The following is a 115,343-nucleotide window of genomic DNA, read 5'->3' on the forward strand; positions in this document are numbered from 1 at the left end:
ACCTTTAATCCGTGGTTTGCAGAGCTTACCATTGGCAACACACCGCTTTGGAACTGGATGTTGCCGCTATGGTTAATCCCGGCGTTACTCTTGTTGGCTGTGGCTCGTTTGAATTTGAACCTGATCCCCACTCAGATAAAACCGGCGCTGTATGGTATCAGCGCGGTGTGGCTGTTGCTGTTTATCAACGGTACCATCAGGCATGCGTTCCATCAGGATATGATCTGGCTCGGACTGCCGACCGAACAACAGGAGATGTATGCCTATTCACTGGTCTGGCTGGTGATTTCTGTGCTGACGCTGATTATCGCGCGCCGCATGACATTGCCACTCCTCACCCAAACCGGCTTTATTGTGCTGGCCGCCGTGGTCTGTAAAGCATTCTTAATCGATATGTCCCAACTGACAGGCCTTTACCGCGCCTTGTCATTCCTGGGATTAGGTTTGAGTTTACTGGGTGTAGGATGGCTGTTTCAGAGAATGAAAGTAGATAACCGTGAACGGTGATCGACAGTTATCCAGAAACAAACAACGAAAAACGGGGCAAATATGTTTTGTTTTTCGTTGTTGTAGACCGGTCGGGTTTAGTTATTTCTGACGCCAACAGCGTAGCAATTTTTACTGAATTTTTGTCCTGTGTTCCAGGGGAATGTTTATCGTGGATAGACGTTTCCGGCGGTTTGCCCTGATAGTTAGAGCAATCCTAATCATCGATGGTCTCCTGTGCTCCACCAAATCTATACGACAATCAATCCGACCTGATCATTTCTATGAAGTCGATGAGCGTATATACTTTGAACCAGAAGTTTCTTTATCTAAATACCAGTATGGTGATAGATAGTATCAGGAATTCAGGATGTTAATGAAAAAAATGGATGCGCCTCATGATATGCAAATAGGCGCCAGATTTGAAACTAAAAAGCATGGCTACGTCACGGTGGTGGAGTACTACAACACTCATACGGTGATCGTCGCTTTTGAAAATACCGGGAATATTCGTTCAATCACTGCAGCAAAGCTACGAAACGGGCAAGTCTCAGACCGTTTCTGTACCACCACAATCAGCTATGGTGGGAGAAAAAATTGAATCATTAAAACACGGCACCCTCACTATTATACAAGTCGAGTCAGAGAACATTGTTGTGCTCGAAAATAGCGAAGGCCAAGAAGTTCGCTTGCTTATGGCTGCGGTACAAAAACTTCGTGATAATTTAGATACGGAAGAAGAGACTCAAGATTCAGTTAAGTTACCAACATCATTGAGTGCTTTAACCAAACGCAGTAAGAAAACCAAGGACGTCAATAGCCTGCTTAAAAAGATGCTTTCTGACTACGGTAAATAGCTATTTCATCTCACCTTGAAAGCTCCCTTCCTCCCGTGGTAACACCGACAAGATCTGGATCACACATTTAATGCTGAGGTTTAATCCGGCTTTCAGTCGTGTGAAAACCTCACTCATTAACGAGATCTAGTTCACAAGAGCAATTTACCTTTGTGACATGAATCATATTTAATTTTTGAACGATTAGTTATCATTTTTTACATCCTATAAAGGAAAAAACAATTATTACTAAGAAACCCTACAGAGAATTAAATTATGAAAAAAATTATGGTTGTATGTGGTAACGGCCTGGGTACATCACTGATGATGGAAATGGCTGTTAAAGAAGTTGCTAGTAAAATTGGACTGACAGCTGAAGTAGACCATGAGGATTTATCTTCTGCATCGTCCAGTAAGGCTGATATATGGGTAGCTGCAACTGATGTGGCAAACCAACTGGCAGAGCAAGGTAAAGAAAACATTATCAGCCTGAAAAATATCTTTGATAAGGCTTCAATTGAAGAACAATTGAAAAACTTTATGTAAGGATTTAATACTATGGCAAACTTTTTTGAATTTATGCTTGGCTTATTAAAAGAACCAGCAATAATGGTTGGTCTTATTGCATTTATAGGTCTAGTTGCGCAGAAATCTGACATTTCAACCATTCTTAAAGGTACTATTAAAACCGTAATGGGATTCCTAATCCTAGGTTTTGGTGCTAGCGCTCTTGTTGGTGCTCTGAATAATTTCTCAACAGTCTTTATTGAAGCATTTGGGGTAAGTGGTGTAATTCCTAACAACGAAGCTATTGTTGCTCTTGCACAAAAAGCCTTTGGTTATGAAATGGCACTAATTATGTTCTTCGCTTTCATAGTGAACATTCTGCTAGCACGTTTTACACCATTAAAATTTATTTTCCTCACCGGCCACCATACGATGTTTATGTCGATGCTGGTGGCAGTGATCCTATCGACCGCGAAGATTGAGGGAGCTCTTCTAGTAGCAATGGGCTCAATCATCGTTGGCTCACTCATGGTTATCATGCCCGCTCTTGTACAAAAATACACTGAGAAGGTTATGAATACAGACCAACTCGCGATGGGCCACTTTTCAACATTCTCTTATATCATTGCTGGATTTGTTGGTGCTAAATTTGGCGATACATCTCGGTCAACTGAAGATTTGAATGTACCTAAAAGTTTAATGTTTTTGCGCGACACACCTGTAGCAGTTGCTGTAACAATGGCATTATTCTTCATGATATCCTCCATTTTTGCCGGTGGTGACTTTGTCGAAACAGTTTCAGGGGGGCAAAATTGGGTGGTGTTTACTTTCATCCAGTCACTCATCTTTGCAGGCGGCGTATATATCGTACTGCAAGGTGTAAAAATGCTTATCGCTGAAATCGTACCAGCCTTTAAAGGTATATCTGACAAGCTAGTCCCTGGAGCGCGTCCAGCTCTGGATTGCCCAATGGTATTTCCAGTTGCACCTAACGCCGTATTGATTGGCTTCTTGTCTTCGTTCGCTGCCGGACTTGTAGCGATGGCGGTGCAAGGAGCTTTCAACTGGACTATTATAGTTGCTGGCGTAGTTCCTCATTTCTTCGTTGGCGGTGCAGCTGGTGTATACGGCAACGCTATGGGTGGTCTTCGTGGCGCGATTCTAGGTTCATTTACACAAGGCCTATGTATCTCATTCCTACCGATGATGTTACTGCCTGTTTCTTGGCGGTCTTGGTCTTGAAGCAACGACATTTGCCGACTTTGATTTTGGGGTCATTGGTTTAGCTTTGGGGTGGCTCGTTTCATGAGTATATTTAATTTAATTGGCGATAACGGTATTGTTATCAACACCGAAGAAAACCTAACTGTTGATGCGGCGCTGGATATCACCTGTTCAGCATTAATCAAACATGGAAAAGTTGATAAAAGCTACTTGGAGGCAATTAAATCAAAGCATAAGGAAATTGGTGCTTATTATGTGTTAGCCCCCAAGATTGCTATGCCACATGCTCGACCAGAAGATGGTGTTAATGAAGCTTGCTTACAAGTGACCGTTTTTAAAAATGGTGTAGACCTAGAATCTCAAGACAATGGAGATGTTTATTTTTCCGTAACTCTGGCTGCAATGGACTCAGATAGTCATATTCAGACAATAGTCGCTCTATCTGAACTATTCCAAAACGATGATGACATTAATGCTATTATTGCAGCGAATAATGAAAACGATATAGCGGAAATACTTAAAAAGTATTAAAAATAATTCCGCTCATTATAAATCAGGCCCTCATTAATTTTTGAGGGCTTTTCACAATAATTGAATATTAAAGTTAAAATTACACACTTTCTGGATCTTACCTTACTTCTAAGACAGTGCTCTATTCTTGTTCTGGAATCACTATCTGCAGGTCAAAAAATAAAGGCGACTTTTAGGTTTCTCGTCTCCTGGCAATATTACAAGGACACACATCATCCCCAACAAAAACAAAAAAGGCGCCAACAACTTTACCGCTGCTAGCGCCTTAAATCATTAGAGCATCGTATCACTCACAAAGAACGAAATTGAGCTTGTCGAACAGGAACGAGCTTACTCTTCTTCAATATCGCAATCAGTGCAACTTTGCAGGGCGATCTCGTGCTCAAACACCACACTATCGTTACCTTCAGCCACCAGCTCCGCGATTTCATCCGCGACTTCTTGCTCATCTTCCGCTTCAACCTGGCTTGCCAGTTCTTCGTCAGAGTAACCGTAGAAGTTCATCAACAGGTAATCGCGTGCTTCTTCTTTTGTACAAGTTACATTCACCGAGATATCTGGCTCAATGTTGTCTTGCGCAATAATCGTCGCCACTTGAGCCAGGACATCCTCTTTCATTGCAGCGGTTAACCAACCAAGGTCTGTGCTTACTTTAGTTTTTTTACAGTTAAAACAAGGAAGTGGATGAAAGTAATATTGAAAATCAGCCATAAGTAATGTCTTCATTAGGAGTTGTAGAAGAAGATTATGCGCGTTTTGCAGAAAAATTCTATCTCAATCAACACGAAAGATGGAAACGGATGCAAAACAGCGGTTACAAGGACACACACCCTAGTGCTCAGTCTCCGCATCTTAAAAATGCGTTAAGCTTGGCAATTAGTCCGTTAAAACCACGGCACCACATATCCACTTCACTCAGGTGTGCAGAAACGGACTGACTCCCATGCTCAGTGCAACAAAAGCCAGAAACAGCGCCATCAGTTTATTAATCATGGTCAGATAGCGGGTCTGATTAATATTTTTCCCCAGCAAACGGCCAAAGATAAAATAAGACCACGGCGCGCCAAAAGCGAAGACAGCAAGACCGATACACCAGGCCAACAGCAGCAGACCAGTAATCCCTGCGGCCGAAAACTGCACGGTTGCGACCGGCAATGCCACCGTGATGCCTTTCGGGTTAAGCAACTGCATCAGCAGCCCATCACGAAAAGTCAGTACACGAGGCTCGGTATTAGAGTAATCCCCGACCGGAGCGCTGAAAATTTTATACGCCAGCCAGAGGATATACAGACTGCCCAGCACTGAGGCGCCTTGTAGGAGCGAATCATTCATCACCTGCTCACCGATCAGAGCGAGTGAAAAGAACAGAATGAACATGGCCACGGCCACTCCGGCAAAGAAGCCAAAAATGCGAGTCTGCTTTTGAATACCATTATTCAGGCCAATAGCGTTCACCGGCCCAGGCGTGTACATCACGCCAAAGGCATAAAGAATTATGTCTGTCATGGGTTACTCTTAGAATGAATCAGATTGTGAAAATCAAACGCTTAACTGACGCTGATATTGATGTGGCGTGATGCCGAAGCTCTTTTTGAATTTACGATTTAAATGGCTCACATCCGAAAAGCCAAAGTTAACCGCGACATCGGATACTTTATCCCCGGTGTGCAGTGCCTGTTTCGCCCGGTTAATACGGCAATTAAGCACATATTGATGCGGCGTCATGCCAAACTGCAGGTTAAATTCGCGAATAAAATGGTATTTGGACATGTTTGCTGCCTGGCAAATCTCATCGACTGTCATCTTTTGACTGAGATTGCTGAGAATGTACTCTTTAGCACGCAGCAACAGGGTGTCTTTACGCCGGTGATAATGGCCGGAATGAAACGTACCGCCTCCGAGGCGTATGACCGACTGAGCAATCGCCAGCAACGCGGCTTCTTCTTCCAGAGCGGACAGATCCGCTTGCCCCATCATTTGGCTTAGATGCAATACCTGACTGCGTAGCACTTCATCATTGAAGATCGACGATTTAAGACGCGCCTGATCGTCGGAAATGTGTCCGAGCGATCGCATCAGATTGGTCAGCGTTGCTTGCGGAATATAAAGCATCTCATATTGCAGCTCTGAGCGTGCCCCTGCACTGCCATCGTGTACCTGCTCGGGATTAAACAGCATCACATTACCGGCATTACTCTTATGGAACACCCCGTCACTGAAAAAGTCCTGACGACCTTTGCGAGTCACACCAATGCTGTACTCTTCATGCGCATGCTTGTCATAGCTGAACTCTTTCATCTGGGCAGAAAAAGCGCTCAAACCATTAATATGCTGACTCGGAAGATACTGAAACTGCTCTTGCATGATGCTGCTAATCACTCGCGTTACTGTTGGAATTCAGTATAAGAACTCCGCCAGCGGAAGAATAGAATAAAATTGCGAAGTTCTTCGTCCGCCTGATAATAGCCACGCACTGAGTGTTCAATACAAAGTGTAAAGTATGAACACTTGTGTAACACAGCCTGCTTTACGCTAATTTTTCAGACACTTAACCGACCCTCATCATTTTGGGCCTGTTTAATGGCACACAACAAGTGTTCACATTAGTGAAATCTTAACTATAAAATGCATAAAATTCAGAATGATACCTATTGGCCCACTCTATGCTTTCTGACCCGGTGCAACACCAACGCGATTTTTGTAAGAACAAACATGACGGTAATACGGGAAAGAAAACAGAGTCCCGTACCCGGCGGAGGTTTTATGAAAGCGACACCAAAAACATGGTGGCACAGTATAGGTTCGCACTGCGCCGCTTTATCCGAGCTCAACCCACTCCAAGATTGGGAAGCCCGCAAAGTTATTAAATGGCTGGCGTGGCTGCTGATTGCATGCGCGGCTGTGGGTTTCCAAACAGCTCAGAGTGCGGCCGGTGATGCATCCGGCCAAGGCGTACAACCTATGGAGGTGGACGGTAACCCTACCTGTTCTGACCTGTTGGGTATTCCTGATCTGCAAGAGCTAAAAGTTGAACCGGTCGCTGACGGCACTTATAGCGATGGCGACCTGACAGTCATGATCGAGGTTCAAGAGGGGGCCAAAACCTTCTCTTGGGATCAGGGTGACAGCAGTATCATCATGCAGGGCGTATTTGTTAAAGGTGGCCCCGGCGGTAACCTGTATGAATATTATGCCGATGGTTTGCTGGTTAGCTCAGACACAGGCTTACACTCTCCGGTCGGCAAAAACGGCCGATACGCTGGTTTAAGCCATATCTCTTTTTGTTACACTCCTGGCGCACCAGAAATCAAAATCACTAAAACTTGTACCTACGGTGGTTTAGAAGGCGGTGATACCCTACGTTACAACTATAAGTTGGTAGTAGAGAACACCGGCCAGTTACCTTTGTATGATATTACAGCCACCGATACAACCGCAGAAAATGTCGACCTGTCCGGTAACTCTCATGTCTACCCTTGGGGTATGCTGGACGTCGGGGATTCACAAGAGTTCAATGGCTCCTTTACTGTCGGCCAAAACGGTATTCTTAATGAAGCCATGGTCACAGCCGCACTGGTCAGTGGCGGCACACCATCCGTTACCGATGATGATTCATTCGACTGTCCTTCACAAAACATTCAAGGCACACTATCACTGCAAAAAGACTGTGATGTCTACGTGGTGAATCGTTTTGAAGAAACTGGCATGAATGAATATGGCCTGAAAGTAAAATATAGTGGCAGCGTATGTAATACCTCTGACGTCACCATTAATGGCGTCATTGTTCAGGACAATAAAGACCCTGAACCACATGATATAGGTACGCTTACCCCGAAAGGTACTGAGGGTGCTTGTGCTGACTACAACGGTAGTTATGAACCTGTTTCCCGGGGATGGCGAAGGTCTGCCATTAGCGGGGGAAGCTGTGCGTGCTTTTACCGATCAAGTAAATGCATTAGGTGTTACCGCATTTGGTGGTATTGTTGAAGCCGTTCCTGCGAATGCAAGCTGCACCTTATGTCCAGCTTGTGCTGACCTTGAACAATGTCCGGTTGATGTAGTACAGTTTTAATTAATGACATTCGACACCTGAAAAATACCCGGCATCAATGCCGGGTATTTCCATTATTTGTTACGCCCCTTGCCAGGCTTAGTCGTTCCGCCCGAGGTGCCAGAATCTGCAGACGTCTGCAGGACTATCGACACCACCGCGCTTGAACTGCCAGCACCATTGCTAATGGTATAACTAAAGCTGTCGCTCGATTTAAAGCTCTTATGCGGCGTATATTTCAGGCTACCATCAGCCATTAATTGTACGGTACCTTTACTTGGCTGAGAGAACGAGGTGAGAGTGACTGCAGAGGTATCGTCAATCACATCGTTCGCTAACACATCAATCACCACCGAATCTGTATTCGCCAGAGAAACCGAATCATTAACCGCAACCGGCGCAGTCCCCGCTGAGCCATTATCCGCCAGGACAGCATAATTAACTGTGGTCGCCGCTTCTGTTTCAGTTTGTGAACTGTGCTTAGTTGAAACAGTCAGCGTATAATTGTTCGCCGCCGCGCTATCCGACGACACCACGGAGATAACGACCTGACCAGACTCCCCAGGAGCCAAAGTCATCTGCTCACTGCTCGCCTGCCAGCCACTTGGTACAGCCGTGCTGACATTAAAAGACTCTGGATCACAGTCTGCGCTGTCACGGTTGGTGACCATAACCAAATACTGTACTTGCTCTCCGGCTGCTGCCGCATTATCGGCCATGGCCGTCGCACTGATTTGTGGAGCGCTTGCATTGCAGATTTGAGGCGAAACATTACCCTGACCTGAATCTCCGAAATTAACGCTCACCTCTGCGATACCATTCGCGGCACTGATAAGGCTGAAGGTTACACCCGAATCCGGATCGGTATAGCTGTCACCAACTGGCATCGCAGGATCGAACCAGTCATTACGTCCATATGCCTGATGAAACTGTGAATCCGTTTTAAAGTGCAGCAGATTACTGCTGCGGCCATCGCCATCGGTGGCAGCACGAACCACGATGCCATCCGTCACGTCACCCCGATAAAAACGATATGAGCGGTCAGCGAGGAAATCATCGAAGCCGACAGACTGACGGTATTCGATATAGAACCATTTCATTGCCCCGGTCGACGCATCTGTACCACGTGGGATTTTGATAGTCACAGGTTGATCGTCTGAGGTTTCATAATTGAAGATCGAATAAGTTCCGCTTTGCGTCACTTCTAACGTTCGCGAGGCATGCGTACCATTCAACCATCCCAACTGTTCTTTCTGGAAGGTGTTGAAATAGCCAATGTCCGGATTACCCATCACATCGTAGGTGTCGCCATACTCATTGATGGTACAGCTGTTGCCCAATGTTTCATCACCACAGTCCAAAGCACGCGAGTGATACAATCCGAAGTTGTGGCCCAGTTCATGAGCAATGTTGGTCGCAGTCAGCACGCCATTAATAAACGCGCGGGTTGGGACCCCATCCATCGTGGCAGAGCCGGCAACACCACACGCTGCCGTGGTCATCAGATACACGATACGATCATAATTACCTATGTCGATGCCGGAATTAGCAGCCTGTTTATCCGCTTCGTCCTGTACCGCGTTCAAATCACAAACCTGATTAGACAAAGGCAGTGTGAACCACCCCGCGACCTGTCCGGATAACCAGGTTTGGCCAAAAGAGTTTTCACGATAGAACTGATCTACCTGGCCGAATACCAACTCATCCGCTTCAGCGATAGTGAGTGGTTGTTCCTGTGGGTTTTCCTGGAAATTAACCAGTAAAACCAGGGTATTTTGCTGACCGGTAGTCGAAATGTTTATTGCTGAATATGCCGAAAATGGAACCACGGTCATGATGCTGAGCAAGAGCAAACCAAGAGCATGCAAATTTTTAAGCACACTTTTCCCTAAACTAAATGGCACAACAGAGTTAATAGAATTCAACGTCTTCCCCTCAGACTCACGCGTAATAATTTTCAATGCATTCATTACTTAAGAAGTTATTCTTTGAAATAACATAAACTTGCCGAACATATATTTACTTTTAAAATAAGTAGGGGGCAATTGTTTGTATACAATAAATTGCAAATATAACTTTTATGTTTTTAACCTAAATTTTCGCAATAACCCCCCCCTCCTCAAAGTGAAAGAGGATAAAATTATAATATTATTTTTCAATCAGTTATGACAAAAATCCATATTACTTGCGATAATTTAGACAAACTCATACCGCACCTGTTTTACACAAATGATGGCATACTAAAAAAATATGATGTTCAGACTAATAAAATCCAGGATTAAAAATACCCAATATGATTACGTAAACATATTGGGTTATCTTTTAACGATGACAATGCTATCAATAAATATATTTATAACTCAAGAAAAATTTGGTTAATTTTTGGTCAAGCCAAAAAATGCAATATGTTAACATTGCAATAACAATTAAAAACCCCAACTAAAGTTAACAATATCAATATTTTCAACTAGTTTAATAATATCTATTTGAACATATTTTATTAACACTCATCATTGAAATACCACTCTTCATCGTACTGATCACCTAAATATCAGCTGTATTAACATTTATATTTGGAATAAAGATCACTATTAATAACGACCACATCCGTATGCATGAGACGCTCTGTGCAAGCAAATTGAAACTAAGCGTCAGACCCGGCAAGTGATAGAGCCTTCTGATATCACATCAAGCCTCAACCCGATTCACATAGTGAAAGCAACCTGCTTGCGTAACTGCAGATCTTTTCCTGAAAACCACCCGCTTTTCACACCCTGCAGGCAAATATCAAAACACCCTACTTTCGAATTTTCTGTGCTACTCCAACCAATAATTTGATTTGAAATTCAAATTAAATTGGCGAATAATCAATCCAACCCACACGGTTGCGCCGCGACCGCCATCAGCGCTATTCAGTGAAATACGGATTTTTCGAGGTAAATCGATCTTCATGACCCAAGTAAACGAGATACAGTATTCAACACCGGCTAAAGTCAACATCGGATTGTTGCGCACAGCCAAGTATTTACTGCACAGACAACAAGTTAAAAGCAGCTTACGAGTTGAGCCATTACCATCCTTTCGCAACGAATTTCTGGCTGGCGTACAAACCGGCCTCACCCTGGTAATAGCTCTGATTGCTGTTTACTTATCCCCTTGGTCCCACATGGTGGGTTTTGCCGGACTGGGCTCGTTGATCGCTCTGTTTGGGCGCTTTGAATCCCATTCCGCACGTAACCGTATGTTGCTGCAGGCGGCAGCGATCCAAACCGGATCCGTATTATTAATGTCATCCGCTAAGTGGGCAGGCTTATCACAACCTGCGCTGTTACTGTTTCTGGCATTCATGGGCGGCGTCTACCTGTTTATTTGTACTACCGGTCGTTACGGAGCGCCCGGCCCGCTTATTTTTGTGTTTGCTGCCGGCTCTTGTATCGGTGGCGAAGTGACTCAGCAGGTCATTATCGAACGGACGTTTGCCACCGGTGCAGCAACCCTTCTGGGAGTATTGATCTGCATTGCCACTGCGTTTCTGCGCCAACCTCCCGGTCCCGGTTACAATTTTCCTAAGCCACCTCCGGCTCCGGCAGTGCGTCACCGTCTTGTTGCGTCAGCTCGTACTTTCATCAGCACTGCCCTTGCCATGTTCATCGTCTGCTACGGGTTTGATGCCAACTATCCGGCCTGGGCTGGTATGGGAGCCCTCGCAGTCACTCAGGGCGCATTTCTGCACGTCAGTATGAACCGCGCGATGCAACGCATGGTTGGTACCACGATCGGAGTCATGATGGCCTGGGCGGTGTTGCAGTTTGATCCAAATATCTGGGGATTAATCGCGGTAATCGGAGTATTCCAGGTCGTTACCGAGATGGTGATCGGTAAAAATTACGCTCTGGGTCAGATGTTTGTTGCCCCGACCGCCCTGCTGATGACTCACCTCGCTGCACCATGGCTCTCCAGCGAAAATATGGTACCTGAACGGGTGTTGGATACCGTTATCGGTGCCAGTATCGGCATGGTGGTCGCGGTGATACTGTCGAGTATGGATGACCGCCGCTACTTGGATAAACTGCGCAATAACGGCAGCCAGGTATCCACCTGACTGACCACAAGGCCAGCCATCAGATCAGAGTGCGATCTGGTAGCCGGTAGCAACGGAAGATCAATGCAACAAAGTCATCAATGCCTTCGAACCCGCCACTATAGAAGGTAACCGCTTTGCAGTTGGTGGTTCAACATCTGCCCACCCCTGATTTTATTTCCAAGCAAAAGCTGATTCGTGAAATGAACGCCCCCCTAATGGCCAGCTTGCTTTGGCTTACCACTGAGTTTCTGATATAGACTCATAACTGGTTATAAATCATCAGCTTTTCGTTTGCATTTCGATTTCACTAGGCTAATAATGACACTATGACTACATTGAAGACTCCCCGCACCCGTTTCGGACTGCAATTTTCCTTTATCGCTCGCCAATGGCGCCGAGTGATGCAAGCTCATCTGGCTTCCATCGGCCTGACGGATACCACCTGGGTTCCGCTGGTTCATTTAAGCGAATGTAAAGGCATTACCCTAAAAGCTTTGGCACTGCGAGTCGGAGTGGAAAGCTCAAGCTTGGTTCGAATTATTGATTCGCTGGAAAGAGATGGTTTGGTCGCAAGAAGACGCGATGAAGCCGATGGCCGCGCTAAACAGATTTTCCTCACTGAAGAAGGCGAACTGCGCGTCGCAGGGATTCGGGCAGAACTGAGCCGTTTTGAAGCATCACTGCTGACGGAGATCACTGATGAAGAAATCGAGATCATGCTGTCGGTATTTGAGCGCCTGCAGCCAAGCCTGGATAATTACGAAAGCAGTAACGAATCCTGAGGTTCGTTTCTTGGTATCTGTTTACTGCTCAACCCATGCGCTTAAAACATAGCGATAACGCAATTATACTTATTCACCGTGTCATATTTACTGACGAACCCACTTCGAACTAAATCTTACGGTGTTAAAAAGCGCTTTGTCACCATACAAAACGCTTCTAGATTATTAGATTACTTTAAGTGTGTTCCAAGGAATGCAGAAACTTTGTCCATTGCCATACTCACCGCTTCGGGATGGTCATACAATTCATAGTGAGACCAGTTTTCCAAATTAACCAGTTGTCGGTCTTTTGACTGAACAGAGCGCCCATAGATTTCCTGTCCATCACGATAAGCACCAAAAGCCCCTACTTTTTGGCCGACCACGACCATAACAGGCTGAGTCATTAACGTTTCTGCGAATGCAAAGGCATCCCAACTCAGTGTTTTCTGTGCATGTGAAAATAACATACGAGTTGCACCACCTTCGGTTTGCCCACGTGGCGTTTTATAGTATTCCGTAGCTTCGAACACGTCGCGTTCGGTTAACCCATTTTCTTTTGCAAATTCGATACTTGGAGGGAGTAGCTCATTGATTTTCAACTCTGAACCACGCGCTTCGGCTGTTCTCTGTGCAGCCATAGCTTCAAGATTGGCGATAGGGTCGTACATACTAAAACCTTCACGGAACAAGCGGCCTAAATTGACTGGCGTAATACCTACGACAGTTTTCAGGCGCTTTTCGGTTAAGGCTGCATTGATGATGTAAGCACCACCACCGCAGATACCGAGCCCACCAATTCTATTCTCATCGACATAAGGTAAAGTCACTGCATAGTCGATAACGCGGCTGATATCTTCAACACGTTGACTCGGATCTTCTACGTAGCGAGGCAGTCCCCCCGACTCTCCTTGAAAGCTCGCATCAAATGCGATCACGACGTAACCTAACTCAGCAAGAGCCTTACCATAGACAGCGCTGGATGTTTGTTCTTTACAGCTACCGAAAGGATGGACGCTTATCATTGTTGGGTAGCGTTTCGATTCATTGAAGCCTTCTGGGAATAAAACTAATGCAGACATATCCCAAGCCATATCAGCATTTCTGAAAGTGATTTTTTGCATGTTCATAATGAATACCTTTAGAACAGAAAGGCTCAAAGCTATTAAGCCTTTCATTGGTGAATATTAAAGCGTGCGTTGGAAGAAAGATGCGAGTTGGGATACTGCGTCATCGACGTATTCTGCAACATCATAAAGTGACATGTGGTTCGCACCGTTTATGACATACAACTTTTTATTTGTACTGGCCGCGCGATCAAGCAAGTCATCACTCATCCACTTACTACCCGCATTACTGCCAACGACAGCAAGAATTGGTTGAGTCAAAAATGCTTCCGCTTTGTGATACGCGTCATAAGTGATGATTTGGTTTAAATTACGAGTAAGTGCAAAACCCGGAGCATTTGGATGTTCACAACGAGGTGTGTGGTAATACTCCCATGCTTCTCGCAATTCTGCGTTTGGTGCATCTTCTTCACGCATTGGAGCTAGAGGAATGATTGCGTACTCAGAGCCATTAGCGTCCGTTGTGCGAGCATCAGAACCAAATTCTAAGTAACCAAGAGCGTCTGCATCGTTAACCGAATTATCCCAACCATTACGGAACATTTGACCGATATTAACTGCGCTAACCATGCCTAAAGCTTTAATACGACGGTCATTAATCGCCGCGTTTGCGCTGTAACCCGCACCGGCACAAATACCCATCACACCAATTTTGTCGTTATCGACATAATCTAATGTTGTTAGATAGTCGACTACCGCACTCACATCTTCAGTACTCGTGTAAGGATTTTCCATTTGACGAGGGTGACCAGTACTTTCTCCTTGGTATGAAACGGTCAAAAGCAATAGTGATTAAACCGCTTTCCGCAAGTTTGTTCGCGTATAAACCTGCGGTTTGTTCCTTAACTCCGCCACCAGGGTGCGAAACAACAACGGCTGCATATTGTTTACTTGCATCAAAATCTTTAGGGAAGTTAATAACCGCAGAAATCTCAATACCTTGACCGTTTAGATTTTTGAAAGTGACTTTAGACATAGCGACATTCTCCATTAGAAGTTAACTGTTTGTCTCAGGCTGACCTAAGCTTCGATGTAATATTAGTCAACAGACTGTTTCGGATAAATATCGCTTTACCTACATAACTGTTTAGTTAAACTTAACAAATGTAAATATAACCTTCTTTTCTTTCATCACTAACATGGTCTACACCTATTGCTCGCCATCGCTGTTTCACTCAAGCAACCATTAGAAATGGGGATACCCCGTGCGGCCTTATCACAGCACCTAAAAGGGTTGGAACAACAGGTACAAACTCTATTAATCGAACAACCTGAAGTATGTCATTAACGGAGGAAGGCTAACGGCTGCTTGATATTTTGCAGCCGTTCGTTAACTAACATTGAACAAAGTGCCATTAACCTGACTGATTGAAGGGCACAAAGTGAATTGCAGAAGTCAGTAGAGCTATCAATGGTTGTGTCGCCATACGCGTGTTTAGCGATGGTCTATGCAACATAAAGAACTAAAAAAGCGAGCACAAAGCTCGCTTTTATCTATTTGATTTTAAATGCACTTACAGCATCGCTACCGACTGCTGGGCAATCACGAATTCCTCGTTGGTTGGAATCACTACCGCCAGCTTGGAATCTTTGGCAGTAATCACGCCAGACTGACCGAAACGAGCGTCAGCATTAGCCGTGGCATCTTCTTGGTAACCAAACACTTTCAGGTAGTTGAGAATCTCGCTGCGAATTGGCAGTGAGTTTTCACCGATACCACCCGTGAACACAATCGCATCGACTTCTGCACCAATCGCCACCATGTACGAACCAATGTATTTCGCGACGCGGTATGTGAAGATCTCAAAGGCCAGACGGGCACGCGGATTACCGTTTTCCATCGCTTCCAGCACGCCACGCGCATCGCTGGTTACACCGGACACACCAAGGAAACCTGATTTCTTGTTGAGCATGTCAAACAGCTCTTCTTGCTTCCAGCCTTTGCGGAACAGGAATTCGATCACGCTTGGGTCGATGTCACCGCAACGGGTTCCCATCATCAAACCAGCCAGCGGAGTCAGACCCATACTGGTATCAACACACTCACCGTTTCTTAATGGCAGTGACCGACGCACCGTTACCCAGGTGAACCGTGATGAAGTTACTCTGCTCAACCGGCTTATCCAGCATCTTGGCCGCTTCACGGCTAACGTAGTAGTGACTGGTACCGTGAGCACCGTAGCGGCGAACTTTCTGTTCTTCGTATAACTCGTAAGGAAGGCCGTAGATAAAGGCTTTAGGTGGCATGGTTTGGTGGAAGGCAGTATCAAAAACAGCGAATTGTGGCAGGTCTGGGAAAGCGGCCATTGCAGCTCGCATGCCGGTTGCATTGGCTTTGTTATGCAGCGGAGCCAGTTCAGCCAGACGTTCAACTTCTTCTATCACCGCTTCATCAACTTTGACCGTACCTTTAAAGGTTTCGCCACCAGCCACGATACGATGGCCCACAGCGACAAACTGAGAAGTCAGCCCCAGGGTCTCCAGCAAGCTTACCACCCGGTTCACCGCATACTGGTGATGATTGCCTCCTGCCGGGATCGCTTCAACGGTTTTCTCACCTTGGTATTTCCAGCTGATTTCAGCTTCTGGCAAACCAAAGCATTCACCAAGACCAGAGACCAGGGCGTCACCCGATTGTGAATCAATGACCGCGAATTTAAGTGAGGAGCTGCCTGAGTTGATAACCAGCACGTACGAGTTCGACATGGGGATGTATCCTGTTTCCGACTAAATTTGCGAAGCCTGAGCTTCTCCGTTTGCTGGCTCTATTATTCAATAATTTTTGAATCTTTCAACTTTGTTTTAGTTTTTTGTGTGATGAAAACGAAATTTTGTTGATCTTTGACAACAAATTATTTTTTTCGAGTGTAGAAATATTTCCATATGTCACTATTTTTTAACTGCATTTTTGCACAAAACATGCCTTACCCGGCCAGTAACGCGTAAAAATGCAACATCAGGACGAAAAAAGCCTGTGGCGTGAACCACAGGCTTTTTGATTGAAAATGTCAGCATAGAATCGGTTGCGAAAAATCACCGTCTTCTGCCTCGGTCATCATGCTTAGTGAGTGTGATACAAGCACATGCGCTTGCCTTCAATCTCCAGCACCCGGAACGGAGTTTCGTAGATTTCACTCAGAACACTCTCCTGGATAACGGATTCCACACTCCCCGTTGCGACCACTTCGCCTTTCTTCAGTGCGATGATGTAATCCGAGTAACAGGAAGCAAAGTTGATGTCGTGAATCACCACCACCACAGCTTTATTCAGCTCATGGGCCAGACGCTGAATGGTCGCCATGATCTGCAGCGAGTGCTTGATGTCCAGGTTATTGAGCGGCTCATCGAGGAAGATGTAGTCGGTATCCTGAGCAATTACCATGGCAATAAACGCCAATTGCCGCTGACCACCACTCAGTTCATCCAGATACTTATGCTGAATCGTGCTCAAATCAAGGTAGTTGATCGACTGATCGATCACCTGCTGATCGTTGGCATCCAGTTTCCCCTGCGAATAGGGGAAACGACCAAATGCCACCAGCTCACGCACCGTAAAACGCATGGTTAAGCTGTTGGCCTGACGCAGCACCGACAGTTTTCTCGCCAGGGCTTTGGTATCCCAGTCCACCAGTTCTTTACTATCGATCCACACTTTACCGGCATCACGGTTCACCAGACGGCTGGCCATCGACAGCAAGGTACTCTTACCTGCCCCGTTCGGGCCGATAATTGAGGTGACTTTACCTTTCTCAAACTGCGCACTGGCATCTTTTACCACTGCATGTTGGCCGAATTTTTTCGTCAGTTTATCGAGTAGAATCATAGCTAAACCACTTTGTTACGAATCAAAAGAGAAAGGAAGTAAATGCCGCCAACGAAGTTAATGATGACACTTAGTGTGGTCCCGAAATGGAACACTTTTTCCACCATCCACTGCCCGGCCAAAAGAGCCAGAACAGACATGGCAGAACAGGCAATCAACAGCACACGATGCTGGTAAGATTTAAACCACTCACGGGTCAGGTTGGTCACCAGAATACCAAAGAACATAATTGGCCCCACCAGCGCGGTGGAAATTGAAATCAGAACCGCGCTCAGCAGCAGTACCTGGCGGGTAGTTTTGCGAACGTCTACCCCGAGGCTGACCGCATTATCATTATCGAGCCAGAACACATCCAGCACGCGGTGCATTCGGAACAGCAAGAAGGCGATCCCTAACAGCAACGGCGTTGCCATGTACACCAGGCTCACTTTGACATTGTTAAAGCTGGCGAACATATTCGCCTGAACGGACGCAAAGTCGTTCGGGTCCATTAGCATGATCAAAAACGAAGCAATGTTGGAGAACAGCTGACCAAAAATCACCCCCATCAGCAGCAGTGCCATCAGGTTGCGTTTCTCTTTACTGAAGTAAAAGGTAAACAGCAGCGCCGAAAAGCCCATCATAGCTGCCACAGACAGCGAGAAATTGAGGTAAGCATTGATGGCAAGGCTGCTCAGCCCGCCAAACAGTGCCACAATCGCCACCTGCACGAACAAGTACAAGGAATCAAAGCCCATGATACTCGGGGTAAGAATGCGGTTGTGGGTGATGGTCTGAAACGCCAGTGAAGACTGGGCGATGGCAATACCGGCCAGCACAATGGCTAACACTTTCGGCACGCGGCGTGACAGGAAATAACCATAGTTATCGGCGGTAAGTCCGACACCAATAAACAACGCGGCAAATACGACGGCGAGGACAATCATCACCGTCAGTTTGGTTCTATCCTGCATGACGCTGACCTCGCAGGATAAGAGCGATAAACGCAAAACCACCAAAGATGCTGATGATCATAGAGATAGGAACTTCATAAGGGAAAATAATCACACGGCCCAGCAGATCACACAGCAGTACCAGCAAAGCACCAAAAATAGCGGTGCGCGGGATGTTGAGACGCAGGTTGTCGCCGTAATAATAACTGACGATGTTCGGCACAATCAGCCCCAGAAACGGCAGCTCACCGACAATCATCACAACCGTCGCAGACATCACAGAAACCAGACACACCCCAATCACCAGCACCTGCTGATAATTAAGACCGAGGTTGACTGCGAAGTCTTTACCCATGCCGACCGCGGAAATACGCGCAGCGTACAGATAGCTGAAAATCGCCACAGGAACGGCGATATAGAGCAACTCGTAGTTGCCTTTCAACAGGTTAGCAAAGTTAGCCACCGCCCAGCCGGAAAGGTTTTGAACCGCATCGAATTTGTAGGCAATAAAGGTCGCAGCAGAGCTGACGACATTACCAAAAATGATGCCGACCAAAGGGACGAAAATGGCATTTTTAAACTGAATGCGCTGGATAAACTGCACAAACACCAGCGTACCGGCCATAGCAACAGCAAAAATTAACCAAAGATTGTTACCATCACCAAAGATCACCAGGCTTAACACGTAACCCAGCATGGCACACTCAATCGTGCCGGATGTGGATGGTGCGGCGAAACGGTTTCTGACTGACCTGCTGCATAATCAGGCCGGCGATACTCAGTCCGCCTCCGGCCAGCAATACCGCCAGTAAACGTGGGACACGACTGGTAAACAGCAGGTTCCAGCTTTCCGCATCACCGTTTAGCAGGCCCATAAACGACAAATTGCCCACCCCCACAAACAGTGAAGATAGGCTCACAATTACAAAAACGAGCAATAATTTTTTCACAACTAACCTGGACTTGCCAGTGTCTGCCTTCGCAGGCAGACACTGTTACACATGACTATAGACCAACAGAGTTTTTCATGTCTGCTACCATCTGCTCTGTAGCTTGAACGCCAGCCGTTGAGATGTACCAGGCATTCAGATCCAAGAACTTCATGCGTTTGTTCTGGTAAGCATCGGTCGCTTTAACCAGATCATTTTCAAACTCTTCGTGGGTATGGCTGACACCTTTATTGACCAGCTTATCGCGGTCGATGATAAACAGAGTCTGCGGGTTGTGCTCACGGATGAATTCGTAAGAAATCAGATCGCCGTGACGGCCAGTCTGTTTCACTTTGGTGTTCTCTTTAAAACCGAAATCGCGGTAAATCGCAGAGAAGCGCGACTCTTTACCGAAGGTCGTCAGGTTGCCACCAGAGCTCATTACGGTCAGCGCATCCACTGTGTGGTGTGCGGTGTAATCGTGAACCTGTTTGATTTCCTGATTGATGTGATCAATCTTAGCATCCACTTGTGCTTCGATACCAAACACCTGACCCAGGTTATGCCATTGCTCTTGAGTGCTTTCCCAGTAGCCTTTGTTGTCATCGACAGCAAATACGATAGTCGGAGCAATCTTAGACAGTTCATCATAAGCTGGCGCCGCGCGAGAGCCGACAATGATCAGATCCGGCTTCTGGGTGTAGATGGATTCGAAATCCGGTTCGAACAGTGAACCTGCCTGAGCGTATTCATCACCGTGGTATTTATCCAGGTATGGTGGCAGTTGAGGAACTTTAGATACCGCAACCGGCTTAATACCAAAGCTGTCGACCGCATCCAGCGCGCCTAATCCAATCACAACAACACGTTGAGGTTTCTGTTCCAGAGTGGTTTTACCCATCTGATGTTCAATAGTCACTTCTGCTGAATGGGCTGAAAAAGACAGAACCAAAGCCAGAGACGTCAAACTGATAACGGATTTCATAATCTTCCTTTTACTAATCACTGCGATATATTTTGAGAAGCATTCGCATTAAGATGTGGCAACTATACCCAGTTCCCTACCCCACCGCAACTGCGATAATCGACTTAAGATTGTAAATCTGTGTAAAAGCGAGAAGATGTTGATCTGACGTTAAAAAAACGCCAGATCCTATGCACAAACTAAGCAGCTCGTGGCGAAGATATCACCTGTGTGGTTAATTCGGTGCCCGCAACATGAGTAATGGTTTGCGGATCAACCAGACACCATCCGGTAGTGTTATCAAGCGGCTCGGAAGCCAGCACGATATCGTCATCCATGACCTTGATAAATACAGTCGGTGGATGCTGATCAGAACTGTAGCGCACCAGCCAGAAACTGCTCACCGTCCGACAGGCAAATCGAGGCTTTAAACGGAATCGCTATGCCTTTCATCGCCATCGCCTGTTCGATTTCGTTCACCGTACGCCGGATAGCAGTTTCCGGATTAATCGTCAGACCATTTTTCATCATCAACAAGAAGATCAGCTCACTGTCTGTGGTCCCTTTACGCTGCACATACAGCGACTCCGGCAGCATGCACTCCAGCGTGTAGCGTACTTTCTCAAACTCACCAATCTGGCCGTTATGCAGAAACATCCACTGCTCCAGCACAAACGGATGACAGTTACTGCGCGATACCTGAGTTCCGGTTGACGAACGTACATGAGCCATAAAGCGGTGCGAACGGATATGATGCGCGAGAGATTTGAGGTTTTCATCGCCCCAGGCCGGTAAAACTTCATGGAAGGTCCCCGGCGTGCTGCGCTCGGTATACCAGCCCAAGCCAAAACCGTCGGCATTGACACGCGTCACTGCTTTGCGCGCTTCGAGACTTTGATGGACCAGCGAATGTTCCGGTTGATAAACCAGTTGTTCAAGATAAATAGGGTTGCCCTGATAGGCGAGCCAGCGACACATAAAGGTGATAGCCCTTAAATTAGAGAGGTCTTTAATAAACCACGTTTCCACCTTGCTGGCAATATCGCCAGGCAAGATTATCTTCTGGCGACCCGGCCTTCATCCGGCCAGACTGATGACGAGAGGAAATATAAACGACAAGAAATGTATCCGATACATAGTAAAACGGCTTACCGGTATATGGGTAAGCCGCTTTGTATCCTACTTACTGAGGTGGTTGGGCAGTTTTCAATCCGGCAGTTAGCTGAGCTTAAACTGAGCCATATCTTTATCCAGCGCCGCAAACTGCTCCTGCACCTGTTGCGAGGTTTGAGTCGAACGACTGCTGATCGCGGCCACATCATCCACCGCATGATTGACTTGCTGCATCAGATGCGTGATGGCCTGAGTCGCCTGGGTTTGCTGCTCTGACGCATGAGTGAGTTCAACCATCTGCTGATTCAGCATGCTGATCTGGTCGGAGGTAGATTCCAGCTTAAGCACGGCTTCTTCAATATGTTGTGCTCCTGACTCAGCAATCTTCTGTCCCAGTTGAATCTCTTTGACCACTGATGCCGTTGATGACTGAATTGCCTGCACAATCTGATTGATTTCTGTGGTCGATGCGGTGGTGCGCGTTGCCAGCAGGCGCACTTCATCAGCCACCACAGCAAAACCACGGCCCTGCTCACCGGCACGGGCTGCTTCAATCGCAGCGTTCAGTGCCAGCAGGTTAGTCTGTTCTGCCAGCCCTTCAATCACTTCGGTCACTTTACCAATCGCGGCACTTTCCTCACTCAACTGTCCGACCAGACGGTTAGCCAGATCAATCGTCTGATGCAGGTTATTCATCGTCTCTTTGTTCAGTTCCAGCGACGATTTGCCTTCGGCGATTTCACGCTGCGATTCCGCCAAAGCGGCCATGGAGCGCTGCGCCTGTTGTAAGGTGTGCGCAGTCGACTGACTGACATCCGTCAGTTCACTATCCATTGCGCTGATATGCTGCTGCTGGTTTTTTACCTGGGACAAAGTATGCTGATTAGACTGCAGCAAAGCTCCCATGCTCTCGCTGACCCGCTGCGCTTTGTCCGTCACGCCCTGCACGATACCCGCCAAAGACACATTCATGCGGTTGATCGATTCGGTCAGAGCAGACAGCTCGTCATTACCTTTGACACTCAGCGGCGGCTGAGAAACATCCCCGGCAGCAATCAATTGCGCGCGTTTGGAAATGCCGGCCACGCGGCGTCCGATACTGCGCCCCATGTAGCCGGAAATCACCAGCGCCGCAACAATCACCAGAATCAGCGTCGTCACCAGCACGCTCAATACCTGGCTGATCGAGGCTTCGATCCCCTCGCCGCTGTCATCGGCTTTCATCTGCTGCGCTTTGACGACCGCTTCTAGCGCGCCGTCCAGGCTCTCCGCCGCAGGCAGCAGGGTTTTGGCCATTTCCTGATGAGCAAAGTTCCAGTCCGGAGACTGACGCAGTTTCGATCACCTGATCAGCGAGCGGGAAAAACAGTTGCTGCATCTCTTTAAACAGATCCCAAAGCGAGCGATCACTGTCATTAAGCAGGCTGAGTTTGCTTTCAATCTCACTGACCGATTGATTATGAGCTTTAATGAAATCATGATACTTATCGAGATATTCACTGCGCCCGTATAACAGGAAATCACGCATCGCGGAAAGTGCATTGGCGAGAGAGTTATAACTGTCGGCGTAAACCTTAAACAAGCGCTTGCGCTCATCGCCTTCCTTATTGGAAGACTCGGCATTAATCAGCCCCTGTAACTGATCCAGAGCCACTTCGGCTATCGGAGCGGCTTCATTGGTAAACAGATTGTGAGCCGGCAGGTTTTCTGCACTGTGGGCCAACTCAACGATCTTCTCTACTGATGCTTTCACCGCTTGCCACTGTTTGAGCACAGTCTGATAATCTTGCTGCTCAATCAGGGGCTCAAGCACCGGCAGGGATTGATCGGTTTGAGCGATAATCTGGTTTAACTGCTGTTTAAGACGCTCACCGCTGGCTTCATTACTGCCCAACAGCATGTAAGCACGCACCGTCGACAAACTGGCCTGCACTGATTGCTGGATCCCGCGACTGGTATCGACGGTAGGAAGATCAGAACTGAGAAGAGACTGGGCGTGGCGATCCAGCACCGAGATACTGCGGTAGGTCATTGCCGCTGACGCGACAAACAAAAGGGCCAGCAACAAGAAACTGAGTTGCAACTTCCCTGATATTGTTAGCTTCATCCATAAGCTCCTGTACAACTTTAGAGCGACACTATAGCGTCAAATCCCGACAAGAGAAACCGAAGAGGATGAAATACTGTAAATACGTAACCTCATGATATAAAACAGATTGCATTAATGCGGGCATGGCAGATGATTAAATAGCCAAAGGTAAATCATCGTTCTCAGTAAAGTCTGTTATCAGTTAGTAAATCATCTCCCCTACTAACGGCAACACCACACACAAACAAAACAGGGCGTGCGTTTTGTGTGAATAACGAATTGGAATTAAGAATGGCGCAGCAACAAACAGCGTCACCAATACCGGAATCGCGCTTAGCGAAGTGGCCAGATAACATAACACCAAAACCGCACTGAGCGCCGCTAACCAACGGTTTGGTACCATGAGTTTTTTGCCCAGAGCAAACATAAATACAAATGCGATGATAAAAGGTAACATCCAAACACCTTAACGATAATAATTTTCATTTAGATTTATACTAGACATTCACTGTAACAAAAGCAAGGGATAATCAATCTGCGTACGCTCGACTTTACAATGTGTGTCCTTAACGTGAGGTGTGTGTCCTTGTAACGATTCGCTCGTCGATAGAAACCAGCCACAAGTGCTAAAAGTGTGTGTCCCGTTTAAAGATGGAATGTCCCGTTTAAACATGCCGGTTTGAACAAGTCCGTGCAGCAATGCTGTAGAGACAACCTTGGGGTATTCGGGTTGGGTATTGGTTGGAGTTACGGTATATTGCAGCGCAACTTGACTGACGATTCGATAATCATGAAAACCCCTTGTATTGCCGCCTGCAAAAATAATGGCGGAATTTGCTCAGGCTGCCGACGCACCATGCCGGAAATTATCCAATGGCGAAAGTGGTCGGATGCTGAACGTGACGCTGTCATGCAGCAATTATCCCGTGATAGTGCCACTCATGACTGCCCTGCTTGTGGTGAAGCGGCTTACTGTGACATCAGTGCCGGCAAAAGCACCTGCTGGTGCTTTGAACTGGAAACTCGCGAAAAAAATGAACAAAGTCAGCAGCAAGCCTGTTTGTGTCGCCACTGTCTGTCTGCGCTGCCGATTGCTTAATATCGATCACTGCTTAAACGCATCAACAAGCCTTTAGAGCCTAAATCCCATTAAAAAGGAGGCACTTCTAGCCTCCTTTTATCATTCGTATTCACGCCAAGCGTTATTTGTCTGCTTAATGCGTTATCCGGGCATTGAATACACTATTTAGCGCTGAGTGCTTTACCCGAAAATTTAATACCTTGCCAGCCATGTTGCATGAAGTTGCGAATGTTCTGGTGATCATCATTGTCAGGATGCTCAAGCACATCTTTACGGTAGAAGTCGCCAAAACAAGCCAGAGTCTGTTCCGGACTTAAGGTATGCAAACTGGCAAACGAGAAGATTTTGCATGAGCCGTTGTTTTGATTGGCTTCGTTGTGCAGATCGCCATTTTCAAAAGACATTGGGGTGAAATCATAGTTTCGCGTCAATCACGCTGATCACGTCAGCGAATACCACCTGCTCAGGTTGCTCGGCAAGTTGAGTCAAAAGCTCATTCAGTTCCATGGATTCTTGTCCTGTTTGATTTAAAACGGGCAGTCTAAATAAAATTGTTACGGATGCAAACCCGAATGTAACTTGCTTTCGATCATAAGGTGCAACTTTGTGCTCACAAATCTGTTGCTTTTCTAGTACGGTTATGGCTTTTATTGTGCTAGTACACACATAATTCATCCGGATTCAGCGTCGTTGAAACTATCCAGAATGGGGCGTCAGGACACATGAAAAAACTATTACAGCGTTTTCCGTTATATAAAGTGGTCACCGTGATTGCAGGTCTGCCGATGCTGATTGCATTGGTTCTGGCGGCCCTCAATGTACTTGACCTGAATGAGAAAGTTGATACCGCCCACCACGATAAAGAGACGGTGCAACTGATCTTGCTTTACGATAACCTCGCCCACAACCTGGCGCTGGAACGTGGCCTCACCGCCGGTGTATTGGGCTCCAAGGGTCAGGGTGCCCAGGTGGAACAGCTGAGTAAACAACGCGTCGAATCAGATAAACACGCTCAGGCATTGCTCAAGTTTAACCCGCAATACATTGGTTCCAGCCTGGCAGATAAACTCAAATCCGATGTTGCCAAACAATTAGCTCAATTAATGGAAGTACGTCGCCAAGTTGATAGCCTGCAACCCAAGATTTCTCCTTTTGCTTACTATTCCAATCTGAACCAACTGGCTATTGATAACTCACAAGTTTTGCTGTCCACCATTGATGATGTGGAAGTGGCAGAGCTTGGAAATGCGATGCTGTCTGTTGTGGTTATGAAAGAGCGTGCCGGACAGGTTCGAGGTGCACTGAACGGCGCTTTCGCGCGTCAGGCGTCTTCACCGGCCCAGTATACTGCGGTTAAAGGCTACATCGATTCAGCTCAATACGCTGAACGTATGGCAATGACCATCTTGCCCGCCGCGCTTATCAGCGAGTTGAATCAGGCTAAAAGCAGTGACACGTGGAAAAATGTCGAACAAGTTCAGCGCTCTTATCTCGACCAAGTCGATAGTCTGGAAAATCTGCAAGGGCCAGCACCATCGGAATGGTTTGCTGCAGCGACAGAGCGTATCAAGCTGATTAACCAGTTACGTAACCATATTCAACAACAGATGGTGACCATTTCTGACAGCCAGGCCAGCCAAGCTCAAACCAATCAACGTCTCATTTTGGTAACCAGCGTAGTGGTTGCAATCATTTTAATCTGGAGCCTGATCAGTATCGTGGTATCGCTGCGTGAGCGAGTCGGAAAACTGAATAAAGCGATACATACAATGGCTACTCAACGTGACTTGACCGCTGCCTTAAAAGCAGAAGGGCAGGATGAGGTGTCCCAGATATCAGACAGCGTCAATGGTCTGACCGCCAATATTCGTCAATTGTTGAGTGATGTAACCCAGACTAATGATCACAGTGCCGAGCGACTGAAAAAAATTGTTCAGGGCTCGAAAGACTTAGGAAAGAGCAGCAGCAGTACAACGGCGAAATGTGAAAATATTGCCGCAGCCATGACCGAACTGGCTCAGTCAAGTGTGGAGATCGCTCAGGCCTCAGAGCGCGCGCTGGAAGAAACCACACAAATGACTCAGCGCGTGGTGGAATGTCAGGGCCAGAGCCAGTCTTCATTTAAGGCAGTGGAAGCTTTGGTCGAGCAAATAGAACAAACCCAGACCTGCATGAGCGAGCTTGAAAAAGATGCCCTGAGTGTCAGTAAAATTGTTGATACCATCAATGGTATCTCGGAACAAACCAACTTGCTGGCACTGAATGCCGCCATTGAAGCGGCGCGAGCCGGCGAACACGGGCGCGGATTTGCGGTGGTCTCTTCTGAAGTGCGAGATCTTGCTCAGCGCAGTAAAGCCGCGACAGAGCACATCAGTCAGTTGCTGAGCAACATCACCAATAACACCACGATTGCGGTCAACAACATGCAAAAGAGCCATCAGGCCACCAGCTTGACCTTCGACTCGGTATCAACCGTAACGAGCAGCGTATCTGCGCTGGAGAGTGTGATTGATGAGGTTAACTCACACATTACCAGCATTGCTAATGCCACCATCGAGCAATCGAAAGCGAGTGAAGATGTTGATAAAGACGTCGACATTTTGGCTGAGATTGCGCAGCAGACCGGTCATCTGGCACAAGAGATGAACAACATCGTCAGCAGTTATCATGGCGAAGTGGACCGGGTGAAACGAACCTTGGGTGAGTTTAAGCTCAGCTAAGCTGACCGCAAGCACCAACTAAAAAGGGCATCATCGGATGCCCTTTTGTATTTCATTCATGTACGTCTGATTGCCCAGACAGCGAGCTGAGCGAATATCAGCGCCTAAAACGGCACTTCGATCTGCATAAACCAATCTGCCTGGTACTCTTCATGCCAGCGATAATCAAAGCGTACTCGGGGCTCGCCGCGTTCACGTTCACCAAACCCCAGGCTGAACTTCAGACCATGATTGATCAACCACTCTTCGGTATCCATATCGCGCTCACGGTCAACCAACGCAGACGGAACCCAGAGCCCGAGGCCAAGATAGCTGTGATCCAGTTGTTGAGTCACAATTGGGTTGCTGTCGTTTTTATCGTTAACCAGCCAGCCTTTCCAGTAATCGCCGCTTTGCGGAGAACGGGTGTCAGACTCAACGTCAAATACCAAAGCCTGCTCACTGCCCTGGCGCCAGTGCTCATCAAAGTTGTCACACGGAGGATAAACAGCGATATCCTGAGTGGCAGGATGGAGTGGATCACTTGATAAATCGGCGTCGCAGACCGATGCCAGACACGGCAGAGAAAAAAGCGCGACCAAACCAACACACACTTTCATCATTAACCACTCCTAGTCACAAACAGGCGTTAATATACTTTGAGTTCAAGCAACAATTGCGCGACCGACGGTGTCGTCAGATGGCGGATATCCTCCCGCGCCTTTAAACTCCGTCGCAGATCCGTACTGCGTACCTGAACTCTCTCCGGACAAGCCATGACCGACCAACGTTGTAATATTTCTTTTGATTTGTAGAAGCGACCAAAATTAAACAGATTATCCGGCCCGACGACAAAGGTGATTTCCGCTTGAGGGAATTGCTGTTGTAAACGCTCCAGCACCGCATAGGTGGTCACGCTTTCGCCCGGCTGATAAAGATCCTGCTCTACCGAAGATCTTTGTAACTTATTTGACGCCAGATCGCCAATGAAAGCATCAATAAGTTTACAGCGTATCTCATAATCCAGCATTTCTTTGCCCCACGCATGCGAGATGCTGGGTACCAGCAGAATACGATCAAAATGTTCCAATGAGTCAATCACGCTTTTATGGCCTAATGTCGGCGGATTAAAAGCGCTGCCAAAAACAGCAATTTTGTCCATCTTTTCCCCGATTCAGTGTGAAAGTCGCTTTCACGGTTTTCTAATTCAGTGTTTGCGGTATGATATTACGATAGTTTTTTATTGCTTGCAGGAAAAGGAACTCGAATGGAACAAATTATCCGCGAAGAGATGCATGTGCTTCCAGTGATCGACCCACAATTCGAAATTGAGCGTCGAGTTGGTTTTATCAAACGCAAACTGTCAGAGTCCGGTTGTAAAGCACTGGTTCTGGGGATCAGCGGCGGTATTGACTCCACTACATGCGGCCGTCTGGCACAAATGGCGGTGGACGCGCTGAACAAGGAGCAAGGCAGCAACGCTTATCAGTTTATTGCTGTGCGCCTGCCTTACGGCACCCAGAAAGATGAAGACGAAGCGCAAATGGCTCTGTCATTTATCAAACCGACCCATTCGGTTTCTGTCAATATCAAAGCCGGTGTGGATGGTCTTCACGCTGCCTCACACGAGGCACTGGCTGGTACAGGTCTGCTGCCGGCTGAAAACGCAAAAATTGACTTTGTCAAAGGTAACGTCAAAGCCCGCGCACGTATGGTTGCGCAGTACGAAATTGCCGGTTATGTGGGCGGTCTGGTACTGGGTACTGATCACTCAGCAGAGAATATCACCGGTTTCTACACCAAATTTGGTGATGGCGCATGCGACCTTGCACCACTGTTCGGCCTGAGCAAACGTCAGGTTTCGTCAGGTTGCCGCTACTCTGGGTGCTCCGGAACTGCTGGTACAAAAAACACCAACGGCAGATTTGGAAGAACTGGCTCCGCAGAAAGCAGACGAAGATGCCCTGAACCTGACCTACGATCAAATCGATGACTTCCTGGAAGGCAAAGAAGTCTCAGCCGCAGTGGCCGATCGTCTGGTGTCAATTTACAAAGCGACGCAGCACAAACGCCAGCCAATACCGACCATTTACGACTAATTCAAACGGAGCAAATGCGCGTTTGTTCTTGTGTCAGGCAGCGAAACACTTCTCGCTACTAAGTGTTTCAGGCTGATCTTTTCCGCCGGGTCCTCACGGCCCGGCTTTTGTTTACACCGCGCCTTATGTGGCACAACATTTTCGCTACATAACAATCAAAAAAACATTACTTATCAACGCAATAGCGTGATAACAATCCCAAAGCCTTCATTCCGTTTTTGCTCACTTGCAATGTGTGAAGCAATCTTCATATTTTTTGTGAAATGCGTCGGAAAATAACCCCATCTGTTTCGTTCTAAAGGTTGATTCATATGTTGTATATGGAGTTTATTTTCCTGCTGTTGGTGCTCTATACGGGCTCTCGTTATGGCGGTATTGGCCTCGGTGTCGTTTCCGGCATCGGCCTGGTCATCGAAGTATTTATTTTCAAGATGCCACCGACTTCACCGCCGGTCACCGTGATGTTGATCATTCTGGCGGTCGTCACCTGTGCTTCGATTCTCGAAGCGGCTGGGGGCCTCAAATACATGCTGCAGGTCGCTGAACGTCTGCTGCGTAAAAACCCGAAACGCGTCACCATCATCGCGCCTTTGGTGACCTATTCCATGACGTTCCTGCTCGGCACCGGCCATGCGGTTTATTCCATTATGCCAATTATCGGTGATGTGGCGCTGAAGAACGGCATTCGTCCGGAGCGTCCGATGGCTGCTGCGTCTGTCGCTTCACAAATCGCCATTACCGCATCACCAATTTCTGCCGCCGTGGTTTACTATCTGGCAGAATTGTCCAACATCAACCATAACATCACTTTACTTTCCATTCTGATGGTTTCCGTACCCGCAACTCTGTTTGGTACTATTCTGATGTCTCTCTACAGTCTGCGCCGCGGTAAAGAGCTGGAGCAGGATCAAGGCTACCAGGAGCGTTTGAAAGATCCGGTGCTGCGTGAACGCATCATGACCACCACAGCGACGTCGTTGAACGAACAGCTGCCTGCTTCTGCCAAGAACTCGGTGCTGCTGTTTATCCTGTCAATCCTGGTGATCGTGCTGGTTGCTATGTTCCCGGAAGTACGCCAGATCGGTGATGCGAAACCGATTAACATGGCGACCGTGATTCAGATGATGATGCTGTGTTTTGGCGGTATCATCATGCTGGTGACAAAAGTAGAACCGAAAAAAGTACCGGAAGGCGTGGTATTTAAATCCGGTATGGTGGCAGCGATTGCGATCTTCGGTATTGCCTGGATGTCTGACACCTACTTCCAGTATGCAATGCCTCAGTTTCCGCAGCGGTATCATTGATATGGTTAATGCGTATCCGTGGACATTCGCACTGGCGCTGTTTATCGTCTCTGTTGTGGTCAACTCACAAGCTGTTGTGGCCAAAATGATGCTGCCGGTTGGTCTGGCACTCGGACTTGAACCGGCACTGCTCATCGGCCTGATGCCTGCGCTGTACGGTTACTTCTTTATTCCGAACTATCCGTCTGATATCGCGACCGTGAACTTCGATATCACCGGCACCACCAAAATCGGTAAGTGGTATTTCAACCACTCCTTTATGGCGCCGGGTCTGGTTGGGGTCATCGGCGGCAGTTGTATGGGTTACTTGCTCGGTCAGATAGTGATTGGCTGACCGCATAGCGGATTAGCAACTTAAAAGCCAGCCCGTTGGGGCTGGCTTTTACTTTATACGTTATCGATGCTCTACAACTTGATGGACTGTCGCTCTATGGCACACCGTGGCCTTTCGAGGCAACCCAAACCCGGAACCACTGTTCACGGCTCAGAGTCAGTTCCGTGGCAGCGACCGCCGCTTTAACCCGGTCAATCTTACCAGAGCCGATGATCGCCAATGGTTTGGAAGGCAGTGCACGCACCCAGGCATAAATTACCTGATCGATACTCTCAGCCCCAATCTCTTCACGTAACTCTTCAAGCACACTGCGTACTCGCTGCGCCTGCTCGCTCTCGCCATTAAAAATGGCACCACCACCGAGACATGACCACGCCATCGGACGAGTGCGCAGCATCTGCATCTGATCCAGCGTGCCATCATGGGCAACGTCGAAATTGAGCGGGTTAATTTCTACCTGGTTAGTCACCAAAGGCTTGTTGATACGTGACTGCAGCAAATTAAACTGGGACAGACTGAAATTGGACACGCCAAAGTGTTTAACCTTACCTACTTTGTGCAATTCGGCAAAAGCTTCTGCCACTTCATCTGCGTCCATCAACACATCCGGACGGTGGATCAACAGTACGTCAATTTCATTCACACCGAGGCGCTGCAGCGAGTTATTAACTGACTGGTAAATGTGCGCAGCACTGGTGTCGTAATGGTTGATTTTACGCTCCGGAAACTGGTCGCTGCACAGCTTGATATCGCACTTGGTGACAATTTGCAGCTGTTCGCGCATCGACGGTTCCAGCGCCAGCGCTTCACCAAACAGGCTCTCACATTGATAGTTGCCGTAGATATCCGCGTGATCGACGGTGGTAATTCCCAGCTCAACGTGCTGTTTCAGAAATGTCAGTCGCTGCTGAGGCGTCATGCCCCACTCGGCTAAACGCCAATAGCCCTGCACCAGCTCAGATAAATCCGGGCCCTGCGGGGCAATCGTTACTTTCGCAACCATGGTTTTACTCCTTTTCTCTTTGTCACACATCCTAAGCTTGTTTTTCGGTGACCTCAACGGATAGACTGTCGAAGTTCGAACTGGAGTACGAAGTTGTGAGTTTTGCGAACCGATTACAGACATTAATAGGCGCTGAAAGCATCAGCGGCTTTGCCCGTCGGGTAGACATTTCCGAAGCGCTGATCCGAAAGTATCTCAAAGGCAGTGAACCGAGCCTGAATAAAGCCAACCAAATTGCGATGCGGGCCAATTGCTCGCTCGAATGGCTTGCGACCGGCTGCGGTTATTTATACCGCCAGGCTGAAGTCGTCGATATGGAGGCCTGCGCTCTGGCACATAAATTCGTCACCGGGCAGGCGTTGTCACCAAGCCAAAGGGATCAATTGCAACAGGTGATCGCCGGTTATCAGTATCTGCGCGCACACAAAAAGGCCGACGGCTATCTGGACGAAACCGCTATGGCTGCGTTTCCTGCAGCGTCATCCCAAAGCTGTGACGCCGGAACTGGTGTAAAACGCAGCTCAATATTTTTGCCGTCACTCTGCAGCTCGGCCAGAGCACTGCGTGTTTGCCACAACAAAGTTTTAGGAAACTGGCCCGCTGTCTGATGGATAAACAACACTAAATCACGATCCACCTGCAGCAGCGTTTGCTGATTAAGGCGTTGCCGCACATCAAAGTGCTGTTGTCCGGCCTGAACAGTCAGCAAAGAAAAGCCGTCGCTGCGCAGTCCGAGTTGCAGCTGACTCCAATTATAGTCACTGTAATCGATGTGCAATATCAGCGCCGTCGGCACTATATTTTCCTTCTCGCTATCTGGCTGACGTTGTGCGGTCTGCACCCGCACCTTAGTCTCGTCGCTGACTGTGCTCGCATACATTACTTGGGTAGCGTAATAATAAAAAGATTCGCTGCACCAGGTCTGAGGCGAGTCGGCTTCACTGCAGTCAAACCAATCGCTCCGTTGCGCCAATTGCTCTGCTGCCAGCGCCTGCTCGCTGCCATCAAGATAAGCTTGCAGAAAATCCGGATGTACAGCCAGCGCAGCGCCGCTCCACAGTGCCGGTATCAGATACCATTTGTTCATTTACCATTCCGATGTTGACGTGATCACTCAGAGTGATGCTCAGCACATTCAGGATTTAATCGAGTCTTTTATCGCCCTTAAAGCCAACTGCTTAGCATAGATAACGCCAGTGTGCCGTTTCAGCTGCAAGCAGACAACAGCCTACCTCTACGCCCCCGGTAAAGAAAATTTGTGAACTGGTTCAACCGCCTGGGGCGTAGCTCAAAGAATGATGTCAGGTACCTTTTTACCCGCTAAGGTAAAAGCAAATTATTCTAAAAAGAAACAAGGACCTGAACACGCATGAAACCCAGTACCCTGACTCTGGCACTGCTCACCATAGCGCCGGCCGCTCTGGCGGCGCCTAATCTCACCATTTCAACCACCACCAACAGCCGTGATTTTCCGCTCAGCAGCGAACAGCCGTTGGTGATCCCGTTAACCAAAGACAGCTATACCCTTACCGTAACCGGGTTGGATGGCGAGTGTCAGGCCGCAGGCGAGCAAGTGGTTAAATTCAACACTCCAATTGCACTTAATTGCGGCGCAGCAACCGAACTACTTCTCAAGATACGCTTTAGCGGTGACTACGCGTTTCAATACGATGATAAAGCCTTTACTCTCACCTTTGTGCGTCAGCCGAAAACCAGTGCTAAAAGCGAGTTTAAGCGCCCGCTACCAAATGTCCGTTGTGAGGTCTATGCCGGTGGTGATGTGATATTAAATCTCGGCGACACTTTCCGTGACGGAACTGAGCTCAGTGAAACGTTCACCGGTCAGGTTGTAACCGTTAAAGATGGTAAGGTAACCCTGACTCCTTCTGCGCAAAGTGGCGGCCTGGTGCTGCTCGAACCTGTCAAGCGCACCGAGCGGACATTTAATTATCGCAATGCCAACATTTACTTTGTCATGGTCGATCGCTTTAACAACGGTGATCCGAGCAACGACCATAGTTATGGACGGCTCAACGATGGCAAACAAGAAGTCGGCACCTTTCACGGCGGTGATTTACAAGGCGTGATTGATAAACTGGATTACATTCAAAGCCTGGGAAACCGATGCTATCTGGCTGTCGCCGATTGTCGAACAGGTGCACGGATTCGTCGGCGGCGGTGACAAAGGCTCTTTCCCTTTTTACGCCTATCATGGCTACTGGACGCGTGATTTTACCAAACTGGATGCCAACTTTGGCGTCGATGACGATCTCAAAACTCTGGTCGAGCAGGCTCATCAGCGCGGAATGAAAGTGCTGCTAGATGCCGTTATCAACCACGCAGGCTACGCTACCCTGGCCGATTTGCAGCTTGATGGTATCCAAGTCGTCACCCCCGATAATCTACCGCAAAAATGGAGCGACTGGACACCTGCTGAGGGCGAAAACTGGCATAGCTTTCATCAAAATATCAATTATCAGAGTCCGAACTGGAAAAACTGGTGGGGCGGTGACTGGGTGCGGGCCGGACTGCCGGGTTATCCGCAACCAGGCAGCAGTGACATCAGTATGACACTGGCCGGCTTACCGGATTTTCGCACCGAATCGACGCAAAGTGTTACGCCTCCTCAATGGCTGCTCAATAATCCCGATACCCGGGTTGTTGCGCGTGAAGGCTATACCGTTGCTGATTATCTGGTTGAATGGCAAAGCGACTGGGTGAAGCGGTTCGGTATTGACGGTTACCGGGTCGATACCGTCAAACACGTTGAGGGCGAGGTATGGCAACGACTCAAACAGCAAGCAACGGAAAAACTTAACCAATGGCGCACTGAACATGGCAAGCAAGGCCTGCCGTTCTGGATGATGGGCGAAGTATGGGGTCATACCGCTTACCGCAGCCCCTACTTTGACGATGGCTTTGATGCGCTGATCAATTTTGATTTACAAAAGCGCATGGACAACGGCGCCGCCTGTTTAAGCCAAATGGCGGCGACTTACCGCAGCTATGCCAAAACACTGACTGAGCAGCCGGATTTCAATCCGGTCAGTTACATGTCTTCCCATGATACTGAGCTCTTCTTTGGCCGCTTTAACTCGTTTGAGATGCAACGTAATGCCGCCAACGCCCTACTGCTTACTCCCGGCGCTATTCAGGTCTATTACGGTGATGAAGTGGCGCGTGAGGTCGGCCCCTACGCTGATGATTTCCATCAGGGGACCCGTTTCCGATATGCCGTGGCAACTCGATGCCCAACGTCAGGACTTACTTAAGCACTGGCAACAGCTAGGCCAATTCCGTCAGCGCCATCCTGCTGTCGGGGCCGGGGCCCACCATGTCATCGAGCAGGACAACGCCTATGTATTCTCGCGTGTGTTGCGCGACGATAAAATCATCGCCGCCTATATCGGGCGTCCGCCAACCCCCTAACCCATGATCAAAAAAGGCAGCTCACGCTGCCTTTTCTATCTCTGAATCAGAGCTTAGAATTTGTAACCACCTGCAATCATGAAGACCCAAGGGTTGATATCAACATCAGTCGATTGATTAACGCCACCAGCTTTGTATTTCGCGGTGGTTTCAATATTCGCGTACCACACAGCCGCGTTAGCAAACCAGTTGTCGTTGATTTTGTAGTCGACACCGATGTTCGCGGCCAGACCCCAGGAATCGTCCAGTTTCAGATCGCTCAGATTCGCAGCTTTACCAGTGCTATTAAATTTCTCGTCAAAGAAGGTGGTGTAGTTGATACCGGCACCCACGTATGGACGAAAATCTGCATTTGGTTCCATGAAGTAGTACTGAACCATCAGTGTTGGTGGCAGGTGCTTGGTCTCACCAATTTTACCCAGACCACCTAAGTCGGTTGAAATATCATGAGAAAATGGTGAGGCAGCCAGCAATTCCACACTGACATGGTCAGTCAGCATGTAGCCCAGCGTTAAGCCCAGCTGAGTATTACTGTCTACATCAAGCTCTTTGCTTGCGTCGCCAAGATTGCCAAGATTGTCACTGCTGTCATTTGGGACTACCGCAGCCAGACCAGCTCGAACAAAAATGTCACCTTCTTGGTGCGCCAGGACGTTGGCTGAAGCTAGAGCTGAAAGGATAGCGAGTCCGCAAAGTGTCTTTTTCATTATTGGTATTCCTTTTTCTGGGGCTTGGTTTTTAATTTTTGTTGATGCGCACAGTAGCACATAAAGCCCACACTATTTTGACGGAAATCAATTTGTAAAACTAATTGTGCGAAAAAATAAAAAAATGGGGATTAAATCACCGTTTATTTGTAAATAAGAAAGAACTCATCCACTGACAAATGAATAGGTATCACTATGAAAATTCAGACAAAAATTGATTTAGATCAATTTCAGATCAAATTAAAATTTCAGCTTTTGAAGCCGTTCTACACTTATTAAGGCGAGTCAAAAACACTGAATACAGGAGGGCGTTATGAGCTTAATTCCACGTGACTCTTGGTCAGATATCTATCGTTTATTCGATAATACATTTCCATCCATCCGGCCTCGGTTTGATGCCGATACTTTTTCTCCGCGTGTTGACGTAATAGAAAAAGAAACCGCATTTGAAATCATCGCTGATTTACCCGGAGTGGCGAAAAAAGACATCAACATCACCTGTCGTAATGGCGTGTTGACGATCGAGGCATCGACAACGAAAGACGAAGAAACCAAAGAGAATGATAAAGTCATCCATAAAGAACGTTATCACGGCAAAATGGTACGTAGCTTTTCTTTGGGTGACAGTCTGGATATGACCCAGATCTACGCTGAGTTTGAAGAAGGTGTACTGGTGGTCGTGGTACCAAAACTGGAAGGAAAACCAGAGGAAAGCCAACGCATCAATATCAGCTGAGATCTTCACAGCGAAACAAGTGAACCATCGAGCGGCGTTATCATAAACGCCGCTTTTTTATTGCGGATAATTTGCCGATGATTTGACCGTCCGCTAACACCTTCACCCGAGGTATTGACCAAAATAACAAAATGAACAACAACCCTTCTGTGCGACTATGAAACACCTTCTTGTGCTGTTAATGACAACTTTGTTTAGTAGTGTTGCTTTATCCGGTTTGCGTGTCGGCACACCACAAACGAACCTGGCAACTGCCAGTTATCCGACCCAAAAACAAGCCGCTAAAGCGGGTGACGATCTGATTGATCAACTTGAATCAATGTCACCCTACGCTTTGCAGCAAGTACTGCCGGCATCAGTTAAAAACGAAGAAGAGAAAGCGGTTGAAATTCGTCAGTTACGCCGCAGCGTCAAACCGGTCGCAACCGAAGCCGGCCAGATTGAATTTCAAAGTATTGTGACCGTACACTACGCGATTGACAGAGACAGCAGCCAGCACTGATTCGCAGGCTTAGCCACTTCTCTTTACTGCTAATCCGCATCACGGGTCAACAGCGCGGCAATCAGCAGACCAACTCCGATTCCGGCCATAAGAATGCCAACAAAGGCCCACACCGAGTGTGGCAGTAACAAAAGCCCGATCCCCAACCCAAGCAAGCATAGTGCCGCCACCCACCGCCCAGGCTGCGTTATATCTGAAGCGTTTTTTGTCGTCCATCGATATTCCTCACGCTACATACCCCATGTTTTAAGCATGGCGCAAACTGAAACAATCTGCAGACTATCGCTTGAATTATTACTGCCTCCTACGAGGACACACACCTTAATATATCAATGGTAACTCGACGCCAAGAAACGCCTTATTACGGTGTGTGTCCTTGTAGTAAATTATTTTGATAACTCGGCTTTCGCATCAGCCAACTCTTGCATGGCCTCTTTCAATTTTTTCTTACGTTTCTCTATTTTTTGCGGATTACCTGATTTTTTAGCCTCATCTAAATCCCGAAGACGCTGTTTCACTTCATGTTCCTTCTCGTGAACATCAGACAGACGCTCGCGGTGTAGGCTTTCATCTGTACAATGTTCGCGAAACCTCGCGCAGAGCCTTTTGCAATCCATCAACACGATGCTGATTATTATGCTTATGAGCCTGATCAATCTGCTGCTTTATATCCTGTTCTTTTGCAGCACAACCAGTAAGCTGAGGCTTTGCCTGTGCCGAAAAAACCGGAAGTAACACCAACAATCCTACAACTAAAGTTAATTTCTTCATATAATATCTCTTTGATAAAAATCAGAAGTATTCTGTCACAAGCAACAACCGGATAAGTTCGGATAACGTAAAATACATATTAAAACTATGCCTTTATTTTTCTTCTGTCATCGACAGTTATGGGGACACACATTTCAGCATTTGATTGCCGAGGCCAAAATCGACAGCCATTTTGAAGGTGTGTGTCCTCGCTAACGGTTCTTGATAACATCAGGCCGATACCATCATCAGAAGATGTAACCCAGCCTCAAACTGACATTTGCATCTTGTTTAAAGCCTTGTGTAACAGAGATATCCCGCCCGGCAGATAGCTGGACTTGCCAGTTTGGGGTGACAAAATGCGTGACCGACGCCCGTGCGTAAACAGTATCCAGACGATCATTTTGGGCAACACCATCGACTTTGGTTTCACCACCTGAGATCCAACCGCCTCCAAATCCGATGTGAGTCAGCGGACTGAAGTGATAGCGTAAATACGCCTGGTACTCAAAGCGTGCATCCTGACTTAATGTGGAACTGTTCGCGCCGAAATCGTTATTATCCGTTGCCCAAGAAACATCAGCAGCCGTATCAAACGCCAACTTATCACTAAAATGATGGATCCAGACGGCCTGTAATAACAAGTGAAAGTTGTTGCTACCAATATTAATTGCATCCTGCTCTGAATAACTACCAGTTGGCAGATAAATAAACGGCGCGAGAGACCAAACATTTTTTCCATCAGGCGCATACTTTACCGGAGCTCCGATAATGAGATCCCCACTACCGGAAGCGTCCCCTAAAAAGGACATATCGCCATATGCTTTAACGGATGCAAAAGGAAGAATGGCCTGAGGTTCGATACTCCAGTTTTCCTGAGGATGCCAGGCATGGATAACACGCAGTAGCGCTGACTGAGTACTTAACTTATTGTCTCCGGCCAGTCGCTTATCATCTGCATACAAAGAATCACTGTGGCTGGCCTGAAGATAAGTAAGAACGGCCGTTTTTCCATCGGGGAGCAACTCATAATCCCCAGGACTGATTTCCAATGCGAGTGCGCTCACACTGGTCAGTGCCATTGTGGCTACACCAGCTTTTAACATGAAGGTATTCATTGGCGGCTCTCCTTGCTCAATGCTTTCAGTAAGCCCGTATTAGGATGACAATTGATGTACTCGAAATACTGACTCTGGCTAGGTATGACCACGATTTCATGATAAAGACGCAAAGCCACGTTGAACTCCAGCTCCTGGACATAACTCATAAAACCACCAAATATCGCAACATGGGTCTGATGCGTGCGTGCCCAGGTTTCCAGCTTTTCTAATTCGGTAAAATGAGCCAACCCGAAAGATTGCTGTTTTGACTCGCCCTTTTCATCAATCACCTGCATATAACGGCAGCTTAAGCAGCCGATTGAATCCCCTTCATCACGCAGGAAATCCATCCCCTGATGTAAGACCGGCTCAACTTGCTGCAAGTATTTGTCACGTTCTGCATTTTCGGTATATGACCAATCCTGGCCGGAACGAATCAGACACAAATTATCCCGCCCTTCCAGCTTGATGCGTTTACCGTTCTGCTGATAGGCAGGCGGCACTTCCTGACCCTTTAGTTCACTAACCTGAGCGGACGCGATACGATCACGGGCGCTGCCCCAGTAACAGTGCTCAATAATCTCATCACTCACATCATCTGCCAGTTTCGCAATCCCTTCCCGTGAATTCTTGTCAGAAAGCAAAGTTTCAAAATCAGAGATTTTCGGACTAACAATTTCGGCAAAATAACCGACATCTTCGTCGGCACGATCTGGTGATTGCCACCAAGTATCAAAACCGCTGGACGTTTTCCATTCCTGAAAGGCTGCAGGTGATGACCAATACGCAATCGCGATATAAGTCTCGAAACCGTCAGCATCGGTATAGTGCGCGATGTCCCAATGATTGGGGCCATTTTGCTTAACGAGGTAACCGGTGACAGGGCTTAACGCCCGGACATCAATAGCAGTACGGGACTGTAAACCAAAGTAAGCCATCACTACCTGTTCAGTAAGCGGTGTGAAGCGTGCACTCCAGGCCGGAAAGGCAGGCTGATGGTTATCTGGCACATTGGCAGGACATTGACGTTTTACCTGCAGGTACTTAGGGATTGATGATTCCATATCACTCCTCCTCGCCAACAACAGGTTCAGCCGGCACATCATACTCGGTCTCGCTGATCACCACTTTTTTCGCCGGATTAGGGTTAAACAGCAGTTGAGTCACATCAGGCCGCGAATAATGTCCGACAGGATCGGCGCAAGTTTTAGCAAACGTAATCGCCGCAGGGTCGAGTGTGGCAATCAACAAGCCTTCTTCATGTTCACCCAGAGGCTCAACCAGGTCACGGCCATCTGGGCCATAGATTCGAGCATAACCTCCACCAGCTTTGATAAGGCCTCTCTTAGTCTCTGTATCACACAGTTGTTCAATCATTTCTTCCGAAACGATGGCACACGGTGCAATCACGTAACATTGGCCCTCAGCAGCGTACAATCTTGAGGCTGCATTATTCACTTCATGTCCCAGAGCTGCCGTCATGTCCTGATACATACTGAAACTTGGCCAGGCTGCGATATGAATTTCTTCATGTTGCGAATACATGGCGTAGCGACTCAGCGGCTGTAAATGCTCCCAGCAACACAGCGCGCCAATTACACCTAGCGGTGTTTCCCATGTTTTCAGTGAAGATCCATCGCTCTCGCCAAACAGCGTGCGTTCAACGTGTGTAGCTTTTAACTTACGGCGTGTACCGCAGGTTTCTCCCTGATCGTTAATAATCCATTGTGAAATATACAGGCTGCCATGATCTTTCTCGCTGAAACCCAGTACTACCCAGATGTTGTTATCACGCGCAGCTTGCTCAATACGTTTTGCCTGCTCACTATCCAGCACCAGCGAATTCTGGTGGTATTGATAGACCAGCGGCATAGTCGCGGCCGGGCTATCCAGCCACAGAAACCACGGATAACCCGGTATCCAGGTTTCAGGAAAGGCGATGAGTTCGGCTCCGGACTGAGCCGCTTCTTCAATCAAACGTATGGTTTTATCAACCGTTGCTACCAGATCCATAAAAACCGGAGCTGCCTGTACACAAGCGACCTTCACTGGTTTATTCATCATAATCATTCCTTGTTGTGTATGAATTAATGCGTCGGAATCACTATAAAAATGAATTTCGCCCAAGTGTTATGACCAGCGAGAAGTCAAACTTGACTGATAAGGAACTCACTACGGAATGTTTTTTGCTGTCTTTAATGATGAATAGGTTATTAGCAAGGAAAGGCGAAAAGTGAAACGTTTCGATACTCAGAATGTTGATTATTCAGACCGTGACGATTACTGGAGAGAGGCGATCAGCCAGATATTTGTGCCTCTGCAATGCGAATTTGAAGCTCATGACAGGAGCGGAACCTTGTCATCCAGAGCATTGAGTAAACTTAACATTGCGAAAGTAACTTGTTGTCCACAAAAAGTAATGCGTACCCAAGGCACCCTTAATCATCATGATACGGATAGTGTTTTAATGAGTTTTATCCGCCAGGGTCAGACCGCTATTCACCAAGGCTATAAACACACACTGCTCAAACAAGGTGAATTCGGGCTTTACGATACGCAGCGTCCTTATAATTTGCACATGCTTGGTGCATCAGAGCAGATCGTGGTGCAATTACCCCGCCAACTGATACATGAACGACTAGGGAATCTTGACCAGATTACCGCCTCCAGCTTTGGCTTAAACCATCCATTAGGCACCTTTGCTCATAATTTTCTGGATAACCTCCTCGCCCTGCCCGATGAATTGCCGGAAAAATATATGGATACATTGTCGAGTCAGGCCATAAGCCTCATCCTTGGCATCATCTCTGACGAAAGCCGAACACAATCCTATCGCCCGGATACCAAGCAAGGCTTGCTCACTCAAATCCAGTATTATCTTCAGCAGGAATATAGTGATCCCGAGCTTTCCAACAACCAGGTCGCCAAAAAATTTGGAATATCGACCCGTTATCTGAGCATGTTGTTTCAACTTCAGAACACAACCTTCGGACGCTTTTTGCTTGAGCAGCGCCTGGATGCCTGCGCCTCCGCTTTAAGTAATCCCAATAATATAACTAAGCAAGTCAGTGAAATAGCCTGGAATGCGGGGTTTACTGATATGTCTTATTTTTCACGCGAATTCAAAAAACAATATGACATGTCTCCGAAACAGTTTCGTCAGGAAACGTTCGATTTAGACCGCGTCAAAGGACACACACTTTAACAAGCGCTTCAAAGGACACACACCATAACTCATTAGTCAAAATCTCATACTTATCTGACAACGGTTTACATCCCTTGGGTTGAAGCAACTCTGAAAACAGCCCATCTGGCGCGCAAAGCTTCAGAATAACAACCATCATCAACGTATCCCAATTTACAGGAACGAAATGATGACCACCGCACGCAGCCAGCTAATTTGTCCGGAGATCACGCCGTATTACCACTGCGTCTCACGCTGCGTGAGACGGTCTTATTTGTGCGGAGAAGATAAAATCTCCGGTCAATCGTATGAACATCGCCGTGATTGGGTAGAACAACGCATTTTGGCGCTAGCTTCAATCTACTGTATCCGGATTTGTGCTTACGCAGTCATGAGCAACCATTACCATCTGGTCGCTTTTATAAATAAACAGTCCGCCGACTCTCTTTCACCACATGAGGTTATCGAACGCTGGAGCCTCGAACACAAACTTCCCGTGATTATTACACGCTTTGTCGCAAACCAACTGACAAGTCAGGCAGAGTTAGATACCTGTTATGAACTGATTGAAACCTGGCGCGAACGTCTTTATTCCCTCAGCTGGTTTATGAAAGAGCTAAATTTCACCATTGCTCGTCAGGCCAACCAAGAAGATCAATGTACCGGACGTTTCTGGGAGGGGCGCTTCAAATCTCAGGCATTACTTGACGAAAAAGCGCTCCTGGCTGCGATGGCTTATGTCGACCTTAATCCTGTCAGGGCTAAATTGGCCAAGACACCTGAACATTCTGCGCATACCTCAGTTCGGATGCGTATCCAAAAGCTTAAACAAGGAACAAGCACCGCTAAGCCCCTGGCAAGTTTTATCGGTGACCAGAAAAATACTCATCAAATACCTTTTCGTTTACTGGACTATCTGGAGCTGCTTGATTGGATTGGCAGACAGTTCAGAAACACTAAGCCCGGGTACATTGATGTGTCTCAACCACCAATTCTGCAACGTCTGTCGCTTGCAGGCAGCGAATGCCTCCGGCTTTGTACCGGATTAGAAGCTCACTCCCGAGTTTGGATAGGCGAAACGCTCCATCTGCAGCAAGCCAAAGTAAAATTAAAACGTCATCGTATGCTCGGAATACATATTTCCTGAAACGCTAGCTCACTTCGCACTTTACCTGTTCGGCTAACCGTTCAGGCCCACTTGCTAATGCCTCATATTCAGCATTTCTCACAAAGTACACTGAGTTAATTCGCACTCTCGCCAGAATGCCCTGTACTTCAACGGAAGCGCAGGGCACATGTTATTTTTCTTGCCTAATAAAATGAAGACCGATGAATACGAGGACACACACCCGAAAGCCTCAAGGTGTGTGTCCTTGAAAAGAAAGACACCCCAGACAAACAGATAACAGTGAGTGTCCTCGATAGAAAAAGACAAAAATGCCGGCGCTTGGCCAGCATTGTCTTTGGTTAGCATGGATATACATAGCTATCCGCTGTGGCGGTTCGCTATGGCAGAAAGCTTATCAATAAGCTGTGTTTCCAGTTCAATCGAGGTGATTCGCTCATTGGTATTTTGTGCCCGGATAATGTCTTCTTCAGCCATAATCGCTGCCTGATGAGAGCTTTCCGACAGGGTATTTAATTCGCCACGGAAGGTTTCAGAATCAGATTCGATCTGGCTCAGGACGGCATTAATACTGTCTATGCCATGAGAAATATCATTGATCGAAGAGGTTACCTCTTCGATGGTTTCACCGGTTTCTTTCACGCTCGACTGAGTCCGTTTTGACAATGCCCGCACTTCATCTGCCACCACCGCAAAGCCGCGTCCGGCCTCACCGGCTCGGGCGGCTTCTATAGCTGCATTAAGGGCCAGAAGATTGGTTTGTTCAGCAATCCCGCTGATACTCTGGATAATATTGACGATTCTGTCCGCGCTGTCTTTAAGTTTATCCATCCCTTCCATCAGACTCTGACGCTGTGCCTGCTGATGCGAAATCTGCTCCATAAACCGACCAAACTGCTCACCGAGCGCATGCTGTTGGTCGGCTGCACCTGATGCTTGAGACGCACTGACCTCCAGTTGCTGTGTTGCTTGCTGCAACATAGGATGAATCTCACCCATATGTTTAATCACGTTTCTGCTGTAATGAGCTGATTTTGCGGGTGCTGGCCAGTTTGGAGTGCAGAAAATAACTGGCAAAGGAGGCCAGATAGAATGGGAAATTGTCGGCATATTCGTCTGCAAATGACTGCCCTGGATCCACTTTAAAGAAAGCGATCGAAGTCAGCGTCTGATTCTGATGCAGGCCGAGGTATTCACCGAAGGTAGAAAAGCCGGACAAACAAACATCGTTGAAAGAATCGACTTTATTCAGGCTATCGCTATTGTTCAGACGGCGCAAAATACAGTCATTGGCAATCATGGCGACCGGTTTACCCGGCTTACCCTGCATAAAGCGTTTGAAATCTGAGGCCGTAGACTGGCCGAAGTCTTTAGATTTGACCAGAAACAGCCGTTCACCAAAAGCAAAATCACTGAAAAATCTGATGCTTCCATCTGCATTAATTTCGGCTAAAGAGCGAATAAAAAGCTCATTATTTATCGAGATACCGAACGAGTACTTAGCTAATTTCTGTTCGACGTCTTGTGCTGAACATTTAAAGTGTCGACACAGCCATTCGACTGGCGTCATTAATTCCAGTCCATCACTCAGTACACTATGCAGAGTTCGAGTAAACGGATTGAAATCAACTACATCGAATCCCTGCGAAGTATTGTCAAAATTGTGACTTTTGAACAGACCATAGCGATACCCAGGAGCTATTTTGCTAAAACAAAGTATCGCGCAGTCTTGCTGGATCTGACCATTCAGGGCAACCTGGGCACTTTTGAAATCCAGCTTACCGCCTGCACTGCCGCCGATGAAATAACACGGGAATTTGCGCGTCCGGTATAGCGCCTGGGTGAAGAAATCTTCGCTGGCCGACAGCCCGTCAAAATACGTAAAGGCAATCGTGTCATGGCTATCAACCGAAAAAGGCACTTTTATTTTAGTTAACTCATCCGCAATACTTTTGACGCGTTGCTCAGACTGAGTATGGATATTATTGCCGCCTGAATTGGTACTGATTAAAGGAATCGAATGCACCGAAAGCTGCTTGATTAGTTGCTTACTAAACGCGTGCAGAATAATACCATCCCAGTGCGCCGGAGTATCATGATAAAGCTTTCCTTTCACTCCACCACCAAGTTCACCGGCGGTCATAATACCTATTAACTGCTCACTAAATGGCATGGCCTGCTTAAGTTTGCTGTTAACTGCAGAAAAATCACAATGAGGTGAGATAAACGCTATCACCAGCGCCGTACCTCCCGGCAAGCTGAGATCAGCCAGGGTCGCTTCGCTAATTTGTTGGCTGGTGATGCTTTTAGACACGGAAACCTGCGTAGATCCTGACAGAGTTTCAGCGGACTTTTTTTTGCTGAAGAAGAACATGCTCACTTCCTTGAATCATCGATTTCATCATCTCGATTGTCGTTATTTTTGATAATGAAAGTTATCGGAGTTTATTATTATGTCGCCATATTCTGGCCGATATTAAAATTCTGCTAACTGATGTCAGTTTTGTTCAAATTGAGCTTACTTATCAAAGCATAATCGATAATCTGCAGCTTGCTTGCGGTGTGTTCTTTTTTCAGCCTATTGTCGCTACTTTTAGGTAATTCTGTAATCCATGTCTCAGCACTTGTTGAACCCTGCACTGCTCTTTCCTGAACAACATGATTCATCCACAGATTTTCGCGCTGACCGAATAACAGACATAAAAAAAGCGCCCCTTGCGGAGCGCTTTGAAGCTCTGGAAATATTATTCCCAGTCGAGAATCACTTTACCTGATGCGCCGCTGCGCATGGTGTCGAAGCCTTGTTGGAACTCGTCCACTTTGAAATGGTGAGTGATGATTGGCGTCAGATCCAGGCCAGATTGGATCAGGCTTGCCATTTTGTACCAAGTTTCAAACATTTCGCGACCATAGATGCCTTTGATAACCAAACCTTTAAAGATCACCTGGTTCCAGTCAATCGCCATATCTGATGGCGGAATACCCAGCAGGGCAATACGGCCACCGTGGTTCATGGTTTGCAGCATTGAGCTGAATGCGCTAGGAACACCGGACATTTCCAAGCCAACGTCAAAGCCTTCGGTCATGCCAAGTTCAGCCATCACATCTTCCAGTTTTTGCTCGGCAACGTTGACTGCGCGGGTCACGCCCATTTTACGCGCCAGTTTCCAGGCGGTATTCGTTCACATCTGTGATCACCACGTGGCGGGCGCCGACGTGTTTGGCCACCGCTGCCGCCATAATACCAATCGGGCCAGCACCTGTTATCAACACATCTTCGCCAACCAGGTCAAATGACAATGCGGTATGCACTGCATTACCGAATGGGTCAAAAATAGACGCCAGATCATCAGAAATGCCTTCCGGGATCTTGAATGCGTTAAACGCTGGAATCACCAGGTACTCAGCAAACGCACCGGTACGGTTTACACCAACGCCGATCGTGTTACGGCACAGGTGAGTACGACCGCCGCGGCAGTTACGGCAGTGACCACAGGTAATGTGGCCTTCACCGGATACACGGTCACCGATTTCGAAACCACGAACTTCCTGACCAATCGCAACCACTTCACCCACATATTCGTGGCCCACAACCATAGGAACAGGAATCGTCTTTTGTGACCATTCATCCCAGTTGTAGATGTGAACATCCGTACCGCAGATCGCCGTTTTCTTAATGCGAATCAACAGATCGTTGTGGCCCATTTCTGGTTTGTCCACTTCGGTCATCCAGATGCCTTGTTCTGGCTTTAGCTTAGATAGCGCTTTGATTTTCATATTCTTCACTCAATATACCCCGCGCTGTGCGAGGCAAAAAATACGATGTTTTCGGCGAAAAGCCGTATCGCTGCAGGCGGAGTTTTTCCTAAACCTGAATCAATACGGCTCCTGACCGGGGATCAGATAAGACCCATCTCTTTACCGACTTCGATAAAGGCATCAATGGCTTTATCGAGTTGCTCACGAGAGTGTGCTGCAGACATCTGGGTACGGATACGGGCCTGGCCTTTTGGTACCACAGGGAAAGAGAAGCCGATCACGTAAATGCCTTTCGCCAGAGCGCGCTCGGCAAACTCTGCCGCAACTTTGGCATCACCCAGCATGATAGGCACGATGGCGTGGTCTGCGCCTGCCATGGTGAAGCCGGCATCCGTCATACGAGCACGGAAATGCGCCGCGTTGTCCCACAAGTGAGTACGCAGCTCTCCGCTCTCTTGCAGCAGATCCAATACGCGCAGAGAAGCAGAGACGATGGCCGGAGCCACAGAGTTAGAGAACAGATACGGGCGAGAGCGCTGGCGCAGCCAGTCGATCACTTCTTTCTTACCAGACGTGTAACCGCCTGATGCACCGCCCATCGCTTTGCCCAAAGTACCGGTAATGATGTCAATACGGTCAATCACATTGTGGTATTCATGTGTACCACGGCCGTTTTCGCCCATGAAACCAACCGCGTGCGAGTCATCCACCATAACCAAGGCATTGTATTTATCCGCCAGGTCACAAATCGCCGGCAGGTTAGCCACTACGCCGTCCATTGAGAACACACCATCGGTGACGATCAGTTTGTTACGTGCGCCTTTTTCATCAGCAGCGATCAGTTGCTCTTCCAGCTCTTGCATGTTGTTGTTGCTGTAGCGGAAACGCATCGCTTTACACAGACGTACACCGTCGATAATCGAAGCATGGTTTAGTGCGTCAGAAATGATCGCGTCTTCTTTGTCCAACAGGGTTTCAAACAAACCTGCATTGGCATCAAAACAAGAGGTGTAAAGAATGGTGTCTTCTTTACCCAGGAATTCAGACAATTTTTGTTCCAGTGCTTTGTGAGTATCTTGCGTACCACAAATAAAACGTACCGATGCCATACCAAAACCGTGCGAGTCCATGCCCTCTTTCGCCGCTTCAATCAGCGCAGGATGGTTAGCCAGACCGAGGTAGTTGTTGGCACAAAAGTTAAGGACATCTTCACCAGACGAAATATGAACTGAGGCTTGTTGTTGTGAGGTAATGACACGCTCAGATTTGTAAAGACCCTCAGCTTTAACTTCCTCAAGCTGATTGCGAATCTGTTGATAAAAAGCAGAAGACATTGCATTTTCCTTCTTTGTTCTTGGATTGACTTGCGGTCAGTAGGGCCAGAGAAACCGATCCTGTATCGGATCCATTTACACTGTAAACATTGATTACTACTTAGTGTAATCCAAGCGCCAGAAAGGGATTATCCTGATTTGCGGAAAAACATTAGTGAATCACAGGAACAAATAGCGTTTATTATTTTAACATTGCACAAAAAAAGCGCCCTTTCGGGCGCTTTGGCTTTGAATCTAAGCGGTTAATCAGCCAGGGGAGTGACTCAACCAGAGCTTAGAAGAAACCCAGAGGATTAACATCATAGCTAACCAACAGGTTTTTGGTGTTTTGGTAATGATCCAGCATCATCTTGTGAGTTTCACGGCCAATACCTGATTTTTTGTAGCCACCGAATGCGGCATGCGCCGGATACGCGTGGTAGCAGTTAATCCACACACGTCCTGCTTCAATATTGCGTCCCATGCGGTATGCCAGGTTGGTATCGCGTGTCCACACACCGGCACCTAAACCGTATTCGGTATCGTTAGCGATAGCCAGAGCTTCTGCTTCGTCTTTAAAGGTGGTAATCGCGATAACCGGGCCAAAGATCTCTTCCTGGAATACGCGCATTTTATTATGACCTGCCAGCATCGTTGGCTGAATATAGTAGCCTTTACTGATGTCACCTTGTTGCGGCGCTGCATCACCACCAAGTAGTACCTGTGCGCCTTCCTGACGACCAATCTCCATATAGCTCAGGATCTTATCGAACTGTTCCTGAGAGGCCTGCGCGCCGACCTGGGTGTCGGTGTCCAACGGGTTCCCCTGCTTGATGGTTTTCGCACGTTCGACCAGTTTAGTGATGAACTTATCGTAAATGTCCTCATGCACCAGCACACGTGAAGGACAGGTACACACTTCACCCTGGTTGAAGAAGCCCAGTAAGGTACCTTCCAGACATTTTTCCAGATACGCATCTTCATGGTCAAAGATGTCAGCGAAGTAGATATTGGGTGATTTACCACCCAGCTCAACGGTGGATGGAATCAGGTTGTCAGCGGCACATTTGAGGATATGGTTACCCACTTCGGTCGAACCGGTAAAGGCCAGTTTAGCGATACGGTTACTGGTCGCCAGAGCCTGGCCCGCTTCAGAACCGAAACCGTTAACGACGTTGACTACGCCCGCCGGCAGCAGGTCGCCGATGGTTTCCATCAGCACCAGAATCGACGTTGGGGTCTGTTCTGCAGGTTTCAGCACCACACAACAACCGGCCGCAATCGCAGGCGCCAGTTTCCATGCTGCCATCAGCATCGGGAAGTTCCACGGGATAATCTGGCCTACTACACCGATAGGTTTCTGGGAAGTGGTAAGCGGCCGTTGTCGCATCAATCTCGGCTGCACTGCCTTCCTGGGCGCGAATACAGCCAGCAAAGTAACGGAAATGGTCAACCACCAATGGCAGGTCAGCGGCCAGCGTTTCACGAATTGGCTTACCGTTTTCCCAACTTTCCACATACGCCAGTTTTTCTAAGTTTGCTTCTACGCGGTCAGCAATTTTGAGCAGTAGATTTGAACGTTCAGTCACACTGGTTCTGGCCCATTCTGCACGCACTTCATGGGCAGCATCCAGCGCCAGGCTGATATCTTCCGGGCCGGAACGTGCCACTTTACAGAACGGCTGGCCGTTGACCGGCGATGTGTTATCAAAATATTGGCCGTTGACTGGTTTTACCCACTGGCCGCCAATGAAATTATCGTAATGACTTTTGAAGTTGAAAATCGCGTTGTCCGATCCTGGTTGTGCATAAATCATCGTTCGTTCCTTCTTACTTTCTCGTTCACGTATTAAACAGAGCGGTTACGTTTAAACAGCGCCGTTTTAGCTGATTATTGTGGTTATCGATTTTGGGTTGATGATCGCGCAGCAGGTAGCCATGTAAGACAGAATGGCAACACCTTGCTGCACAGTTGCTGTACTACACAACGCAAATCACAGGCCAGAATGAGAAAGCTTGTTGTTAAATAAATGTAAAACTATGATTACCAATATGATTACAAGAACAGTGTTATCCGGGAACCGAAGTTGGGTACTGCCACCCAGTGTTCCAGTGTGCCAAAATGACACACTGCCACTGTGACAACATGGAACAGTTATGCAAATTCAATCAGTTAATCAAGACTGGCTGACCACGTCCTGGCACAGAAGCCAGCAAGCAGGTCTGAACCAAAGAAGTCAGCCAGAGCACATTCGCCTGCCAAATTATCAGCTGAAGGAGCGTCAGTGGCGCGCGACCTCTTTACTTGCCGCCGTTGAGAAGTATGCTCTGCCCCTGTTCAACCAAATGTGCGCACACAGTGACAGTCGCCTGATCGTGACCGATCAGGAAGGCGTTATCCTTTCAAGCTGGGGGCAACCTCGTTTTGAGCAACGCCTGACAGAAATCGCCCTTGAGTCCGGCGCTTGCTGGCAGGAAAAAATCAAAGGCACTAACGCGATTGGCACCGCGATTTTTGAAGCCAGGCCGGTCACCATTATTGGCGACCAACATTACATGAGGCAGCATCACTTCATCAGTTGTTCTGCCTGTCCGGTGTTTAATCATCAGGGGGAACTGATTGGCATCCTGGACATCACCAGTGAACAAAAACAGCATGATTTATCCACTCAGGTTCTGGTGCAAAACATGGTTCAGCTGATTGAAAATCATCTGCTGTGCGATATTCCGCAGGGTTCGATGCGAATTGATCTGGCGTGTGATCGTTCCCTGCTTAACAGTGGCTGGCAAGGCATTGTGATTGCGGATGAAAGCGGCAAAGTGCTGGCCCATAACCACATCGCCGCTCAACTGCTGGCGCAAAACTCCGTGATTGGCCACTCGGTTGAAGATTTGTTCGGCGCGCATTCCGCAGCTTTCGTGTATGAAAAGCATGAGCTGAATTCCGCACCACGCAAAGCGCGCCATTACTCTGCATCTTGCGACTTACATTTTGGCGATATGACGACCGAGCGAGCCTGGCAACAAGCCAACAAATTGATTGATAAAGACATTACTTTGTTGATCCTGGGCGAAACCGGAGTGGGCAAAGGTGAGTTTGTTAAAGCTCTGCATCAACGTAGCTCACGTAAAAACCAGACTCTGGTCAGTGTCAATTGCGGCGCGCTGCCTAAAGATTTGATTGAATCCGAGCTGTTCGGATATGTCGGGGGGGCGTTTACCGGCGCGAACAGTAAAGGCTATCAGGGTAAAATCAGACAAGCCGATCAAGGTATCTTGTTTTTAGATGAAATCGCCGATATGCCGCTTGAAGCGCAATCAAGATTACTGCACGTGCTGCAGGATAAACTGGTGGTACCGGTGGGCTCCAATCAGAGTTATCAGGTTGATATTCAGATCATCGCCGCAACACACAAAGATCTGGAACAGGCCGTGGCTGAAGGTCGTTTCCGCCAGGATCTGTTCTACCGTCTTAATGGCTTAGTATTGCAGTTGCCTGCGCTGCGTGAGCGCCAGGACAAAGCGGCATTAATTGAACATATCCATAGCAAGTACCGGCTGGATCAGCAGACCTTGTGTCCTCATCTTATGAGCTTATTGTGCGGATATCACTGGCCTGGCAACATTCGTGAACTCGATAACCTGATGAAGGTGGCTTGTCTGCTGGCGAGCGATGAGCCACAGCTGAGGCTCGAGCATGTACCAGGTCATATCAGTAAATCTCTGACCGTAAAAAACCCGAGCGAGCCGGCGACAGAAAGTGTTGATCTCAAAACGACGGTAGACGATACCCTGCTGCAGGCCTATCAGGCCAACCAGGGTAATATCAGCCGCACATCGAGAATGTTGGGGATAAGCCGGAACACCTTATACAGAAAACTTAAAGCGCTCGGCATACTCAAATAAGCCAATTGCTCCTTCAACGCTTGTTCCTACATACTGTTGTTCATATAGACTGTCGTTCCTGCCAACTGCGGCCGCGCAGTTGGCACGCTTTTTTAAACAGCCTGACCGGTCTGGGTACCCTGTTTCCAATTGATAATTCCGCAAAAAAACAGCCAACTTTACAAATATTTATGACCTGAATTCACAAAATAAGATAAAATAAATACTTTTCTATCAATAACATATACAGCCAATCTTCTTTTTTACCCCTTCCTGTTAACATTTTTTTTGGCACAGCGCACAGATTGACAGACAAAAAGCAATCACTGGACACTAATTACACATAAATCTGCAAGAATGAGACACTTTATCACGCTGTCACATCGTCCTTTAAATCGAGCGTGACGGTAGATTGTCATCGAATTCAATTCGTTACCGGCTTGATCGCACAGCGAAAGAGCGCCTGGCAAACCCACGTTGAATTTTAATTTAGTAACTGAAGAAAAATCGGACATGCTCAATACCAAACTGATAGGCCTGCTTCCTGACTTAGCGACCTTTATTTTAGTGGTCAACGAAGGCAGTTTTACTGCTGCAGCAAAAAAACTCGGCGTGACCCCCTCGGCGTTAAGCAAATTGATCACGCGTTTGGAGCAGGCGCTTTCAGTCAAACTGTTCGAACGTACCACTCGTAAACTGGTGATCACCCAGGCGGGACAAAAGGTCTACGACCAGTGTCTGGTGATGGTAAATGCCGCGCAACAGGCGGTTGAATTATCGGGATCAGACCATACGGAACCTTCAGGGTCATTGACTGTTGCCGCTCCGGAAGCGTTTTTAAACTCGGTGCTTCAGCCATTTGTTATTCCATTTCTAAAGCAATATCCGCAGATCCAACTTAAATTACGCGCCGCCGATGGCGAGATAGATCTGTTTAAACATGACATTGATGTCGCATTTAAACTGACTGATAAACCGGATGAAAATCTGGTGTTGCGTGAGTTGTGTAAAACTAATCTGGTGCTGTGCGCCAGTCCGGAATATCTGGCTGAACGCGGGAATCCCGCTCATCCTACTGAGCTTGCTCAGCATGACTGTTTGTATCTCGCTGAAACCAACAAAGACCACCTCTGGGATTTTCTCAAAGATGACGAGTTCCATACCGTTGCTGTTAGCGGGCGTTATGCCGTTAACCATTCGCAAATGCGCTTAAACGGGGTCAAGAAACGGCCTCGGCATCGGCATTTTTCACGATTTTGTGGTGCAGGATGATTTGGCCAGCGGTAAAGTAGTACAGTTACTCAAAGACTGGACAATCAAGAGTAACTACCATGGTGCAATTGCGATGCAATATGCGCAAACCAAATACATGCCGGCTCGCTTACGGGTGTTTATCGACTATGTGATGACACACCTGAGCGTGAAGTTAAATGACAAAGGCTGAATTAAGGACTGATTAACGGATGCTGAAGCGGTTCCATCATGCAGCGATTATCTGCGCGGATTATCAGCGTTCCAAGCACTTCTACAGTCAGATATTAGGGCTGGAGATAGTAGCGGAGAATTACCGAGCAGCGCGCGACTCATACAAACTTGATCTGGCTTTGCCAGATGGCGGACAAATTGAACTGTTTTCCTTTCCGGATGCACCGCCACGTCCGAGTTATCCGGAAGCTCAGGGACTGCGTCATCTCGCTTTTGCCGTGGATGATGTGCAGGCAGTAAAAACCATCCTGGAATCACAGGGGATCGAGGTCGAGCCAATCCGGATTGACGAGTATACCGGGCGCATGTTCACCTTTTTCCAGGATCCCGACGGGTTGCCACTGGAAGTTTATCAGGCCTGACTCCGAGTGAGTCTCGAAATCAGGCCTTACACGACAGATTGACCGTGGTTTAACCAACCCTTTGAACGTTTAAACCACCATAATTCATCAGGAATCAGCCGAACAGGCGTTTCCAGATACTTGGATTACGGCCTTCGTGATACTCTTTTTTCAGATTATCGACACTGCGCAGTGACGTTTGCGCCGCTTCGAATTCACCACTTTCCAGTTCATTCTCGATTTTATCCAGCGCGACACTCAGCTTATTAAAACCTTCCAGGTAATAATCCTGTTTTTCCGGCGGATACTCACCCTGCTTAGCATGGGAGACCAGCTCGTTGAGTTCTGCGACCGGCGCTTTCATCTCTTCAATGTTCTGCGCTTCAGCGGCATGTTTAAATGCCACTTTCATCTGTTTCATCGTCTGCTTCAGATCGACATCAGCAGCAAAAACCTGGCTGCTGAGTAACAATGCAGCGCTAAGCATCATGCCTTTCTTCATTATATCTGCCACCCTTTGAGTTCAGTTGCTTTATTGTACTTGAATCTGATCAGCAAATTTAAGCTGAAATTGTTTCAAATACTTACATCCGCCGCCCGGCTTAGCAAAAACATTAAAGGTTCTGAAACTCTTCAACCGGAAGACGTCCACGTAAATCAAGAAATTGGACAAATTGCGCGGCGCTGTGAGTAATAACTTGTTCACACGGGATACTTAACCGTTCCAAAAGCTCACTGGCCAAGGCTAAGTTACCGACATCCTGGCAAAAATGTGCATCGCTGCCAGTGGTAATCCAGGCTCCGCACGCTTTAGCAATTTGTGCGATTTCATAGCATCGGTCAACGCTGCCTGCGCGGCTGTGCCCTTTCAGAGTACTGTTATTAATTTCAATCGCGACATTATGCTGTGCGGCACAATCAATCACCGACTGAAAATCAAAGTCAAAATGCGGATTACCAAGATGGCCCAGAGCATCAACACGGCCGCTGCGAATGACATTGAGCAGCGCTTCAGTATGCTGTGCTTTCGTACCGGGGCGAAAGACCGGCTCGTGAAAACTGGCAATCACCCAGTCCAGATTCTGATCCACTGACGGATGGATATCTATCTCACCCGCGATATTGAGTATATTGGATTCGACGCCGCGAACCACTGCGACACCGCGCAGAAAACGGGGTAAAACGCGTTGATTAGAGAAAAACCAATAGTGAGGTGCTCCCGGCATGGATTCAGCATGATCCGTCGTACAGAAACATGGTCAGCCCCTGCTCCGCCGCCGATTGGGCATTCTCAATCAATGTGCTGTAGGCATGCCCGCTGGCATACGTGTGGGTGTGGGTATCAACCGCTAGTTTCATCGCTACTTCCCTCTGTTATTCAATCAGTTTAACAATATCCCCCGGTGGATACCAATCTCAGGATAGTGTTGCTGATGCCGACTGAGATGTGCACTCCCCTGCTCAACGACACGAAATTTGTGAGCCCCAAGCAACTTTCGGCAAAATAAAAACTCGCTAATTGATTGATTTTTGCAAGTTATAGAACTTGAACAATACTTATACCATCGTTGAACTAGGGATGGTTTTATGACGAAACGTCGTTACCCGCTGAGCATTCAAATCAGCACTTTATTTGTGGTGTTAGTTACTTTGGTCGGATCTGCTCTCATAGCAATCAGTTACTACCATTCACAACAGCTACTCACCACCAGTGCCAAAGAACTCAGTCATGAGAATAGCCGTAAACTGGAAGCGGACTTCAGTCAGAGTGCCTCCCCTATTCTGACAGCGCTCGATTTTATGGCCTTCAGCCACTATGTCGATCAGGACCTGCCACCCAAAGAGGCAAGAAGCTGGTTTGCTTCTTTGCGTCTGGTATTCAAACGTAATCAGAATTTAGTGGCCCTCTATTACGGCAATGCGCAGGGACACTTTACCATGATCAGGCCGCTCAACAGCGCGGAGTCAAGAGAGCGGTTCGATGCACCGCCTGAGGCAAGGCTTTTCATCAACCGCACTCGTATCGATGGCAGTAGCCTGGTTCTGTTTGTTGATGATGAACTAAATACCATAGTTACCCGGCAAAGCCATGGCAACGCATACGACCCACGCAATCGCCCCTGGTACCTGCAAGCGCAGGATGACGGAATTACACGTCTGACCGAGCCCTATTTCTTCCACTTTCTTAAAACGCACGGCGTCACGCTCTCCAGACGTTCATTCGATGGCAAAACCGTCGTGGCAGCCGATTTCACCCTCGATTCACTCTCCAACCAGATGGCTCGTATCGGTTACTCACCGGACGCCAAACTCGCGCTGTTCGATCATCAATTCCGCCTGCTGGCTGAACACAATACCGGAATGACGGTGAGTGACAGCGAGCAGCAAACAAAACAGAAACTGGCCTCAGGTATTTTCTGTTCGATCGCCAACCGTATCAGCAGCCAAACCTTATATGCCACCACTCATTTCGCCTCTGACGAATGGTCCGTCACCCTGACCCCGGTGACGCTCAATGAGCACGTCCATCTGCTCCTGGCCGAAGCAACACCACAAAAAGCACTGCTTGCGAACCTGCTTTCTATGCGCGATCAGCAAATCATGGTCGCTATTTTTCTGCTGATGGGCTGTTTCCTGGTTGTCTGGTTCACGGCGCGGCGTCTGGCCAGTCCGCTGGAAAACCTGGTGGTGCAGACAGATAACATCGCGCGTTTTGATTTTCAGAAAACCCGCTATCCGAAAAGCGTGATCAAAGAGGTCGCCGACCTCACTCAATCGATCGAATTGATGGAACACACTCTGCACGACCTGCTGAAGTTATTGCGTGAAACGGCATCCAACCAGGACTTTGACGTGCTGGCGAAAACCATTACTCATCAGAGTTACATCGTCACCAGAGCGGAAACCATTTTGCTCTATTTGTATTCGAATGAGTCTCAAACGTTCACGACTGCCGCCAATCATGCAATTATTCCGTTCAAAATCGATATCAATCAATTAGTGCAGGATACCCCTTGGCTGCTCTCTGAACTGAAGAAAGGAGAGCTGGTTCACCTGACCCGCGATGACAATATCCTGCGCAAACACAAAGAGTATTTGTTTAACAGCGATATCTATCTTTTCCCGTTACTTAACCGCCATCGTCAGTTAGTCGGCGTCCTCAATCTCAGCTATGAACGCACCACAACCAAGGCTCAGCTCGATAAACACGCGTTTTTGCGTGAGGTACTCAGCTTTGCTGAAATCGCCAAAGACAATATCGACAAAATGCAGCAGCAAAAAGATATGCTGAATGCCTTCATCGCCTTGATCGCCTCGGCCATCGATACCAAATCTCCCTACACTGGCGGGCATTGCCAGCGTGTACCTGAGCTCACCAAAATGCTGACCAAAGCCGCGGTGGAGGATCATCATTATTTCCCGCGCTTCACCATGAACAGTGAACAGTGGGAAGAGCTTAATCTGGCTGCCTGGATGCACGACTGCGGTAAAGTCACCACACCTGAGTTTCGTGGTAGATAAAGCCACCAAGCTGGAGACGATTTATGACCGTATCCATGAGATACGCATGCGTTTCGAACTGCTCAAAGTGCAAGCCGAAGCCGAGTATTGGCAGGCCGTTGCCCAGGGTGGCGACCCAACTGAACTGCAACAGCAACTGGACAGCACCCAACGCACTTTAGACGAGGAGTTCAGTTTTGTTGCTCAATGCAACATCGGCTCTGAGTTCATGCGCGATGAGGATATTGAACGCTTGCAGCAAATCGCCAAGCGTCAATGGAAACGAACTCTGGACAACAGACTGGGCGTCTCCGACCTGGAACGGCAACGTTACCCTGACAATGAGAGCCTGCCCGTTATGGAAGGATTGCTGGCCGATAAATCAGAGCACCTCATTCCCTGGGCCAAAGACACCCAACCGGCAGCGGAGCAGGAGTCAGAGTTCACACTCCACCCCCTCGATGTCCAATACAATCGCGGCGAGCTGCATAATTTGAGTATTCGCCGTGGTACGCTGACCGATGAAGAGCGCTTTGTGATTAATGATCATATTGTGCAAACCATAGAGATGTTGCGCAGCCTGCCCTACCCGGAACATTTGCAGAATGTGCCGGACATTGCCGGTAACCATCATGAACGTATGGACGGGAAAGGTTATCCGCGCGGACTCAATGAGGAGCAACTGTCGATTCCGGCCAGGGTAATGGCCATTGCTGACGTATTTGAAGCCCTGACCTCCAGTGACCGGCCGTACAAAAAGGCCAAAACACTGACTGAGTCGATAGCCATCATGACCCAGATGGCAACCTCAGGCCACATTGACCCAAAACTGTATGTGCTGTTTCTGGAGACCGGTGTTTATGCAGAATACGCTCAGCGCTTCTTAGAGACGCAGCAATTGACCGAGGTCGATATTGACGAACAGATTAAAACCGTTAAAGCCTACATGAAGGCTCAATTTTAAAAACAAGGCCGGACTGGAGAGAAATTCAAACTAAGTTTACCAATCAGTACCTTTAAAAATTAGTAAGTTAGCGAAAAAATAACTCAATTATTGGTCGATTGCGCTATCAATAGTTGATGTGTGTCAAATTGTCGTAGACAATACCCCTCCGGGCGAGATCTCATATTTGCTATTTATGTGATCTCCCTATCGGTTTTGCCTATCGTCATTATAGGCATCACCTTCTTTCTATTTGTGTATTGCGCTGCTAGGGTTGGCGCATGCTAACTACCTCGTTTCTAAGGGAAAGATGATGGTAATACCTGAAAACAGCAGCATCGTGATTTTTGGTGCGTCGGGCGACTTAACTTACCGTAAGTTGGTTCCTGCTCTGTATCATCTGTATGCAAGCAAGCAATTGCCTGAGTCCTTTGCTATTTTAGGCGTGAGCCGTACTGAATACAGTGATGAATCATACCGCGAGAAGCTGAAACGCTCGCTTCAGGAACTGGAGAAAACAGAACCTGAAATCCTTGATGCCTTCTGTGAACACCTTCACTATCAAGCTATTAATACATCCGACCAGGATGATTACTCAAAACTGACCACCCGCCTTGACCAGCTGGCTGATAAATACAACCAGACTGAACGCAATACACTCTTCTATCTCGCGACACCGCCAAGCCTGTACGGTGTGATCCCAGCGTGTCTTGCCTCTCAGGGTCTGAACGATGAATCCAATGGCTGGAAACGCCTGATCATCGAGAAACCGTTCGGTTACGATCTTAAATCCGCGCAAGAGCTGGATATCGAAATCCATAACCACTTCAAAGAACATCAGATTTACCGTATTGACCATTACCTGGGCAAAGAAACCGTACAAAACCTGCTGGTTTTCCGTTTTGCTAACGGTATGTTTGAGCCACTTTGGAACCGTAACTTCATCGATTACGTTGAAATTACCGGTGCGGAATTCCTGGGCGTAGAAGGTCGCGGTGGTTATTACGATGGTTCAGGCGCAGTGCGCGACATGTTCCAGAACCACCTGCTGCAAGTTCTGGCCATGGTGGGAATGGAGCCGCCGGCGGCGATCAACGCCAATTCCATTCGTAACGAAGTGAATAAAGTCCTGCAGAGCCTGCAGCCGCTGTCCGATGACGACTTGCGTAACAATCTGGTTCTGGGTCAGTACACCGAATCTGAAGTTCGTGGCAAATTCCTTCCTGGTTACCGCGACGAAACCGGGCGTGGCAGAAGATTCACGTACCGAAACGTATATGGCACTGAAGATGTTTATCAACAACTGGCGTTGGAATGGCGTGCCATTCTACGTGCGCAGTGGTAAACGTCTGCCAACCCGCGTAACTGAAGTGGTTATCCACTTCAAACGTACACCGCACCCAGTGTTTGGCCAAAATGCGCCAGAGAACAAACTCATCATCCGTATTCAGCCTGACGAAGGCATTCTGATGAGCTTTGGTCTGAAAGAGCCAGGCGCGGGCTTTAAGGCGAAAGAAGTTTCAATGAACTTCCACTACGCCTCTCTGGAAGAGACCAAAATGCTGACCGCATACGAACGTCTGCTTCTGGATGCACTAAACGGTGATGCGACACTATTTGCGCGCACGGATGCCGTGGAAGCGTGCTGGCGATTTGTTCAGCCAATTCTGGACTTCAAACAAGATCCTCAATCTCTGTACGGCTACGCCTGCGGTACCTGGGGACCTAAAGAATCCGATGACCTGCTGAGCAATGATGGCCGTGACTGGCGCTTCCCTTGTAAAAATCTGACCAATACGGACTATTGCGAACTATGATCAATCACAAAATCCTGCCAACTGCGGATGCCGTTGTGGAATCACTTGCGAATGATATGAAATCATTCAGCGAACTGGGCCGCCCGGTACACATTTCTCTGTCTGGCGGCAGCACACCAAAAATGCTGTTCAAACTGTTGGCTTCTGAGCCGTACGCGAGCTCTATTCAGTGGCAAAACCTGCACTTCTGGTGGGGTGACGAGCGCTGTGTCGCTCCGGATGATGCAGAAAGCAACTACGGTGAAGCGAATACTCTGCTGTTCAGCCAAATCGACATCCCGGCTGGCAACATTCACCGTATTTTGGGTGAAAACGAGCCTCAGGCAGAAGCTGAACGCTTTGCTCAGGAAATGGCTGACATGATTCCATCAGAAAATGGTACGCCTGTCTTTGACTGGATCCTGCTGGGTGTCGGCGCTGACGGCCACACGGCTTCTCTGTTCCCGGGTAAAACCAACTACGATGATGAGAACTTGTCTGTCGTAGCTTCTCACCCTGAATCAGGCCAGCTTCGTGTATCTAAAACCGCGAAGGTACTGGAAGCAGCAAAACGTATTAGTTACCTTGTTCTTGGCGCTGGTAAGGCCGAGATCGTTTACGAAATTCACACCACTCCTGCTGAAGATCTGCCGTATCCAGCAGCGAAAATCCAGTCTTCTGCTGGTGAAACAGAGTGGTTTTTAGATTTAGACGCAGCAGCGAAGATTGCGTGAAGGAGAGAAAAATGAAAGGCGATATTGGTGTAATTGGCCTGGCAGTTATGGGCCAGAACCTTATCCTGAACATGAATGACCACGGCTTTAAAGTGGTAGCACATAACCGTACTGCGGCGAAAGTCGATGAATTCCTGGAAGGCCCGGCGAAAGGCACTAACATTGTGGGTGCTTACACTCTGCAAGAGCTGGTCGACAAACTGGAAGCGCCACGTAAAGTGATGCTGATGGTTCGCGCTGGCGCCGTGGTTGATGCATTCATCGACCAACTGGTTCCTCTGCTGGACAAAGGCGACATCATCATCGATGGCGGTAACACCAACTACCCTGACACCAACCGTCGCGTTGCGGCACTGCGTGAAAAAGGCATCCACTTCATCGGTACGGGTGTATCGGGTGGTGAAGAAGGCGCTCGTTTCGGACCGTCTATCATGCCTGGCGGCGCGCCGGAAGCATGGGAAGCGGTTAAGCCTATCTTCCAGGGCATCTCTGCTAAAACTGACGCTGGCGAGCCTTGCTGTGACTGGGTCGGCAACGACGGTGCCGGCCACTTCGTGAAAATGGTGCACAACGGCATCGAATACGGTGACATGCAGCTGATCACTGAAGCATACCAGTTCATGAAAGACGGTCTGGGCATGTCTGCAGACGAAATGCAGGCTGTGTTTACTGACTGGAACAAAACTGAGCTGAACAGCTACCTGGTTGAGATCACTGCTGACATCCTGGGCTACAAAGACGAAGACGGCGAAGCTCTGGTTGAGAAAATCCTGGATACCGCGGGCCAGAAAGGCACTGGTAAATGGACTGGTATCAACGCACTGGACCTGGGCATTCCACTGACTCTGATCTCTGAGTCTGTGTTCTCTCGTTGTCTGTCTGCTCTGAAAGACCAACGTGTTGAAGCCGAGAAACTGTTCGGCAAAACCATCACTCCGGTGGAAGGCGACAAACAAGAGTGGGTGGATGCACTGCGTCAGGCTCTGCTGGCTTCAAAAATCATCTCTTACGCACAAGGCTTTATGCTGATGCGTGAAGCGTCAAACGAAAACGGCTGGGATCTGAACTACGGCAACGTGGCTCTGATGTGGCGTGGTGGTTGTATCATCCGCTCTGCGTTCCTGGGCAACATTCGTGACGCATACGAGAACAACGCGCAGCTGGCTTTCCTGGGCTCAGATGAGTACTTCAAAAACATCCTGACCAGCAGCCTGGCAGCATGGCGTAAAGTGGCAGCGAAATCGCTGGAAGCTGGCATCCCAATGCCATGTACTACGTCAGCGCTGACCTTCCTGGACGGTTACACCACAGCACGTCTGCCAGCGAACCTGCTGCAGGCGCAACGTGACTACTTTGGTGCGCACACTTATGAACGTACTGACCGTGCACGTGGTGAGTTCTTCCACACCAACTGGACTGGTACCGGTGGTGACACAGCGTCGACAACATACGACGTATAAGACGTCTTGAGGGGGGAATTCCCCCCCCTCTCTACGCCTGAAAATTAAGCATCAGGGAGGATGTTAACTTGGTTAACATCCTCTATTTTTTTGTCTGAATTTAGTTACAGAGAAACCACGATGACATTTTATAAAGACTATGTATTTGTTCCACAGGAAGCGGAACATGAAACACATAACGGAAATGAGTGTTCATCTGAGCAGGAAGCTCTGCGCCTGGCAATGGTAAAACACGCCCAGCAACAAGGTGGATGCTAATCCCCCGCCGGAAGAGAGACTTGCGTTTCGAATCATCCCGGCGCAGCTGGCTGATGCCAAAAACGAACAGGCTGATGCCAAAAATAAGAAAAGCACCGTCAGGTGCTTTTCTTATTTTTGCTTCTTGTTATGGCCTTTACCCGGATTGTTTTGCCCATTAAAGCTATGATTATCCTTTTTACCGCCTTTGGCTTTATTCTTGTGAGTATCGCAGTCACCGCCACCGACTTTGATGCCACCAGCCTCAACGGACATGCAATCAGTGGAAATATCCAACTTGTCACCGATGCTGATCCCGGCTTGTGCGCCGCTGCACGCCATCAATAGCGCCAATAAAATTCCCGTGCGTTTCATTTAAATTATCCTTGCCTGTTTACTTAACTGCTCACCAGCTGCGCATTTAACTATTGTCTGCCTGTCAGCTCAATAGCGTACGCCATCCCTGACAGTAAAATGACCGACTCTATACAGACCACTTATAATATGGCATAACACACTGCATCTGAATGCGCAGACCCGGTAGAGAGAGATGGCATAGCCCATCATATGACCGCCAGGCCGCTCATTATTCTCAGGTTAGCCCTTGTGGCGCTGTTTAAAGGAACAACTCATGACTCAGGTTCACTATATTTTCGATCCTATGTGCGGCTGGTGCTACGGCGCAACGTCACTCATCCAGACGCTGGTTAACCTGCCGGGAATCAAACTGCATTTGCATCCGGGCGGCATGATGGAGAGAACCACTCTCGACGCATCATTTCGCCAGCATATTCTGGAAGCGGATCAACGCATTGCTCATATGACCGGGCAGGAATTTGGCGAAGGTTATATTGATCGCATCCGCAGCGGGCAGCCTCTGATTCTCGATTCCTATCTGACCGCACAGGCTATTCTGGCGGCCGGTATCGCTGGTACAAGTCAGTTTGAGATGCTGAAACGGATTCAACAAGCACATTACGTCGATGGTCAGACCGTTGCCGACCCGGTACTGTTAGCACAACTGGCTCAAACCGCAGGGCTGGATTCAGCAGCGTGGCAACAAGCTATGGATCAAGCCGGGGAAACCGTAGTTGCGACGATTGAGCAAACTCGATCTCTGATGCATCAGGCTGGCCTGGGCGGCTTTCCGTCGTTACTGTTGGAACAAGACGGCGAGCTACGCAGCGTGCCGGTTAGCCAATACTACGGACGTGCTGCTGACTGGCAGGCGCTGTGGCAATCCATCATCGAATGACACCAAAACGCACCTAAGGTGCGTTTTTTGATCGCCGGCACCAAGCTGAGCACACAACGGACAAAACTTCAGCATCTGAACGCCATTTAAGGGAATTGGTGGGGTTTTAGGTTGAATGTTATCTCAATAACCTTTAGCTTATAGACGTCTAAACGTCTTTGCGCTTAAACATCCAAAACAACAACAGAGGGTTTATCTATGTCAAATCATACAGTCAGTGTTCTCGACGGTGGAATGGGTCGTGAATTAGAAAAGCGTGGCGCGCCGTTCCGTCAGCCTGAGTGGTCAGCACTGGCGATGATAGAGGCTCCTGAAATTGTTCGGGATGTGCATTGCGCATTCATTCAAAGTGGTTCTCAGGTCATTACGACGAATAGCTACGCACTCGTGCCTTTCCATATCGGCGAAGAACGCTTTAAACGCGAAGCGCAATTGTTAGCCCACCGTGCGGGTGAAGTGGCTCGTCAGGCTGTGGCACTGGAAGGCAATACCGCTCGTATCGCCGGTTCACTGCCACCTCTGTTTGGCTCTTACCGCGCCGATCTGTATCAGGCTGACCGGGTCGAAGAAATTGCGACCCCTTTGATCGAAGGATTGAAAGATCATGTCGATTTCTGGCTGTGTGAAACCCAAAGCCTGATTGCCGAACCAGTGGCAGTAAAAGCCCTGCTCGATAAACTCGACAGCGAACGCAAGCCGTTGTGGGTGTCGTTTACGCTGGAAGATTCAGAGCCGACTGATGTTCCTCGCCTGCGCTCTGGTGAACTGGTTGAAGATGCCATCAATGCGATGCTGGATCTTAATGTCAGCGCCATCTTGTTTAACTGCTGCCAGCCTGAAGTGATTCAGGAAGCTTTGATCATCGCACAACGCTGCCTCGACAAAGCAGACGCACAACAAGTTCAGCTTGGTGCTTACGCCAATGCGTTTCCTCCGCAACCGAAAGACGCGACGGCCAACGATGGACTTGACGAACTACGTGCCGACCTGACCCCACCAGCATATCTGGTATGGGCAGAAAAATGGCAACAACAGGGCGCCAGCCTGATTGGCGGCTGCTGTGGTATCGGGCCGGAGCATATCGCTGCGCTGCATCAGCACTTCGCTTAATCGGAGCGAGTGATGCAACAACCGCAAAAAATCGGCCTGACCGCGCTGACCGCTCTGGTGTTCAGCTCCATGGTCGGCGCCGGTATTTTCAGTCTGCCACAAAATATGGCACAAGTGGCTGGTGTGGATGCCATCCTCACCGGCTGGCTTATTACCGGCGTGGGTATCTTACTGCTGGCCGGCTGTTTCTTACATTTGTCCCGCCTCAAGCCTGAACTGGATGGCGGAATCTATACCTACGCCCGCACAGGCTTTGGCGACACGGCGGGCTTTTTATCCGCCTGGGGCTACTGGCTGTGCGCCACCATTGGCGTGGTCGGTTACCTGGTGGTTGCCTTTGCCGCTATTGGCGCCTTTGTCGATACACCACAATCGGTCATTTTTGGCGACGGAAACACCCTGCCCGCTTTTATCGGCGAATCACTTATCCTGTGGTCGGTACACTATCTGGTGCTGCGCGGCATCAAACAGGCAGCCTTCATCAACCTGCTGGCAACCCTGGCCAAATCTCTGCCACTGATTGCGTTTATTGTCCTGGCCTACTGGGCCTTTGAGCCGGCAACGTTTGATTTCGACCGCGCAGGTCAAAGCTTGCAAACCCCGTTCATTGAACAGGTAAAAGGCACCATGCTCATCACTCTATGGGTGTTCACCGGCATTGAAGGGGCAATCGTATTATCGGTACGTGCCAAACGTCGCAATGATATCGGTAAAGCAACCTGTCTGGGTGTGGTATTTGCGCTGATTCTGTATGTCGCCATCACTCTGCTTTCTCTGGGAGTGATGAGCCGTGCTGATGTGGCAGCGCTGAACAATCCATCCATGGCCGGGTTGATGGCACACATGAGTGGCAGCCTTGGCCAGTGGATAATCAGCCTCGGACTTATCGTTTCAGTTCTGGCCTCTTACCTGAGCTGGATCATGTACTCGGCTGAAGTGCCGTGCACTGCTGCACAGCATGGCGCCTTCCCGCGCTTTTTTGCCCGGCAGAACGAACAGGGCACCTCACCGGCGTCGCTAACGCTAACCAGCGTCACGGTCCAGTTATGCCTGGTACTGATCATGTGGACCGGGGAGAGTTATAACACTCTGGTACTGATTTCCACGTCGATGATCCTGATACCGTACTTCCTGGTGGGGGCTTACCTGGTCAAAATTGCTTTCGGACAAGCCGCCAGCTGGTCCATCAAAGCCATTGGCATCGGCGCCAGCCTGTACGGTTTGTGGCTGATTTACGCCGCGGGCCTCAACGCTCTGGCCTTATCCACCCTGCTCTATATTCCGGGCCTGATGGTGTTTTACTACAGCCGGCGTAAACATCGTCAACTGGCATCTGCCACCTGACCCACTGACGCCCCCTGCTCTTCAGGGGGCTGTCGCACACTTGTGCCAATGTCCTCGCTGAGTTTCCTGCACCAGCTGCTGCCAGTCGTTAATCTCCCCTCGAAAATAGGTAACTTGCTTATCTGACGCCAAGCGTACAATCTCAACCAGATACTTATCGGAAACCGCTTGATTATATTGAAATTTAGCACGCAGCACCGGACTGTAGAATTGCTCAGGAGCAAACAATAACGCCTGTAACTGCGCGCTGAACAAAGCGTCATCGTGTCGCTGTGTAAACAAATAAGCTAACTCGCGACGCAGGCGACTGTGAAAGGCAATCCAATCCGCCGTCGTCACTTTCATTTCGTTAACCCATTGGGTAACGACATCCTCCTGCTGCGAGCTGAGACGGCCAAACCACTCCTCAAGATTATCGGTTATCCGTTCCCGATAACGCAGGCGTGCCTGGCTTTGAGTGTTGTCACGATACTTCTCGGCAAATTCTTGCTGGCGCTCGGTTAATCCCTGCATAAATTGCTCAATCTGAGCATCGCTCAGGGTATTCGCCAACTGGTACAGATCCGGCAGTAGATGCCATACCAGGCGCTGATAATGTTGCTGCATCTCCGTTCGGTGCAAGTCGAGTTCCCGCGGGCCAAATTGAGCCGGTTGCAGCAATGACAGCTGCTCTAACTGATGCAGGTAACGAGGCATCTCTTCCTGTTGCTGCCAGGAACTGAACGCCGCAATTTTATTGCTCAGCATCTCTTTCTGCGCTGAATCCAAATCGACATAGTCTTCTATATAATCAATCACAAACCAGTCAATGTTGTGGTAGACAAACTTAGCGCCACACCCCGTCAGCACCAACACTGTTGTGATCATTGCAATCCATCTTGCCATCAGTCATGTCCTTTTCCGCACTGTACATAACCATAGCTCCGGATCATTGCTTATGCGACTTTTAGCTTATGCTGAATATGCCAAGCTCAGAAAAGATTTTTGCAAATGGCATGATAAACTCAATTTACCGAACCTCGGTTGTGTTCAATTTTTGAGCATGGGAGTCGGATCTCAGTAAAACGATTTCACTTGGGCTAGGCTGATTCAGCAAACCAAAATTAGACCATGTATCAACATGGCTGCTTGTCTGAAGAAACCTCTACCAATAAAAAGTGAACCTATGCAGTTACACGAGCAATTAGCGCAGCGTATCGTCGATCGCGCGCAGAAGATCATCAAGTATCCGCTGAATGTCATGGATGAGACCGGGATCATCATTGCCTCGACTAACCCGGCCCGGCGCTATCAGAAGCACGGCGGAGCCGTTCTCGCTCTTACTGAACTCAAACCTATCGAAATCTCCGAAACCATGTTGCCAGAGTTTCCCAACGTTAAACCGGGCGTCAACTTACCGATTGTGTATAACAATGCGGCGATTGGCGTGATCGGTATCTCCGGCCCCTTAGTGGAAGTGCGTCCGTTCGGCGAAATGGTAAAAATGGCAGCGGAAATGGTGGTCGAGTATACCTCGATGATGGAGATGACCCGCTGGAGTGAACGCAAACTGGAAGAGCTGTTACTGGAATGCATTGACCGAAGTGCCTCGCTGGAACACATCACCAATATGGCCGCTCAGCTCAAAGTCGACATCTTCAACCACCATGCGATGTGCGTGATTGAAGTGGACAGTTCAGAGGCACAAAAAGAGGTAGTCAAAGTCCTCAACAACTGGTCGCGTATGCGACTGAAAGCCGAATATTCTTATAAGTCGAGTGTGGTGCTGCTGAATGTCTCCGAATCAGAGCGCGAGGAAGGCAAAGCAATTGATGACTGGCAGAGTATCCGCAGTTATTTGAGTGAGTCGCTCAAGGTACCGTTTCAGTGCTCGCTGGGGGCGGTTTACAGCCAACCTCAGGAACTGCCTTTTGCGTTTGAAAGCGCAATGGCGGTGATGAAATGCGGGCAACGTCTCAATCCGAAACAGCAGTTTTACCCTTACCACGAATACGAGTTGCCGGCACTGTTTGAGGGCTGCTTATCTCACTGGCAACGAAATAAGCTAGCCACTCATGCACAACAACTTGAACTCCACGATCCGACACTGATCAATACTGTATTGTGCTGGTTTGAAAATAACTGTGATATCAAAAAGACGTCTGCAAAATTATTTGTTCACCCTAATACGCTGCGTTATCGCATAAAAAGGGTGGAAGAGATCTGTAACATCAATTTGCATCACTACAATGACATGTGTTGTCTGTATTTTAGTTTGATTTTATAGAATATTAATTGAGCTGTTGTCCGACTTTCAGGGCAGCAGCGATGTTGTGTGCGCTGCGAATGACGTTGAATTTTGCCTGAGTAATAATCTCCTCAAAAGTGGTTACCTTGTAGACGGAGTCAAAGGCGGCATCAATTCCATGGGAGTAAACGGCCTCAATATCATCCCCCAGTGCACCGACAATGGCGATAACAGGGAGATCATAACGTTTGGCAATACTGGCAACGCCAACCGGCACTTTGCCATTAACACTCTGACTGTCGAGGCGCCCTTCACCGGTAATCACCAGATCCGCATCTTTAATCAGTGCCTCCAGCCCGACTGCTCGGGTCATGATCTCAATACCTGGCTTGAGCTCAGCATCGAGAAAGGCGTAAAACGCGGCGCCCATCCCGCCCGCGGCACCTGCACCCGGTATATCACTCACTTTACGCTGTAGATCCTGCTCGACAACCGCCGCGAAACGGGTCAATGCCGCATCCAGTTGCTCTACCATTTGCATCGTTGCACCCTTTTGCGGGCCGTACACGTGTGAGGCACCATTAGTGCCGATCAGCGGATTACTGACATCACAGGCCACTTCTATCAGACATTCTTTGAGGCGGGAATCCAGAGCGCTGACATCGATGTGAGCCAGATCCTGTAATGCAGCACCACCAAACGGCAACTCGACTCCGCTGGCATCCGTGAATGAAACACCCAATGCCTGCAGCATGCCACATCCGGCATCGTTGGTCGCACTGCCACCAATACAGAGAATCAAATGACGGATACCCTGATTCAAGGCATGCTCGATCAGTTGGCCGGTTCCGTAACTGGTCGCAACCAGCGGGTCACGTTTTGCGCTCGGAATCAGTTCAATACCGCTGGCTGCCGCCATTTCAATAAACGCGGTTCTCTTGTCCCCGGAGACCCCATAAAAAGCATCATGTTGTTCACCGAGCGGACCGACCACATTCACCGTCACCCGTTTCGCCACCGGAGGCATCGACTAATGCTTCCACAGACCCTTCTCCGCCATCCGCCGTCGGGCACTTCACATACTGCCAGTCCGGAAAGACCTGTCGGAATCCGGTTTCAATCGCTTCTGCGACTTCAATCGCGCTTAAACTTTCTTTATATGAATCAGGGGCGATAACAATTTTCATCAATAAGCACCACTTGATAGAAATTATGAGGCAGCAGGCTGTCACAACCTGCTGCGTTTTATTTAGCTCGCTACCGTAACCTTAGCCAGTTTTTCGTAATGCAACGCTAATGCACAGTGATCTTTTGATGCCAGGTCATCAGCTTTTAGTGCCTGCATCATCTCCATCACTTGCGCGGTCAGCGGCAATTGTGCACCAACTCCGTGCGAAGTATCCAGCGCGTTAGCCAAATCTTTAATATGTAGGTCAATGCGAAAGCCAGGTTCAAAGTTACGGTTCAGTACCATAGGCGCCTTGGCATCCAGCACTGTACTGCCCGCCAAGCCGCCACGGATGGCCTGATAAACCAGTTCAGGATTAACGCCCGCTTTGGTTGCCAGAACCAACGCCTCGGACATCGCCGCGATATTGAGCGCAACAATCACCTGGTTAGCCAGCTTAGTCACGTTGCCAGCACCGATATCACCGGTGTGCACCACAGATCCAGCCATTGACTTCATAACATCGTAATACTGCTCAAACAAGCCCTTGTCACCGCCGACCATGACCGACAAGGTACCGTCAATCGCTTTCGGCTCGCCGCCGCTGACCGGCGCATCCAGCATACTGACACCTTGCTCGGCGAGCACTCTGGCGATCTCCTGGCTTGCCAACGGAGCAATGGAGCTCATATCTATCAGAGTCAGTCCGGCGTGCGCACCTTCAATCAGCCCATTTTCACCCAAGGCAACTTCCTGGACGTGCGGTGAGTTCGGCAACATGGTGATCACAACATCACATTGCTGTGCGACCGCTTTTGGCGACGTTGCCGACTCCGCACCGGCATTCACCAGCTCATTGACTGATTCCTGATTGCGATCCAGTACCACCAGCGAGTAGCCCGCTTTCAGCAGGTTTTTACTCATAGGTTTGCCCATAATGCCGAGGCCAATAAATCCGATTTTCATAACACTTCCTCTTGCCTTGATTTACTTAATAAATTTCTGACACAGTGCCTGTGTCGCTGCTTTGAATGCGCCTAAGTCACTACCAACCGCCACTAAGTTGGCGCCCCATTCGATGTAACGCTGAGCGTCCTCATAAACCGGCGCCAGAATGCCGATGGTTTTGCCTTTCGCCTGACCTTTTTCAAACACCATACGAATGGCACCCTGCACATCCGGATGGTTGGCATTGCCTAAATGCCCCAGCGCTGCCGCCAGATCGCTCGGACCGACAAATACCCCGTCGATGCCTTCAACACTGAGAATGCTGTCGAGGTTATCCAGCGCTAACTGGCTCTCGATCTGCACCACCACGCTGATGTTGTCGTTGATATCCTGAAAATAATTAGCGGTTGTGCCGTAGCCATTACTACGGTGTCCGACGGAAACCCCGCGAATGCCCTGTGGCGGGTAGCGGGTAGCGGCAACCGCCAGTTTCCGCTTGCTGCTGAGTCTCGACAAACGGAACAATGAGGTTATAAAAACCGATATCCAACAGACGTTTAATCACCACCGGATCATTCACCGGCGGACGGACCACAGGAACACTGCGGCTGTCTTTAAGCGCCATCAGTTGCGGAATGAAGGTCTGGATGTCATTTGGTGCATGTTCACCATCGAGTAAAATCCAGTCGAAGCCTGCCAGGCCCAGGATCTCGGTAGTAATAGGGCTGGCCAAAGCACTCCAGCAACCGATTCGCTGCTCCTGATTCAGCAGTGCACGCTTAAAATGATTCGGGTAAATATTTTCGTTCATCGCGTTGTCCTCTCCCTGCGCTTAACGAACCAAGCACGGTTTTTTGTTGTCGAATGTCCAGTTTGGAATCAGGTACTGCATGCCGATCGCATCATCGCGTCCGCTCAGTCCCATATTTTTGTAAAGCTCATGCGCCTTTTCGACCTGAGCCATATCAATCTCGATGCCCAGACCTGGTTTATCAGGCACAGCGACAAAGCCGCCACGAATCTGCAATGGATCTTTGGTCAGACGCTGATTGCCTTCCTGCCAAATCCAGTGGGTATCAATGGCGGTAATGTTGCCCGGTGCCGCGGCGGCAACCTGGGTAAACATGGCAAGCGAAATATCGAAATGGTTATTAGAATGCGATCCCCAGGTCAGGCCCCATTCGTGGCACATCTGCGCCACACGTACCGAGCCTTCCATGGTCCAGAAATGCGGATCGGCTAAAGGAATGTCGACCGATTGCAAAGAAATGGTGTGTCCCATCTGACGCCAGTCGGTGGCAATCATGTTGGTTGCCGTCGGCAGGCCTGTGGCGCGGCGGAATTCGCTCATCACCTCACGACCGGAATAACCCTGCTCAGCGCCACACGGATCTTCGGCATAAGCCAGAACCCCTTTGAGCTCTTTCCCGACCCGAATCGCTTCGTCAAGAGACCAGGCTCCGTTAGGGTCAAGCGTCACACGAGCCTGCGGGAAACGGGCTGCGAGCGCTTTGATCACTTCCGCTTCTTCCTCCGCGCGCAATACACCGCCTTTCAGTTTAAAATCGTTGAAACCATACTTTTCGTAGGATGCTTCTGCCAGACGCACAACCCGCTCAGCGCTTAATGCTTCTTCATGGCGAATGCGGTACCAGTCGCAGTTATCCTGCGGCTGACTCTGATAAGGCAGGTCGGTTTTGTTGCGGTCACCGATAAAGAACAGATAGCCCAGCATCTCGACTTTATCGCGTTGCTGACCTTCGCCAAGCAGAGAGGCGACTGAGACATTCAATGCCTGGCCGAGTAAATCCAGCATCGCAGCTTCGATTGCCGTCACAGCATGGATGGTCGTTCTAAGATCAAAAGTCTGTAAACCACGCCCGCCTGCATCACGTTCAGCGAAGGCATGCCGCACCTGATTCATGATATTTTTATATTCACCCAGGCCACGGCCGATAATAAAACCCCGCGCATCTTCGAGTGTTTTACGGATACTCTCTCCTCCCGGAACTTCACCCAGACCGATGTTGCCGGAGTTATCCTCCAAAATGACAATATTGCGGGTAAAGTAAGGGGCGTGTGCCCCACTGAGATTGAGCAGCATGCTGTCGTACCCGGCTACCGGAATCACCAACATATTTTCAATAACAGGCATACCTTTTGCGAAATTCATACTAATCATCCTTTAAGCTATTTTTTTATCAGCGCACGACTGCTTTTTTGTTTTAAACACCGAGCGGATTGCATACACCACCGAGGCCAGAATAATCACCCACAAGAACATAGCGATCGGGCTTTTGGTGAAGAACACCGACAGGTTTCCGTAAGACTCAATACTTTTCACGAAATAGACTTCGGCCGATTTGCCTAAAATAAAGCCGATAATAAAAGGCACCACTTCGAGGCCAATTTTCGGCGCAACGACGCCAAACACACCGAATAGCACCAGGGTCCAGACATCAAACATCACACCGTAGTTGATGGCGTAGGCGCCAATCACACACATCATTACGATAATGGGATAAAGGATATACTTAGGAATCATCACCACTTTAGCGACGTAACGAATCGCGAAGTACATGATGGCGAACATGACGAAATTGGCGAAAAACAGCGAGAGAATCATAAAATCCCAGGTTTCCAGATTCTCATTGATAAACAACGGCCCCACCTGAATGCCCTGCAGGGTAAAGGCACCAATCAGTACGGCCGTGGTTGAATCTCCCGGGATGCCCAGCGATAGTAACGGAATCAATGCACCACCAGTCAGACCATTGTTGGCCGATTCGGAGGTGATAATACCCTCCGGACAGCCTTTCCCCATTTGATCTTTATTCTTACTGATGTTCTTTTGTTGGGTATAAGCCAGCACCGAAGCCGCACTACCACCGATGCCGGGTAACATGCCGACAAAAGTCCCAATCGACGAAGAGCGAATCAGGTTGAACCACTGCCCCTTGAATACTGTCCAGTCAAACCGCGTTTTGCGATCCAGCTGAATCATCTCCCCTTGCACATGATCAGCCTGGCTGACACGGCAACAGGCGGTGATGATCGCAGCAAGCCCGAACATACCGATCAACACAGGCAGCAAAGAAAAACCAAAACTCAGTTGGTCTTCCAGTGCCTGTGGCATGAGACGATATTCGCCATTACCGCCGACAGAAATGTCGTACGCGCCAATTAGGCTGATCAAAATGCCCAGCAAGCCACTGAATATTCCCATCAGCATGTGTTTTGAGAGTGAGGAGATCACTGTCAGTGCCAGAAAAATGAGCAGGAACTTTTCAACGGTCGAAAATTTAATCGCGAAGTTTGCTAAGAAAGGGGCAAAGAAATACAACACAACCGCACTGAACAGACCGCCAAACAGTGACGATGCGACCGCCACTTTGAGTGCTTTTTCTCCCTGCCCTTTCTGGGCCATGGGATAACCATCAAATGTCGTGGTAATGGAAGAGGGCGTGCCGGGAATATTAAGCAGTACTGCCGGAAACCAGCCCCCCCGAGATCCCCCCCACATACAGACCAAGCAGTAAAGCCAGGCCATCATTCAGACCGAGTGAATAGGTTAATGGCAGGCAGACCGCAACCGCTAACGTCGCTGTCATGCCCGGTATAGCGCCAAAGATAATCCCGATGAGGACCCCGATGGAGCTCAGTAAAAACATATTGACAGATAAATGTGACAAAATTTCCATAAGATATTCCACATTCAGTTTCACGTAATAAAATTAAGGTAAGGTAATCCCAAACATCTGCCCTAAAACAACCCAGGCGATTACTGGTGATAAAATTGAATTTATTGTTATATAGATAACTTTTCTCTGAGTTATTTCCTTTTCCATTAGAAATGGAATGATGAAGAGAAAAGGAACGGTCGCAATCAAAAATGCATAACCAGTATTAGGAAACACTTCTCCCAGCTGTTGCATAATTAATATGTAGCCACTAATCAGGGCCAGAAAAAAGTAAGCTTTATAATTATTATTATTGATGACTTTCTGCCAGGAAAATGCCTTCACACTGGCTGCTATTACTTTTCTCTCTTTTACCAAAATAATCATGAGCAGACAGATTAAACAGGTGATGATTATTTTTGGAAAAAACCAATGCGATTGTGCAAAGTCAATATTTACATCGAGCATATCGTTTCCTTGTGTAGGGTAATTTTGATTTTGTTTGAATTAGTATATGGCTATCGGCCAGGCGGAGGCTTTATTAAAAACTCCAAAAATAGCATTAAGTTAACGGGCTATTTTGTAGGATCCAACAACAGGGTGTGACATGGGCACAAAACAATTAACTCATTGTTTTTATTATATAAAATAAGTTAACTCCTAATGAACTTCGCTCAAAATCGCTTTTGTGCTTCTTTACAAAATGCTGATGCAAGTAAAAATCTGATAGCCATCACAATCCTTACCGACAGCAAGGTCTGTTTTATAAAAAAATGGCCTGACGGAATTACCGTCAGGCCATTTTTACTAAGTATTGAATGATGAAATCAGTTATCTACTGATGGGCGTGTTGGTTACTAACGCAGCCAGTTGGTTTTACTCAATTCAACAATCTCATCGCCACGACCGTTAATGATCGCTTTGAGCATGTATAGACTAAACCCTTTCGCGTGCTCCATATTGATCTGAGGTGGCATCGCCAGTTCTTGTTTTGCGGTATCCACTTCCAGGACCACCGCTCCCGGATAGTGCAGCGTTTCGCTCAGTGCGCCCGGCAGCGCCTCAGGATCAGTGACATGAATGCCTTTGATGCCACATGCCTGGGCGATTTCGGCAAAGCTCGGGTTTCTGCAGATCGGTATCATCTGACAAATAACCTCCCGCTTTCATCTCCATCGCAACAAACCCCAGCGAACGGTTATTGAATACGATGATTTTAACCGGTAAATCCAGCTGTTTGAGAGACAACAGATCCCCCATCAGCATAGAGAAGCCACCGTCACCACACAGGGCAACAACCTGACGAGTGCGATCCAGCGCTTGCGCGCCCATCGCCTGTGACATCGCATTGGCCATTGAGCCATGGTTAAACGAACCGATCAGGCGGCGCTGACCATTCATTTCCAGATAACGTGCCGCCCACACGGTCGGGGTACCGACATCACAGGTAAATACCGCATCCTCTGCCGCTTGCTCACTAATCAAGCGCGCCAGATATTGTGGGTGAATCAGGCCACGCCCGGTTTTACCACTGGCCAGATCATCCAGACCTTTGCGCGCCTGCTTATAGTTCGCAATACAGTTGGTCAGATGTTTGGATGAACGGCCACTGCTGATAAAAGGAAGCAGCTTGTCCAATGTCGCTTTCGTATCCCCCAGCACACCAAATTCTATCTGAGTATGACGACCTAGAGAGGCGGGGTTATTGTCAATTTGTACAATTTTGGCATTCTCCGGATAAAATGCCCGGTACGGGAAGCTGGTACCAATAAGCAGTAAAGTATCCGCCTCACGCATCGCGTGGTAACCGGAGGCAAAACCAATCAAACCGGTCATCCCCACATCGTACGGATTGTCATACTCGATGTATTCTTTACCGCGCAGAGCGTGCACAATCGGTGCTTGCAGTTTTTCTGCCAGAGCCACCACCTCTTGATGCGCACCTTTAACTCCGGCACCAACCATCAGCGTCACTTTGTCGCTGCTATTGAGATACTGTGCTAACTGTTCAATATCCGATGTATGCGGCGTATACAAAGCCGGCTTAGGCAAACTCCACTTCGGTAACACCCCTTCCGGCATAGGTTTGAGCGCCACATCGCCCGGCAATACCAACACAGCCACATCATTGTGCAGGATAGCCTGACGCATGGCGGTTTCAAGCAAGTAAGGCATTTGCTCCGGGTTGGAAACTAACTCACAGAAAACACTACATTCTTTGAATAATTCCTGGGGGTGAGTCTCCTGAAAATAATTGGTTCCTATTTCTGCAGAAGGGATATGCGCAGCAATCGCTAACACGGGAAACCCGATTACGGTGACAATCAAACAGGCCGTTAATCAAGTGCATATTGCCGGGCCCGCAAGAACCGGCACACACCGCCAACTGCCCGGACAGATGTGCCTCAGCGCCGGCAGCGAACGCCGCCACTTCCTCATGGCGGGTTCCCAGCCATTCGATCTGACCAATTTTTCTCAGGCTGTCACTCAGCCCGTTCAACGAGTCGCCTGTTACTCCCCAAATGCGTTCCACGCCAGCCTGGCGCAACGTATCTGCGATAAAATAGGCGATAGTTGGATTACTCATACGAAAACCTCCACGTCGGTGATTGATGCAAAAAATCTGCAAAGCAAAGGGGTGCATTCAAAAAACCGTGCGTGTCATCTCGTTTTTTATCATCCTCTCTCTATAAAACTTGTTCAATATCAATTTATTTGAATTTTTGTAATATTTTTTTATAAGAGATGCTTTTTTAGGCATAAAGGAAATAAGCAGATAGCAGATAGCAGATAACAGCCTAAGGTGCCGGTCAGCCGCACATAGGGTGAGCAAGAGGTCATTCGGACAAGGCAGAAGTCAGATAATGCTCCCGGCGAGCGGGAGCACATTGAGGGAAAGCAGGTTAAGAGATGATGCTGTAAAACTTCATGTCTGCGGTCAGTCTCTCGGCTTGATCCTGAATGACGTGATCCGGAACATTCTTCTTGTATTCATCACAACATTGATTCGTCATCACCATGCTGAAAACGGTGTATTGATGCTGTTCTGCCAACTGGTAAAAATATTCCATATCTTCACATTTGGAGAAGGAATTGGTGACCGCTATCTTGTCAGCCCCCTGCTCCATCAGGTTTTTGACTCCGTTGCGACAATACTCATCCGCATAAGGTTTTAATTTTTCATTCCATCGGTTTCTGGCCATACTGCCGATAGTAATCCCAGCACGAGACGATATTGTCATTGGCCAATAAGGTCCGGATAAATTCTGTTTTACCGGTGCCAAAAGGCCCACGAAGAATATACAGGTATTTCATGACATCTCCTCAAATCAAAGGGATAGAAACGCAGTTGTAATTGAGATCCGTCTTTCCGGAGCACTCAATCTTTGCAGCAAAAACGATGAACAGAAACATCGCCCCTGATGATTAAGCCCACAGAGTGGGCTTAATCATGGCTATCACCACCATAAAAAGCGAACTCTCGTCACTCGGTGATATTGGCAAGCACTTGTTTGTATTTATCGTTTTTCGCCTGCAGATGCTTGAGGGCATCCGCTGAATCGCGATAGTTAGGCACAAAGAAAGCCTTCTCAAACGTTTTTTGAATTTCGCCCTCGGCATAAATCTCTTTTAACGCTTTATCGATATAGGCAATCTGGTCTTTCGGCATCTTCTTGTTGTAGAGGAAGAAAAACTCTTTATCGAACGTGAAGTTACTTTGCGCATCCATCGGCACCACGACATTTGGCTCAGCATAAGAGAAAATCTGTTCCTGACTCAGACTACCAAACCCGTTTTTGTTGACGTCCGCAATGGTATCTTTGGTTGAAGTTAGCCAGACAAATTTCATCGCCTTCTGATCCGATTCAGGCAAGCGGGTAAATTGTTCATTCGCCGGTAAACTGCCCTGAATCATATCAGCCAGACCATCAAACAGCTGTTGGTTCTTATCAGCCTGAGAACCGGTATTCACCGCGATAAAATGACTTTCCTGACCCGGATACTTCATCTTAATGGCATTTTTCACCGCACTGTAGCCAATTTCAGAAACACCACCCGGTTGAATCGCTACGCGGATTTCTTTGCCTTCACCAACAGCATTGATGATGTCATCCAGCGTATTGTAGGGTGATTTTTTCGGCACAAGATAGGCGTTAGCCGGGTTAATCGCGAAAGTGGGACCAATAATATATTGGTTGAAAATATCGTAGTAACCGCGAGTGCCGTACAGATTACCCAAGTATGACTGATCGTGAAAAATCATGATGGTACTGCCGTTGCCAACACGTTTCAGCGTGCTGAATGCTGCACTCGATCCCACCGCATCCACCTTGATGTTGGTATCAAGTTTTTTTGCCAGCGCATCAGAAATAATGGCGGCGGCCTGATACGTATCGCCTCCGGTCGATTTCGAGCCGATCACCACACGGATATTGCCAAAGTTCGGCTTATCAGCACTCATCGCGACCATAGGCAATGCCATCAAAGAGAAGGCAATCGCATGTTTAATCAGTTTTTTCATAAATTCCTCTCGTTTCACGTTAATTGTTGTCTTTGTTATATCTCTTCTATCGGTTATCTCAGTTATCAGGTTACAGGAGCCGGATTAAACACAGCCAGTGCGTTATGCAAGCCCCACTGGTCGGAATACGTTTGCTTATCACCGCTCGCCACGGCCAGAATGTGATTGAAAATTTCCCAGCCCATCTCTTCGAGTGAGCTTTCTCCGGTCGCCACAGTACCGGCATTGATATCCATCAGATCATGCCAGCGGCGCGCCAACGAAGAACGAGTCGCCACCTTAATGACAGGCACGGCTTCCAGTCCGTAAGGTGTCCCACGGCCGGTAGTAAAAACCTGTACCGTGATCCCCGATGAGACTTGCTGAGTGCCGCAGACAAAATCGCTGGCAGGCGTAGCAGCAAAAATTAGACCTTTGCGGGTCGGACGCTGCCCCGGAGAAAGAACTTCAACAATCGCGCTGCTGCCGGACTTGGCAATAGACCCGAGCGCTTTCTCAACCACGTTGGCCAACCCGCCTTTTTTGTTACCCGGAGAAGGGTTTTCTCTGCGATCGGTTTTGCCGAGGCTGAGATAATGATCGTACCAGGCCATCTCTTCCATCAGGCGCCGGCCAACCTGCTCATCAATACAACGGGGTCCTAACAGATAAACCGCATCACGCACTTCGGTGACTTCCGAAAACATCACGGTGGCGCCGCAGCGGACCAACAAATCAGACGCATAACCCACTGCCGGGTTAGCCGTGACACCTGAAAATGCATCACTGCCGCCACACTGCATGCCCACGACCAGCTCAGATACCGGACAATCTTCACGCTGACGCTGATTGAGTTTTTTCAGATGCATTTCAGCGGTTGCCAGAATGCTGCGCACCATGGATTGAAAACCAATATGGTTATCGCTTTGCAGGGAAATGATACTTTCGGGTGCGACGTTAATCGTCTCAACATCATCCGTTCCCTGCAGGAGTCTTTCCGGTTGTAATTTTTCACAACCGAGGCCAACTACCATGACCTCGCCGCCGAAGTTGGGGTTCAAAGCCAGATTATGTATGGTACGGATCGGCACTACCGACGCAGGCGCATTGATGGCGACACCACAACCATACAAATGGTTGAGTGCGACTACACCATCAACGCTCGGATACTTAGGCAGCAGATCCTGTTTAATCAGGTTCACCACGTAATCAACCACGCCGGCAACACAATGAACGCTGGTTGTAATACCGAGCAGATTTTTTGTACCGACGCTGCCGTCCGCATTGCGATAGCCTTTGAAGGTGTAATCTGACAAAGGAGGCAGTGGTTCGGGGACTTTGGTCGCGAGAGGAATGTCATCCAGTGGCGGGGCTTCCGGAATGTCGACTAAAAATTCGTTGATCCATCCCCCCTTCGGGATTGAAGCGTTAGCAAAGCCAATCACTTCACCATAACGCACGATGGGATCGCCGGGAGCGAATGGCACCAGAGCCACTTTATGGCCTTCAGGAATGTCTTCCTGTAAGGCGAAATCGTTATTAAATAAGGTTCCCTGCGGCAAACCACCATCGTTGACCACAATAGCGACATTGTCTTCCGGATGAACTTTGATATAGCGAGGCAGCACATTTTTCATAATCTGACTTCTTATTTTTATTCAACTCATAAAAATTAAAACATCAGACCCTGCATAACATCAGAACTATTATCAAAAAGTTCACTTTTTATTCAGTCCGGTTTTGTAATAACTCACAAAGGCAGAGATACACATCACAAGCGGCCCGTAAAAATAGAACTTTGGTCTAAGAGCTACTCAATGTCACTAAATTTTAATAATTAAAATATAGTTATATAAAGAGATCTCAATCACAAATAAAATCACATCACCATCGCATGGAATTAACTCATCACTGTTTATGCATAAAACTCATTTTAACTACCAGTTATTCACTAATTTAACTTATTCAATAAAATCATTTGCAATAATTTAGAATGATCATACAGTGGCATAATAAATCATCTAACCATAGTCAGTTGGCTTTAATAGACCGAAAATATATATAGTGATGTGATTAATCACTATGCACATACGGTTTTTACATGTCCCCTGATTTAATGCCGTCCTACTTCACTAAAATCAGGAGATTGGTAATGAAACCCAATGTTGTACTGTATAAATCCATTCCGGATCTGGAACTCAATAAGTTACAACGTCATTTTAACCTGACCTGCTTCGATGGCGTGGATGCGAAAAACCGTGACCAATTTCATCATGCTATCACCTATGCCGAAGGCATTATTGGCTCGGGGGTCAATATGCCGGCACAGCTGCTCGATACCGCCACCAATCTCAAAGCCGCAGCAACCATTTCCGTCGGTACGGATCATTTTGATCTTGATTACCTTACCCAGCGCGGTATCCCGCTGATTCATACACCTGGCGTATTAAACGAAACGGTAGCCGATACGGTGATTCTGTTGGCATTAGGCGCCGCCCGCCGCGCGGTTGAACTCTCTAATATGGTTCTGGATGGACGCTGGACACAAAACATCGCAGAGCAACATTTTGGGGTTGATCTGCACGGCAAGACCATGGGCATCATCGGTATGGGTCGTATTGGCTGCGCAGTCGCAAAACGTGCCCATCATGGCTTTGGTATGTCGATTTGCTATCACAATCGCTCCGCTAACCCGGAAGCAGAACAGGATTTCGCGGCTCAGCGTCTGGAACTGGATGAGTTACTGCAAGTATCGGACTTCATCGTTGTGCTGGTGCCTCTCAGTGAGCAAACCAACAAATTGATTGGTGAGCCGCAGTTTGCCCGGATGAAACCCAGTGCTGTCTTTATCAACGCGGCACGCGGTAAGGTTGTCGATGAAGAAGCCATGATCACGGCTCTGAAAAACAAGGTGATTCGGGCTGCTGGGCTGGATGTGTTCGACGTTGAACCTCTGCCCGCCAGCTCTGAGCTCACCAAACTCGACAACGTATTTTTGCTGCCGCATATCGGTTTCAGCGACCGGCCAGACCCGCCTGGCGATGGTTGAGTGTGCAGTTGACGGTTTTATCGCCGCCATGCATGGCGACTATTCGCAAGCGTGCGCCAACCAAAAAAGCTTAGAGGCCATGGCAGAGACCTGAACGCTCGCCAGGGTGGCGTATTTGGTATGATCAGATACATTGAACATATTAATACTTTATCCTGCATTAACTTGGTATCGTTCATAGTGAGCGCAGGATACACTGATGCCTGTTGATAGCCATCTTTCGTCTTTGTCCTGACTTTTTATTTGGACCTGATTCTGATTTGGGCCAGATTTTCTATATGGAACAGTATGAAGCTCTCTTTACGCCCCGCGACCAACGCAGATTATCTGTTCGCGTTTGAACTCAAAAAACTGTGCGAGCAGGATGTCATTACCCGGCAATTTGGCTGGGATGAAGAACTGCAGCTGGAGTTACATCGTCAGGAATGGCGCTCGGGTCTGCCGACCCTGATTTGTGCTGACGGAGTTGCGGTCGGCACCTTTCGTCTTCATCTTCATGATGAGCGCTTTCATTTCTCACGCTTTTTTGTTCTCCCCGCCTATCAAAACCAGGGGCTGGGCAGTGAAATACTGACATTCGTGACGAAACGCTGCACCCAGTTACAACGTGCCTGCCTGCTGTGCTGCATTCAGGGTAACCGTGCGACTGAGCTGTATCAACGTTTTGGGTTCACGACTTATCGCCAAGATTCTCAATTTATTTATATGAAATTTCAGCCAATCGCTGATTAATGGTCTTTTCTTTCACTGATTCCTGAGCTTTCTCTTGGTTCTCCCTGAATTATTCTTAGTTACTAAGCAAAACAAATTAAGTTGCCCGAAATCAAAGTGCTACTGAAATCACTCCCTTATAGTCAGCCCATGGACTGCTTAGCCAGGCAGTAACAACAAGAATAATATTCATCAGAAGAGACTAACCATGATTCAGTACTACAAAAATAAAACGGTCGGGTTCCAGCTTAGGGCCGTCATGGCCGTATGTTTGCTGCTCGCCTTTAGCAGTATTGCGGCGCTGGTTTACCGTAACGCATCTGCTGTTTTGTTAGAGGTAACCTTAAAAGAGCAGCAATCCAAAATCGATGCGATGTCTAAAACCATTGCGGAACAATTTGATGCATACCTGACAACAGCCCGGGTACTGGAAGCCAGTTTCCAACACGGCTACCTGCAAGGTGCGGTACAAGCCGGCAATGCGACCACTTTTCGCGGTCATCAGGTACGCGATCTGCGTCTCAACGGTGACAGCTTGCTGGATAACAGCCAGATTGTCGACGGTTTTAGCCACGACACCGGCGCTGTCGCAACCCTGTTCGCAGCATCCGATAATGACTGGCTACGTATTGCCACATCGCTTAAAGACAGTGCCGGTAATCGCGTTATCGGCACCTTCCTTGGACGAAACCACCCCGGATTCCGTCAATTGTCACAAGGGCAGCCCTACTACGCTCAGGTCAGTCTGTTTGGCGAACGCTACATCACGTATTACTCACCGATCAAAGATCTTGAGGGCCAGGTCATCGCCATCTCTTTTATCGGACTTCCGGTCGAGGACGCTGCCCAAGATATCTTTAGTGCGCTGAAAAACATCGCCTGGGGTGATACCGGCTACACCATGATCGTTGACAATAGCAGCACTCAGCGCGGCCATTATCTGTTGCATCCGACGCTGACAGGCAGCAGTACCACACTGCTGGATACCACAGACGCTAATGGTGAAAAACCGTTTAGTGCGGTATTTGAGCAACAAAGCGGACTGATTCTCTATCCTGAGCGTCAACAAGGCAACGTGGCTGAAAAATACCTGGTGTTCTCTACCATTGAAGGCTGGAACTGGAAAGTGCTGGGCGGAACGTATACCTCTGAAGTGACCAAAGCCAGCCGCGAACTGTTATTGTTAATCTCTGTTATTTCCGCCATCGGTGCTGCACTGACTTTCGCGGTGATCACTGTATTTATTATTCGCACCACCAAACCACTGACACTGTTGTCCGGTTACATGGATCGCCTCAATCAGGGCGAAGTGAGCCTTAATATTGCCAAAGGAAACTCACTCTCACGTAATGAAGTGACCCGCCTGACGAACAGTGTGGCCGACATGGCACAGCACCTGAATGAACTGGTGGGTGACATTCGTACCACCAGCGATCAGGTTCACAACCAATCCGCCAGCGTGTTGGGTGACGCGCGTCATAATCTCAAACAGGCTGACGCTCAGCAGCAGCAGGTCGAACAAGCCGTTGCAGCGATTGAAGAAATGGCCACCTCCGCACAGGCGGTTGCCCAACAGGTTGAAGCCATCGCCGGCAACGTCCGCGAAGCGGATATTAATGCCCAAAACGGTTTATCGATGGTGGAGATGGTCTGTATTGATGTGGCTCAGCTTAATGATCAACTTGATCAATCCGCTTCGGCTATCCATCAGGTCAGTGACGACAGTGCCAGTATTCATACCGTCACTAAAATGATTGACGAAATCGCCGAACAGACCAATCTTCTGGCCCTGAATGCCGCGATAGAAGCCGCCCGTGCCGGTGAACAAGGACGCGGATTTGCTGTGGTCGCCGATGAAGTTCGAACTCTCGCCCATCGCACTCAGGTGTCGGTCAAAGATGTGGTCAGTATTATTGATAAACTGAGAACATCTACCGATAACGCCGTATCTCTGATGCAATTAAGTCAGAACAGCGCTGATGCGGTACTGAATAAAGCGCAGGAAGCCGGTCATTCACTAGAGTCTATCGCCGAGCAGGTGCGTGACATTGCCGGTCAGTCTGATGCGATTGCGGCAACTGCAGAGCAGCAAGCTCAGGTTTCTCAGGAAGTGGCGGTGAGCGCTGCCGAAATCAGCCAGCTCAATAGCTCAAGTCGTGAGACGACAGCGCAAACATCACAAAGCGCTGAAGACTTATCCCAGTTAGCCACTCACCTTAAACAACAAGTCAGCTTTTTCAAATAAGCGTCAGCTCGTCCGGATGGCAAATTGCGATCCGGACGAGCGTTTTTCATCCCGGCGTCACGCTGTTCAGTTCGAATTAAGTCCAATCGATTGTTATAACATCCGCTTTATCTTGACGCCTTTCCGACAACTCATACAATCAAGCTATTAGTCATTAAGCTGCAGACACCGCCACACCAACTGTTTTTGTACATCCGATACCTGCCGCGCGAACACGTCCCCAAAAAATGGGCCGCAAGCTGCTCGCTGGATCTGATACAAAAACTAGCGTAAGGAAACCGCTATGGACAGAACGGTACACATCAAAAACGCGCAGGAAATCGCACTAATGCGCGAAGCGGGCCAACGGCTGGCACAAGTGTTTGATATGCTTGATGAGTTCGTCATTCCCGGCCGTTCAACCATGGAAATCAACCATCGGGTTGAGGAGTTTATTGTCCGAACTTTGGGCGCACGCCCCGCCAGCAAAGGGCAATATGGCTATCCGTATGCGATTAACAGCTCTGTTAATGAAGTTGCCTGCCACGGCGTACCACACCCCGACCAGATCCTGAGCGAGACAGACATCATCAACCTGGATGTCACACTCGAACATGGCGGTTTTATTGTTGATTGCAGTAAAAATTATCTGATGCCGAACGCCGGCGTGGCCGCCAGGGCATTGGTCAGTGCTAGTCAACAGGCATTGTGGGCAGGGATCCGGCAAGTCAGGCCCGGCGCCATGCTGGGTGATATTGGTTACACGATCCAGCGTTTTGCTGAATCGCATGGTTACAGCGTTGTTCGGGAATACTGTGGGCACGGGATTGGCCGCGAAATGCACGAAGCACCGCAGGTTTTACATTACGGCCTGCCCAACCGCGGCCTGACACTGCGTGAAGGGATGGTATTTACCATCGAACCCATCCTCAATCTTGGCAGTGACAAAGTCTATACCCGACAAGATGGCTGGAGCGTCGCGACTTCAGATAATCAACTCTCTGCCCAGTCAGAGCACACGGTACTGGTTACCGCCAATGGCTATGAAGTCCTTACCGCTCAGCGTCCAATGAGCTCACCAACAGCTGAACGCCACAGTTAAGTAACACGGAACTGATTAGCCCTGCGCCAGACAGGCTTTACGTACACTGACTTAAACGCTACACATCGACGTGGCGGGCAATCATAATCACTTCGTCGGCGCTGTAGAGATCGCTCAGTGTCGCTTCGACTTCCGCGCCTAGTGCCTGGCGATACAGATTCTGTGCCCGGTTATCGGCCCGGGTAGTGATAAGGATATGTTTCAGAGTGGATCCCTGATTGCGTAACTGCTCTTTCACCAAAGGCAGGGAATCTGTCAGTAACTGACGACCAATCCCCTGGCCCTGATAAGAAGGTTCAACGGCCAGTTGTTCCAGTTTCCAGCACGACCTGAGGACGAAAACCGCTTTTCTGCGCCCAGATGATATAACCGACCACTTCCCCTCGTTTCTCTGCGACCAGACAAAATGTGCGTGGCGCGGCTTTGAAACTGCACTGGAGCCATTGCTGTGAATATTGCTGACGCGGAAAAGCCACCTGATGAATCAGAGCGGCCCCGGGAACATCCTGCGCCAACATAAAACGAACTGCCATAATCACCTCTGTTTCGGTTTTGTGCCTGACCACGATACCACTGCACAAATCAAATTTCTTTTACTTTTCAAAGGCTATTTCCATTACATAACAATCACCACCGCCCAAGGCGGTGGTTTAGGGATGACAATAAAAAGCCCCGGCACAGACCCTGTCTTTCCTACACAAATCCCTCGATGAAAGTTGAGGGATTTTTTTTTGAATTTTTGTCGATTTTTATGATCTCAACAAAAAACAAAGTGTTGAGGTAAAGTATGGTGTTTTTAACAGATGCAGAGCAATGGGCGACTGAGACTTTTTCACAAGCTAATCTCGGAGATCTTAGACGAACCAAACGTTTAGTTAAACTCACCGCATCTCTTGCTAATCACGTAGGGCAGTCTATTGTGCAATCTTTAAAATCTCCTTCTGACATTGAAGCCGCTTACCGTTTTACCCGCAATCACGCTATTGACTCTCAATCGATTGCAGAAGCAGGCTTTGCCGCAACGGCCGAAACTGGCTCAATCTTATGACTGTCTACTGGCTTTGGAAGATACAACCTCACTGGACTTTACCCATCGAACCGTCAGGGATGAAATGGGATATACCACCTCTAGGAAAAGCGCCAAAGGCATGCATGCTCACTCCGTGTTGCTGTTTGCTCCCGAGGAGAAGCAGGTTGTGGGGTTGATTGAGCAGGAGCGCTGGATAAGGGACATGAGCTTATATGGAAAGAAAGCTCAGCGAGGTAACCGAGCCTATGAAGAGAAGGAAAGCTTTAAATGGGAACGTGCGTCGAGAGCCATGGAAAAACGTCTCGGCTCAGTGATAGACAAGGTTATCTCCGTCTGTGACAGAGAAGCCGACATCATTGAATACCTGACCTATAAAATGACCAACCGACAACGCTTTGTCGTCCGATCGATGCAAAGCCGGTGCATCGAAGAGAGTACAGACAAGCTGTACTCATTTAGTGATGCCTTACAGCCCGCAGATGAAAGAAAAGTTCAGGTTAAGCAACGAGGAGGACGTAAAGCTCGAGAGGCTATCTGCGAAGTTCGATATGCCCCAATCACCATCAAAATGCCAGCAAACAAACGAGGTGAACCCGTCTCATTGTACTATGTGGGCTGTCAGGAAACGAATCACGAGCAGGCCCTTTGCTGGCATATTCTCACGTCAGAGCCAGTGTTGAGTAAAGAGGATGCTAAGCGTATCTTGGATTACTATGAAAAACGCTGGTTGATTGAGGAGTTCCACAAAGCCTGGAAAAGCGGAGGAACACAGGTTGAGGAGCTCCGTATGCAAAATAAAGAGAATTTAGAAAAGATGGTCGTCATCCTAGCGTTCATAGCCGTTCGTGTTCATCAACTGCGTTATCTTGGTCTGAACAAAAAAGAAGCGGAAAAACAGAGTTGTGAAACGCTCTTGAGTCCGGTTGCTTGGAAGCTACTTTGGTCAAAACAGGAAAAGACGCGCCCCCCTAAAAGAGCACCAAGTGTGTACTGGGCATACATCAATCTCGGCAAGCTCGCGGGATGGTATGACTCGAAACGTAATGGTCGTGTGGGTTGGGAGCGGTTATGGGAAGGATGGTTCTTATTACAAACCATCCTTGAAGGTTATCTGTTAGCCAAGTCTCTTGACCTATGAGATGTGATCAAGAGACAGGGCACAGACCGGGGCTTTACAGACATCAGGCGTTACGCTGATTAACTGTTATAAACAGTCTCGTCCAGTTCACGTTCGCTTTTCGCAACCAGAACCGCCACCATCATGTCACCACAAACGTTAATGGTCGTGCGCGCCATATCCAGAATACGGTCAATACCCGCCACAATCGCCAGACCTTCGACAGGCAGGCCAACCGTGCTCAGTACCAGAGACAACATGATAAGGCCCGCACCCGGTACACCTGCAGTACCAACCGAGGCCAGTGTCGCGGTCAGAATAATGGTCAGGTAGTCTGAGGTTTGCAGGTCGATACCAAACGCCTGCGCGATGAACAGCGCGCACACACCTTGGTACAGTGCAGTACCATCCATGTTAATGGTTGCACCCAGCGGCAGAACAAAACTCGACACACCTTCAGACACACCCATGTCCTGGCGAGACGCTTTAATTGTCGCAGGCAAGGTACCTGAACTGCTCGATGTGGTAAACGCAACCGCTGCAGGGTTAGTAATCGCACGCAGATATTTGATTGGGTTCAGTCGGCCCAGCAGGCTCAACACGCCTGAATAGAACACCAGCACGTGGATCAGCGCACCCAGATACACCGCACCAATCACTTTGATCAGCGGCAGAAGGACGTCAAGACCGTAAGTACCGGCAACCCAGGCCATCAGACCAAAGATGCCGTACGGAGCCAGTTTCATCACCAGTTCAGTCAGCTTGTACATGGCTTCCGCCAGGCTTTCAAACAGTTTCACTGCCGGTTCACCTTTTTCACCCACCAACACCAGGGAAACACCAAGACCAACCGCAAAAACGATGATTTGCAGAATGTTACCCGCCGCCAGAGCATTCACCGGGTTTTGCGGGATCATAGCCAACAGCGTCTGCACCAGAGGTGGCGCACTCTTACCGGCATCATCAAGATCTTTGGCAACCATGTTCAGTCCAGCGCCTGGCTCAAGCAGAGCAGAAAGGCCAAGACCAATGGCAATTGCAACGGCGGTCGTTCCCAGATACAACACCACGGCTTTGACGCCAATACGCCCCATCTTGCGGGTGTCTTTCATCGATGTAATACCAACGATCAGAGAACAGAACACCAGAGGCACGATCAACATTTTAATCGCGTTAATAAACAGAGTACCGATTGGCTTAAGCAATGCAGCACTTGGGCCCATCAGCGCGCCAACGATAATACCGGCCACCATACCAATCAGGATTTTTTTCCACAGCGCCATGCCTGACCAAAAACCCTTACGGGATGACTGTACTTGATTGTCCATTTCTTTCCTTGTGTGTTGATAGTGTAAACGACTAAAAAAAGCAAAGGCGCAATTACACAATAAAAGTCGCCTGACGTAAACTGTGATAAATGACTATTTTCACACCCTGACAAGGAATAATTATCCAACAAAACTGACTCAGATCCGGCTCAAATGCAACTTTACCCATATAAAGCATCAAATTAACGCTTAGTTATCAGCGGGCTACTTAACGTCACTGCCACCTCTGTCTTCTGACTTCGCAAACATAAATCTCAAATCTGCAACGTCCTGACCTCGGCCATAGCCACTCTCAGAACCCATAAAAAAACGCCGCCTGATCTGAGCCAGGCGGCGCTAGGGGTTTGCTTGGTAAGCCGCAACCCTGACGGGTCACAAACGGTCGGTATGACCCGCCGGGATGCTATGGCAGATAGGCACCGCCGCAGACAGGATTATACGTACCGGTAATATGCAGACTCGCCTCACTCGCTAAGTAGCGCACCGTGTTCGCCACTAGTGATCAGTGCGTTACGTTTTGTCATTGTGGCTCCTTATGAGTTACAGGTTTATGTGACAGCCTGTCTGGGCTTATTTCGCGTTAATATTGCTGATTGAGCTGACGCAGGTTGCTAATCACCCCCGACAACTGTTGCTTGCTGATTTGCAGTTTCTGACTGTTCTCTGCCCTGCTGAGCATCGTGCAGTACCCCTGCGGCGATTTCCGCATACTGCTCGACAATCGCCAGCGATTTTTCGGTCAGACGCACCAACTTACAGCGCCAGCCTTAGGATTAGTCGATGTTGTAGTTCAGTGCCTGGCGGACATAAGTACCGGCACCCAGTAACCCCGGCTCCTGATGCGTGATCAGGAAAACCGGAATCGATTTGAGGTAAGATTTAAAACGGCCCTTATCTTCAAATGCTACACGAAAGCCCGATTTTACAAACAGATCCTGCACTTTCGGTACAATACCACCAGCAATATAGACACCACCAAACGAACCGTTGGTTAATGCCAGGTTACCACCGAAGCGTCCCATTAAAATACAGAACAGGTTCAGGGTGCGCTCACAATCTTTGCACTCACCATTTAACGCTTGCTGCGTGATCATCGCCGGCGTCAGATCTTGCGGTGTTTCACCGCGATTACTGACCACAAAATCGTAAATATTACGAATTCCCTGCCCGGACAGACAACGTTCAGCAGAAACCCGGCCAAATTTGCTGCGCAGGTAGACCACCAGTTCATCTTCCTCAGGGGTACATGGCGCCAGATCAACGTGACCACCTTCGCCAGGAACACTGTGCCATAAGTTACCACCATGAATGAGCTGAGCCACACCCAGGCCGGTTCCCGCACCGTAAACCGCAATCGGCTTATTTTCTACCGGTTGGTCTCCGCCAATCTGGACTCGATCTGCCACTTTCAGGCTTGGTATCGCAAAGGAGACCGCGGTGAAATCGTTGATAACCTCAAGCACTTGTAAACCTAATTGGCTTTTCAGTTCCTGAATCGAAAATTCCCAGTCATGGTTGGTCATAGAAACCCAATCGCCGGTCACCGGGCAGGCGATCGCGATACAGGCCGAAGAAATGGTCGTATTGTGGCGTGCACGATACTGACGCATCACCGATTCCAGTGACTCATGTTCCGCCGCTGAATAGGTAACGATATCACTGATCTCACCCGTCGCTAATTCACACAACGCCAAACGGGCATTGGTTCCCCCAATATCACCGACCAAAGCAAACTGTTCCGACATGACCTCTCCTTTAAAACACGCAAAATCAACTGCATGGGCACGTTGACTATTATTTGGTTTATCAAATTAAATGTAACAAAAATGGAACGTTACATTTCAATACATAACTAGTCAACGCCCAGCGACCGTAATCGTGAGCGTTGCAACGAAATAATGATATTCAGATAGATAAAGAGTAGCAGCCAATGTCTGGCTAAATGCTGTTTGTTTCACAAAACCGCACGCTAAGCAGAGTGGCGCACCATTAGAGAATGGTGAATGATTTTTGAAGCAGCAGAGTGACCGTCAATACGCTGGGTGAGCATTTTCATCGCCGCCTGCCCCATCTCAAACGTAGGCTGCTGGATAGTCGTCAGTGACGGCTCGAACATGTCTGACAAAGGAATGTCATCGAATCCAATCACGGCCACATCTTGCGGTACAGCTTTACCCATACGGAACACTGCTTTCATGACACCAATCGCCAGGGTATCAGAGACAGAGAATATGGCGGTCGGCGGTTGAGGCAGGGTCATCAAACGGCGGGCTGCCAGTTCACCCAAGGGATAGTCAATGCCGCCCATGGACTGAATATAGCCTTCTTCAATGGTCAGCCCGGCACTTTCCATCGCGCTGATATAACCTTCGCGTCGCTGCTGCGCATAAATGTAGCGTTCATCCGAGTTGACCAACGCAATGCGTTTATGCCCTTTGGAAACCAGATACAGCACTGCATCTTTGGCGGCCTGTTTGTGGTCAATACTGACATAAGCGACCTGAGAGTCAGGCACATATTCCGAACAGGCGATCCACGGCAGATTGACGATACGTTCCGGCAATTCAAGCTGAGCGGTCATCGGATCGAGGCTGATGATCCCGGCCACCTGTTTCTGCTCCAGCATATCCAGGTACTTCAGCTCTTCCCAGCTATCACCCTGAGTGTTGGTGAGAATAACCGAGTAACTGTGTTCACGGGCCGCCGCTTCAATACCGTTGACGATACCGCTGTAAAACGGGTTTTCAATATTTGGCACCAACACCATCACCAGTTTAGTGCCATTCAGTTTCATGACTGGATTGCTTTCCGGTAGTTGGTAACCCAGGGCTTCGATGGCTTTTTTCACCTTGTCCCGGGTCTGCGGGCGAATCGACTGGCTGTCGTTCAAAACCCTTGAAACGGTGGCCGTGGAGACTCCGGCGTATTTAGCCACATCGGCGACAGAAGGACGCATAGACCTTTCTTACCTCTCTCTTACAACATGAAACAAATGTAACACGTATTGCATTGGCGCTCTATCTTTTCACTCGTACTTTGCAGTGCAAAAACAGGCCGTGATCCAACTCTCAAACCCGATTTAGATTGTGATACATGACAAAAAACGCATTTAAAGATCTCAGATTAATTTATCGAATCATCAATTTTGCGTTAGTTTGTATGTAACAAATGTAATGTTACATACACCAAGCAATAATGGAGCGTAGAATGAGTAAGTCAAGTATCAATGCAGTAATCATAGGAACGGGAATGATTGCCCACGTGCACTTCCGTTCTTTGAAAGCTGCTGGAGTAAATGTACTTGGGTTAGTGGACGCAAACCCACAACAAGCTCAGGCCATCGCCGATAAATGGGGTGTGATGGTATTTGATGACCTTGACCATGCCCTGCAAAGTGAAAAGGTTGACGTGGTACACATCTGTACCCCGAACCGTTTCCACCACCCGATGGCCAAAAAGGCGCTGCAAGCGGGTAAACATGTCATCTGTGAAAAACCACTTGCTACCAGCCTGGAAGATGCACTGGAGCTGCAGCAACTGGCTCAGGAAAAAGGCGTTGTCACCGGCGTACCTTTTGTATACCGCTACCACCCTATGGTGCGTGAAGCGAAAGCGCGTCTGGAAAGCGGTGAAATTGGTCTGCTGCACCTGATCCACGGCAGCTACCTGCAAGACTGGCTGCTGGAACAGACTGACAACAACTGGCGTGTGGACCCGAAACAAGGCGGCGCATCACGTGCGTTTGCGGATATCGGCAGCCACTGGTGTGATCTGATCGAGTGGATCACCGGTGAGCGCTTTGTCGACCTGACCTGCCATTTCCATACCGCACAGAAAGAGCGTTCTGCGAACGCAACAGAAACATTCAGTGATCGTGCTAAAGAAGCCGTCGGTGGTGAAAATGCCGCGGTAACCACTGAAGACATCGCGAAACCTGCTGCTGATTACCGATAAGAGCACACCGGCAACACTGACCGTCAGCCAGGTATCCGCTGGCCGCAAAAACCGCCTGTGGTTTGAAATCGACGGCAGCAACGCCAGCCTTGAATTTGACCAGGAAACACCAGAGCAACTTTGGGTAGGCAAACGTGATTCACGCACTCTGCTGGTGCGCGATCCAACCCAGGGCAGCGATGAACAGAAACGACTGTCACTGACACCTGCCGGCCATGCACAGGGCTACAGCCACTGTTTTGAAGCCTTTGTCAGTGATTTCTACGACACAGTATTAGGCCAACATCGTGAAGGTCTGCCGACCTTTGACGACGGCCTGCGTGCCGCCAAGCTGATCGACGCAGTATTAACGTCAAATCGAGACAGACGCTGGGTAACTATCGACTGACTGTAACACCGATTCGTGAAGCATCCCTACACCTATAAAAATGGATAATATTATGAACAACGACAAGTTTATTCTGCCTCGCTTGCGCGCCATGATGTTTTTGCAATTCTTCATCTGGGGCGCATGGTACACCTCCATCGCGGTTTACATGTCTCAAGTGGGCATGAGTGATCTGACTCACTGGCCATATACAGTGAACCCTCTTGCTGCGGTTATTGCCCCGTTTTTCATCGGCTTAATTGCTGATAAATACTTTTCGACCCAAAAGGTACTGGGTGTACTGCATCTGATTGGCGCAGTCTTCCTGTTTGCTGCACCGCAAACCATCTCCAATCCGACGGTGTTTATTGTGATTCTGCTGGCCTACAACCTGGCTTATATGCCAACGCTTGGCCTGTCTAACTCACTGGCATTTCGCAATATCAGCGATCAGGAAAAACAATTCCCGACGATTCGTGTGTTCGGCACCATCGGCTGGATTGTTGCGGGCCTGTTCATCAGTTTTGGTCTGGGTGGCTTCTTTGGTGTCGCAGCAGAGCAAACTGCTATGCCGCTTTACACTGCGGGCGTTGCCAGCGCTATTCTGGGTGTTTACAGCTTTATGCTGCCAGATACCAAACCGCTTGGTTCTGAAACCAAAACTTCATTTGCTGACATCGCAGGTCTGAACGTACTGAAAGATTTGGCAAGCCCGGCTTTCTTCGTCTTCATGCTGGCGTCTTTCCTGATTTGTATCCCTCTGGCGGCTTACTACAACTTCACTCAGCTGTTTTTAAGCTCAATGGATATGGCCAACATCGCCGGTATCCAGACTCTGGGTCAGTTCTCTGAAATCCTGTTCATGCTGCTGATGCCCCTCTTCTTCCGCCGTCTGGGTGTGAAATGGATGCTGGTTGTCGGTATGGCGGCCTGGGTTTCTGCGCTACGCACTGTTTGCAATGAGCGCACCTGACTCTGTGATGTGGATGATCATGATTGGTATTGCGCTGCACGGCGTATGTTACGACTTCTTCTTCGTAACCGGTCAGATTTACATCGACAAACAATGTAATGACAGCAACCGTGGTCAGGCTCAAGGTCTGCTGGTTCTGGTCACTTACGGTATTGGCATGCTGGTTGGTGCTCAGGTTGCAGGTGTGGTGTACAACCAGTTCCTGCAAGGCAATGCGCATCTGAGCGCGGACAACTGGGCAAGCTTCTGGTGGTTACCAGCCATGTTTGCCGGCGGTGTGGCGCTGCTATTCATTCTGTTCTTCAAAGAGAAGCGTACCACAGCACAGCAACACGCCAACGCCTAAACTCAATATTTAAGGTAATTGATTATGCAACAAATTAAAGGTCCTGCTATTTTCCTGGCACAGTTCATTTCCGACCAGGCCCCTTTCAATACTCTGGAAGGACTGGCGAAGTGGGCAGCAGACAAAGGCTACAAAGCGCTGCAGATGCCGACCCTGAACCCGGAGATTTTTGACCTGAAAAAAGCGGCTGAGGATCAGGATTACTGTAAGCAGATCCAAGCTTCATTAGCGGAATTTGGCCTGCAAATCAGTGAACTTTCAACTCACATTCAAGGCCAGTTACTGGCGGTTCATCCGGCTTACGAGCCTTTGATGGATCAATTTGCCCCTCAAGCGGTGCGCGGCGATGCCGCGGCCCGCTCTGCCTGGGCAACCGAGAAGCTGCTGCTGGCGGCAAAAGCCTCTGCTAACTTAGGCCTGAACGCGCACGCAACCTTCTCCGGCTCTCTGCTGTGGCCATACGTTTACCCGTGGCCGCAACGCCCGCAGGGTCTGGTAGAAGAGGGCTTTGCAGAGCTTGCGGCACGTTGGCTGCCGATTCTGGATGCTTTCGATGCGGCAGGTGTGGATGTCTGTTTCGAGCTACATCCGGGCGAAGATCTGTTCGATGGCACCAGCTTCGAGCGCTTCCTGGAAAGTGTCAATCACCACCCGCGTGCCAACATCCTGTATGATCCAAGCCACATGCTGCTGCAAGGCATGGACTACCTTGGCTTCATCGACCGCTACCACAGCCGCATCAAAGCGTTTCACGTGAAAGATGCAGAGTTCCGTGCCAGCGCGTCGCAAGGGGTGTACGGCGGTTATGCCGGATGGGTTGATCGCGCGGGCCGTTTCCGCTCACTGGGCGATGGCCAGGTCGACTTCGTACAGATCTTCAGCAAGCTGACCCAATACGGTTTCACCGGCTGGGCCGTGCTGGAATGGGAATGCTGCCTGAAAGATTCTGAGCAAGGTGCCACAGAAGGTGCCCCATTTATCCAGAAACACCTGATCGACCGGACTGAAAAAGCGTTTGACGACTTTGCCTCCGGTGCTCAGGAAAACAATCTCAACCGCAACCTACTCGGATTGAGCTAAATATAATAAAGGAACTTGAACATGAAACTGAATCACTGGCTGAAAACCGGCGTATTCTCAATCGGACTTTTAGCATCATCTCTGGCAATGGCGCACGCCAAACACCAGGAAGATATTTCTCTGCAAATGTACACCCTGCGTGATGTAGGTACTCTGGAAGAGCAATTTTCCATGGCTCAGCGCAGCGGCTTCCACGCCGTTGAACTGGTCGGCACCCAGGGTGTAGACAGCTATGAAATGAATCGTCTGCTAACTGCGCACCAACTCAATGCCATGGCTGCACACGTGCAGTTGGCTGATCTGCGCAACGATCTTGCGACAGTAATCAGCTTTAACCAGGCGATTGATAATAATGTGGTGATCATGCCTTGGCTGGCGGCAGAAGATCGCCCAAGCACAGCAGAAGGCTGGAAAGCTTTGGGTAAAGAAACTGGACGCGATCGGTAAAACACTGCGCCAGAATGGCATACAACTGGCTTACCATAACCACGATTTCGAAATGAAAAAGTACGACGGTAAACTGGCACTGGAATGGATTCTGGAAGGCAGCCACGCTGATAACCTGAAACTGGAACTGGATGCGGCCTGGGTATCTCGTGGCGGCCAGGATCCGGCCAAACTGATCAAGAAGTGGCGTAAGCGTATCTTCAGCCTGCATGTCAAAGACAACTCAGGTATCGGTACACATGATAATGAGCGTAACTTCACTGTGGTGGGTGACGGTATCATGTCGTGGCAAGATGAAGTTCTGCCTGCCGCGCAGAAAGCCAACATCCAGTGGTATGTTGTCGAACACGACCAACCTGCCGATGCGGAAAGCATTATTACTGAAGCCAATCAGTACCTGATTGAGCATCTGGATCAGCCTCACTGATCTCGGGGGAGAATCTTTGAGGCTATAATGCCTGATTTTTCAGGCTTCAAGGGCGGCATACTCCAGTGCCGCCCTTTTTTATCTTTTATTTCAGGTCATGGCCTAAGCCTCAGTAGGATTATTCCGCGTCATCGTCGCCCCTTAAACCAAAAGCTCACTTTCAGCGCTACTGGGAACCGCCTCAAATATGGGCTATCACGCGCTGATAAGGTCTCAGCCGGTGAGTAGAAATAGGCAACAATCAGAGAAGAATGGGTCTTTCTTCTCCACGCCGAGTTGATAACAATAGTTCACAGAATTGAGCGCAATGAGATAAGGGCAGAAACTGCTTAACGCCTGCTTAAGCTCCCCCCATTTCGTTGCACTCTCCCTGTTTAGCTGTAATTGCGGAGAACCAATGACACAGCCAAATTCTCAGACTATTGAACTGACAACAGTATCCAGCCGACCACGCTGGCAGCGTACCCGTAAGTTACTCAAAATCGTTACCGCTCTGCTGATACTCATCAGCGCTGCGATTTACCTCTATCTGCAGCAGGCACAATTTGCCGCGCCTCAGGTGAAGCCGGACAGCTACCAAGGCAAGTACGTTGATGGCATTTTTCACAACAGCGTCGATGTTCCCGTGTCGACCTCAACCGACGGTGCACTGGTCGGCTTTTACCGTTTTCTGACCGACAAAGTGACCGATGCGGTTCCGACCAGCGACCTGCCGTCGCAAAAGACCGATCTGTTCAGCCTCAATCCTCAGGATAACGTGATGATCTGGATGGGGCATTCCAGCTACTTCATTCAGCTAGATGGTACTCGTTATCTGATTGATCCCGTCTTCAGTGCTAACGCTTCACCAGTCCCGGAAACCAACCTTGCCTTTCCTGGCAGCAATGTGTATCAGGCTGAGGACATTCCTGACGTCGATTACCTGCTGATTTCTCACGATCACTGGGATCACCTCGACTATCCGACTATTCAGGCCCTGAAGAACAAAATCGGCCATATTATTACCCCGATTGGTGTCGGCTCCTACTTTACTCAATGGGGATTCAGTCAGGAAATGATCACCGAAGGAGATTGGTATGATGCGATTGATACTGAACAGGGACAGATTCATATTCTGCCGGCACAACATTTCTCAGGCCGTCTGCTGAAACGGAATCGAACCTTATGGGGCTCATTTGCCATCGTCAGCGGCCAACATAAACTCTACCTGGGCGGTGATAGTGGCTATGGAGAGCACTTTAAACAGATCGCAGACCAACTGGGTGGATTTGATATTGCGGTACTCGAGACCGGACAATACAACCAGAAACTGGCCCTTTATCCATATGATGCCCGAAGAGGTTGCTCAGGCAACCTTAGATCTCAACGCCAAAGCTCTGCTGCCTTCACACAACAGCAAGTTTAAGCTGGCGAAACACGCCTGGTATGAGCCACTGGATCGTATTCAAGCGGCGAGTGATGATAAAGACTACCGGTTAATGACTCCCATGATTGGCGAGACGATCCGAATCGATGATCCTAACCAAACCTTTGAGTCATGGTGGAAATCCTGACCCTAATTATACCAATCGCACTAATTTTATGATCTAATATCAGCTTCAATAGGAGCTGATATGACGACCCCTGATTTCCCAAAACTTATTCGTGAAACATCCGATGCTAGGATGCGTACAAGACTTCTTGCGATATCTCATTTCGTGGATGGAAAAAGCCGCACTCAGATCGCCAAATACTTAAAAACCAGCCGTACCAGTATCAATAACTGGGTTGCGGCTTATTTAAAGAATGGTATTGAAGGCTTGGTAGAAAAGCAGCATACAGGCCGTCCTTCACGACTGACTGAAGACCAGCTATCTCAGTTAAAGCTGTACATCACTTCCAATGCGATTAAGCCTGAAGGTGGCAGACTACAGGGGACAGATATTATTGAATTCATCCATGAGGAATTTGGCCTATCGTACAGCTTATCAGGCATATACAAGATATTGAGAAAGCTTGATTTAGTTTGGATAACAACGCGTTCAAAGCACCCAAAGCAATCTGTAGAAGCGCAAGAAGCTTTTAAAAAAATTCCCAATAGAAACGATCCTTAAGATCCCAGGACATGTTGCTTTAAAAGATGTTCAAATCTGGTTTCAAGATGAAGCCAGATTTGGCCAGCGCAACACAACAACTCGAATATGGGCAGAAAAAGGGACTCGTCCCAGAGCGGTACAACAACAGCAATTTGAGTATGCGTACCTATTTGGAGCGGTGTGCGTTAATACCGGAGAAACTGAAGCTATTGTTGTTCCGATGAGCAACATGGAAGCAATGAAAGAGCAACTCAGGCTCATTTCTCAATCAACCCCCGCAGACAAACATGCTGTCGTCATCATGGATCAAGCCAGTTGGCATCAAAGTTATCTTGCTGATTCATTCAAGAAACCTGACTGTCATTCATATACCGCCCTATTCACCGGAACTCAACCCAATAGAGCAGGTATGGAGTTGGTTGCGTCAGAACGAAATAGCCAATAGGTGTTTTGAATGTTACGACGATATTGTCGACAAGCTGTGTAGTGCTTGGAATCGCTTTTGTGCAGACAAAAGTCGAGTCATTTCGCTCTGCTTTAGAGATTGGACTATATTGACCAGTTAATTAGTGTGATTGGTATTACTAGTTGCTAGCAGTTAATTGTTAATTACTAACTGCTAACCGCTAATCACTCACAATGCCGCGTCCACCAACGCGGCATTTTTAATTTTTCTTGTACGTTTTGTGTACCATTAACCGTACGACGTTTAAAACCACAACCAACACCATTCGCGACATATTCAGGGCAATATTTGCCAAATCGCTTTGATTTTAATCCCATTTCGCCAACATGACATTGGAATATCACCGACTTTTTCCTATCTTCATCTAGTGGTAATGCGTTTTTTTTGACCACCACTTTTTGACCGAACTAAGGGATTATTAATATGAAAAAGTTATTCGCAGTGGCTACGTTACTCTCTACCCTACCGTTTGCGCAGGCCGCAATGGCTGATGATGATATTGGTTGTGGTTTGGGTACCATGATTTTTGACGGAAAATCCGGCAAAGTGGTAAAAGTGCTCGGCGCGACAACCAACGGTACTTCAGGTAACCAAACCTTTGGTATCACATTCGGTACACTGGGCTGTGACGGAACAGGCACTATCGACTCACGTCAGAAACTGGCGATGTTTATTGACGGTAACATGGACAATCTGGCACGTGATATGGCCAAAGGTCAGGGTGAAACACTGGCAACACTGTCTGAAGTCTGGGGCATCCCGAATGAAGATAAAGCCGACTTCAACACTATGGCAAAACAAAACTTTGCCGTGGTTTATCGTTCTGAAAACGTGACGTCCAACGAGGTACTGAATAACCTCAACACACTGATGTCGCACGATTCTAAGCTGTCTGCTTACGCAATGTAACAGCCTCTTTCGTCTTACCCTTCTGTGCCTCGTTGCAACAACGAGGCACCTTTTCATTTCAAGAGTCGTTATGCAGTGGAAGCGTTGTTTTCTCATTTTTCTGGGCGGATTACATTCGTCCCTGAGCTTAGCGTCCGCAGAGTCCGGACCCTTACCTGAACTGGACGTCAGTGCCTTGAGTCAGGATAGCTATTGGCTCAAATTGGGGCACTATCTACCCGATCTCACCGGCGGTTATGTCAGCACGATTGACTCCGACCGCTTCTTTTTCGCGCCACAAGGTAAGGATCATCCGGCGCAAGAGCTTGCAGCTACCATTCAGGCGCTGTATCAGGGCTCGACGCAAAGCCGGCATCAGGCACGCTGTACGTTTCCGGCCCGTTATCAATGGCTGGAACAAAAACAAGGTAAGGCACCACCTGAATTAGATTGCCCTGATCTAAAAAAATGGCAGCAGGCAATGGACCCGGAGAAACTGACCCTGGTGTTTCCCACTGCCTTTATGAATAATCCTTCGTCCATGTTTGGTCATACCCTGCTGCGGGTCGATGCCAAGAATCAGAACCAGAACAATGCACTGGTCGCTTACGCGATAAACTTCGCCGCCGAAACCGGACAGCGCCGATAATGCAGCACTTTACGCACTTAAAGGTTTGATTGGCTCTTATCCGAGCCGCTTTACTGTCATGCCTTACTACAAAAAAGTGCGTGAATATAACGATATTGAGTCGCGGGATATCTGGGAATACCCGCTCAATTTCACCCGTGAAGAAGTGGACAGAATTTTGCTTCACCTGTGGGAAATGGAACAAGCCGAGTTCGACTACTACTTCCTGGACGAAAACTGCTCTTATCAGTTATTAGCTCTGCTACAACTGGCCAACCAGAGTTTGGATTTAGTCAGTCAGTTTCCGGTCACCGCGATTCCTTCCGATACCGTGAAAGTTCTGGTTGATGCCGGATTAACTCAGCCACCGCAGTATCGGGCCGCGTTTGGTACCCGACTCAATCATGAATCGAATCTGGTCAGCAAGCGTATTTACCTCGCCACGCGGCGCCTGAAAGAGCAAGGTATTTACCCTTCCAAAGCCGAATTTACTGAGTCAGAGAGAGCGGCGATTCTGGAGTTCGCTTACGAATGGCTTAACTTCGAACTGTACGATGACGGGCTTGAGCGTGACATGACCGCCAAACAACTGACCCAGATCCTGATCAAACGCAGTCAGATCAACCGAGAATCCCCTTTCCCCGCAGTGGTGAGGCCGGAAACGTCACCGGAACAGGGGCATGGGTCAGCCCGTATCGGAATCGCACGAAACCTTTACCAGCATCAAACACACTCAACATCGGTCGAGTGGCGGCCGGCTTATCATGACATGTATGACGCGCTGGACGGATTTATCCCCGGCGCACAAATCAGCTTCCTCGACACCAAATTCAGTATTGATGACAACGGAACCAGCCGACTCGACCATCTGAACGTTATTGATGTACTGGCCTTAGCGCCCAGCAACCGCGTTTTTGACAGCCTGGCATGGGGATTAAAAACCGGCTTCGACCGGCCCGATGCCAATACCGACAGCCGCTGGTTTGTCGAAGGCGGCGCAGGAAAAGCCTGGGGAGAAGCCGACAGCCTGCATTGGTATGCGCTGCTCAAAGCCGAGCTGAGCCAGGGGCAACTGACTGAGCACGACTGGATACCTGGCGCCGGTGTGCAATCCGGCCTGTTTTATTCACTTGGCGCTAAACAGCGACTGGGTTTAAGTGCCGAGTGGCTCGCTCTTGCCGGTTCTGACGTTAATGACCGTTTATCGGCCAATGCCACCTGGAACTGGAGCCTGACCCGAAATAGCGCATTAAGAGCGGAACTGGATTACCGCCAATGGCATCAAGAGGAATTACGTTCACAGCTGAGTGCCTATTTTTATTATTGAGCCTGTTTTTATTGATAAGCCCACTTCGCAACTGAGCGCTGTTCACCCAATCAGGAGGACAGAGAACATCACAACATAAGCGCTTGGCCAATCAATCAAAAATCTACGGAAATCTGATGGTTTGCTGATATAAGCGGCCTAAACTGACCTATGATTGAGACAGCATGACCAATTATGGTTTGAGAACGAATGTGAAGGAGAGCAAATGAAAAACAAAACGTTAATGTCTGCTTTTATTGCTATTTTAGTTACTCAACTGAGTGGATGCGGGGTATTACTGCACCCGGAGCGCGAGGGACAACGAGGCGGTAAAATTGACCCGGCGATCGCGATTCTCGACGCGGCGGGCTTAATCCTCTTCATCGTTTCCCGGGCTAATCGCGTTTGGCGTTGACTTCTATTACGGCACCATTTATCTGCCAAATTCAGCCTCGGTTGACCTGGACGAAGATGAACTCAATATGCTGAAACAGCTCGACGAGTCGCAACGGATGGATGCTATTGCCAAAATCGTTTCCGACAAAACCGGCCAGCACATTGATGCAAAAGAGCTGCAATCTTATCAGGCCAACTCTGTCGACGAGCTCAGCTTCTACGTAAACAACAGCAAAGCAACTCCGGTACAAGCAGGCTAAACCGCCCTGTTTTCCCAGCGGTCACGTCAATGAGACGTGGCCGTTTTTTAATAAACACCTGTAGACATCATAAAACGCCAGCGCTATCGTTGATATGGTCTCAGTTGCAACACTGAGCCAATTAGCCCATAAAAATTTAAAGATGAGTCCGTCTTATTTTAATTCGATTTCCCCGTTTCTAATGACAACAGCCATCTAATTAAAGAGAACAACAATATGCGTAAAGCGCTACCTTTTCTACTTCTTGGCAGCCTGACATTCGGGTTACTAAGCTCGCCGGCCATGGCCGCAGATAGCGCGTCACAAAAAGAAGCTAACCGTCAGGTTGTGCTGAACTTCTACGAGAAAGGCCTTAACGAAAAAAATGCCGATGCAGCACTGGAATATGTCGGTGATAAATACATCCAACATAACCCGAATGCCGCAGACGGTCCTGAAGGTTTTAAAAGCTACATTGCCTACCTCAAGCAAAACCATCCGCAGTCACACAGCGAAATTAAGCAAAGTTTCGTTGATGGAGATTATGTCATTTTGCACGTTCATGCGGTTCGTGACCCAGGCGAACGTGGCAATGCGATTGTCGATATTTTCCGCTTGGAAAACGGCAAGATTGTCGAACACTGGGATGTAAGCCAGGCCATTCCGGAAAAAATGGCGCACGATAACGGTATGCTTTGATATCCGCTACAGCTTTGAGTCAGGGGCTGCCTTTCAACGCAGCCCTTTTACACATATTCCACTGCGCCTGACCTCACCGTTTGGTGACGATGTCTTCTCTGATTTTGCGTAACATTTGCCATTTTTTATACTGCCCTTGTATGTTATCAATCAGAACATGCTCAATATGTAAACCTTAGAATAAGTGGAGGCTACCATGGCTTTTAAAACTCCGCCTTTAACCACAATAGACGCTGGCGAGATGCGCCGGGTCGGGTTCGAAATTGAATTTACCGGCCTGACCATAGGGGATGCCACAACCATACTGCAACGTACATTTGGCGGTGAGTTGGAACAAAAGTCGGCAGTTGAGTACGAACTAAACACGCCGCAATATGGCAAGTTCAAGGTCGAGCTGGACTGGGAGTATCTCAAAAACACCGCGCTGGAAGCCAAACTTAACGATGAAGGCCATGAGTGGGTTGATTTCCTGCATAACATCGCACTCTCGGTTGTGCCATTGGAAATCGTCACGCCTCCTTTTCCTCTCGATAAACTGAACGAATTAGACAAACTGATCCCCGCCCTGCGTGACGCCGGAACGAAGGGAACGGACGACTCTGTCATCGCGGCCTTTGGCGTGCACATCAACCCTGAAATCCCCTCACTGGATGTCCGCACCGTCCACGCCTATCTGAAATCTTTCGCACTGTTACAGTGGAGCCTCAACAAGGCTCATGACGTCAACGTATCGCGCAAAATCAGCCCCTATATCCAACTCTATTCGGAACAATATATTGAGCAGTTGATCGATAAACATTATCAGGACATCAACGCATTGATTGATGACTATCTGGCTTATAACCCAAGCCGCAACCGTGCTCTGGATATGCTGCCGCTGTTTGCGTGCATCGATGAAGAAAGGGTCAACCGGGTGGTGAAAGATAGCAAAATCAATCAACGGCCGACATTTCATTACCGGCTGCCCGACTGCTTAATCGAAAATAGCAACTGGAGCTTCGCAACCTCTTGGAATATATGGCACTTAGTCGAAATTTTAGCGGCAGATACTAGCGCTCTCGACATGTTGTCCCGTCGATTTAAAGCCATGTCACTGCCGGTGATTGGCGTGAAACGCAATGATTGGATGAAGGAAATCAGTCAGTGGATAAAAAACCGAGAATTGGGGTAACCGGAAATCATCGCAGTTGGTCTCCTTCCTGGTGGTGCACTAAACTCGCCCTAACCCTCGCGGGGGCGCAAGCGGAAAGAATCAGCGTCAGGCACCGCTGGTCCGGTCAGGCGCTCGATGGTCTGATTATCGGCGGCGGCGACGATATCGACCCGGAGCACTATGGCGGCAAAGCCAGTCAACAGGATGAGTTTGATCCTGAACGTGACTCGCTGGAAATACGCTGGATCCAATGGGCGTTGCAGAATAAGGTCCCGCTGCTGGGCATATGCCGCGGATCGCAGTTAATCAATGTTGTGCTGGGCGGTAACCTGCATGAAGATATCACCACATTGCGTCAACGCACCTATAACCGCCCGGGCCTGCTGCCAACCAAGCAAGTCTTTGTCGATACAGACTCACATCTGTTTACCTTGTGTGGCAAAGCGAAATTAAGGGTCAACAGCTTGCATCATCAGGCGATCAAGGATGTCGGTGATGGCCTGCGCGTCGTCGGGCGAGATCTTGATCAATTCACTCAGGCAATTGAAAGTAATCAACAAAAGCCCATCTACGGCGTGCAGTGGCACCCTGAATACCTGTTTTATCTGCCCAGTCAATTTAAGTTGTTTCGCTGGCTGGTGCAGTCAGGCTTGCGCTGAAAATCGATTACGACTTGTTAAAATATCTCGCTTTCAGCAGCTTCAATCCGGCCAGAAACAGTCACGGTTGTCACTACCACAACCAAGGTATTGTCTTGAGCAGCAAGCCGCCGAAATCAATCACCTTGCAATGAATCGCTTTGCTCAGGCGGGAAGGTGTATTCACGATGCTCAGTCCGGTTCAGAAACACAGTGCCGCACAGACGTTCACTGCATACGAACAAGACCTGAACAACTCAAAACAAGTGTTTTCTCTTTGTACTTTAGTCTTCCTGAGACTTTGCTCAAAAGTCTATGATTTTTATTACCTAAAATCGGTCAACAAACTTAAAATCGACGAATTAGACTAAGATGATATAAGAACTCTCAGATTTTCATATCATTTAAACTAACCATAGCGTAAAAGATGATTTAGACAGGGTACGACTCACCGTATCTGATGACGTTAACAGGGCAAGGGAAAAACCATGCAGTGCAGGATATGGGGAATTGTCATCGGGACATTCTGTTTCCCTACCATCGCTTACGCTAATACTCAGATGATTGATATCAGAGGCTTTGGTACGCTGAGCGGAGTTTACTCTGATTCGGAGTCACTGGCGTTCCGTCGTGATATGACCCAAGAAGGCCGGGCACGACAATTCAGTCTGAGTCAGGACTCTCTGCTTGGCGTGCAAGCTGATATCCTGTTTACCGACGCCCTAAAAGCATCTGTACAAATTGTCGGTAAAGACAGAATCAATAACAGCCTGGATGAATCCATCACCTGGGCTAACCTGAGTTATGATTTTAACAACTCATGGAACGTTCGCGTTGGCCGGATCGGCAGCGACCTCACCCTGATCGGCGATGTCGGCAATATCGGATACGCCTATGAATGGGTAAGGCCTCCGGTCGATTTTTATGGTGCGATTCCTTTTTATCACTTTGACGGTGCCGAATTGCTGTATCGCCATTCATTTGAGCAAGGGAATCTCTCAGCCAAGATATTCTATGGCCGCTCCAGTAGTTCATTTAAATACAAAACCAGCGAGTCTGAGTTTGACCTGTCCCCTTTCTCCGGCCTCGCCCTGCGTTATGAGAACGGCGGTTTGACTTTGCGCACCGCCTACGCAAGAACAGAGATCGACAGTCTGCAACAGAGCGGTATCGATAATCTGAGAACCCTGCTGCGAACCTACTCTTTTATACCAGGGGTCAATGAAACCCTGTCACAGTTGGATATTAAGCATTCGCCTATCGATTATTACACTGCGGGTGCGGTTTATCGTTACAACAGCTGGAAATGGTTGGCCGAAGTCTCTTATATGGATACCGACATGGCGACCGTATTGCCTTCGCTATCCGCCTATGCGGGTGTGGTGAAGCGGTTTGATGATTTTGCCGTGTTTGGGCTGCTGGCACACACTCATACCACTCGCCCCACCTATTCTGCCAACGCACAACTGCCCGAAACCCCTGCTTAGCTACGTGCAAACAGGGCTGAACAGCACGGATTTCGAGCAAAAAACGGCCTCTGTCGGCGTACGTTGGGATGTCGCGACGAACATGGCACTCAAAGCACAATGGGACAGATCTTGGGTCGCTGCCAATCAGGATTTGCTGTGGGATGGCAAATCAGTCACTTCCGATGAGCAGGTAAATATATTTACCCTCAGTATGAACTTTATATTCTGATGTCTATGAGAAAATATCTTGTTTTGCTAATCATCATACTCATCGGTACTCCTTCCAGGGGGTGGAGTGAAGACTTGCTGGTCATAGTGAATAAAGACAACCCGCTTAACACGCTCACCAAACAACAGGTCACCGATCTGTTTATGGGACGAACCCCCTATTTCCCATCGGGAGAGGCGGTAGTGAAACTCGATGCTCCGAGCGCCTCTGCGATACGAAAAGATTTTTACTATTCATTAGTGCGTATGTCACTTCCCGAAATCAACGCTTACTGGGCCAGACTGATGTTTAGCGGCAGAGCGACGCCGCCAATGCAAGTGCCTCAAGAGCAAGATATCGTAAAATTGGTCGCTGATAATTCGAATGCCATCGGATATATCCCGCACGCACTAGCCGGAGAACTGAATAACGATGTCAAAACGATATTCGTTGTATCACAAGATCAATAAGCACGTCGGATGGAAGTTGATGGCGGCGATTTTTGTTGTCGCCGCTGTTTTTATTCCTGCCACCAGCTACCTAAGCTATCAGTACACCTACGTTCAAGAACAGACAGCCTATCAGGAGCGTATCCAGCGGCTGGTAAAAATGGTCAGATACAATGCCTCCATGGCGGCTTATCTCAAAGATAGTGACTTAGCTTCAGAGGTCGTATCCGCTTTGTATGATAACCCGGAAATAGAGGCAGTGCGCTTTCATATTGCCGATGATGCTTCCGTTGACGCCGGTTCAGTCCCCGCCTCTAAAAGCCATATCACTGAAGTTCTGACGCCGCCTTTTAGTGCTGCAGAAGTCGCAAAATTGAGTTGTATTTAGATTATGGTTACATCAACAGCCATGCGCGGGACAAAGGTCTCTCACTGGTCATGTGGCAAACGTCGCTTTTGCTCCTGATCCTGCTGTGTGTTTATATCATCGTCCGTCAGGTCGTGACAAAGCCTCTGCACCTGCTGTTAGAGCAAATCAGAACTACGCCTGTGGACGGAGTCCGAACGGGTGACGAAATCCGTATCCAATCCAATGATGAAATTGGTTTTCTGGCCGAAAATACCAATAACTTACTGAAAAGAATTGCTGACTTTTACCGCAGCGAAGCAAAAAACAACCAGCATATTTTAAAACTTGAACGCCAATTCAGGATTATTTTCGAACATTCACATGCCGGCATATTATTGCTTGATGAAAATAATCAGGTTCACCTCGCGAATCCATCGGTTAAGTCAATGCTGCAATGTAAACCGGGCAGTGACTGGCACTCATCCTTTGCATCACTTTTTGATGACAAATCACAATTCGAAGCAACGCTGCAACAGGTACGCGAAGAAGGAATTAGTCTGTTCAAGGACTTTCGCCTCCGGGATAACGACGATGTTTGGCTGCGTGTGCTTTTTTCTAACGTCGAAAATGTCCATAACCTGGATTTAGAAAAGTTTGTCGAACTCGTTATCTATGATATTTCAGACCGGGCTCAAAAAGAAAAAAACTTTGCTTACAACGCCACCCACGACGCATTAACAGGCATCTTTAACCGAAGAGGTGCCGAAGTCCGGTTTAACGAAACTGTGCAACAATGCAAAAGCGTGCGGCTCTCATTTAGTGATGATTTGGTTAGACCTGAATGATTTTAAGATTGTGAATGATGAACATGGCCATGAGGCCGGAGACATCGTTCTGAAAGAACTCAGCTCAAGGCTGCGCAGCGTTTCACGCCCGGACGATATCATCGCTCGCTGGGGCGGAGATGAGTTTGTCGTGGCCGTAGAGCTTAAAGATCTGACCGTTCTGCCCCACATACTCAGCGATATGGAAGATGCTTTTTCAACCTCGATTGAAATTAACGATGATCTTAAGGTCACTGTCGGGGCAAGTATCGGGGTCAGTACTTCGCAGTCGTTTGGATACGATGTCGAAAAGCTGCTGATTAAAGCCGACCAAATGATGTATCGGGTCAAAAAAGACGGTAAGAATGGCTATAGAATTGATGGTTGAGTATTACTGACTAATCGTTAGTGTTTACGGTTGCTATTTGACAAGACTCCACCACAATTAAAGCACTATTGCTGATGAGGTGCTCTCATGGAAAGACGATTTTTTCTCGCTTTGGCGATGTTACTGTTTTCTCCGTTACTCAAAGCGACCACTCCGCGTAAACCCACCCCGACACAAACTGAAGGCCCCTTTTATCCTGTGGTGGCGATTCCGCTGCGCGAGGAACTGATTACTCAACCAGACCGAGTCAAGGGTACGCCACTGACACTGCATGGTCGCGTTGTCGATACATCTGGCAATCCGCTCTCCGGGATTAAGGTCGAGATATGGCAATGTGACAGTCAGGGCATTTATGCCCACCCGCGTCAGGTCAATCATGACCAATTTGACCCCGCCTTTGCCGGTTTTGGAGCAACGCAAACCCAAGCTGATGGTCGCTATCAATTTCATACCTTGCATCCGGTACCTTATGGCTCCCGACCGCCTCATATTCATGTCAAACTGTGGCGGGGCAAGCAAGAACTGCTCACCACTCAGCTTTACCTACAAGGCAACACCGGCAACGAATGGTGGGGAGGGTCGGAACGTGAGCATCTGCAATTTTTACCGCGAGAGACAGGTAACACGATGAGTGGCGAATTTACCTTTGTCCTGGCCTGAATTTTCCATAAGAAAACGTCTATCAGACAACTTATGTCGGACAAAAAAGGCGCCGTGCGACGCCTTTCGTTAAACTGTATCTTTCGCTGAAGGGTGTCAAAAACCAGTTACAGGTTAATTTTATACACCGACGTGGAACCACTGACTTCGTTACCGACCGCGATAAAATGATCGCCGTTACGGACAAAATGTTTGATCGACTCCGGCCCTAAGTCTTTCGCGGCCGGATTATACATATCATTGTCGCAGTCACCTTCATCAACCGCAGTACAAACCGGCTGTGAATAGTCACGGTTATTGATGTACTCGACGAAGCGACTTTGCTCTGGATTGGTGACATCATAAATCATGATACCGCCCTGACGTTCCAGGCCGATAAAGGCATAATGGCGGCCATTGATCTCTGCCACTTCAATCGCTTCCGGTTCAATCCCTTTGTCATCACTGCGATCGTCGCCACTCTGGTTGTTATCATTGGTGCTGTTGAAGTTATCACCTTCTGATTCAAAGGCGATTTTTCCCAGCTGGTCTCCGCTGTCAAACACCAGCTCACCATGCTCATCCCAAATAGAAAAGGAGCGTGCGCCATAACTATACACCGGCTCATCGGCTGCCAATGTGTGACCCGGATTGATTACCTTCAGGCGAGCCAGCTGCTTATTATCTTTTAACGCCTCTTTAAGCGGATGACCGTCTGCGACTTTCAGCTTCTTGCCACGCAGCTCATCAACATACGCAATACAGAATCCTTCTTCAGTAGTGTACTGAGCTGAACCGGAGAAATCATCTTCATCCCATTTAAAGCCTTTCTGGTCACACACTTGCTGTGTGGTATCGATGCCGTATTCACGCCCGTCACCTTCGTTGGCAGTCAGCAGATAGGTTTTGCCATTTACGCTGTAGCTGGCGATGGTATCGGGCATATACAGCCCCTGCAGCAGCGGATAACTGTTAAAATTACCGATAATGCCATCTTTATTGGAAGCGTCCAGCTGTGAGGTTTGCCATGACTTGCCACCCAAACCATAAATGGCATCAACGCGGGCACTCTCAACATCAATCGCCGCCACTACATTGTTTTCCTGCAAAGAGACATAAATCTTACCGTTCGGAGCGAAAGTCAGGTATTCCGGCTCAAGATCCTGCGCGACACTGGCATTCGGACCTGAAATACGCACTTTATCAGTCAGTTCATGATGACGGCTGCCGCCCTGATTAAAATCTCGGAAGTGAATCTGTGATACTTTGGCATTCAGTGGACCATTTTTAAGATCAACTAAAGTCACACTGCCTTCCGGGTCGATAGTGTAATCACTGTTGGGTTCGCCCTCATTGGCACTGGCAATATAACGGCCATCCGGCGAGAAACCGACCATATCCGGCAAGGCGCCAGCCGGATATGTCGCGATAAGTTGCAGTGAATCGGAGCGATACAGCGCAAGGATGCCCGGCTGCTGTTTATCAGCATTTTCAATTGCTACTACCACCATTCCGCCGTGTGCAGAAATACTGTTCGCGGCGCCAATCTCGATACCAGCATGGCTGCCGGCACTGCGCAAATCAATCACACCACTCGCCGCAGGCTTGCTGTCTGCATCCAGGGCCAGAATGTCCACCAGCCCCGCTTGTGCATTGACAACGTAAAGTTTATCGGTCGCTTTATCGTAGCTGACGATTTCCGCCGCTGATGTGCCAAAATCAGCATCAGCGACAGATGTGCCGACCAAGGTCAGCGCACTTGATGAAGATGGTGATTGTGGCGTTGATGAACAAGCCGCCAGTGCTGATACTGACAGACTAAGAAGCAGGTGTTTTTTACGCAGTGTGAACATAATTCAGTCATTCCTTTCGGTTTATCCCTATTGAAGCAAGACACCGAAAGTAAAGACCGAATATGACAAAGTCATAACTGTTTGGTTAACTTATTAATAAAAAACTCGGTAATTATCATCGCCAATTCTGGTCGTCGTTTGTCCTTTCTTACCAGGCGACCTGTCACTCATTAGTCGCAACAAGGGGCAATTTAACTTACCTGACTATCGTCATAACTCACCTTCAATGCATCCCGTACGAGTGCAAACGCCGGAGTAGGCTGACGGCGGCTTGGGTAGTACAGGTAATAACCATCAAATGGCGGACACCAATCCTCGAGAACCGTCACTAAACTTCCGTTGGAAATATAGCTCTCCATCTCTTCATAAGGCAGAAACACAATACCCATGCCCTTTAGTGCAGCCTGCAGCATAGTTTGCGTCGTGTTAAAGGTCAGTTGTCCGTCAACACGGATGTTGAACTCGCGGTCGTCCTTCTCAAATTCCCACAGATAAATGTTGTTGTGAGTCGGAAAACGCATATTGATGCAGTTATGTTCCAGCAGATCTTCCGGCTTTAATGGTTTGGAATAACGAGAAAAGTAATCCGGTGTTGCGGCCGCAGCCATACGCATTTTACCGCCGATAGGTACCGCAACCATGTCTTTATCTATGGTTCCTCCCAGGCGAAACCCCGGTATCAAAACGGTCGGCAACGATATCCCGGAAGCCGTAGTTAATATCAAACTCAACCTTGATATCCGGATATTCTCTCAGCACAGGTTCCAGCTTGGGCAGTAAGATATCTGTCACAACCGCTTCGCCACAGGTAATGCGGACTGTACCCGCCGGCTTATCACGCATTTCTGTAAGTGCATCCAGCTCCGCTTCCATCTCATCAATTCGACTGCCGATAGAGTTGAGCAAGCGCTCCCCCGCAGGCGTTGGTGACACACTGCGCGTGGTGCGAGTCAGTAAACGAATACCGATCTGCTCTTCCATCGCACTGATCGCCTGACTGAGAGCAGACTGGGTTACACCAAGTTGCGCGGCTGCCCGGGTGAAACTGCGTTCACGCGCCACTCTGACGAAATAAAGCAGATCATTGAGATTACGTTTTGGCATCGCTTCCTCATTAATTAGTAATGCTAATAGCCTCTTTAAGCATTTATTAGCTATCTGCCGACCGTTTTACCTGAGAAAATGGTTGGCGTAAAGAAACACTTCAAGCCATACGGTAAAAACAATAACTTAAGCCTTTAGAGGAACCAATGTCAGACACTCAAGCTATACAACAGGAAAGGGCTGCCAACAGTACTTCCGCCGCTCATCAACCACGCGCGTACTGGAGTGGTGTTTTCGCCATGACCTTGTGTGTATTCACCCTCATCGCTTCTGAATTTATGCCGGTCAGCTTGTTGACAGCTATCTCCAGCGATCTGGGGGTCAGCACCGGATTAGTCGGTCAGGGTATCGCTATTTCAGGCGCCTTTGCGGTTATCACCAGCCTTTCGATCTCAACTATTGCCGCCAAGCGTGACCGTAAACATCTGCTGCTTAGCCTGACTGCATTGATGCTCATCTCAGGTGCGATTATTGCTGAAGCCTCCGACTATACAATGTATATGGTTGGCCGTTCGCTGATTGGCGTTTCGATCGGCGGTTTCTGGGCCCTTTCTGCTGCATGTGCGATGCGCCTGGTGCCGAAAAACCAGGTGCCAAAAGCACTGGCCATTTTTAATGGCGGCAATGCCCTGGCGATGATTCTGGCCGCTCCTCTGGGCAGCTATTTAGGCTCAATAGTGGGCTGGCGCGGCGCTTTCTGGTGCCTGGTTCCACTTTCTCTGTTTGCTTTTGTCTGGCAATACATCAGCTTACCGGCGATGAAAAGTGAGCAGCAAGGTGGTGGTGTTGGCCGCTTATGGACCTTGATCAAAACCCCGGTGATTGGTATTGGGATGGCCGCAGTGGGTCTGTTTTTCATGGGTCAGTTTACCCTCTACACTTATATTCGCCCATTTTTGGAAACGGTCACTCAGATTGATGCGACTCTGGTCTCGCTGTCACTGCTGATTGTCGGTATTGCCGGATTTGTCGGCACCGCATTGATTGGCCGATTCCTCAATAAAAGTCTGTACGGCACATTGATCATGATCCCGTTGCTGATGGCGGTCATTGGGATGTCGATGATGCTGCTTGGCCATTCGTTCAGCGCCGTCGCGGTTGCTCTGGCATGCTGGGGGCTGCTGGCTACCGCTGCCCCTGTCGGCTGGTGGACCTGGGTTGCCCGTATCATGCCGGATGATTCAGAAGCCGGCGGCGGAATGATGGTCGCCGTTATTCAGCTCACTATCGCACTGGGCTCAACCTTGGGTGGTATCCTGTATGACTTCTCCGGCCATGAGCTGGCATTTAGCGTTGCCGCAATAATCATGGTTCTCGCCTCAGGCGCAGCGTATCTGAGTTCTCGCGGGCACAGCGACAAATAGACACCTTCATTCAGCCAGCGTTCAAGATTGCACGCTGGCTCAAGGATTACAAGTTGTACACTGAGGTCGGGCTGCGTGCTTCATCGAGCAACGCATCGATAACGATTCTCTGGCGCGGTTTGAGATAGCGAGAACGCGGCCAGACTGCGTGAATAGGCATCTCCGCGCCCGCCCATTGGTCAAGGACGGTGACCAGAGCTCCTGTGGAGAGATATTCATTCACCAACCATGTCGGCAACTGACACAAACCCATGCCATTGAGTGTCGCCTCCACCATAGCGTCTCCGTCGCTGAAATCGTACCGGGCACGAATCACCTGAGAAAAAGATTCACCGCTCGGCTGACAGAACAACCAGGCTGGCTGGGTGCTGCGCCGGCTACCGATAATACAGTCATGTTCGGTGAGCTCAGCCGGTAGTGAAGGAATCCCTTTGCGTTCCAGATAAGCAGGACTTGCACACACTACCAGACGTTGCCGACCCAGTTTACGTGCCACCAGGTCAGCATCATCCTCCAGAGTGCCAATCCGCACCACCAGATCAACCCCTTCATCAATCAGATTAATGCGGCGCTCAGTAAAGCTGACCGACATATCCAGACTCGGATATTCACACGACAAACGGGCCAGTATAGGCATCACGTGGCGGCGGCCAAACGCAGCCGGGAGGTGAATATTCAGACGACCGGAGATTTGACTGCTGCCGGCCACAACGCCAAGCTCCAGACTCTCTATTTCATCGAGTATCGCAACCCAGCCATCAAAGAAACGCTGACCTTCCGGAGTCGGGGTCAGATTACGGGTAGTACGATGCAGTAATTTCGTTCCCAGCTTCTGCTCCAGCCGGGTGACGCTTT

At 48.5% G+C, this 115,343-nt stretch carries 96 protein-coding genes and 22 pseudogenes (2 of these 118 cut by a window edge); 59 read left to right on the plus strand and 59 right to left on the minus strand.

Features of this window, described 5'->3' with window-relative positions; all coding sequences use genetic code 11:
• From ABDK09_03955 to ABDK09_03975, 5 genes and pseudogenes are all read left to right on the plus strand, one after another.
• Window positions 1-507 carry the 3' portion of a DUF2339 domain-containing protein gene (locus tag ABDK09_03955; GenBank protein XAW87415.1) on the plus strand. It extends 2,058 nt beyond the left edge of the window, so the window shows 507 of its 2,565 coding nt (coding positions 2,059-2,565); the start codon falls outside the window, past its left edge; its stop codon occupies window positions 505-507.
• 364 nt (window positions 508-871) lie between these two features.
• Window positions 872-1,343: pseudogene (locus ABDK09_03960) on the plus strand (hypothetical protein).
• Window positions 1,344-1,598: 255 nt separating this feature from the next.
• Window positions 1,599-1,868, plus strand: a complete 270-nt coding sequence (locus tag ABDK09_03965) for a PTS sugar transporter subunit IIB (GenBank protein ID XAW87416.1) — start codon at window positions 1,599-1,601, stop codon at window positions 1,866-1,868.
• A 12-nt stretch (window positions 1,869-1,880) separates the two neighbouring features.
• Window positions 1,881-3,138 (plus strand): annotated as a pseudogene (locus tag ABDK09_03970) (PTS ascorbate transporter subunit IIC).
• Window positions 3,135-3,584 carry a PTS sugar transporter subunit IIA gene (locus ABDK09_03975; protein ID XAW87417.1) on the plus strand — a complete coding sequence of 150 codons (450 nt, stop codon included), beginning with the start codon at window positions 3,135-3,137 and terminating at the stop codon, window positions 3,582-3,584. Before ABDK09_03970 ends, ABDK09_03975 begins: the two are co-directional and overlap by 4 nt.
• Window positions 3,585-3,914: 330 nt before the next feature.
• Here ABDK09_03975 and ABDK09_03980 read toward each other — a convergent pair whose 3' ends face one another.
• The 3 genes from ABDK09_03980 to ABDK09_03990 form a co-directional block, all read right to left on the minus strand.
• Complete coding sequence (locus ABDK09_03980) at window positions 3,915-4,295, minus strand: hypothetical protein (GenBank protein ID XAW87418.1); 381 nt, start codon at window positions 4,293-4,295, stop codon at window positions 3,915-3,917.
• Between the two features lie 204 nt (window positions 4,296-4,499).
• The gene (locus ABDK09_03985; protein ID XAW87419.1) at window positions 4,500-5,090 is read right to left on the minus strand and encodes a LysE family transporter; all 591 of its coding nucleotides are present in this window, start codon (window positions 5,088-5,090) and stop codon (window positions 4,500-4,502) included.
• 33 nt (window positions 5,091-5,123) lie between these two features.
• Window positions 5,124-5,948 (minus strand): AraC family transcriptional regulator, encoded by an 825-nt coding sequence (locus ABDK09_03990; protein ID XAW87420.1) that lies wholly within the window; start codon window positions 5,946-5,948, stop codon window positions 5,124-5,126.
• A 399-nt stretch (window positions 5,949-6,347) separates the two neighbouring features.
• Between ABDK09_03990 and ABDK09_03995 the strand changes: the two genes are divergently transcribed.
• The gene (locus ABDK09_03995) at window positions 6,348-7,571 is read left to right on the plus strand and encodes a hypothetical protein (protein XAW87421.1); all 1,224 of its coding nucleotides are present in this window, start codon (window positions 6,348-6,350) and stop codon (window positions 7,569-7,571) included.
• Window positions 7,572-7,709: 138 nt separating this feature from the next.
• On the opposite strand, the gene ABDK09_04000 is transcribed toward ABDK09_03995, so the two are convergent.
• Window positions 7,710-9,515 (minus strand): Ig-like domain-containing protein, encoded by a 1,806-nt coding sequence (locus ABDK09_04000; GenBank protein ID XAW87422.1) that lies wholly within the window; start codon window positions 9,513-9,515, stop codon window positions 7,710-7,712.
• 1,070 nt (window positions 9,516-10,585) lie between these two features.
• Here ABDK09_04000 and ABDK09_04005 point away from each other — a divergent pair.
• Window positions 10,586-11,737 carry an FUSC family protein gene (locus ABDK09_04005; protein ID XAW87423.1) on the plus strand — a complete coding sequence of 384 codons (1,152 nt, stop codon included), beginning with the start codon at window positions 10,586-10,588 and terminating at the stop codon, window positions 11,735-11,737.
• 308 nt (window positions 11,738-12,045) lie between these two features.
• Window positions 12,046-12,501, plus strand: a complete 456-nt coding sequence (locus tag ABDK09_04010) for a MarR family transcriptional regulator (GenBank protein ID XAW87424.1) — start codon at window positions 12,046-12,048, stop codon at window positions 12,499-12,501.
• A gap of 170 nt (window positions 12,502-12,671) precedes the next feature.
• Here ABDK09_04010 and ABDK09_04015 read toward each other — a convergent pair whose 3' ends face one another.
• The 10 genes and pseudogenes from ABDK09_04015 to ABDK09_04060 form a co-directional block, all read right to left on the minus strand.
• Window positions 12,672-13,610, minus strand: a complete 939-nt coding sequence (locus ABDK09_04015; protein ID XAW87425.1) for an alpha/beta hydrolase — start codon at window positions 13,608-13,610, stop codon at window positions 12,672-12,674.
• Between the two features lie 57 nt (window positions 13,611-13,667).
• A pseudogene (locus ABDK09_04020) lies at window positions 13,668-14,583 on the minus strand (alpha/beta hydrolase).
• A 538-nt stretch (window positions 14,584-15,121) separates the two neighbouring features.
• Window positions 15,122-16,313: pseudogene (locus ABDK09_04025) on the minus strand (acetate/propionate family kinase).
• Window positions 16,314-16,668: 355 nt separating this feature from the next.
• Complete coding sequence (vctC, locus tag ABDK09_04030) at window positions 16,669-17,430, minus strand: iron chelate ABC transporter ATP-binding protein VctC (protein ID XAW87426.1); 762 nt, start codon at window positions 17,428-17,430, stop codon at window positions 16,669-16,671.
• A gap of 2 nt (window positions 17,431-17,432) precedes the next feature.
• Window positions 17,433-18,383, minus strand: a complete 951-nt coding sequence (gene vctG, locus ABDK09_04035) for an iron chelate uptake ABC transporter permease subunit VctG (protein XAW87427.1) — start codon at window positions 18,381-18,383, stop codon at window positions 17,433-17,435.
• Window positions 18,373-19,312, minus strand: a pseudogene (gene vctD / locus ABDK09_04040) (iron chelate uptake ABC transporter permease subunit VctD). The gene vctG and the pseudogene vctD overlap by 11 nt, the downstream one beginning before the upstream one ends.
• Window positions 19,313-19,367: 55 nt before the next feature.
• Window positions 19,368-20,276: a siderophore ABC transporter substrate-binding protein gene (locus ABDK09_04045; GenBank protein ID XAW87428.1), complete on the minus strand. Its 909-nt coding sequence runs from the start codon at window positions 20,274-20,276 to the stop codon at window positions 19,368-19,370.
• A gap of 179 nt (window positions 20,277-20,455) precedes the next feature.
• Window positions 20,456-21,233: pseudogene (locus tag ABDK09_04050) on the minus strand (class II glutamine amidotransferase).
• 240 nt (window positions 21,234-21,473) lie between these two features.
• Window positions 21,474-23,475, minus strand: a pseudogene (locus ABDK09_04055) (methyl-accepting chemotaxis protein).
• Between the two features lie 184 nt (window positions 23,476-23,659).
• Window positions 23,660-23,914 carry a hypothetical protein gene (locus tag ABDK09_04060; GenBank protein XAW87429.1) on the minus strand — a complete coding sequence of 85 codons (255 nt, stop codon included), beginning with the start codon at window positions 23,912-23,914 and terminating at the stop codon, window positions 23,660-23,662.
• A gap of 333 nt (window positions 23,915-24,247) precedes the next feature.
• Between ABDK09_04060 and ABDK09_04065 the strand changes: the two genes are divergently transcribed.
• Window positions 24,248-24,556, plus strand: a complete 309-nt coding sequence (locus ABDK09_04065) for a cysteine-rich CWC family protein (GenBank protein ID XAW87430.1) — start codon at window positions 24,248-24,250, stop codon at window positions 24,554-24,556.
• Window positions 24,557-24,699: 143 nt separating this feature from the next.
• Here ABDK09_04065 and ABDK09_04070 read toward each other — a convergent pair.
• Window positions 24,700-25,045 (minus strand): annotated as a pseudogene (locus ABDK09_04070) (HopJ type III effector protein).
• A 215-nt stretch (window positions 25,046-25,260) separates the two neighbouring features.
• Here ABDK09_04070 and ABDK09_04075 point away from each other — a divergent pair.
• Window positions 25,261-27,258, plus strand: a complete 1,998-nt coding sequence (locus tag ABDK09_04075; protein ID XAW87431.1) for a nitrate- and nitrite sensing domain-containing protein — start codon at window positions 25,261-25,263, stop codon at window positions 27,256-27,258.
• A 104-nt stretch (window positions 27,259-27,362) separates the two neighbouring features.
• On the opposite strand, the gene ABDK09_04080 is transcribed toward ABDK09_04075, so the two are convergent.
• Both ABDK09_04080 and ABDK09_04085 read right to left on the minus strand, forming a co-directional pair.
• Window positions 27,363-27,857: a hypothetical protein gene (locus ABDK09_04080; protein XAW88454.1), complete on the minus strand. Its 495-nt coding sequence runs from the start codon at window positions 27,855-27,857 to the stop codon at window positions 27,363-27,365.
• 29 nt (window positions 27,858-27,886) lie between these two features.
• Window positions 27,887-28,399 carry a nicotinate-nicotinamide nucleotide adenylyltransferase gene (locus ABDK09_04085; GenBank protein XAW87432.1) on the minus strand — a complete coding sequence of 171 codons (513 nt, stop codon included), beginning with the start codon at window positions 28,397-28,399 and terminating at the stop codon, window positions 27,887-27,889.
• Between the two features lie 105 nt (window positions 28,400-28,504).
• Here ABDK09_04085 and nadE point away from each other — a divergent pair.
• Together nadE and ABDK09_04095 are read left to right on the plus strand one after the other, a co-directional pair.
• Window positions 28,505-29,336 (plus strand): annotated as a pseudogene (gene nadE / locus ABDK09_04090) (ammonia-dependent NAD(+) synthetase).
• Window positions 29,337-29,647: 311 nt separating this feature from the next.
• Window positions 29,648-30,974, plus strand: a pseudogene (locus ABDK09_04095) (anaerobic C4-dicarboxylate transporter).
• A 94-nt stretch (window positions 30,975-31,068) separates the two neighbouring features.
• On the opposite strand, the gene ABDK09_04100 reads toward ABDK09_04095, so the two are convergent.
• Window positions 31,069-31,977: an aldo/keto reductase family oxidoreductase gene (locus ABDK09_04100; GenBank protein ID XAW87433.1), complete on the minus strand. Its 909-nt coding sequence runs from the start codon at window positions 31,975-31,977 to the stop codon at window positions 31,069-31,071.
• A 95-nt stretch (window positions 31,978-32,072) separates the two neighbouring features.
• On the opposite strand from ABDK09_04100, the pseudogene ABDK09_04105 reads away from it, so the two are divergent.
• A pseudogene (locus tag ABDK09_04105) lies at window positions 32,073-32,453 on the plus strand (helix-turn-helix transcriptional regulator).
• Here ABDK09_04105 and ABDK09_04110 read toward each other — a convergent pair.
• Window positions 32,417-33,064, minus strand: coding sequence for a hypothetical protein (locus ABDK09_04110; GenBank protein XAW87434.1), 648 nt, complete (start codon window positions 33,062-33,064; stop codon window positions 32,417-32,419). The pseudogene ABDK09_04105 and the gene ABDK09_04110 overlap by 37 nt on opposite strands.
• A gap of 282 nt (window positions 33,065-33,346) precedes the next feature.
• Between ABDK09_04110 and ABDK09_04115 the strand changes: the two are divergent.
• Window positions 33,347-35,406: pseudogene (locus ABDK09_04115) on the plus strand (alpha-amylase).
• Window positions 35,407-35,459: 53 nt separating this feature from the next.
• Here ABDK09_04115 and ompW read toward each other — a convergent pair.
• Window positions 35,460-36,113 carry an outer membrane protein OmpW gene (gene ompW, locus ABDK09_04120; protein XAW87435.1) on the minus strand — a complete coding sequence of 218 codons (654 nt, stop codon included), beginning with the start codon at window positions 36,111-36,113 and terminating at the stop codon, window positions 35,460-35,462.
• Window positions 36,114-36,426: 313 nt separating this feature from the next.
• Between ompW and ABDK09_04125 the strand changes: the two genes are divergently transcribed.
• Window positions 36,427-36,849: an Hsp20 family protein gene (locus tag ABDK09_04125; GenBank protein XAW87436.1), complete on the plus strand. Its 423-nt coding sequence runs from the start codon at window positions 36,427-36,429 to the stop codon at window positions 36,847-36,849.
• 157 nt (window positions 36,850-37,006) lie between these two features.
• Window positions 37,007-37,351 carry a DUF3316 domain-containing protein gene (locus ABDK09_04130; GenBank protein ID XAW87437.1) on the plus strand — a complete coding sequence of 115 codons (345 nt, stop codon included), beginning with the start codon at window positions 37,007-37,009 and terminating at the stop codon, window positions 37,349-37,351.
• A gap of 386 nt (window positions 37,352-37,737) precedes the next feature.
• Here the strand turns inward: ABDK09_04130 and ABDK09_04135 are convergent, their stop codons facing one another.
• The 5 genes from ABDK09_04135 to ABDK09_04155 form a co-directional block, all read right to left on the minus strand.
• Window positions 37,738-37,968 carry a DUF1090 family protein gene (locus tag ABDK09_04135; protein XAW87438.1) on the minus strand — a complete coding sequence of 77 codons (231 nt, stop codon included), beginning with the start codon at window positions 37,966-37,968 and terminating at the stop codon, window positions 37,738-37,740.
• A complete protein-coding gene (locus ABDK09_04140) occupies window positions 37,919-38,122 on the minus strand; it encodes a DUF1090 family protein (protein XAW87439.1) in 204 nt (67 codons plus the stop codon). Before ABDK09_04140 ends, ABDK09_04135 begins: the two co-directional genes overlap by 50 nt.
• Window positions 38,123-38,349: 227 nt before the next feature.
• Window positions 38,350-39,219, minus strand: coding sequence for a transporter (locus ABDK09_04145; protein XAW87440.1), 870 nt, complete (start codon window positions 39,217-39,219; stop codon window positions 38,350-38,352).
• Window positions 39,216-40,265: a phenylacetaldoxime dehydratase family protein gene (locus ABDK09_04150; protein XAW87441.1), complete on the minus strand. Its 1,050-nt coding sequence runs from the start codon at window positions 40,263-40,265 to the stop codon at window positions 39,216-39,218. Before ABDK09_04150 ends, ABDK09_04145 begins: the two co-directional genes overlap by 4 nt.
• 1 nt (window position 40,266) lies before the next feature.
• Window positions 40,267-41,265, minus strand: coding sequence for a carbon-nitrogen hydrolase family protein (locus ABDK09_04155; protein XAW87442.1), 999 nt, complete (start codon window positions 41,263-41,265; stop codon window positions 40,267-40,269).
• A 169-nt stretch (window positions 41,266-41,434) separates the two neighbouring features.
• On the opposite strand from ABDK09_04155, the gene ABDK09_04160 reads away from it, so the two are divergent.
• Entirely contained in the window at window positions 41,435-42,406 is a 972-nt protein-coding gene (locus ABDK09_04160) for a helix-turn-helix domain-containing protein (protein XAW87443.1), read from the plus strand.
• A 166-nt stretch (window positions 42,407-42,572) separates the two neighbouring features.
• Window positions 42,573-43,532, plus strand: a complete 960-nt coding sequence (locus ABDK09_04165; GenBank protein ID XAW87444.1) for a transposase — start codon at window positions 42,573-42,575, stop codon at window positions 43,530-43,532.
• A gap of 339 nt (window positions 43,533-43,871) precedes the next feature.
• On the opposite strand, the gene ABDK09_04170 is transcribed toward ABDK09_04165, so the two are convergent.
• From ABDK09_04170 to ABDK09_04190, 5 genes and pseudogenes are all read right to left on the minus strand, one after another.
• Window positions 43,872-44,621, minus strand: coding sequence for a methyl-accepting chemotaxis protein (locus ABDK09_04170; protein XAW87445.1), 750 nt, complete (start codon window positions 44,619-44,621; stop codon window positions 43,872-43,874).
• Window positions 44,515-45,825, minus strand: coding sequence for an FIST N-terminal domain-containing protein (locus ABDK09_04175; protein XAW87446.1), 1,311 nt, complete (start codon window positions 45,823-45,825; stop codon window positions 44,515-44,517). Before ABDK09_04175 ends, ABDK09_04170 begins: the two co-directional genes overlap by 107 nt.
• 430 nt (window positions 45,826-46,255) lie before the next feature.
• Window positions 46,256-47,288, minus strand: a pseudogene (gene tdh, locus ABDK09_04180) (L-threonine 3-dehydrogenase).
• 122 nt (window positions 47,289-47,410) lie between these two features.
• Window positions 47,411-48,604, minus strand: coding sequence for a glycine C-acetyltransferase (locus tag ABDK09_04185; GenBank protein ID XAW87447.1), 1,194 nt, complete (start codon window positions 48,602-48,604; stop codon window positions 47,411-47,413).
• 274 nt (window positions 48,605-48,878) lie between these two features.
• Window positions 48,879-50,400, minus strand: a pseudogene (locus tag ABDK09_04190) (aldehyde dehydrogenase family protein).
• A gap of 340 nt (window positions 50,401-50,740) precedes the next feature.
• On the opposite strand from ABDK09_04190, the gene ABDK09_04195 reads away from it, so the two are divergent.
• From ABDK09_04195 to ABDK09_04205, 3 genes and pseudogenes are all read left to right on the plus strand, one after another.
• Entirely contained in the window at window positions 50,741-52,489 is a 1,749-nt protein-coding gene (locus tag ABDK09_04195; protein ID XAW87448.1) for a sigma-54-dependent Fis family transcriptional regulator, read from the plus strand.
• Window positions 52,490-52,981: 492 nt separating this feature from the next.
• Window positions 52,982-53,912, plus strand: a pseudogene (locus ABDK09_04200) (LysR family transcriptional regulator).
• Window positions 53,913-53,931: 19 nt separating this feature from the next.
• Entirely contained in the window at window positions 53,932-54,315 is a 384-nt protein-coding gene (locus ABDK09_04205) for a VOC family protein (GenBank protein ID XAW87449.1), read from the plus strand.
• A 94-nt stretch (window positions 54,316-54,409) separates the two neighbouring features.
• On the opposite strand, the gene ABDK09_04210 is transcribed toward ABDK09_04205, so the two are convergent.
• The gene (locus ABDK09_04210) at window positions 54,410-54,796 is read right to left on the minus strand and encodes a cytochrome b562 (GenBank protein XAW87450.1); all 387 of its coding nucleotides are present in this window, start codon (window positions 54,794-54,796) and stop codon (window positions 54,410-54,412) included.
• A gap of 112 nt (window positions 54,797-54,908) precedes the next feature.
• Window positions 54,909-55,653: pseudogene (locus tag ABDK09_04215) on the minus strand (phosphatase).
• Window positions 55,654-55,881: 228 nt separating this feature from the next.
• Here ABDK09_04215 and ABDK09_04220 point away from each other — a divergent pair.
• The 5 genes and pseudogenes from ABDK09_04220 to ABDK09_04240 all read left to right on the plus strand — a co-directional run bounded on the left by ABDK09_04220 (window position 55,882) and on the right by ABDK09_04240 (window position 62,986).
• Window positions 55,882-58,759: pseudogene (locus ABDK09_04220) on the plus strand (HD domain-containing phosphohydrolase).
• A 292-nt stretch (window positions 58,760-59,051) separates the two neighbouring features.
• Window positions 59,052-60,555 (plus strand): annotated as a pseudogene (zwf, locus tag ABDK09_04225) (glucose-6-phosphate dehydrogenase).
• Entirely contained in the window at window positions 60,552-61,268 is a 717-nt protein-coding gene (pgl, locus tag ABDK09_04230) for a 6-phosphogluconolactonase (GenBank protein ID XAW87451.1), read from the plus strand. Before zwf ends, pgl begins: the two are co-directional and overlap by 4 nt.
• An 11-nt stretch (window positions 61,269-61,279) precedes the next feature.
• Entirely contained in the window at window positions 61,280-62,728 is a 1,449-nt protein-coding gene (gene gnd / locus ABDK09_04235) for a decarboxylating NADP(+)-dependent phosphogluconate dehydrogenase (GenBank protein XAW87452.1), read from the plus strand.
• A gap of 60 nt (window positions 62,729-62,788) precedes the next feature.
• Entirely contained in the window at window positions 62,789-62,986 is a 198-nt protein-coding gene (locus ABDK09_04240; GenBank protein ID XAW88501.1) for a hypothetical protein, read from the plus strand.
• Window positions 62,987-63,097: 111 nt separating this feature from the next.
• Here the strand turns inward: ABDK09_04240 and ABDK09_04245 are convergent, their stop codons facing one another.
• The gene (locus tag ABDK09_04245; protein ID XAW87453.1) at window positions 63,098-63,340 is read right to left on the minus strand and encodes a CG2 omega domain protein; all 243 of its coding nucleotides are present in this window, start codon (window positions 63,338-63,340) and stop codon (window positions 63,098-63,100) included.
• A 256-nt stretch (window positions 63,341-63,596) separates the two neighbouring features.
• On the opposite strand from ABDK09_04245, the gene ABDK09_04250 reads away from it, so the two are divergent.
• The 3 genes from ABDK09_04250 (at window position 63,597) to ABDK09_04260 (ending at window position 66,674) form a co-directional block, all read left to right on the plus strand.
• Complete coding sequence (locus tag ABDK09_04250) at window positions 63,597-64,220, plus strand: DsbA family protein (protein ID XAW87454.1); 624 nt, start codon at window positions 63,597-63,599, stop codon at window positions 64,218-64,220.
• 198 nt (window positions 64,221-64,418) lie between these two features.
• Window positions 64,419-65,330, plus strand: a complete 912-nt coding sequence (locus tag ABDK09_04255; GenBank protein ID XAW87455.1) for a homocysteine S-methyltransferase family protein — start codon at window positions 64,419-64,421, stop codon at window positions 65,328-65,330.
• Window positions 65,331-65,342: 12 nt separating this feature from the next.
• Complete coding sequence (locus tag ABDK09_04260; GenBank protein ID XAW87456.1) at window positions 65,343-66,674, plus strand: basic amino acid/polyamine antiporter; 1,332 nt, start codon at window positions 65,343-65,345, stop codon at window positions 66,672-66,674.
• Window positions 66,675-66,695: 21 nt separating this feature from the next.
• Here the strand turns inward: ABDK09_04260 and ABDK09_04265 are convergent, their stop codons facing one another.
• Window positions 66,696-67,559: a DUF6279 family lipoprotein gene (locus ABDK09_04265; protein ID XAW87457.1), complete on the minus strand. Its 864-nt coding sequence runs from the start codon at window positions 67,557-67,559 to the stop codon at window positions 66,696-66,698.
• Between the two features lie 280 nt (window positions 67,560-67,839).
• On the opposite strand from ABDK09_04265, the gene ABDK09_04270 reads away from it, so the two are divergent.
• Window positions 67,840-68,940 (plus strand): sugar diacid recognition domain-containing protein, encoded by a 1,101-nt coding sequence (locus tag ABDK09_04270; protein XAW87458.1) that lies wholly within the window; start codon window positions 67,840-67,842, stop codon window positions 68,938-68,940.
• A 4-nt stretch (window positions 68,941-68,944) separates the two neighbouring features.
• On the opposite strand, the pseudogene ABDK09_04275 reads toward ABDK09_04270, so the two are convergent.
• From ABDK09_04275 to garD, 15 genes and pseudogenes are all read right to left on the minus strand, one after another.
• A pseudogene (locus tag ABDK09_04275) lies at window positions 68,945-70,088 on the minus strand (glycerate kinase).
• 62 nt (window positions 70,089-70,150) lie between these two features.
• Window positions 70,151-71,035, minus strand: a complete 885-nt coding sequence (garR, locus tag ABDK09_04280; protein XAW87459.1) for a 2-hydroxy-3-oxopropionate reductase — start codon at window positions 71,033-71,035, stop codon at window positions 70,151-70,153.
• 21 nt (window positions 71,036-71,056) lie between these two features.
• The gene (locus ABDK09_04285; GenBank protein XAW87460.1) at window positions 71,057-71,533 is read right to left on the minus strand and encodes an aldolase/citrate lyase family protein; all 477 of its coding nucleotides are present in this window, start codon (window positions 71,531-71,533) and stop codon (window positions 71,057-71,059) included.
• Window positions 71,442-71,828: an aldolase/citrate lyase family protein gene (locus ABDK09_04290; GenBank protein XAW87461.1), complete on the minus strand. Its 387-nt coding sequence runs from the start codon at window positions 71,826-71,828 to the stop codon at window positions 71,442-71,444. Before ABDK09_04290 ends, ABDK09_04285 begins: the two co-directional genes overlap by 92 nt.
• A gap of 21 nt (window positions 71,829-71,849) precedes the next feature.
• Window positions 71,850-73,190, minus strand: coding sequence for a glucarate dehydratase (gudD, locus tag ABDK09_04295; GenBank protein XAW87462.1), 1,341 nt, complete (start codon window positions 73,188-73,190; stop codon window positions 71,850-71,852).
• Window positions 73,191-73,202: 12 nt separating this feature from the next.
• Window positions 73,203-74,570 (minus strand): tripartite tricarboxylate transporter permease, encoded by a 1,368-nt coding sequence (locus ABDK09_04300; GenBank protein XAW87463.1) that lies wholly within the window; start codon window positions 74,568-74,570, stop codon window positions 73,203-73,205.
• Entirely contained in the window at window positions 74,494-74,718 is a 225-nt protein-coding gene (locus ABDK09_04305; protein ID XAW87464.1) for a tripartite tricarboxylate transporter permease, read from the minus strand. Before ABDK09_04305 ends, ABDK09_04300 begins: the two co-directional genes overlap by 77 nt.
• A 33-nt stretch (window positions 74,719-74,751) precedes the next feature.
• Window positions 74,752-75,165: a tripartite tricarboxylate transporter TctB family protein gene (locus ABDK09_04310; GenBank protein XAW87465.1), complete on the minus strand. Its 414-nt coding sequence runs from the start codon at window positions 75,163-75,165 to the stop codon at window positions 74,752-74,754.
• A gap of 389 nt (window positions 75,166-75,554) precedes the next feature.
• Window positions 75,555-75,842, minus strand: coding sequence for a thiamine pyrophosphate-dependent enzyme (locus ABDK09_04315; protein ID XAW87466.1), 288 nt, complete (start codon window positions 75,840-75,842; stop codon window positions 75,555-75,557).
• The gene (locus tag ABDK09_04320) at window positions 75,766-76,872 is read right to left on the minus strand and encodes a thiamine pyrophosphate-dependent enzyme (GenBank protein XAW87467.1); all 1,107 of its coding nucleotides are present in this window, start codon (window positions 76,870-76,872) and stop codon (window positions 75,766-75,768) included. The genes ABDK09_04315 and ABDK09_04320 overlap by 77 nt, the downstream gene beginning before the upstream one ends.
• Before the next feature lie 34 nt (window positions 76,873-76,906).
• Window positions 76,907-77,341: a thiamine pyrophosphate-binding protein gene (locus ABDK09_04325; GenBank protein XAW87468.1), complete on the minus strand. Its 435-nt coding sequence runs from the start codon at window positions 77,339-77,341 to the stop codon at window positions 76,907-76,909.
• A gap of 259 nt (window positions 77,342-77,600) precedes the next feature.
• Complete coding sequence (locus tag ABDK09_04330; protein XAW87469.1) at window positions 77,601-77,900, minus strand: hypothetical protein; 300 nt, start codon at window positions 77,898-77,900, stop codon at window positions 77,601-77,603.
• Window positions 77,878-78,012, minus strand: coding sequence for a hypothetical protein (locus ABDK09_04335; protein XAW87470.1), 135 nt, complete (start codon window positions 78,010-78,012; stop codon window positions 77,878-77,880). The genes ABDK09_04330 and ABDK09_04335 overlap by 23 nt, the downstream gene beginning before the upstream one ends.
• Before the next feature lie 169 nt (window positions 78,013-78,181).
• Complete coding sequence (locus tag ABDK09_04340; protein XAW87471.1) at window positions 78,182-79,219, minus strand: hypothetical protein; 1,038 nt, start codon at window positions 79,217-79,219, stop codon at window positions 78,182-78,184.
• A 65-nt stretch (window positions 79,220-79,284) separates the two neighbouring features.
• Window positions 79,285-80,835 carry a galactarate dehydratase gene (gene garD, locus ABDK09_04345; protein XAW87472.1) on the minus strand — a complete coding sequence of 517 codons (1,551 nt, stop codon included), beginning with the start codon at window positions 80,833-80,835 and terminating at the stop codon, window positions 79,285-79,287.
• A gap of 515 nt (window positions 80,836-81,350) precedes the next feature.
• On the opposite strand from garD, the gene ABDK09_04350 reads away from it, so the two are divergent.
• The 4 genes from ABDK09_04350 (at window position 81,351) to map (ending at window position 86,284) form a co-directional block, all read left to right on the plus strand.
• A complete protein-coding gene (locus tag ABDK09_04350; GenBank protein ID XAW87473.1) occupies window positions 81,351-82,247 on the plus strand; it encodes a D-glycerate dehydrogenase in 897 nt (298 codons plus the stop codon).
• A 288-nt stretch (window positions 82,248-82,535) separates the two neighbouring features.
• Window positions 82,536-82,979, plus strand: a complete 444-nt coding sequence (locus ABDK09_04355) for a GNAT family N-acetyltransferase (GenBank protein XAW87474.1) — start codon at window positions 82,536-82,538, stop codon at window positions 82,977-82,979.
• A 187-nt stretch (window positions 82,980-83,166) separates the two neighbouring features.
• A complete protein-coding gene (locus ABDK09_04360) occupies window positions 83,167-85,203 on the plus strand; it encodes a methyl-accepting chemotaxis protein (GenBank protein XAW87475.1) in 2,037 nt (678 codons plus the stop codon).
• Window positions 85,204-85,486: 283 nt separating this feature from the next.
• Window positions 85,487-86,284, plus strand: a complete 798-nt coding sequence (gene map, locus ABDK09_04365) for a type I methionyl aminopeptidase (GenBank protein ID XAW87476.1) — start codon at window positions 85,487-85,489, stop codon at window positions 86,282-86,284.
• Between the two features lie 58 nt (window positions 86,285-86,342).
• Here the strand turns inward: map and ABDK09_04370 are convergent.
• Window positions 86,343-86,802 (minus strand): annotated as a pseudogene (locus ABDK09_04370) (GNAT family N-acetyltransferase).
• 269 nt (window positions 86,803-87,071) lie between these two features.
• On the opposite strand from ABDK09_04370, the pseudogene ABDK09_04375 reads away from it, so the two are divergent.
• A pseudogene (locus ABDK09_04375) lies at window positions 87,072-88,452 on the plus strand (IS4 family transposase).
• Between the two features lie 59 nt (window positions 88,453-88,511).
• Here the strand turns inward: ABDK09_04375 and ABDK09_04380 are convergent.
• From ABDK09_04380 to ABDK09_04395, 4 genes are all read right to left on the minus strand, one after another.
• The gene (locus ABDK09_04380; GenBank protein XAW87477.1) at window positions 88,512-89,759 is read right to left on the minus strand and encodes a dicarboxylate/amino acid:cation symporter; all 1,248 of its coding nucleotides are present in this window, start codon (window positions 89,757-89,759) and stop codon (window positions 88,512-88,514) included.
• Between the two features lie 611 nt (window positions 89,760-90,370).
• Window positions 90,371-90,511, minus strand: a complete 141-nt coding sequence (locus ABDK09_04385; protein ID XAW87478.1) for a hypothetical protein — start codon at window positions 90,509-90,511, stop codon at window positions 90,371-90,373.
• Window positions 90,512-90,532: 21 nt separating this feature from the next.
• Entirely contained in the window at window positions 90,533-91,504 is a 972-nt protein-coding gene (locus tag ABDK09_04390; protein ID XAW87479.1) for a glucokinase, read from the minus strand.
• A gap of 224 nt (window positions 91,505-91,728) precedes the next feature.
• On the minus strand, window positions 91,729-92,715 hold the full coding sequence (locus tag ABDK09_04395) for a LacI family DNA-binding transcriptional regulator (protein XAW87480.1): 987 nt from the start codon (window positions 92,713-92,715) through the stop codon (window positions 91,729-91,731).
• A 251-nt stretch (window positions 92,716-92,966) separates the two neighbouring features.
• On the opposite strand from ABDK09_04395, the gene ABDK09_04400 reads away from it, so the two are divergent.
• The 9 genes and pseudogenes from ABDK09_04400 (at window position 92,967) to ABDK09_04440 (ending at window position 99,994) form a co-directional block, all read left to right on the plus strand.
• Complete coding sequence (locus tag ABDK09_04400; protein ID XAW87481.1) at window positions 92,967-93,713, plus strand: Gfo/Idh/MocA family oxidoreductase; 747 nt, start codon at window positions 92,967-92,969, stop codon at window positions 93,711-93,713.
• 16 nt (window positions 93,714-93,729) lie between these two features.
• Window positions 93,730-94,101 carry a Gfo/Idh/MocA family oxidoreductase gene (locus tag ABDK09_04405; protein ID XAW88455.1) on the plus strand — a complete coding sequence of 124 codons (372 nt, stop codon included), beginning with the start codon at window positions 93,730-93,732 and terminating at the stop codon, window positions 94,099-94,101.
• 52 nt (window positions 94,102-94,153) lie between these two features.
• On the plus strand, window positions 94,154-95,053 hold the full coding sequence (locus tag ABDK09_04410) for an MFS transporter (protein ID XAW87482.1): 900 nt from the start codon (window positions 94,154-94,156) through the stop codon (window positions 95,051-95,053).
• Window positions 95,040-95,399 carry an MFS transporter gene (locus tag ABDK09_04415; protein ID XAW87483.1) on the plus strand — a complete coding sequence of 120 codons (360 nt, stop codon included), beginning with the start codon at window positions 95,040-95,042 and terminating at the stop codon, window positions 95,397-95,399. The genes ABDK09_04410 and ABDK09_04415 overlap by 14 nt, the downstream gene beginning before the upstream one ends.
• Window positions 95,400-95,423: 24 nt before the next feature.
• Window positions 95,424-96,479 carry a sugar phosphate isomerase/epimerase gene (locus tag ABDK09_04420; GenBank protein XAW87484.1) on the plus strand — a complete coding sequence of 352 codons (1,056 nt, stop codon included), beginning with the start codon at window positions 95,424-95,426 and terminating at the stop codon, window positions 96,477-96,479.
• Between the two features lie 21 nt (window positions 96,480-96,500).
• Window positions 96,501-96,926, plus strand: coding sequence for a hypothetical protein (locus ABDK09_04425; GenBank protein XAW87485.1), 426 nt, complete (start codon window positions 96,501-96,503; stop codon window positions 96,924-96,926).
• A gap of 19 nt (window positions 96,927-96,945) precedes the next feature.
• Window positions 96,946-97,353, plus strand: coding sequence for a sugar phosphate isomerase/epimerase (locus ABDK09_04430; protein ID XAW88456.1), 408 nt, complete (start codon window positions 96,946-96,948; stop codon window positions 97,351-97,353).
• Between the two features lie 397 nt (window positions 97,354-97,750).
• On the plus strand, window positions 97,751-98,758 hold the full coding sequence (locus tag ABDK09_04435) for an MBL fold metallo-hydrolase (GenBank protein XAW87486.1): 1,008 nt from the start codon (window positions 97,751-97,753) through the stop codon (window positions 98,756-98,758).
• 208 nt (window positions 98,759-98,966) lie between these two features.
• Window positions 98,967-99,994, plus strand: a pseudogene (locus ABDK09_04440) (IS630 family transposase).
• 64 nt (window positions 99,995-100,058) lie between these two features.
• Here ABDK09_04440 and ABDK09_04445 read toward each other — a convergent pair.
• Window positions 100,059-100,289: a hypothetical protein gene (locus ABDK09_04445; GenBank protein XAW87487.1), complete on the minus strand. Its 231-nt coding sequence runs from the start codon at window positions 100,287-100,289 to the stop codon at window positions 100,059-100,061.
• A gap of 28 nt (window positions 100,290-100,317) precedes the next feature.
• Between ABDK09_04445 and ABDK09_04450 the strand changes: the two genes are divergently transcribed.
• From ABDK09_04450 to ABDK09_04515, 14 genes are all read left to right on the plus strand, one after another.
• The gene (locus ABDK09_04450) at window positions 100,318-100,803 is read left to right on the plus strand and encodes a DUF3015 domain-containing protein (protein XAW87488.1); all 486 of its coding nucleotides are present in this window, start codon (window positions 100,318-100,320) and stop codon (window positions 100,801-100,803) included.
• 70 nt (window positions 100,804-100,873) lie between these two features.
• Window positions 100,874-101,431, plus strand: a complete 558-nt coding sequence (locus ABDK09_04455) for a DUF4105 domain-containing protein (protein XAW87489.1) — start codon at window positions 100,874-100,876, stop codon at window positions 101,429-101,431.
• Between the two features lie 25 nt (window positions 101,432-101,456).
• On the plus strand, window positions 101,457-102,737 hold the full coding sequence (locus tag ABDK09_04460) for a DUF4105 domain-containing protein (GenBank protein XAW87490.1): 1,281 nt from the start codon (window positions 101,457-101,459) through the stop codon (window positions 102,735-102,737).
• A 205-nt stretch (window positions 102,738-102,942) separates the two neighbouring features.
• Window positions 102,943-103,131 carry a hypothetical protein gene (locus ABDK09_04465; protein XAW87491.1) on the plus strand — a complete coding sequence of 63 codons (189 nt, stop codon included), beginning with the start codon at window positions 102,943-102,945 and terminating at the stop codon, window positions 103,129-103,131.
• A gap of 67 nt (window positions 103,132-103,198) precedes the next feature.
• A complete protein-coding gene (locus ABDK09_04470; protein ID XAW87492.1) occupies window positions 103,199-103,372 on the plus strand; it encodes a hypothetical protein in 174 nt (57 codons plus the stop codon).
• 216 nt (window positions 103,373-103,588) lie between these two features.
• Window positions 103,589-104,050, plus strand: coding sequence for a nuclear transport factor 2 family protein (locus ABDK09_04475; protein ID XAW87493.1), 462 nt, complete (start codon window positions 103,589-103,591; stop codon window positions 104,048-104,050).
• Window positions 104,051-104,246: 196 nt separating this feature from the next.
• Entirely contained in the window at window positions 104,247-105,221 is a 975-nt protein-coding gene (locus ABDK09_04480) for an amidoligase family protein (GenBank protein ID XAW87494.1), read from the plus strand.
• Window positions 105,194-105,862, plus strand: coding sequence for a gamma-glutamyl-gamma-aminobutyrate hydrolase family protein (locus ABDK09_04485; GenBank protein ID XAW87495.1), 669 nt, complete (start codon window positions 105,194-105,196; stop codon window positions 105,860-105,862). Before ABDK09_04480 ends, ABDK09_04485 begins: the two co-directional genes overlap by 28 nt.
• 467 nt (window positions 105,863-106,329) lie before the next feature.
• On the plus strand, window positions 106,330-107,328 hold the full coding sequence (locus ABDK09_04490; GenBank protein XAW87496.1) for a hypothetical protein: 999 nt from the start codon (window positions 106,330-106,332) through the stop codon (window positions 107,326-107,328).
• 216 nt (window positions 107,329-107,544) lie between these two features.
• Window positions 107,545-107,988 (plus strand): hypothetical protein, encoded by a 444-nt coding sequence (locus ABDK09_04495; GenBank protein ID XAW87497.1) that lies wholly within the window; start codon window positions 107,545-107,547, stop codon window positions 107,986-107,988.
• 19 nt (window positions 107,989-108,007) lie between these two features.
• The gene (locus ABDK09_04500) at window positions 108,008-108,355 is read left to right on the plus strand and encodes a hypothetical protein (protein XAW87498.1); all 348 of its coding nucleotides are present in this window, start codon (window positions 108,008-108,010) and stop codon (window positions 108,353-108,355) included.
• On the plus strand, window positions 108,346-109,161 hold the full coding sequence (locus ABDK09_04505) for a PAS domain-containing protein (protein ID XAW87499.1): 816 nt from the start codon (window positions 108,346-108,348) through the stop codon (window positions 109,159-109,161). The genes ABDK09_04500 and ABDK09_04505 overlap by 10 nt, the downstream gene beginning before the upstream one ends.
• Window positions 109,139-109,528, plus strand: coding sequence for a GGDEF domain-containing protein (locus ABDK09_04510; GenBank protein ID XAW88457.1), 390 nt, complete (start codon window positions 109,139-109,141; stop codon window positions 109,526-109,528). The genes ABDK09_04505 and ABDK09_04510 overlap by 23 nt, the downstream gene beginning before the upstream one ends.
• A gap of 87 nt (window positions 109,529-109,615) precedes the next feature.
• A complete protein-coding gene (locus ABDK09_04515) occupies window positions 109,616-110,188 on the plus strand; it encodes a protocatechuate 3,4-dioxygenase (GenBank protein ID XAW87500.1) in 573 nt (190 codons plus the stop codon).
• Between the two features lie 107 nt (window positions 110,189-110,295).
• Here ABDK09_04515 and ABDK09_04520 read toward each other — a convergent pair whose 3' ends face one another.
• From ABDK09_04520 to ABDK09_04530, 3 genes are all read right to left on the minus strand, one after another.
• Entirely contained in the window at window positions 110,296-112,020 is a 1,725-nt protein-coding gene (locus ABDK09_04520; GenBank protein XAW87501.1) for a choice-of-anchor I family protein, read from the minus strand.
• Between the two features lie 191 nt (window positions 112,021-112,211).
• Window positions 112,212-112,715 (minus strand): LysR substrate-binding domain-containing protein, encoded by a 504-nt coding sequence (locus ABDK09_04525; protein ID XAW87502.1) that lies wholly within the window; start codon window positions 112,713-112,715, stop codon window positions 112,212-112,214.
• Window positions 112,666-113,124: a LysR family transcriptional regulator gene (locus tag ABDK09_04530; GenBank protein ID XAW87503.1), complete on the minus strand. Its 459-nt coding sequence runs from the start codon at window positions 113,122-113,124 to the stop codon at window positions 112,666-112,668. The genes ABDK09_04525 and ABDK09_04530 overlap by 50 nt, the downstream gene beginning before the upstream one ends.
• A 146-nt stretch (window positions 113,125-113,270) precedes the next feature.
• Between ABDK09_04530 and ABDK09_04535 the strand changes: the two genes are divergently transcribed.
• The gene (locus ABDK09_04535) at window positions 113,271-114,488 is read left to right on the plus strand and encodes an MFS transporter (protein XAW87504.1); all 1,218 of its coding nucleotides are present in this window, start codon (window positions 113,271-113,273) and stop codon (window positions 114,486-114,488) included.
• A 46-nt stretch (window positions 114,489-114,534) separates the two neighbouring features.
• On the opposite strand, the gene ABDK09_04540 is transcribed toward ABDK09_04535, so the two are convergent.
• Window positions 114,535-115,343, minus strand: the 3' portion of a protein-coding gene (locus ABDK09_04540) for a LysR family transcriptional regulator (GenBank protein ID XAW87505.1). 28 nt of this gene lie beyond the right edge of the window; the window shows 809 of its 837 coding nt (coding positions 29-837); the start codon falls outside the window, past its right edge — the gene reads right to left on this strand; its stop codon occupies window positions 114,535-114,537.

The organism is Vibrio sp. CDRSL-10 TSBA (genome assembly GCA_039696685.1).
In the GTDB taxonomy this organism is placed as follows: domain Bacteria; phylum Pseudomonadota; class Gammaproteobacteria; order Enterobacterales; family Vibrionaceae; genus Vibrio.

Bases quoted from the DNA above. Each gene is read 5' to 3' on its own strand.
- ABDK09_03965 (XAW87416.1), top strand. From the start codon at position 1,599: ATGAAAAAAATTATGGTTGTATGTGGTAACGGCCTGGGTACATCACTG.
- ABDK09_03975 (XAW87417.1), top strand. From the start codon at position 3,135: ATGAGTATATTTAATTTAATTGGCGATAACGGTATTGTTATCAACACC.
- ABDK09_03980 (XAW87418.1), bottom strand. From the start codon at position 4,295: ATGGCTGATTTTCAATATTACTTTCATCCACTTCCTTGTTTTAACTGT.
- ABDK09_03985 (XAW87419.1), bottom strand. From the start codon at position 5,090: ATGACAGACATAATTCTTTATGCCTTTGGCGTGATGTACACGCCTGGG.
- ABDK09_03990 (XAW87420.1), bottom strand. From the start codon at position 5,948: ATGCAAGAGCAGTTTCAGTATCTTCCGAGTCAGCATATTAATGGTTTG.
- ABDK09_03995 (XAW87421.1), top strand. From the start codon at position 6,348: ATGAAAGCGACACCAAAAACATGGTGGCACAGTATAGGTTCGCACTGC.
- ABDK09_04005 (XAW87423.1), top strand. From the start codon at position 10,586: ATGACCCAAGTAAACGAGATACAGTATTCAACACCGGCTAAAGTCAAC.
- ABDK09_04010 (XAW87424.1), top strand. From the start codon at position 12,046: ATGACTACATTGAAGACTCCCCGCACCCGTTTCGGACTGCAATTTTCC.
- ABDK09_04015 (XAW87425.1), bottom strand. From the start codon at position 13,610: ATGAACATGCAAAAAATCACTTTCAGAAATGCTGATATGGCTTGGGAT.
- vctC (XAW87426.1), bottom strand. From the start codon at position 17,430: ATGATTCTACTCGATAAACTGACGAAAAAATTCGGCCAACATGCAGTG.
- vctG (XAW87427.1), bottom strand. From the start codon at position 18,383: ATGCAGGATAGAACCAAACTGACGGTGATGATTGTCCTCGCCGTCGTA.
- ABDK09_04045 (XAW87428.1), bottom strand. From the start codon at position 20,276: ATGAAATCCGTTATCAGTTTGACGTCTCTGGCTTTGGTTCTGTCTTTT.
- ABDK09_04060 (XAW87429.1), bottom strand. From the start codon at position 23,914: ATGTTACCTTTTATCATCGCATTTGTATTTATGTTTGCTCTGGGCAAA.
- ABDK09_04065 (XAW87430.1), top strand. From the start codon at position 24,248: ATGAAAACCCCTTGTATTGCCGCCTGCAAAAATAATGGCGGAATTTGC.
- ABDK09_04075 (XAW87431.1), top strand. From the start codon at position 25,261: ATGAAAAAACTATTACAGCGTTTTCCGTTATATAAAGTGGTCACCGTG.
- ABDK09_04080 (XAW88454.1), bottom strand. From the start codon at position 27,857: ATGAAAGTGTGTGTTGGTTTGGTCGCGCTTTTTTCTCTGCCGTGTCTG.
- ABDK09_04085 (XAW87432.1), bottom strand. From the start codon at position 28,399: ATGGACAAAATTGCTGTTTTTGGCAGCGCTTTTAATCCGCCGACATTA.
- ABDK09_04100 (XAW87433.1), bottom strand. From the start codon at position 31,977: ATGGTTGCGAAAGTAACGATTGCCCCGCAGGGCCCGGATTTATCTGAG.
- ABDK09_04110 (XAW87434.1), bottom strand. From the start codon at position 33,064: ATGAACAAATGGTATCTGATACCGGCACTGTGGAGCGGCGCTGCGCTG.
- ompW (XAW87435.1), bottom strand. From the start codon at position 36,113: ATGAAAAAGACACTTTGCGGACTCGCTATCCTTTCAGCTCTAGCTTCA.
- ABDK09_04125 (XAW87436.1), top strand. From the start codon at position 36,427: ATGAGCTTAATTCCACGTGACTCTTGGTCAGATATCTATCGTTTATTC.
- ABDK09_04130 (XAW87437.1), top strand. From the start codon at position 37,007: ATGAAACACCTTCTTGTGCTGTTAATGACAACTTTGTTTAGTAGTGTT.
- ABDK09_04135 (XAW87438.1), bottom strand. From the start codon at position 37,968: ATGGATTGCAAAAGGCTCTGCGCGAGGTTTCGCGAACATTGTACAGAT.
- ABDK09_04140 (XAW87439.1), bottom strand. From the start codon at position 38,122: ATGAAGAAATTAACTTTAGTTGTAGGATTGTTGGTGTTACTTCCGGTT.
- ABDK09_04145 (XAW87440.1), bottom strand. From the start codon at position 39,219: ATGAATACCTTCATGTTAAAAGCTGGTGTAGCCACAATGGCACTGACC.
- ABDK09_04150 (XAW87441.1), bottom strand. From the start codon at position 40,265: ATGGAATCATCAATCCCTAAGTACCTGCAGGTAAAACGTCAATGTCCT.
- ABDK09_04155 (XAW87442.1), bottom strand. From the start codon at position 41,265: ATGATGAATAAACCAGTGAAGGTCGCTTGTGTACAGGCAGCTCCGGTT.
- ABDK09_04165 (XAW87444.1), top strand. From the start codon at position 42,573: ATGATGACCACCGCACGCAGCCAGCTAATTTGTCCGGAGATCACGCCG.
- ABDK09_04170 (XAW87445.1), bottom strand. From the start codon at position 44,621: ATGCCGACAATTTCCCATTCTATCTGGCCTCCTTTGCCAGTTATTTTC.
- ABDK09_04185 (XAW87447.1), bottom strand. From the start codon at position 48,604: ATGTCTTCTGCTTTTTATCAACAGATTCGCAATCAGCTTGAGGAAGTT.
- ABDK09_04195 (XAW87448.1), top strand. From the start codon at position 50,741: ATGCAAATTCAATCAGTTAATCAAGACTGGCTGACCACGTCCTGGCAC.
- ABDK09_04205 (XAW87449.1), top strand. From the start codon at position 53,932: ATGCTGAAGCGGTTCCATCATGCAGCGATTATCTGCGCGGATTATCAG.
- ABDK09_04210 (XAW87450.1), bottom strand. From the start codon at position 54,796: ATGAAGAAAGGCATGATGCTTAGCGCTGCATTGTTACTCAGCAGCCAG.
- pgl (XAW87451.1), top strand. From the start codon at position 60,552: ATGATCAATCACAAAATCCTGCCAACTGCGGATGCCGTTGTGGAATCA.
- gnd (XAW87452.1), top strand. From the start codon at position 61,280: ATGAAAGGCGATATTGGTGTAATTGGCCTGGCAGTTATGGGCCAGAAC.
- ABDK09_04240 (XAW88501.1), top strand. From the start codon at position 62,789: ATGTTAACTTGGTTAACATCCTCTATTTTTTTGTCTGAATTTAGTTAC.
- ABDK09_04245 (XAW87453.1), bottom strand. From the start codon at position 63,340: ATGAAACGCACGGGAATTTTATTGGCGCTATTGATGGCGTGCAGCGGC.
- ABDK09_04250 (XAW87454.1), top strand. From the start codon at position 63,597: ATGACTCAGGTTCACTATATTTTCGATCCTATGTGCGGCTGGTGCTAC.
- ABDK09_04255 (XAW87455.1), top strand. From the start codon at position 64,419: ATGTCAAATCATACAGTCAGTGTTCTCGACGGTGGAATGGGTCGTGAA.
- ABDK09_04260 (XAW87456.1), top strand. From the start codon at position 65,343: ATGCAACAACCGCAAAAAATCGGCCTGACCGCGCTGACCGCTCTGGTG.
- ABDK09_04265 (XAW87457.1), bottom strand. From the start codon at position 67,559: ATGGCAAGATGGATTGCAATGATCACAACAGTGTTGGTGCTGACGGGG.
- ABDK09_04270 (XAW87458.1), top strand. From the start codon at position 67,840: ATGCAGTTACACGAGCAATTAGCGCAGCGTATCGTCGATCGCGCGCAG.
- garR (XAW87459.1), bottom strand. From the start codon at position 71,035: ATGAAAATCGGATTTATTGGCCTCGGCATTATGGGCAAACCTATGAGT.
- ABDK09_04290 (XAW87461.1), bottom strand. From the start codon at position 71,828: ATGAACGAAAATATTTACCCGAATCATTTTAAGCGTGCACTGCTGAAT.
- gudD (XAW87462.1), bottom strand. From the start codon at position 73,190: ATGAATTTCGCAAAAGGTATGCCTGTTATTGAAAATATGTTGGTGATT.
- ABDK09_04300 (XAW87463.1), bottom strand. From the start codon at position 74,570: ATGATGGCCTGGCTTTACTGCTTGGTCTGTATGTGGGGGGGATCTCGG.
- ABDK09_04305 (XAW87464.1), bottom strand. From the start codon at position 74,718: ATGGAAATTTTGTCACATTTATCTGTCAATATGTTTTTACTGAGCTCC.
- ABDK09_04310 (XAW87465.1), bottom strand. From the start codon at position 75,165: ATGCTCGATGTAAATATTGACTTTGCACAATCGCATTGGTTTTTTCCA.
- ABDK09_04315 (XAW87466.1), bottom strand. From the start codon at position 75,842: ATGATACCGATCTGCAGAAACCCGAGCTTTGCCGAAATCGCCCAGGCA.
- ABDK09_04320 (XAW87467.1), bottom strand. From the start codon at position 76,872: ATGCCTTACTTGCTTGAAACCGCCATGCGTCAGGCTATCCTGCACAAT.
- ABDK09_04325 (XAW87468.1), bottom strand. From the start codon at position 77,341: ATGCACCCCTTTGCTTTGCAGATTTTTTGCATCAATCACCGACGTGGA.
- ABDK09_04330 (XAW87469.1), bottom strand. From the start codon at position 77,900: ATGGCCAGAAACCGATGGAATGAAAAATTAAAACCTTATGCGGATGAG.
- ABDK09_04335 (XAW87470.1), bottom strand. From the start codon at position 78,012: ATGAAATACCTGTATATTCTTCGTGGGCCTTTTGGCACCGGTAAAACA.
- ABDK09_04340 (XAW87471.1), bottom strand. From the start codon at position 79,219: ATGAAAAAACTGATTAAACATGCGATTGCCTTCTCTTTGATGGCATTG.
- garD (XAW87472.1), bottom strand. From the start codon at position 80,835: ATGAAAAATGTGCTGCCTCGCTATATCAAAGTTCATCCGGAAGACAAT.
- ABDK09_04350 (XAW87473.1), top strand. From the start codon at position 81,351: ATGAAACCCAATGTTGTACTGTATAAATCCATTCCGGATCTGGAACTC.
- ABDK09_04355 (XAW87474.1), top strand. From the start codon at position 82,536: ATGAAGCTCTCTTTACGCCCCGCGACCAACGCAGATTATCTGTTCGCG.
- ABDK09_04360 (XAW87475.1), top strand. From the start codon at position 83,167: ATGATTCAGTACTACAAAAATAAAACGGTCGGGTTCCAGCTTAGGGCC.
- map (XAW87476.1), top strand. From the start codon at position 85,487: ATGGACAGAACGGTACACATCAAAAACGCGCAGGAAATCGCACTAATG.
- ABDK09_04380 (XAW87477.1), bottom strand. From the start codon at position 89,759: ATGGACAATCAAGTACAGTCATCCCGTAAGGGTTTTTGGTCAGGCATG.
- ABDK09_04390 (XAW87479.1), bottom strand. From the start codon at position 91,504: ATGTCGGAACAGTTTGCTTTGGTCGGTGATATTGGGGGAACCAATGCC.
- ABDK09_04395 (XAW87480.1), bottom strand. From the start codon at position 92,715: ATGCGTCCTTCTGTCGCCGATGTGGCTAAATACGCCGGAGTCTCCACG.
- ABDK09_04400 (XAW87481.1), top strand. From the start codon at position 92,967: ATGAGTAAGTCAAGTATCAATGCAGTAATCATAGGAACGGGAATGATT.
- ABDK09_04410 (XAW87482.1), top strand. From the start codon at position 94,154: ATGAACAACGACAAGTTTATTCTGCCTCGCTTGCGCGCCATGATGTTT.
- ABDK09_04415 (XAW87483.1), top strand. From the start codon at position 95,040: ATGAGCGCACCTGACTCTGTGATGTGGATGATCATGATTGGTATTGCG.
- ABDK09_04420 (XAW87484.1), top strand. From the start codon at position 95,424: ATGCAACAAATTAAAGGTCCTGCTATTTTCCTGGCACAGTTCATTTCC.
- ABDK09_04425 (XAW87485.1), top strand. From the start codon at position 96,501: ATGAAACTGAATCACTGGCTGAAAACCGGCGTATTCTCAATCGGACTT.
- ABDK09_04435 (XAW87486.1), top strand. From the start codon at position 97,751: ATGACACAGCCAAATTCTCAGACTATTGAACTGACAACAGTATCCAGC.
- ABDK09_04450 (XAW87488.1), top strand. From the start codon at position 100,318: ATGAAAAAGTTATTCGCAGTGGCTACGTTACTCTCTACCCTACCGTTT.
- ABDK09_04455 (XAW87489.1), top strand. From the start codon at position 100,874: ATGCAGTGGAAGCGTTGTTTTCTCATTTTTCTGGGCGGATTACATTCG.
- ABDK09_04465 (XAW87491.1), top strand. From the start codon at position 102,943: ATGAAAAACAAAACGTTAATGTCTGCTTTTATTGCTATTTTAGTTACT.
- ABDK09_04470 (XAW87492.1), top strand. From the start codon at position 103,199: ATGCTGAAACAGCTCGACGAGTCGCAACGGATGGATGCTATTGCCAAA.
- ABDK09_04475 (XAW87493.1), top strand. From the start codon at position 103,589: ATGCGTAAAGCGCTACCTTTTCTACTTCTTGGCAGCCTGACATTCGGG.
- ABDK09_04480 (XAW87494.1), top strand. From the start codon at position 104,247: ATGGCTTTTAAAACTCCGCCTTTAACCACAATAGACGCTGGCGAGATG.
- ABDK09_04490 (XAW87496.1), top strand. From the start codon at position 106,330: ATGCAGTGCAGGATATGGGGAATTGTCATCGGGACATTCTGTTTCCCT.
- ABDK09_04495 (XAW87497.1), top strand. From the start codon at position 107,545: ATGAGAAAATATCTTGTTTTGCTAATCATCATACTCATCGGTACTCCT.
- ABDK09_04500 (XAW87498.1), top strand. From the start codon at position 108,008: ATGGCGGCGATTTTTGTTGTCGCCGCTGTTTTTATTCCTGCCACCAGC.
- ABDK09_04510 (XAW88457.1), top strand. From the start codon at position 109,139: ATGATTTGGTTAGACCTGAATGATTTTAAGATTGTGAATGATGAACAT.
- ABDK09_04515 (XAW87500.1), top strand. From the start codon at position 109,616: ATGGAAAGACGATTTTTTCTCGCTTTGGCGATGTTACTGTTTTCTCCG.
- ABDK09_04520 (XAW87501.1), bottom strand. From the start codon at position 112,020: ATGTTCACACTGCGTAAAAAACACCTGCTTCTTAGTCTGTCAGTATCA.
- ABDK09_04530 (XAW87503.1), bottom strand. From the start codon at position 113,124: ATGCCAAAACGTAATCTCAATGATCTGCTTTATTTCGTCAGAGTGGCG.
- ABDK09_04535 (XAW87504.1), top strand. From the start codon at position 113,271: ATGTCAGACACTCAAGCTATACAACAGGAAAGGGCTGCCAACAGTACT.